Source organism: Myxococcales bacterium, assembly GCA_016703425.1.
Lineage (GTDB): Bacteria > Myxococcota_A > Polyangia > Polyangiales > Polyangiaceae > JADJCA01.
Genome location: JADJCA010000031.1, coordinates 57672 through 173014 on the forward strand (window position 1 = coordinate 57672; position 115343 = coordinate 173014).

101 protein-coding genes and 4 pseudogenes (2 of these 105 cut by a window edge) are annotated in these 115343 nt (G+C 68.4%); 46 read left to right on the forward strand and 59 right to left on the reverse strand.

The window, feature by feature from the left end; all coding sequences use genetic code 11:
* The 3 genes in view from lipB to IPG50_38665 are tightly spaced (at most 33 nt apart) and all read right to left on the reverse strand, a layout consistent with a single transcriptional unit that may run on beyond the window.
* Nucleotides 1-91: the start of a lipoyl(octanoyl) transferase LipB gene (lipB, locus tag IPG50_38655; protein MBK6698065.1), read on the reverse strand. Its footprint begins 650 nt before the window's first position; 91 of the gene's 741 nt are visible here — the first part of the coding sequence; its start codon is at nt 89-91; the stop codon falls past the left edge of the window.
* On the reverse strand, nt 88-1542 hold the full coding sequence (guaB, locus tag IPG50_38660; protein MBK6698066.1) for an IMP dehydrogenase: 1455 nt from the start codon (nt 1540-1542) through the stop codon (nt 88-90). The genes lipB and guaB overlap by 4 nt, the downstream gene beginning before the upstream one ends.
* A gap of 33 nt (nt 1543-1575) precedes the next feature.
* Nucleotides 1576-3132 (reverse strand): response regulator, encoded by a 1557-nt coding sequence (locus IPG50_38665; GenBank protein MBK6698067.1) that lies wholly within the window; start codon nt 3130-3132, stop codon nt 1576-1578.
* 190 nt (nt 3133-3322) lie between these two features.
* Here IPG50_38665 and IPG50_38670 point away from each other — a divergent pair, with 190 nt between their 5' ends.
* Nucleotides 3323-3898: a CPBP family intramembrane metalloprotease gene (locus IPG50_38670; GenBank protein MBK6698068.1), complete on the forward strand. Its 576-nt coding sequence runs from the start codon at nt 3323-3325 to the stop codon at nt 3896-3898.
* 222 nt (nt 3899-4120) lie between these two features.
* Here IPG50_38670 and IPG50_38675 read toward each other — a convergent pair whose 3' ends face one another.
* From IPG50_38675 to IPG50_38685, 3 genes are all read right to left on the reverse strand, one after another.
* Nucleotides 4121-5779 carry a protein kinase gene (locus IPG50_38675; protein ID MBK6698069.1) on the reverse strand — a complete coding sequence of 553 codons (1659 nt, stop codon included), beginning with the start codon at nt 5777-5779 and terminating at the stop codon, nt 4121-4123.
* Between the two features lie 59 nt (nt 5780-5838).
* The gene (gene glnE / locus IPG50_38680) at nt 5839-8802 is read right to left on the reverse strand and encodes a bifunctional [glutamate--ammonia ligase]-adenylyl-L-tyrosine phosphorylase/[glutamate--ammonia-ligase] adenylyltransferase (GenBank protein ID MBK6698070.1); all 2964 of its coding nucleotides are present in this window, start codon (nt 8800-8802) and stop codon (nt 5839-5841) included.
* 82 nt (nt 8803-8884) lie between these two features.
* A complete protein-coding gene (locus IPG50_38685; protein ID MBK6698071.1) occupies nt 8885-9571 on the reverse strand; it encodes a CPBP family intramembrane metalloprotease in 687 nt (228 codons plus the stop codon).
* A 467-nt stretch (nt 9572-10038) separates the two neighbouring features.
* Between IPG50_38685 and IPG50_38690 the strand changes: the two genes are divergently transcribed.
* Nucleotides 10039-11628, forward strand: coding sequence for a restriction endonuclease (locus IPG50_38690; protein MBK6698072.1), 1590 nt, complete (start codon nt 10039-10041; stop codon nt 11626-11628).
* 180 nt (nt 11629-11808) lie between these two features.
* Here IPG50_38690 and IPG50_38695 read toward each other — a convergent pair whose 3' ends face one another.
* Nucleotides 11809-12261, reverse strand: a complete 453-nt coding sequence (locus IPG50_38695; GenBank protein MBK6698073.1) for a hypothetical protein — start codon at nt 12259-12261, stop codon at nt 11809-11811.
* A 41-nt stretch (nt 12262-12302) separates the two neighbouring features.
* Between IPG50_38695 and IPG50_38700 the strand changes: the two genes are divergently transcribed.
* The 4 genes from IPG50_38700 (at nt 12303) to IPG50_38715 (ending at nt 15784) form a co-directional block, all read left to right on the forward strand.
* Nucleotides 12303-12509: a hypothetical protein gene (locus IPG50_38700; GenBank protein ID MBK6698074.1), complete on the forward strand. Its 207-nt coding sequence runs from the start codon at nt 12303-12305 to the stop codon at nt 12507-12509.
* A gap of 9 nt (nt 12510-12518) precedes the next feature.
* A complete protein-coding gene (locus tag IPG50_38705) occupies nt 12519-12836 on the forward strand; it encodes a hypothetical protein (GenBank protein MBK6698075.1) in 318 nt (105 codons plus the stop codon).
* 323 nt (nt 12837-13159) lie between these two features.
* The gene (locus tag IPG50_38710; protein MBK6698076.1) at nt 13160-14014 is read left to right on the forward strand and encodes a hypothetical protein; all 855 of its coding nucleotides are present in this window, start codon (nt 13160-13162) and stop codon (nt 14012-14014) included.
* Nucleotides 14015-14131: 117 nt separating this feature from the next.
* Entirely contained in the window at nt 14132-15784 is a 1653-nt protein-coding gene (locus IPG50_38715) for a hypothetical protein (protein MBK6698077.1), read from the forward strand.
* A gap of 802 nt (nt 15785-16586) precedes the next feature.
* On the opposite strand, the gene IPG50_38720 is transcribed toward IPG50_38715, so the two are convergent.
* Nucleotides 16587-17003: a hypothetical protein gene (locus IPG50_38720; GenBank protein ID MBK6698078.1), complete on the reverse strand. Its 417-nt coding sequence runs from the start codon at nt 17001-17003 to the stop codon at nt 16587-16589.
* Between the two features lie 339 nt (nt 17004-17342).
* On the reverse strand, nt 17343-19112 hold the full coding sequence (locus IPG50_38725) for a hypothetical protein (protein ID MBK6698079.1): 1770 nt from the start codon (nt 19110-19112) through the stop codon (nt 17343-17345).
* Nucleotides 19113-20611: 1499 nt separating this feature from the next.
* Between IPG50_38725 and IPG50_38730 the strand changes: the two genes are divergently transcribed.
* The 3 genes from IPG50_38730 to IPG50_38740 all read left to right on the forward strand — a co-directional run bounded on the left by IPG50_38730 (nt 20612) and on the right by IPG50_38740 (nt 24231).
* Nucleotides 20612-21247 (forward strand): hypothetical protein, encoded by a 636-nt coding sequence (locus IPG50_38730; GenBank protein ID MBK6698080.1) that lies wholly within the window; start codon nt 20612-20614, stop codon nt 21245-21247.
* A gap of 171 nt (nt 21248-21418) precedes the next feature.
* The gene (locus tag IPG50_38735) at nt 21419-21886 is read left to right on the forward strand and encodes a DUF1554 domain-containing protein (protein MBK6698081.1); all 468 of its coding nucleotides are present in this window, start codon (nt 21419-21421) and stop codon (nt 21884-21886) included.
* A 1748-nt stretch (nt 21887-23634) separates the two neighbouring features.
* A complete protein-coding gene (locus IPG50_38740; protein MBK6698082.1) occupies nt 23635-24231 on the forward strand; it encodes a hypothetical protein in 597 nt (198 codons plus the stop codon).
* On the opposite strand, the gene IPG50_38745 is transcribed toward IPG50_38740, so the two are convergent.
* Nucleotides 24195-24413, reverse strand: coding sequence for a hypothetical protein (locus IPG50_38745; GenBank protein ID MBK6698083.1), 219 nt, complete (start codon nt 24411-24413; stop codon nt 24195-24197). The genes IPG50_38740 and IPG50_38745 overlap by 37 nt on opposite strands.
* A gap of 165 nt (nt 24414-24578) precedes the next feature.
* Here IPG50_38745 and IPG50_38750 point away from each other — a divergent pair, with 165 nt between their 5' ends.
* Together IPG50_38750 and IPG50_38755 are read left to right on the forward strand one after the other, a co-directional pair.
* Entirely contained in the window at nt 24579-25334 is a 756-nt protein-coding gene (locus IPG50_38750; GenBank protein ID MBK6698084.1) for a hypothetical protein, read from the forward strand.
* Entirely contained in the window at nt 25331-26032 is a 702-nt protein-coding gene (locus tag IPG50_38755) for a hypothetical protein (protein MBK6698085.1), read from the forward strand. The genes IPG50_38750 and IPG50_38755 overlap by 4 nt, the downstream gene beginning before the upstream one ends.
* Before the next feature lie 99 nt (nt 26033-26131).
* On the opposite strand, the gene IPG50_38760 is transcribed toward IPG50_38755, so the two are convergent.
* From IPG50_38760 to IPG50_38785, 6 genes are all read right to left on the reverse strand, one after another.
* Nucleotides 26132-26368, reverse strand: a complete 237-nt coding sequence (locus IPG50_38760) for a hypothetical protein (GenBank protein ID MBK6698086.1) — start codon at nt 26366-26368, stop codon at nt 26132-26134.
* 126 nt (nt 26369-26494) lie between these two features.
* On the reverse strand, nt 26495-27838 hold the full coding sequence (locus IPG50_38765) for a hypothetical protein (protein MBK6698087.1): 1344 nt from the start codon (nt 27836-27838) through the stop codon (nt 26495-26497).
* Nucleotides 27839-28093: 255 nt separating this feature from the next.
* The gene (locus tag IPG50_38770; GenBank protein MBK6698088.1) at nt 28094-29656 is read right to left on the reverse strand and encodes an acyl-CoA carboxylase subunit beta; all 1563 of its coding nucleotides are present in this window, start codon (nt 29654-29656) and stop codon (nt 28094-28096) included.
* A 28-nt stretch (nt 29657-29684) separates the two neighbouring features.
* On the reverse strand, nt 29685-30470 hold the full coding sequence (locus tag IPG50_38775) for an enoyl-CoA hydratase/isomerase family protein (protein ID MBK6698089.1): 786 nt from the start codon (nt 30468-30470) through the stop codon (nt 29685-29687).
* A 5-nt stretch (nt 30471-30475) separates the two neighbouring features.
* Nucleotides 30476-31354, reverse strand: coding sequence for a 3-keto-5-aminohexanoate cleavage protein (locus IPG50_38780; protein ID MBK6698090.1), 879 nt, complete (start codon nt 31352-31354; stop codon nt 30476-30478).
* Nucleotides 31351-31878 (reverse strand): MarR family transcriptional regulator, encoded by a 528-nt coding sequence (locus tag IPG50_38785; GenBank protein MBK6698091.1) that lies wholly within the window; start codon nt 31876-31878, stop codon nt 31351-31353. The genes IPG50_38780 and IPG50_38785 overlap by 4 nt, the downstream gene beginning before the upstream one ends.
* Nucleotides 31879-32067: 189 nt before the next feature.
* Here IPG50_38785 and IPG50_38790 point away from each other — a divergent pair, with 189 nt between their 5' ends.
* The 10 genes and pseudogenes from IPG50_38790 (at nt 32068) to def (ending at nt 39277) form a co-directional block, all read left to right on the forward strand.
* Complete coding sequence (locus tag IPG50_38790) at nt 32068-32664, forward strand: DUF177 domain-containing protein (protein ID MBK6698092.1); 597 nt, start codon at nt 32068-32070, stop codon at nt 32662-32664.
* Nucleotides 32665-32668: 4 nt separating this feature from the next.
* Nucleotides 32669-32857, forward strand: a complete 189-nt coding sequence (gene rpmF, locus IPG50_38795; protein MBK6698093.1) for a 50S ribosomal protein L32 — start codon at nt 32669-32671, stop codon at nt 32855-32857.
* 94 nt (nt 32858-32951) lie between these two features.
* Nucleotides 32952-33902 (forward strand): ACP S-malonyltransferase, encoded by a 951-nt coding sequence (gene fabD / locus IPG50_38800; GenBank protein ID MBK6698094.1) that lies wholly within the window; start codon nt 32952-32954, stop codon nt 33900-33902.
* 119 nt (nt 33903-34021) lie between these two features.
* The gene (gene fabG, locus IPG50_38805; GenBank protein ID MBK6698095.1) at nt 34022-34768 is read left to right on the forward strand and encodes a 3-oxoacyl-ACP reductase FabG; all 747 of its coding nucleotides are present in this window, start codon (nt 34022-34024) and stop codon (nt 34766-34768) included.
* Nucleotides 34769-34860: 92 nt separating this feature from the next.
* Nucleotides 34861-35103, forward strand: coding sequence for an acyl carrier protein (gene acpP / locus IPG50_38810; protein ID MBK6698096.1), 243 nt, complete (start codon nt 34861-34863; stop codon nt 35101-35103).
* 234 nt (nt 35104-35337) lie between these two features.
* Complete coding sequence (fabF, locus tag IPG50_38815) at nt 35338-36582, forward strand: beta-ketoacyl-ACP synthase II (protein ID MBK6698097.1); 1245 nt, start codon at nt 35338-35340, stop codon at nt 36580-36582.
* 52 nt (nt 36583-36634) lie between these two features.
* Nucleotides 36635-37074 (forward strand): annotated as a pseudogene (rpiB, locus tag IPG50_38820) (ribose 5-phosphate isomerase B).
* Nucleotides 37071-37562 (forward strand): transcriptional repressor NrdR, encoded by a 492-nt coding sequence (gene nrdR, locus IPG50_38825; GenBank protein MBK6698098.1) that lies wholly within the window; start codon nt 37071-37073, stop codon nt 37560-37562. The pseudogene rpiB and the gene nrdR overlap by 4 nt, the downstream one beginning before the upstream one ends.
* Complete coding sequence (gene ribD, locus IPG50_38830) at nt 37559-38680, forward strand: bifunctional diaminohydroxyphosphoribosylaminopyrimidine deaminase/5-amino-6-(5-phosphoribosylamino)uracil reductase RibD (GenBank protein MBK6698099.1); 1122 nt, start codon at nt 37559-37561, stop codon at nt 38678-38680. The genes nrdR and ribD overlap by 4 nt, the downstream gene beginning before the upstream one ends.
* An 81-nt stretch (nt 38681-38761) precedes the next feature.
* Entirely contained in the window at nt 38762-39277 is a 516-nt protein-coding gene (gene def, locus IPG50_38835) for a peptide deformylase (protein ID MBK6698100.1), read from the forward strand.
* 41 nt (nt 39278-39318) lie between these two features.
* Here the strand turns inward: def and IPG50_38840 are convergent, their stop codons facing one another.
* From IPG50_38840 to IPG50_38860, 5 genes are all read right to left on the reverse strand, one after another.
* Nucleotides 39319-40494: a CapA family protein gene (locus IPG50_38840; GenBank protein MBK6698101.1), complete on the reverse strand. Its 1176-nt coding sequence runs from the start codon at nt 40492-40494 to the stop codon at nt 39319-39321.
* 5 nt (nt 40495-40499) lie between these two features.
* On the reverse strand, nt 40500-43937 hold the full coding sequence (locus IPG50_38845) for a UDP-N-acetylmuramoyl-L-alanyl-D-glutamate--2,6-diaminopimelate ligase (protein ID MBK6698102.1): 3438 nt from the start codon (nt 43935-43937) through the stop codon (nt 40500-40502).
* 67 nt (nt 43938-44004) lie between these two features.
* Complete coding sequence (locus IPG50_38850) at nt 44005-44211, reverse strand: hypothetical protein (protein MBK6698103.1); 207 nt, start codon at nt 44209-44211, stop codon at nt 44005-44007.
* Nucleotides 44212-44643: 432 nt separating this feature from the next.
* A complete protein-coding gene (gene tadA, locus IPG50_38855) occupies nt 44644-46797 on the reverse strand; it encodes a Flp pilus assembly complex ATPase component TadA (protein ID MBK6698104.1) in 2154 nt (717 codons plus the stop codon).
* 265 nt (nt 46798-47062) lie between these two features.
* Nucleotides 47063-47245, reverse strand: a complete 183-nt coding sequence (locus IPG50_38860; protein MBK6698105.1) for a hypothetical protein — start codon at nt 47243-47245, stop codon at nt 47063-47065.
* Nucleotides 47246-47476: 231 nt separating this feature from the next.
* On the opposite strand from IPG50_38860, the gene IPG50_38865 reads away from it, so the two are divergent.
* A complete protein-coding gene (locus IPG50_38865; protein MBK6698106.1) occupies nt 47477-49003 on the forward strand; it encodes a hypothetical protein in 1527 nt (508 codons plus the stop codon).
* A 181-nt stretch (nt 49004-49184) separates the two neighbouring features.
* Here the strand turns inward: IPG50_38865 and IPG50_38870 are convergent, their stop codons facing one another.
* From IPG50_38870 to IPG50_38885, 4 genes are all read right to left on the reverse strand, one after another.
* A complete protein-coding gene (locus IPG50_38870) occupies nt 49185-50462 on the reverse strand; it encodes a hypothetical protein (protein ID MBK6698107.1) in 1278 nt (425 codons plus the stop codon).
* A gap of 75 nt (nt 50463-50537) precedes the next feature.
* Nucleotides 50538-51065: a peptidylprolyl isomerase gene (locus IPG50_38875; GenBank protein MBK6698108.1), complete on the reverse strand. Its 528-nt coding sequence runs from the start codon at nt 51063-51065 to the stop codon at nt 50538-50540.
* Nucleotides 51026-51340, reverse strand: coding sequence for a hypothetical protein (locus tag IPG50_38880; GenBank protein MBK6698109.1), 315 nt, complete (start codon nt 51338-51340; stop codon nt 51026-51028). The genes IPG50_38875 and IPG50_38880 overlap by 40 nt, the downstream gene beginning before the upstream one ends.
* A gap of 66 nt (nt 51341-51406) precedes the next feature.
* A complete protein-coding gene (locus IPG50_38885) occupies nt 51407-51847 on the reverse strand; it encodes a DUF192 domain-containing protein (GenBank protein ID MBK6698110.1) in 441 nt (146 codons plus the stop codon).
* Between the two features lie 562 nt (nt 51848-52409).
* Here IPG50_38885 and IPG50_38890 point away from each other — a divergent pair.
* The gene (locus IPG50_38890; GenBank protein ID MBK6698111.1) at nt 52410-53210 is read left to right on the forward strand and encodes a hypothetical protein; all 801 of its coding nucleotides are present in this window, start codon (nt 52410-52412) and stop codon (nt 53208-53210) included.
* 26 nt (nt 53211-53236) lie between these two features.
* On the opposite strand, the gene IPG50_38895 is transcribed toward IPG50_38890, so the two are convergent.
* The 3 genes from IPG50_38895 to IPG50_38905 form a co-directional block, all read right to left on the reverse strand.
* The gene (locus IPG50_38895; protein MBK6698112.1) at nt 53237-54688 is read right to left on the reverse strand and encodes an amidophosphoribosyltransferase; all 1452 of its coding nucleotides are present in this window, start codon (nt 54686-54688) and stop codon (nt 53237-53239) included.
* Between the two features lie 54 nt (nt 54689-54742).
* Nucleotides 54743-54982, reverse strand: a complete 240-nt coding sequence (locus IPG50_38900; protein MBK6698113.1) for a hypothetical protein — start codon at nt 54980-54982, stop codon at nt 54743-54745.
* Nucleotides 54983-55103: 121 nt separating this feature from the next.
* Entirely contained in the window at nt 55104-56780 is a 1677-nt protein-coding gene (locus tag IPG50_38905; GenBank protein ID MBK6698114.1) for a protein kinase, read from the reverse strand.
* Between the two features lie 229 nt (nt 56781-57009).
* Between IPG50_38905 and IPG50_38910 the strand changes: the two genes are divergently transcribed.
* The gene (locus IPG50_38910) at nt 57010-57831 is read left to right on the forward strand and encodes an alkaline phytoceramidase (GenBank protein MBK6698115.1); all 822 of its coding nucleotides are present in this window, start codon (nt 57010-57012) and stop codon (nt 57829-57831) included.
* Between the two features lie 15 nt (nt 57832-57846).
* Here IPG50_38910 and IPG50_38915 read toward each other — a convergent pair whose 3' ends face one another.
* Both IPG50_38915 and IPG50_38920 read right to left on the reverse strand, forming a co-directional pair.
* Nucleotides 57847-58863: a hypothetical protein gene (locus IPG50_38915; GenBank protein MBK6698116.1), complete on the reverse strand. Its 1017-nt coding sequence runs from the start codon at nt 58861-58863 to the stop codon at nt 57847-57849.
* 194 nt (nt 58864-59057) lie between these two features.
* Nucleotides 59058-60266 (reverse strand): DUF418 domain-containing protein, encoded by a 1209-nt coding sequence (locus tag IPG50_38920; protein ID MBK6698117.1) that lies wholly within the window; start codon nt 60264-60266, stop codon nt 59058-59060.
* Between the two features lie 70 nt (nt 60267-60336).
* On the opposite strand from IPG50_38920, the gene IPG50_38925 reads away from it, so the two are divergent.
* The 3 genes from IPG50_38925 to IPG50_38935 all read left to right on the forward strand — a co-directional run bounded on the left by IPG50_38925 (nt 60337) and on the right by IPG50_38935 (nt 64136).
* Complete coding sequence (locus IPG50_38925; GenBank protein ID MBK6698118.1) at nt 60337-61296, forward strand: hypothetical protein; 960 nt, start codon at nt 60337-60339, stop codon at nt 61294-61296.
* A gap of 2 nt (nt 61297-61298) precedes the next feature.
* The gene (locus IPG50_38930) at nt 61299-62768 is read left to right on the forward strand and encodes a ferritin-like domain-containing protein (protein MBK6698119.1); all 1470 of its coding nucleotides are present in this window, start codon (nt 61299-61301) and stop codon (nt 62766-62768) included.
* Nucleotides 62769-62831: 63 nt separating this feature from the next.
* Nucleotides 62832-64136, forward strand: coding sequence for a hypothetical protein (locus IPG50_38935; protein ID MBK6698120.1), 1305 nt, complete (start codon nt 62832-62834; stop codon nt 64134-64136).
* A 95-nt stretch (nt 64137-64231) separates the two neighbouring features.
* On the opposite strand, the gene alaS is transcribed toward IPG50_38935, so the two are convergent.
* Nucleotides 64232-66892, reverse strand: a complete 2661-nt coding sequence (gene alaS / locus IPG50_38940) for an alanine--tRNA ligase (protein MBK6698121.1) — start codon at nt 66890-66892, stop codon at nt 64232-64234.
* Between the two features lie 307 nt (nt 66893-67199).
* On the opposite strand from alaS, the gene IPG50_38945 reads away from it, so the two are divergent.
* Nucleotides 67200-67601 (forward strand): hypothetical protein, encoded by a 402-nt coding sequence (locus IPG50_38945; GenBank protein ID MBK6698122.1) that lies wholly within the window; start codon nt 67200-67202, stop codon nt 67599-67601.
* Here the strand turns inward: IPG50_38945 and IPG50_38950 are convergent.
* Nucleotides 67570-68823, reverse strand: a complete 1254-nt coding sequence (locus tag IPG50_38950; GenBank protein MBK6698123.1) for a radical SAM protein — start codon at nt 68821-68823, stop codon at nt 67570-67572. The genes IPG50_38945 and IPG50_38950 overlap by 32 nt on opposite strands.
* Before the next feature lie 68 nt (nt 68824-68891).
* On the opposite strand from IPG50_38950, the gene IPG50_38955 reads away from it, so the two are divergent.
* Complete coding sequence (locus IPG50_38955; GenBank protein ID MBK6698124.1) at nt 68892-69035, forward strand: hypothetical protein; 144 nt, start codon at nt 68892-68894, stop codon at nt 69033-69035.
* Nucleotides 69036-69125: 90 nt separating this feature from the next.
* Here the strand turns inward: IPG50_38955 and IPG50_38960 are convergent, their stop codons facing one another.
* The 7 genes from IPG50_38960 to IPG50_38990 all read right to left on the reverse strand — a co-directional run bounded on the left by IPG50_38960 (nt 69126) and on the right by IPG50_38990 (nt 74457).
* Nucleotides 69126-69839: a hypothetical protein gene (locus IPG50_38960; protein MBK6698125.1), complete on the reverse strand. Its 714-nt coding sequence runs from the start codon at nt 69837-69839 to the stop codon at nt 69126-69128.
* A gap of 134 nt (nt 69840-69973) precedes the next feature.
* Nucleotides 69974-70738 (reverse strand): prolipoprotein diacylglyceryl transferase, encoded by a 765-nt coding sequence (locus IPG50_38965; GenBank protein MBK6698126.1) that lies wholly within the window; start codon nt 70736-70738, stop codon nt 69974-69976.
* Nucleotides 70711-71100, reverse strand: a complete 390-nt coding sequence (locus tag IPG50_38970; GenBank protein MBK6698127.1) for a hypothetical protein — start codon at nt 71098-71100, stop codon at nt 70711-70713. The genes IPG50_38965 and IPG50_38970 overlap by 28 nt, the downstream gene beginning before the upstream one ends.
* 14 nt (nt 71101-71114) lie before the next feature.
* Entirely contained in the window at nt 71115-72095 is a 981-nt protein-coding gene (locus IPG50_38975; GenBank protein MBK6698128.1) for a hypothetical protein, read from the reverse strand.
* Between the two features lie 48 nt (nt 72096-72143).
* Nucleotides 72144-72932 (reverse strand): sterol desaturase family protein, encoded by a 789-nt coding sequence (locus IPG50_38980; protein MBK6698129.1) that lies wholly within the window; start codon nt 72930-72932, stop codon nt 72144-72146.
* 41 nt (nt 72933-72973) lie between these two features.
* Nucleotides 72974-73582 (reverse strand): hypothetical protein, encoded by a 609-nt coding sequence (locus IPG50_38985; protein ID MBK6698130.1) that lies wholly within the window; start codon nt 73580-73582, stop codon nt 72974-72976.
* A 95-nt stretch (nt 73583-73677) separates the two neighbouring features.
* Nucleotides 73678-74457: an SUMF1/EgtB/PvdO family nonheme iron enzyme gene (locus IPG50_38990; GenBank protein MBK6698131.1), complete on the reverse strand. Its 780-nt coding sequence runs from the start codon at nt 74455-74457 to the stop codon at nt 73678-73680.
* A gap of 169 nt (nt 74458-74626) precedes the next feature.
* Here IPG50_38990 and IPG50_38995 point away from each other — a divergent pair, with 169 nt between their 5' ends.
* A complete protein-coding gene (locus IPG50_38995) occupies nt 74627-75826 on the forward strand; it encodes a pyridoxal phosphate-dependent aminotransferase (GenBank protein ID MBK6698132.1) in 1200 nt (399 codons plus the stop codon).
* Here the strand turns inward: IPG50_38995 and IPG50_39000 are convergent.
* Nucleotides 75813-77969: a hypothetical protein gene (locus IPG50_39000; GenBank protein MBK6698133.1), complete on the reverse strand. Its 2157-nt coding sequence runs from the start codon at nt 77967-77969 to the stop codon at nt 75813-75815. The genes IPG50_38995 and IPG50_39000 overlap by 14 nt on opposite strands.
* 282 nt (nt 77970-78251) lie before the next feature.
* Between IPG50_39000 and IPG50_39005 the strand changes: the two genes are divergently transcribed.
* The 5 genes from IPG50_39005 to IPG50_39025 all read left to right on the forward strand — a co-directional run bounded on the left by IPG50_39005 (nt 78252) and on the right by IPG50_39025 (nt 83255).
* Nucleotides 78252-79688 (forward strand): serine/threonine protein kinase, encoded by a 1437-nt coding sequence (locus IPG50_39005; protein MBK6698134.1) that lies wholly within the window; start codon nt 78252-78254, stop codon nt 79686-79688.
* Nucleotides 79685-80053 (forward strand): hypothetical protein, encoded by a 369-nt coding sequence (locus tag IPG50_39010; protein MBK6698135.1) that lies wholly within the window; start codon nt 79685-79687, stop codon nt 80051-80053. Before IPG50_39005 ends, IPG50_39010 begins: the two co-directional genes overlap by 4 nt.
* Before the next feature lie 106 nt (nt 80054-80159).
* Nucleotides 80160-80675 carry a hypothetical protein gene (locus tag IPG50_39015; protein ID MBK6698136.1) on the forward strand — a complete coding sequence of 172 codons (516 nt, stop codon included), beginning with the start codon at nt 80160-80162 and terminating at the stop codon, nt 80673-80675.
* 108 nt (nt 80676-80783) lie between these two features.
* Nucleotides 80784-81635 (forward strand): MaoC family dehydratase N-terminal domain-containing protein, encoded by an 852-nt coding sequence (locus IPG50_39020; GenBank protein ID MBK6698137.1) that lies wholly within the window; start codon nt 80784-80786, stop codon nt 81633-81635.
* 462 nt (nt 81636-82097) lie between these two features.
* Nucleotides 82098-83255 carry a hypothetical protein gene (locus IPG50_39025; protein ID MBK6698138.1) on the forward strand — a complete coding sequence of 386 codons (1158 nt, stop codon included), beginning with the start codon at nt 82098-82100 and terminating at the stop codon, nt 83253-83255.
* 245 nt (nt 83256-83500) lie between these two features.
* On the opposite strand, the gene IPG50_39030 is transcribed toward IPG50_39025, so the two are convergent.
* Complete coding sequence (locus tag IPG50_39030; protein ID MBK6698139.1) at nt 83501-83974, reverse strand: tetratricopeptide repeat protein; 474 nt, start codon at nt 83972-83974, stop codon at nt 83501-83503.
* A 1779-nt stretch (nt 83975-85753) separates the two neighbouring features.
* Here IPG50_39030 and IPG50_39035 point away from each other — a divergent pair.
* A complete protein-coding gene (locus tag IPG50_39035; protein ID MBK6698140.1) occupies nt 85754-86719 on the forward strand; it encodes a trypsin-like serine protease in 966 nt (321 codons plus the stop codon).
* Between the two features lie 325 nt (nt 86720-87044).
* Here IPG50_39035 and IPG50_39040 read toward each other — a convergent pair whose 3' ends face one another.
* From IPG50_39040 to ndk, 8 genes and pseudogenes are all read right to left on the reverse strand, one after another.
* Entirely contained in the window at nt 87045-87950 is a 906-nt protein-coding gene (locus IPG50_39040; GenBank protein ID MBK6698141.1) for a transposase, read from the reverse strand.
* A 130-nt stretch (nt 87951-88080) separates the two neighbouring features.
* A complete protein-coding gene (locus tag IPG50_39045; protein ID MBK6698142.1) occupies nt 88081-89190 on the reverse strand; it encodes a glycosyltransferase family 4 protein in 1110 nt (369 codons plus the stop codon).
* Nucleotides 89191-89215: 25 nt separating this feature from the next.
* A complete protein-coding gene (locus IPG50_39050; GenBank protein ID MBK6698143.1) occupies nt 89216-89497 on the reverse strand; it encodes a hypothetical protein in 282 nt (93 codons plus the stop codon).
* Nucleotides 89485-90120, reverse strand: a complete 636-nt coding sequence (locus IPG50_39055) for a HEAT repeat domain-containing protein (GenBank protein ID MBK6698144.1) — start codon at nt 90118-90120, stop codon at nt 89485-89487. Before IPG50_39055 ends, IPG50_39050 begins: the two co-directional genes overlap by 13 nt.
* Nucleotides 90121-90212: 92 nt before the next feature.
* Entirely contained in the window at nt 90213-90764 is a 552-nt protein-coding gene (locus IPG50_39060) for a TlpA family protein disulfide reductase (protein MBK6698145.1), read from the reverse strand.
* A gap of 147 nt (nt 90765-90911) precedes the next feature.
* Nucleotides 90912-92015, reverse strand: a pseudogene (locus IPG50_39065) (succinyl-diaminopimelate desuccinylase).
* Nucleotides 92016-92038: 23 nt separating this feature from the next.
* Nucleotides 92039-92890, reverse strand: coding sequence for a 2,3,4,5-tetrahydropyridine-2,6-dicarboxylate N-succinyltransferase (locus IPG50_39070; protein MBK6698146.1), 852 nt, complete (start codon nt 92888-92890; stop codon nt 92039-92041).
* Nucleotides 92891-92910: 20 nt separating this feature from the next.
* Nucleotides 92911-93327: a nucleoside-diphosphate kinase gene (gene ndk / locus IPG50_39075; protein MBK6698147.1), complete on the reverse strand. Its 417-nt coding sequence runs from the start codon at nt 93325-93327 to the stop codon at nt 92911-92913.
* Between the two features lie 195 nt (nt 93328-93522).
* Here ndk and IPG50_39080 point away from each other — a divergent pair, with 195 nt between their 5' ends.
* Both IPG50_39080 and IPG50_39085 read left to right on the forward strand, forming a co-directional pair.
* On the forward strand, nt 93523-94440 hold the full coding sequence (locus tag IPG50_39080; protein MBK6698148.1) for a diguanylate cyclase: 918 nt from the start codon (nt 93523-93525) through the stop codon (nt 94438-94440).
* 158 nt (nt 94441-94598) lie between these two features.
* Nucleotides 94599-95114 carry a peptidylprolyl isomerase gene (locus IPG50_39085; protein MBK6698149.1) on the forward strand — a complete coding sequence of 172 codons (516 nt, stop codon included), beginning with the start codon at nt 94599-94601 and terminating at the stop codon, nt 95112-95114.
* A gap of 125 nt (nt 95115-95239) precedes the next feature.
* Here the strand turns inward: IPG50_39085 and IPG50_39090 are convergent, their stop codons facing one another.
* The 3 genes from IPG50_39090 to sucC form a co-directional block, all read right to left on the reverse strand.
* Entirely contained in the window at nt 95240-96064 is an 825-nt protein-coding gene (locus IPG50_39090) for a hypothetical protein (GenBank protein ID MBK6698150.1), read from the reverse strand.
* A 66-nt stretch (nt 96065-96130) separates the two neighbouring features.
* Nucleotides 96131-97006 (reverse strand): succinate--CoA ligase subunit alpha, encoded by an 876-nt coding sequence (sucD, locus tag IPG50_39095; GenBank protein MBK6698151.1) that lies wholly within the window; start codon nt 97004-97006, stop codon nt 96131-96133.
* A gap of 12 nt (nt 97007-97018) precedes the next feature.
* Nucleotides 97019-98224: an ADP-forming succinate--CoA ligase subunit beta gene (gene sucC / locus IPG50_39100; protein MBK6698152.1), complete on the reverse strand. Its 1206-nt coding sequence runs from the start codon at nt 98222-98224 to the stop codon at nt 97019-97021.
* Nucleotides 98225-98427: 203 nt separating this feature from the next.
* On the opposite strand from sucC, the gene IPG50_39105 reads away from it, so the two are divergent.
* On the forward strand, nt 98428-98973 hold the full coding sequence (locus tag IPG50_39105) for a hypothetical protein (protein ID MBK6698153.1): 546 nt from the start codon (nt 98428-98430) through the stop codon (nt 98971-98973).
* Nucleotides 98974-99015: 42 nt separating this feature from the next.
* Here the strand turns inward: IPG50_39105 and IPG50_39110 are convergent, their stop codons facing one another.
* Nucleotides 99016-99825, reverse strand: coding sequence for an SAM-dependent methyltransferase (locus IPG50_39110; GenBank protein ID MBK6698154.1), 810 nt, complete (start codon nt 99823-99825; stop codon nt 99016-99018).
* 57 nt (nt 99826-99882) lie between these two features.
* Entirely contained in the window at nt 99883-100983 is a 1101-nt protein-coding gene (locus tag IPG50_39115) for a glycosyltransferase family 2 protein (protein ID MBK6698155.1), read from the reverse strand.
* Nucleotides 100984-101201: 218 nt separating this feature from the next.
* Between IPG50_39115 and IPG50_39120 the strand changes: the two genes are divergently transcribed.
* The 4 genes and pseudogenes from IPG50_39120 to IPG50_39135 all read left to right on the forward strand — a co-directional run bounded on the left by IPG50_39120 (nt 101202) and on the right by IPG50_39135 (nt 105124).
* On the forward strand, nt 101202-101564 hold the full coding sequence (locus IPG50_39120) for a hypothetical protein (GenBank protein ID MBK6698156.1): 363 nt from the start codon (nt 101202-101204) through the stop codon (nt 101562-101564).
* Nucleotides 101565-101651: 87 nt separating this feature from the next.
* Nucleotides 101652-102772, forward strand: a pseudogene (locus tag IPG50_39125) (isopenicillin N synthase family oxygenase).
* A gap of 9 nt (nt 102773-102781) precedes the next feature.
* Nucleotides 102782-103798, forward strand: a complete 1017-nt coding sequence (locus IPG50_39130) for a hypothetical protein (protein ID MBK6698157.1) — start codon at nt 102782-102784, stop codon at nt 103796-103798.
* A 60-nt stretch (nt 103799-103858) separates the two neighbouring features.
* Nucleotides 103859-105124: a protein kinase gene (locus IPG50_39135; GenBank protein MBK6698158.1), complete on the forward strand. Its 1266-nt coding sequence runs from the start codon at nt 103859-103861 to the stop codon at nt 105122-105124.
* An 8-nt stretch (nt 105125-105132) separates the two neighbouring features.
* Here IPG50_39135 and IPG50_39140 read toward each other — a convergent pair whose 3' ends face one another.
* Entirely contained in the window at nt 105133-106224 is a 1092-nt protein-coding gene (locus IPG50_39140) for a hypothetical protein (GenBank protein MBK6698159.1), read from the reverse strand.
* Between the two features lie 164 nt (nt 106225-106388).
* On the opposite strand from IPG50_39140, the gene IPG50_39145 reads away from it, so the two are divergent.
* Both IPG50_39145 and IPG50_39150 read left to right on the forward strand, forming a co-directional pair.
* Nucleotides 106389-108023: a serine/threonine protein kinase gene (locus tag IPG50_39145; GenBank protein ID MBK6698160.1), complete on the forward strand. Its 1635-nt coding sequence runs from the start codon at nt 106389-106391 to the stop codon at nt 108021-108023.
* A gap of 28 nt (nt 108024-108051) precedes the next feature.
* Complete coding sequence (locus tag IPG50_39150; GenBank protein MBK6698161.1) at nt 108052-109008, forward strand: hypothetical protein; 957 nt, start codon at nt 108052-108054, stop codon at nt 109006-109008.
* 14 nt (nt 109009-109022) lie between these two features.
* Here IPG50_39150 and IPG50_39155 read toward each other — a convergent pair.
* From IPG50_39155 to icd, 4 genes and pseudogenes are all read right to left on the reverse strand, one after another.
* Nucleotides 109023-110547: pseudogene (locus IPG50_39155) on the reverse strand (GMC family oxidoreductase N-terminal domain-containing protein).
* Nucleotides 110548-110584: 37 nt separating this feature from the next.
* Nucleotides 110585-111526, reverse strand: a complete 942-nt coding sequence (locus IPG50_39160) for a hypothetical protein (GenBank protein MBK6698162.1) — start codon at nt 111524-111526, stop codon at nt 110585-110587.
* Between the two features lie 201 nt (nt 111527-111727).
* Nucleotides 111728-112666, reverse strand: coding sequence for a malate dehydrogenase (mdh, locus tag IPG50_39165; protein ID MBK6698163.1), 939 nt, complete (start codon nt 112664-112666; stop codon nt 111728-111730).
* Nucleotides 112667-112821: 155 nt separating this feature from the next.
* Nucleotides 112822-114114 (reverse strand): NADP-dependent isocitrate dehydrogenase, encoded by a 1293-nt coding sequence (gene icd, locus IPG50_39170; protein MBK6698164.1) that lies wholly within the window; start codon nt 114112-114114, stop codon nt 112822-112824.
* Nucleotides 114115-114402: 288 nt separating this feature from the next.
* Here icd and IPG50_39175 point away from each other — a divergent pair, with 288 nt between their 5' ends.
* Nucleotides 114403-115343 carry the beginning of a hypothetical protein gene (locus IPG50_39175; protein MBK6698165.1) on the forward strand. The gene runs 1018 nt beyond the window's last position, so the window shows 941 of its 1959 coding nt (coding positions 1-941); it begins with the start codon at nt 114403-114405; the stop codon falls past the right edge of the window.

The window sequence follows — 115343 nt, forward strand, 5'->3', positions numbered from 1 at the left end:
CCTGGAGCGCCAGCGCCTCGGCGTAGGGGACACGCCCGAGCCAGCGGGCCTTGACGTGACGGCGCGACGCCGGCGGCTCGATGGCGGTCACGGGCCCGTGCGGTAGTTCGGGGCCTCCTCCGTGATGATCACGTCGTGCACGTGACTCTCGCGGAGGCCCTGCGAGCTGATGCGAACGAAGCGCGCCTTCTCACGGAGCTCGGCGACGCTCGCGGAGCCGGTGTAGCCCATGCCGGAGCGGAGGCCGCCCACGAGCTGGTACAGGATCGACGCGAGCGAGCCGCGGTAGGGAACGCGCCCCTCGATGCCTTCCGGCACGAGCTTCTCGTCGGCGGCGCCCGCCTGCCCGTAGCGATCCTTGGAGCCCTTCTTCATGGCGCCCAAGGAGCCCATGCCCCGGTAGACCTTGTAGCTTCGGCCTTGGAAGAGCACGCGATCGCCGGGCGCTTCGTCGGTGCCAGCGAAGAGCGACCCGATCATGACCGCGCTCGCTCCCGCCGCGAGGGCCTTGGTGAGATCGCCTGAGTACTTGATGCCGCCGTCGGAGATGATCGGCACGCCGAAGCGTTCCGCGACGCGCACGCAGTCGGCGATGGCCGTGACTTGCGGGACGCCCACGCCGGCGACGACCCGCGTCGTGCAGATGCTCCCGGGCCCGATGCCGACCTTCACGGCGTCGACGCCGGCGGCGATGAGCGCCTCGGTGGCCTCCGCCGTCGCGACGTTGCCCGCGATCAATTCGACCTTCGGATGCTCCTCGCGGGTGGCGCGCACAGCGTCGATGACGCCCTTCGAGTGACCGTGAGCCGTGTCGATGACGAGGACGTCGACGCCGGCGGCGACGAGCGCTTGAACACGCTCCTGGCGATCGGCGCCCGGCCCGACGGCCGCGCCGACGCGGAGGCGCCCCTTCTCGTCCTTCACGGCGAGCGGGTTGCGCTCCGCTTGAAGGATGTCCTTGATGGTGATGAGCCCCACGAGCTTGTGATCCTCGATCACGAGGAGCTTCTCGATGCGGTGCGTGTGGAGCAGTTGCTTCGCCTGCGAAGCCGGCACGCCCGGTGACACCGTGACGAGCTCCTTGGTCATGAGCGCGCTGACGGGCTGATCGAGGTTCTCTTCGAAGCGAATGTCGCGCGCCGTGAGGATGCCCACGGGCCGCTGCCCTTCGACGACGGGGACGCCGGAGATGTCGTGCTCGCGCATGATGGCGAGGACCTCGCGGAGCGACTGGTTGGGCTTCACGGTCACGGGATCGATGACCATGCCGCTCTCGGCGCGCTTCACGCGTTCGACCTCCTTCGCCTGATCGAGGATCGGGAGGTTCTTGTGGATGATGCCGATGCCGCCCTCGCGAGCCATCGTGATGGCCGTTCGCGATTCGGTCACCGAGTCCATGGCCGCGCTGAGGAGCGGGATGTGGAGTTCGATGCGCTTGGTCAGGCGCGTCCGCACGTCGACGTCTTTGGGCAAGACCTCGCTGTAAGCAGGCACCAGGAGGACGTCGTCGAAGGTGAGGGCTTCGCGGAGCTCGCCGGGCAACATGATGGGCGCGATGTTAGCGCCTTTTCGAGGCTACTCGGGGACCTTCGTGCCCTTGTCGCGGCACTCGTCTCGGTATTCTTCGAGCCGCACGTTGAAGGGATTGGCCACGTCGGGATCGAACTGCGAGCCGGAGCAACGCTCGATTTCGTTGACCGCGACCTCGTGCGGCAAAGCGCGGCGATAGGCGCGGTCGCTCGTCATCGCGTCGTAGGTGTCGGCGACGGCGATGATGCGCGCGATGAGGGGAACGTCTTGGCCCTTCAAGCCGAGCGGGTAGCCGCGCCCGTCCCAGCGCTCGTGGTGCAGGTGAACGCCCGGGATGAGCGGGTTCAGGAAGCGAATGGGATCGAGGATGTCGCGCCCGAAGCCAGGGTGCTTCTTGAAGATTTCGTATTCGTCCTGGGTGAGCTTGCCGGGCTTGTTGAGGTTGAGCACGCAGCCAATCTTGCCGATGTCGTGCAAGAGCGCGCTCTGGCGCACGATCTCCACCTCGGGCGCGTCGAGTCCGAGCTTGCGCGCGAGCATCATGGCGTAGTCGGCGACGCGCTCCGAATGGCCCGCCGTGTAGCGGTCCATCTTGTCGATGGCCTTCGCGAGACCTTGGATGGTTTGCTGGAACGTCGCCTGGAGATCTTCGTAGAGCCGGGCGTTCTCGATGGCCGCAGCGGCGCGCGACGCCACGATGGACATGAGCTTGCGCTGCCCCTCATCGAAGCGCTTCGACTTCGTGTAGGAGAGCGCGGCGATCCACCCCAAGAGGCCCTTCTTGGTGCGGAGCGGCACGGCCACGATCGACACGAGCCCTACGTCCGGCGGCTTCACGAAGAAGCGCTGCCCCTTCGAACCGTGCTCAAGGAGCGCCGTGCCCATGCCAAAGTGCTCGATGAAGACCGCCGGGTCGAGGTCCCCGAAGCGCGAGGTGTCTTCGATCGGCGTCCCCTGCTCGAGGCCCACGAGCTCCTCCAGCGAGCCGGTGCTCGGTCGCTCCGAGAGCGCGCTCGGCGGCGCCACGAGGCGCTGCTTCTCGAAGAAGCCACCCTGCCCGTCGTCGAGCCACGTCGAGACGACGTCGGCCTTCACCTCGTGGAGCGCCGTGTCGCCGAGCGTCGTCAGGACTTCGCCGAAGGAGAGGCTTGCTTGGATCGCCTCGGTGACCTTGTAGAGCGAGAGCGCCTCTTTGAGCCGGAGGTTCTCCGCGGCGAGGCGCTGCTTCTCGAGGCCGCGCTGAACGACGTGAATGACCTCTTCGACCTTGAAGGGCTTGAGGATGTAGTCGTAAGCGCCCCGCTTCATGGCGTCGATGGCCGTCTCGACGGTGCCGAAGCCGGTCATGATGACGGTGAGCGACTGAGGCGCAAGCGTCTGGGCCGCGGCGAGCAGCTCGAGGCCTCCCATGCGCGGCATCTTCAGATCGCTGATGATCATGTCGTAGCTCGCCTTCTGGAGCTCGACGACGGCCGCCGTCCCGTCTTCGGCCGTCCGCACCACGTAGCCCTCCATGCCGAGGAAGTCCGCGAGGATGTCGCGAATGAACTTCTCGTCGTCGACGATGAGGACGCGGGGACGTTCGTCGTGTTGGTTTGGCATGCGCGAGCGAGGAGTGAGGCGAAACCTGGGGCGAATCTATCACCATTCGCGAATCGTTCGGGGAGCGGAGAGCGGGCCCTCCCCCTGGCGGTCCTGAGACCCGACCTTGGACCGCCGCCGGAACGACGCCGCGTGCCGCCGTTGAGGCCTTTACGCAGGCCGGGCCGCGTGGAACGGTTCCCGGTGCCGCATGCTCGACCGGAAGCTCATCGCCTTCGCGTACACCTTCCTCGGCGGCGTCGGGGTCGTCGGAGCGCTCGCCACCGCGCGCGATCCCATCGCCACCCGGCCGCTGCTCGACTTGCCGCTGGCGGCCAACCTCACGTTGAGCCTCGCGCTCGGCCTCGCCCTCGCGGCGCTCGCCATCGTGTCGGCCCGGTGGCTGGTGGCGCGGTACTCTTGGGCCCAGTCGCTCCACCGCGAGCTCGCCGGCGTCGTGCGCGGCAACAGCGACCGCGATCTGTGGCTCATCGCCATCGCCAGCGGCGTCGGTGAGGAGCTGCTCTTTCGCGGTTTGGGGACGCAGCTCCTTGGCGTCGTCTTGTCGTCGATTCTCTTCGGCGCGCTCCACCAAACGAGAGGACCCGCGCGCTGGGCTTGGGCCCTATGGGCGACGCTCATGGGATTCTTGCTCGCGGGGATCTTCGTCCTCACCGGCAGCCTCTTGGGCGCCGTCGTGGCTCACGTCCTGACGAACGCGAAGAACCTCCGCTTTGTGCGCGATCACGGCGCGCCACCGGCGCCACGCCCGCTTGTCAGCGTCTAAATCACCGAGCGTGATCATCACGCTCGGTTGATTCAGTTCCGCTCTTGTGGGGCTACGCGCCCCCTCGAATCGCGGCGATTCGACGCGCTTCGCGATCCCCGAAGGGGGAAGCCTCCCCGCCTTCGTCCCCCGCCGGGGATCACGAAGCGCGTCCTTCGGCGAACCGTGCTTCGCACGGCCCACGCATGAAGTGTTCGAGAATCATGCACCGTCATTTAGCGCTCAGCGTCGCCGACCGGGCGAGAGGATCGAGATCGCGTCGTCGAGGACGCGGACGAGCTCCGTCGTGATCGAACGAATGGCCGACAGACCGCCCTCGAGGCGCGCCGCTGGCTCCGTCAGCTCCCGCGCGATGATCTCCGTCTCCGTTTCGAGGCGCGTCGTCAGCGTGTCGATCTGAAAGCTGAGATCGCGCTCGCCCTTGAGCATGGCCTCCTCTTCGACGCTGAGCGCCGCGTCTTGCCACACCTGCACCTCGGCGGCCCTCGGGTCGAAGCGCAAAGGCGGTCGCGCGCTCTCTCGCCGAACGAGGTTGACCTCGTCGGCATGGGCACGAACGCGCGCCCGGTCGCGCCCCAGCTCGTCGATGGCGAACCCCAAGCGTGCGCGCGTCTCGCGGCCGCGCTCCTCGATGGAGTCGACGAGGGCTTGCTCCTTGGCGACGCGCTCGGCGTTCCGCTCCACGCGCTGGAGCAGCTCGCGCGCGTGCTCCACGAGCGGCTCCGCTTTGGCGGCGCGCTCGGCCGCCGAACCGCCCTTCTTCTTCGCCAACGCGAGCGTCCGGGCCACCTCTTCGAAGGCCTCGCGCCAACGCGCCGGAATGTTCGCCGTGGGAATGCGGCCAAACTCCGCCGTGTGATGCCGCGGCTCTTGCGGTGCATCGACGATGGTCGACCACCGCTCGCGATCGGTGCCGGGCCCTCGCATGGAAGGCGGCGGCATCGTCGTCTTCTCCTTGGTGCCGCGCCGGTAGACCTCTTCGAGGGCGTGCACGACCGTGTACCCGTCGGGGAACCGATCGACGGGGTGGCGCGCCAAGAGCCGGAGCACGAGCATCTCGAGATCGGGCGGCAAGTCGGGCACATATTTGGTCGGCGGCGTGGGCGACGACGTGAGCGGCTTCAAGAGCAGCTCCGCCTGGCCCTTCGCTTCGTAAGGCAGCCGCCCCGTGAGCATCTCGTAGAGCATCACGCCGAGCGCGTAGAGGTCGCTTCGGCCGTCGGGCGGGAGGCCCTCCAAGTATTCGGGCGCGATGTAGCCCGGCGTTCCGAAGATTTGCTCGGAGAAGGTCAACGCGGGCGCGTCGAGGATCTTCGCGATGCCGAAGTCCGTGAGCTTGACGATCTCGAAGCCGTCCTTCGTCTCGCCGATGAGCACGTTCTCCGGCTTGAGATCCCGATGAACGATGCCCATCTCGTGGGCGCGCGCCAGCGCCGAGGCGATCTGCGCGGCGATGCGCGCCGCGCGCTCCCAGGGCATGGCGCCGCGACGAAGGACCGAGAGGAGCTCTTCGCCAGCAACGTGCTCCATGACGAGAAACACGAGGCCGTCCATCTCGCCGAAGTCGGTGATGGCGACGATGTTCGGGTGGTTGATCCGGTTGACGGCGCGCGCCTCGCGCAAGAACCGTTCGCGATGATTCGGGTTGAGGCCCAAGTCCTCGCGCAGGATCTTGATGGCGCTCATCCGGTCGATCATCACGTGCCGCGCGAGATAGACCGACGACATGCCGCCGGAGCCGATGCGCTGGATCAGCCGGAAGCGGCCCGCGATGGTGCGGCCGAGGTACGGATCGGTCGACTTGGCGAGCGTCGTGCCGTCGAGCGGGCAATACGCGGCGTCATCGGGGAACGCCTCGGCGCAGCGTGAGCAGATCCGCATGGGTCGCGCGCTAGCGTAGAGCAAACGCCGGGGCCCTGTCGCCGAAGTGTCGCCGCAAGTCAGCGCATCGAGAGCGCCGGCTCGTCTTCGCCCTCGAGGCCCAAGACCGCCAGGTATTGGGCCCGCACCTCGCGCGTGACGGCGCGGTAGTGATCGAGCAGCGCCTCGGCGGCCGTGCCGCGGGGACCGTCGCGCATGCCGAGGCGCCGCGCCAAAAGGGCGAGGCCAGGAGCGCCTTCTTCGAGCCACTGGCTGCCTCCGCCGTGGTGCACGCGCAGACGCAGCTCGAGCTGGCGGAGCGCTCGGTAGCCGTCGCGGAGCGCGCTCGCGCGGGACGCGTCGAGGTGGCCCGTCGCCTCGAGGGCCGAGAGCGCCGTCTCCGTCTCCGTGCTGCGGACGCGCGGATCGGCACCGAAGCGCATTTGCAGCCACTGGACCGCGAACTCGATGTCCACGAGGCCGCCGCGACCGAGCTTCAGATCGTAGCGAACGCGGCCCGCCGACAGCCGCTCGCCGGCCAGCTCATTTTGCATGCGTAGGCGCAAGTGGTGGAGCTTGTCGGGCGGGGGCGGCGGCCGCTCGTAGGCCGTCGCGTGGGCGACGGCGATGGCCCGCGCCGCGACGGCTCCGTCGCCGGCGACGTGGCGCGCCTTGATGAGGGCTTGCCGCTCCCAGTCCTGTGCGTCGCGCTCTTGGTACCGCTCGAAGGCGGCGAGGGAGACGACCAGGAGCCCGTGGTTGCCGCTGGGCCGAAGCCGCGTGTCGAGCTCGTAGCCTTGGCCGGCGCCGTGGGGAACGCTCACAAGGAACAAGACCCGCTGGGCGACGCGAATGAAGCGCTCTTCGGCGTCGGCCACCACAACCGCGGCGCTGTCGTCGACGCCTCCGTTGTTGAGCGGGTCTTTGGCGAGCCCGCGCGCCAACGACTCGTCGTGGACGAACATGATGTCGAGGTCCGAGCCGTAGCCCAGCTCGCGGCCGCCGAGCTTCCCCATGGCGATGACCGCGAGGCCCGCGTTCGCGAGCTTCTTTTCACTGAGCGCGAACGCGAGCGACGCTTCCAAGGTGGCGTCGGCGAGCGCGGAGAGCGTCTGCGTGCAGGCGCGCGCGTCCAGCTCGCCGGCGAGATCGGCGAGCCCGACCTCCATGACGACGCGCCCTTTCGCGCGGCGAAGGCCGCCGACGAACTCGTCGGGGTCGTCTGGGTCGACGCCCGCGAGCTCCTCCGCGAGGATGCTCTTCACGGACGCCTCCGACGGCGCGCCGCGGCCGAAGATGAGCTGGTCGATGAGCTCGGGGTGCCCCACCGCCGACGCGCCGAGGTACGCGCTCGCGCCGAAGAGGCCGACGACGCGCCTCATGGCGCGGGCGTCGTCGGCCAGCGCCTTGACGTACACGCTCGGCGTGAGGAGACGCGCAAAGAAGGCGGCCAACAACCGCGCCGCCTGCTCCGGATCGGCGGCGCCGCCGATGGCGTGGAGCAACGCGTCGGCAAAGTCCGCTTCGCGATCCCGCGTCTGCGAGCCGAGGGGCCCGTCGGGCCGGCGCGCGAGCGCGATGAGGTGCCGACCGAGATCGGGCGACAGGCCCTCGGGGAAGTCCGGCGGCAGCGCCGTCAGGACTTCGTCCTCGTTTTCATGCTCGAGGGCGAGGAAGAGCCGCTCGAGGTTGCCATCGTCCGACCGCGGACGCGGCGAGAGCGTCGCGAAACGAGCCGCCACGCGGCGCCGCGTACGCTCCAGGTCCCGAAGCAACTCGGCCGTCGACGCGAAGCCCATCGAGCGCGCGATGCGGTGGAGCAACGCATCGTCGTCGGGCAGATCGTGGGTCTGAAGGCCCGTCGCGAATTGGATCCGGTGCTCGAGGCGCCGCAGGGTCAGGTACGCGGCCTCCAGCTCGCGGGCCTCCTTGTCGGTGACGAGGCCGCGCGCGCGCAGACGGCGGAGCGCCTCGAGCGTGTTGGTGCAGCGGAGCGACGGCTCGCGGCCACCCCAAATGAGCTGCAACGATTGCACGAAGAACTCGGCCTCACGAATGCCCCCGGGCCCGAGCTTCAGATCGCGCTCGACGTCGCCTTTCGCTTCGGTGCGCGCCCGCGTGAGCATGCCGCCCATCTCAGCGGCCAACGCCGGATCGACACCGCGCCGCCAAACGAACGGGCCCAGGGCCGACAGGATCTCCTCGCCAAGCGAGAGATCGCCCGCCATGGGCCGCGCACGGACGAGCGCCGCGCGCTCCCACGTGCGGCCCCACGACTCGTAGTAGCGCTCCGCTGCGAGGGCTGCGTTGACGAGCGGCCCGCGGGCGCCATCGGGCCGCAGGCGCAGGTCGACGCGAAAGACGAAGCCTTCGCCGGTCGCCTCGTCGAGCGTGGTGGTGAGGCGCTGCGTCACGCGGACGAAGTACTCGTGCAGCGTCGTGTCGCCGCTCCCGACGGTACCCTCGTCGGTCTCGTAGAAGAGCAAGAGGTCGATGTCGCTGCCGGCGTTGAGCTCGCGCCCCCCGAGCTTGCCCATTCCAATGACGACGAAGCGGCAACGCTCACCCGACGACGTGAGGGGAACCCCGAAGCGCGCGTCGGCCCACGTGAGGGCCTCGCGCACGGCGATGTCGGTGCACACGTCGGCCAGGTCGGAGAGTTCGCGCGCGGTGACGTCGACGTCGCTTTCGGCGCCGGGCAAGAGCTCGCGCGCGGCGATGCGCAGCTTCTCGCAACGGGCAAAGCGTCGCAGGGCGGCTGAGACCCCTTCCCCGTCGCCGAGGTCCGGCATCGCCGCCAACGCCGCGCGCCGCATGGCTCGCGCGTCCTTCGGGCGAAGGCCACCTCTCGCGACGGCGGCGACGTCGTCGGGCCGCATCCTCACGGCGGAGGCGAGCGCCGGGTACACGCACGCGATGAGCGTCGCGAGCGAGGTCGCGCGCGCGTCGGCGCCGAGGCGTTCGTCGTCGGCGAACTGGCGACGCAGGTCCTGTGCCTCCGCCCTTGAGACAGCGTCAGCCAGCTTGTCGAGGAGGGGCGGCACGAAAATCCGGGCGACGTGAACGGCGTGGGCAGCTTGGACGCGGGCGGCGCGGGCCTGGTCGGAGGGGCGAGCGCCAACGACCTTAGACGCTCGGCGTCATCAGGCGGTAGGTCATGAGCGAGAACCACGCAAAAAGGCTGTGCGCGATGACGCCGGGGATGAGGCGACCAAAGAAGCGCGTGCTGGCGCCGAGGATGATGCCCGTCACGAGCGCGCCCGACACGAGGAGCAAGTTCGGCCCGTTCACCTTGTCGCCGACGAGGTACGCCGCGGGCGCGTAGCTGAGGCCGTAGAGAAGCGCCGCCCACATCCATGCGCGCCGCGAGCCGACGCGTTCTGCGAGGAGCGAAGGCACGAGGCCTCGCCACGCCAAGGCGTCGACGATGGCGAAGAGCACGATGACGCTCGCCGCGAGCCACGCCTTCTGGCGAAGCACGTCGGTTGAGCCCAGTTGAAGGTAAAGGCGCATGAGCCACAGCTGCCGCCCCGAGCCCTCGGGCACCAAGACGCGTCCCAGCACGTAGGTCGCGCCGAAGAGCGCCGTCGCGGTGAGCGCGCCGCCGGTAAAATCGCCCCACTTCGGGCGGAGCCAGGCCGAGAGCTCGCCATCGCGCGAGGCGCGGAGCACGAACAGGGCGGCCAGGATGCCTTCGGTGCCGAGGATCGCCGCCACGAAGAGGGGCGAACCCGCGAGACTCTCCCGAAAGGCCCACGCCATCCCCGCCGCGCTGAGGGCAAAAGCGAGTACGACCCACACGAACGAGCGCATGGCCCCCCGATACCACTGTTCACGGAGGGTGTGAGCGGTCCTGGTCGAGGTCCTGGTCGCGGTCGCGGTCGGGATCGCGGTCGGGGTCGGGGTCGGGATCGGGGTCGGGTCGGGGTCGGGGTGACTAGGGTCCTTTGGACCCGTCGACATGGCTGGACTTCGTCCACTGCATGGACTCCGTCCAGTCATGTTCGAGGTCGAGCCGAGCCGGGTCGCCCCCCCGAAAAGAATGGCCAAAACCGGCCACCGGCAGCCCAGCGCCCCCCTCGCCGGCTCCGTTTGACGCCCCCACCCCTTCCGGCTATATCGCCCAAAGGGTTGAGGTCTTGGCGTGGATCGCGAGACCTGCCCGCCGACGAACAGCGGTGGCCGACGCGCATAGCGGTCTTGGCCACCCGGCGAAGGGGTCGGCGAGAAGTAAAGAGCAGGCCGCAAGGCGGCCATCAGCATAAGGAAGACAGACCAACATGACGTTTACCGAGGCCGCCGCGGAGGTGCTCCGCATCGCCGGCAAACCGCTCCACTACAAGGAGATCACCGAGCTTGCGATCGAGAAGAACCTTCTCTCGCACGTGGGCAAGAGCCCCGAGGTGACGATGGGCGCGCGCCTCGCAGCGCTCCTCAAGAAAGAAGACAAGACCAACCCCATCGTTCGCGTGAAGCCGGGCGTCTTCGCCCTCCGCGAGTGGGACGACAAGAAGAAGCGCGGCTCCGCGAAGGACCGCGACGCCGACGAAGGCGGCGAGGAAATCAACGCCCTCGAGGTTGAGGCGGCGACGGCCGCGCCGGCGCGCTCTTCGGCCTACAACGTCGAGGACGACGACGACGGACCGAGCGAAGTCTCCGGCGAAGACGCCCGCCGCGCCGACCTCGCGGCCGAAGGCGCCGACATCTTCGACGACGAAGACGACGACGACCAGCCGATCCTCCAAGCACCGGCTCCGGCGGGCGCTGCTGCGGGCGCCTCGGCCAATAACCCTGCTGGCGGCGAAGGCCCGATGAGCGAAGGCGGACGTCGTCGTCGTCGGCGCCGTCGCCGAGGGCGTGGCGGCAGCGGTGGCTTCGAAGGCGATCGTTCCTCGAGCCCGCGCGTGACGGAAAACGGCAGCGGCGCTTCGCCGGCCTCCAACGTTGCCCTCGACGGTGACGTGGCGGTCGAGCGTGATCCGCTAGCGCCGGCGCCGCGGCCGCAAATCCGTGAGCGTCATCAGATCATGGCGGGCGGCGCCCCGAGCGGCATCGACGTGCCCGTCGGCGAGGGCGAAGAGCTCGCAGGCAAAGAGCTCGCGGACGCGGCGCTCTCGGTCCTGGGCTCGTTCGACCGCAACGGCGGCCCCGTGCCGATGCGCTCTTTGCTCGACGGCCTGATGCGGCGCGGCCGCCTCGCGGGCGATCCGAGCTTGGCGGGCATTCAACTGAACGCGTCGCTTCGCGGCGACAACCTGCGGCGCCTCGCGGGCGGCATGCGTCCGCGCTTCCGCTTTGCGGCGGGCGCGCGCGTCGCGCCGACCGACTGGGCCATGGGGGGTGATCTCGCTCGGCTCGAGCAAGACGTGATCGCGGCTGTCGAGCGCTACCGCGAAGGTTCGCGGCGCTTCATGTTGCGACGCATCCAGGAGCTGCCGGGACCGTCGTTCGTGGAGCTCGTGCTCGTGATGCTCGAGCGCATCGGCATGACGCAGATTCGTCCCGTCCGGCGCGCCGGGGCGCCCGGTGGCGAGGCGCACTTCGCGGCCGTTCACAAGACGGGCAGCGACGAGATCCGCACGGGCATCGTCATCCGCAAAGACGGGCGAGAGATCGGCCGCGAGCGCGTGAGCGATCTGCGCGGCGCGCTGCACCACTACGGACCGGCGACGGCGGGCTGGCTCATCAGCACGGGGCAAGTCCTATCGGGTGCGAGGGAAGAAGCGGCAGCCGTGAACGCGGCGCCCGTGGCCCTCTACGACGGGATGGCGCTCTGCAAGCTGCTTGAGGAGTCGGAAGTGGCGGTCATCCGGGCGAAGTACCCGATCGCGACGCCGGATCTGGACTTCCTCGACATGCTGCGCGGCTGATCGAACGAGAGACAGAGAGAACGAGAAGGACGCGACTCCCGAGAGGGGGTCGCGTTTTTCGTTTGGGCGGAGGGCGACCTCGAACATGACTGGACGGAGTCCACGCAGTGGACGGAGTCCAGTCATAGAGGCGGGTCCGAAGGACCCTCGTCACCTCGTCACCTCGACCTCGACCTCGACTCAGGTCCCGCCGCAGTCGAAGCTGTTGGGGTAGCGACAGCAATACGGGTCCGGCGCCGAGGCGCACGGATCGGGCGTGCCGCCGCAATCGAAGCTGTTCGGATAGCGGCAGCACTCGGGGTCGGGAGCCGACGCGCACGGATCGGGCGAACCGCCACAATCGAAGCCGTTGGGGTAACGACAGCAATACGGATCCGACGCGCTCGCGCAAACGTCTGTCGCAGCGGGCGGCGGGCTTCCGCCGCAGTCGAAGCCGTTGGGATAGCGGCAGCAATACGGGTCGGAAGCGCTCGCGCACGGATCGCGTGGCGTGCTCGCGGTGCCGACGGTCGCGCCGTTGCAGACGTACGCGGCATCGCACGAGGCAGGGTTCTGAATGCATGCGCGTTCCAGGTATTCGCAGCTCTTGTCGGCCCGCGGCGTTTTGTCGGGCCCAAAGATGTCGGGGAGCACGTTGCCCCGCGTGGGAGCAGCCGCCGAAGACTTGATACGCGATGATGGCGTTGGCGCAGGTGCTGGCGCTCTGGCTCACCGCGATGCCCACGCAGGCAGCCCGCTCCACGGTGTCTGCGACCTTGGCGCAGCAGCGCGTGAGATCTTGGCAGGCGACGTTGGGAGGAGGAACGGTCGGCTTGTGCGGCGCGGCCGCAGCGCCGTCGCCGCCGGCGTCACCGCCGCCGTCAACGCCTGGTAGCGGCTGAGGAGCCGACGTGAGGACGGCGGCCACGCCAGCGTCGTCGGAGGCAGCCGCGGGCCTCGTGCAGCCCTTCGCTTTCGGCGTCGCGACGCAATCGGGTGCCTCCTTGGAAACGGAGGGAGAGCACGCAGCGGCGGCCCCCAACGCGCTAAGCGCCAACGCCAAGGAGAGAGTCGAGAAGGTCGTGTTCATTGCGCAAGGCCTCGTCGTTGCCGAGTCGTTCGCGGGTCACGCAGATGCGGGGGCCCCACTCGGCACGTATGGCGTTGCAGTGCATCGGACATGCCGTGCGGCGAACGAACCGCGAGAGCAGATGCGCCCTGCGTTTTGAGGCGTGTTCTCGCGCGGGAAGCGGGCGTCGGAGGTGGGTGATCCAGTCGCGCTTCTTGCGGGACGGATTGTCGCGCTTGAGCGCCGACCTCGACCGACGGGGTCGGGGTCGGGGCCGGGGCCGGGGTCGGGGTCGGGGCCGAAAGTGTCACCCATCTCCATGGACCATCGCCTTGACCGCTCACCAAGAGCGCACATGGGAACGTTCTGGGTCCCGATTCGCCGCTCGCGGCGCGGCGCCCGTGCCCGTACCTTGGCACGGCAGACGTGGTCGCGAGCAAAGGCTTCCGAATACCGACGGCAGTGGGCGAACACGGACGCCTCGTGTCGCCCGACGAGGCTGCCCGTGGTCGCGCGTACACGTGTCCCGCTTGCGAAGCCGTCGTGGATCTTCACGCGGGAGAGGTGAAGCGACGCCACTTTCACCACCGGAAGTCCACCTGCAGCGCTGAGGGGGTCATTCATCTCTCGGCGAAGCGGCTCCTCGTGCAAGCGGTGGAGGACTGGCGGCGCGGTGGCGCGCCAGTCACGTTCCGTCGGCGCTGTGGTGAGGACGGATGCGACGCGGTGACGGCGCAGGAGATGCCGCGAAAGGTCCTCCGGGCCGCGGAGGAATGGAGGCTTCGCACGGGACACGTCGTGGACGTTGCGCTCCTCGGTCCCGCAGACCTTCCGATCGCCGCCATCGAGGTCGTGGTCTCGCACGAGGTCGATGACGCCAAAGCCTTCGAGTTGGGCATGCCGTGGATTGAAGTCGAGGGCGCGGCCGTCTGCGAGTCGGGCGGCCGCGTGCTCACGCCGGTTCGTGATCGGTTCCTTCCGTGGCTTTGCGACGAACATGCGCACCGCCGCGGCGCCTCGCGACGGGAGGGGCTCGCCGCGGAGCGAAGCCGCAAGGCCCTCATGCGCGCGCTTCCCTACGATCTAAGCGACTTCCCTGGTTTTCGCGTCGACGGAACGACGACCTGTCCTCGGGGGCATCCCACCCTCGTCTTCGCATGGGAGGGCAAGGAGCCCCCCTGGCCACGGCCGCCTCATGTCGTGGCCACGGAGGCACGCGCAGACGTCCTCTATGAGAAGACGCAGCGACGCGTGCATCGCGTCCTCCCGTTTCGCCGTCGGTGGATCAGCGTATGCCTCACGTGCGGCGCGCCCCTGCTCGACGCTGATGCTCGGTAGTCCCTGCGGCAAGACTTCGTCGCGGTCGAGGTCGAGGTTCCCACGGCACAGCCCAAAGAGATAGGTGACACTCCTCGTCTGCGATCGCGGCCAGGACCTACGCTAGGCTCGGCACCGATGGTCCGCGGCAGGCACGCACGGCGATTCGTAACGACGCTCGCGCTCGCTTTCGCAGTCGTCGCCTGCGGGCGCACCCGCGCGGACCGCCGCGACGCCGGAGGCTCAGGTCGCGCCGACGCCGCCCTCGGCGACGGGTACGTCCCCGTTGATCTGAACGACGCGCTCGCTGAGCTGGATCGCACGGTGAGCGAGAAGGAGAAGGCCTTTCGAAAGGCAAACCGCGACGATGACGCTCTGATGCACATGGGGCTGGGCCAATACCTGCGCAACCATTGGGGGCTGTGGCACGACTCGCGACTCGCGAAGTGGTTCAACGCCAAGGGCGTCAATCACGCCGACGACATGTCCGGCATCCTTCTTGATGCCTGGCTCGCGCGCCTTCGCGGCGAGCCGTTTGATCCCGAAGCCGGCATTCGCAAGGCGCAGGCGTACTGGCGCGACGCGAAGAACGCCGAAGCGGCCGAGGAGACCCGCGTAGCGGCGGCGCGCAGTCGCATCGCCACACTGATGATGGATCTCCCAACGTGGCCGCCGCCGCGCCGATGGGCCCGATTGGCACCGCGCAGCGGCAAGGGCGGCGTTCGTGTCGGCGCGATGACCCCCTTCCGCGACGGCGTCCTGGTGACCGCGCACAAGGCCGATTGGGCCGAACCCCATAAGCCTCGCTACGACTACACGTCGCCGCTCTTCTTCAACGAGCGAGCGCGCACCCTCGCGCCGATACGCGTTCCTGAGCTGGACCGCATCGAAAACGTGGTCGTGTTGGGCGACCGCCTCGTCGTAGAGGGCGTGCGGGGCTCGACGCATCGGATTCTCTCCATCGCCGGTCGCGCGCGCAACGCCATTCCCATGCCACCAGGCAAAGGATGGGTCCGCCTCGCGAGCGACGGCGACCACCTCCTCGCGGTCCACGAACACTCCATCTGGCGGTGGGACGGCAAGGGCTGGCGGTCTCGCGGCACGCCAAGCACACGGCTACCGTGGTGCGCCGTGCCAGTGGTCCACCGCGATCACCTCTACCTTCGCGGTGACGCAAGTCTCTGGTTCGGCAACAACATGCAGTGGCTCAAGCTGCCCGCCGACGCGCCTCCGACGTCGTTTGCAGCTGACACCGGGCTCATCGGCGCCGAGGGACCGCGCTGGGAGTACGTCTGGAGCTTCGCGTTCACCCCCGCGGGCGACCAGTGGCTCTTGGCTGGCGCACTGGCCCCGGCAACCCTTTTGCGCCGCGGCGCCAACGGTCGCTACGACATCGCGCTCTTCCACGGCAAGAGAGACTTCTACGGCGACTTGCTGCCCCGTGATCTCGACGGGCTCAGCTTTCACGGGCTAACGGTCGGCAAGAACGGCGACGTTCTGCTCGCCGGCAACGGCGGCGTGTATCAGTTCGACGGCAAGGAACTCTCGCCGTTGGTCGGCTTGCGCAGAACGGGGCAATCCGTCTTTGGCGACGGCAAGCCCACCGACCCGGAGGCCGAAGAGCGCGGAAATTGGCACCTCGACCCCACGACCATTCTTTCGCTCGGGCCGTGGTCGTACTTGCTCGGAAGCGACGATGCTGGCGTGTACCTCGTCGACGGCTACGATCTGGACGGAGTCTGGGACATCCAAGCGCTCGACGACCCGCTCGCGCCGCCCGTTACCTTCTGACGCCGACGGGATTGGGTAGCCCGCGCCGAGGCCGAAGCGCTGCAATCGAGCGGAACGACTCCACGCTCGTCCTCGAACGCTTCGGCGCAGCGTGCGTTCGCCCGCGCCAGTCTCGGGAAGCGGCGCGCCACTGCCGCGGAGCGCCCCGCCACTCGCGCGATGCTTCGCGCCACTTCGGCGGAGCCGTGCGCGGTCCCGGCAAGCGCGCGCCGCACAAATTGAAGCGCTCGCGCACCGAAATGCAGGCTAGCTGGCACGGCGCATGACCAAGCGGACTCGGCGCAAGGGGGCGGCTCCCCCCCCCCCCCCCCAGCCCGGGCCCCCCCCCCCCCCCCCGCCCCCCCCCCCCCCCCCCCCCCCCCCCCCCCCCCCCCCCGGCCTCCCCCCCCCCCCCCCCCCGCCCCCCCCCCCCCCCCCCCCCCCCCCCCCCCCCCCCCGGCCGCCCCCCCCCCCCCCCCCCCCCCCCCGGCCCCCCCCCCCCCCCCGCGGCCCGCCCCGCGCCCCCCCCCCGCCCCCCCCCCCCCCCCCCCCCCCCCCCCCCCCCCCCCCCCCCCCGCCCCCCCGCCCCCCCGGCCCCGGCGACTGGCGCGCCACCTTCGGCATCACCGATCGCGCTTCGGACTGTGGCGCATGACGTCGCGCGCCTGGCGGAGCCCTTTCGGCAACTGGCGCAGCGCTCCCTCCCCCGTCTGCAACGAGATCCCGCGGTGTTGCAGAGCTTCGCGCGGCGCAAAGCGCGCTTCGCGTTGCGTCGCGAAACGCCGCGGCGCCTGGGACGACACAATGCACAAACTCTCGCGGCTCAGGGGCGCGGGGCCTGCCCAAACGCGTTTTCGCCCCAACAGATGACGTGGCCGTCGTCACGGATACCGCACGCGGAGAGGCCTCCGAGCCCCACCGCTCGGAAGCGGTCGAGCTTGGGCGCGGCCCCGACGGTGCCAGCGGCGTCGTACCCCCAGCAGCGCACAGCGCGGTCGACGGTGAGCCCGCACGTCACGGCTTCGGCGGCAGACACGGAATGAAACAGCTCCGACGACGGGCCCGAGGGCGCCTGACCACGCCCGTTTAGCCCCCAGCAGAGGAGCCGACTGTCCGAGCGGACGCCGCAGGAGTGATCATACGACGTCGACACTTGAAGGAATGTGTCTGTGGTCGCCACCGGTGGAGCGGCGCCGTAGGTGTTGTCTCCCCAACAAATCACCTTGCCGTCCACTCGCACCCCGCAACCAACATCGCCACCCGAAGAAATGGACTTGAAGAACTCGGCGGTCGGAGGCTGGGTAGCCTGCCACCCCCAACAGATGGCGCGGTCGTCGAACTGAATGCCGCACGCCGCTCGCCCAACGCTCAGCGACTTCAGCGGGACCGCGGGCGGCTGCCCGAGATTGGGGGTACCCCAGCAGTCAACCGTACTGTCCGCCCGCAGCCCGCACGAGAAAGCCGCGCCAGCCACTAGTTCGTGGCTGAATCCCAATGGCACCGTCGCGGGGCTTCCCGTACTCATTGTCCCCCCAACACTCCGCGCCCGACTGGCCAACAGCGCACGCGTGCGCACCACTCACGGAAATCGTGTCGAAGCGAGCCCTCGGCGGAAGGGTTGAGCCTGGCCCCAGTAGTTTGACCCCCAACAAGCGATGCTGCCGTCCTGCCTTAGAGCGCACCCGTGGGCCGGTCCCAGGGCGAGCGCCTTGAAGCCCCCGCTGGCAGGGGCTCGGGACCCGGTAGCCGCCATCGTCTGCCACCCCCAGCACTTGAGCGAGCCGTCCGAGCGAAGCGCGCACGTCGAGTGCCAAGCTCCGCTGTCCACAGCCACGTACGGGCCAGCGTCGAAAGCAGGCGCCTCGCCATACGCGTTGCGTCCCCAGCACCGCAGAGCGCCATCGGCCCGGACGGCGCACGCATGACTCATCCCCACTGTCACGGCCACAAACGTTTCGTTGGGCTCGGCCGGCGGCTGCGAATAGTTGGTGTCCCACCGCCAACACGCCAGCCGCCCGGTGAGGGTGATCCCGCACGCGGTGTACGTCGAAATCGAGATCGCGCGAAACGTGCCGGTCGGCGGTGTGCCGTAGCAGTCAACGCTGTCGTTGGAGCGCAGCCAGCAAGCGTCCGTCTCCGCGGCAGAGACGCCCTTGAACGAAGACGAGCCCGCGTTCGGTACCAACGATGCCCCCATCCAACACACGGGCGATCCATCGAGCCGAACACCACACACGCGAGCTCCGCCAGTCGCGAGCGCGGTGAGCGTGGTCCCACTCGGTGGAAATGCGGCACGTGCGGATTCGCCCCAACACACAACCTTGTCATCCGTACGCATGCGGCAGGTGTGGAAGTCTCCGGCTGCAATGCTCCGAAAGCCAACGCGCGTCGCAGGAGCGGCCGGTGAGGCCGCGTCGACCCAATCGGCGGATACGCGCACGCGAAAGAACCGCTGCTCTCCCATGGGGCTCGTGTCATCAAACCAGACCCGGCCCGTCACCGTCGGCAGGTCCTTGTACGCCCCATCACCGGTCCCGCGAGATCGCTGCCACTGGAGCGTGAGTTCGTCGACGCTACCGATAGCGCGACGGCCCACCGCGGGCCCCGATGCCTCGCCAGCGGCTGCCCCGCTCCGTGCACGGATTCGATACGTCGCTGGCGTCGGCCTTAGCGTCGGGTAATTGGGGAGCTCGAGCCTAATGGCGGAGCGCGAGTCATCGAGGACCGCGCTCGGCGTCGCAAAGGCTGCCGTGGCGAGCGGCGCCTTCTTGTCTTCGACGGAGAGGATGAGTCCGACGGACTCCCAGCTCCCGCCATCGTCGCGACTCAACTCATAGTCGGTGACACTCCCGGCACTGACACCAGTCGCGGACGCGGAGAGCGGGCCATCGCCGCCGGTGTACACCGCGCGAATCCGGTAGGAATGTGTGGCCGGCAAACCGTCGCCAGCGGCGGGTTGCCAGGCAACCACCACGCCCGATCGCAGCGTACCGTCGGACGCCGTGAGCGCGAGCGGCGCGCTGAGGGACGCGCTCCGCAGGGCAAGATCGTCAAAGGCATTCTCCAGCCCAACCTCGGCCAGTGGTGCGTCGTCGCGATAGACGCGATAGCCCGTTAGCCCGATCCTGGCGATGGGCGCTGCCCAGGTGAGGTGGACGCGGTCAGGCAAGTCGGTCGTCGCGCGGACTTCAGTCACGGCGCGCGACGCAGTCTCGACCGCTTCGCTCGGGGCGGCGCCCGTGTCGCCCGTGGCGGCTTCCGGTAACGTCGCTTCCGGCCTCGAAGGGTTCGCGATCTCGCCACAGGCGACCAGCGACACGACGATCAGGCTCGCTCGTCGCGAGTTCACCGAAGTTCCCCGCCCGTCACCATCGCTTACAAGCATAGCGCGATGCCTCCGCAAGACGCGAAACCCGCTCGTGCGCACGACCGCGCCTGTTCCCGCATCGCAGAGGCCCCAACGATGCGTGGGTTCAAGGAACTGCGGCAGCGCGCGGGGTGCCCCTGGCCCAAGCGCGTCAGTCTTCGGTGTGCTATTCCGCGCCCATGATCGCTCGTGCGCTTGCCATCGCGCTCGCGGCCGCCTGCGGGTCTTTGAGCGCCTGCTCCGACGAGCCGATCACTTGCAGGCAAGTCGCGGAGGCAACCTGCCGACGACTGTCTGACTGCTTGCCTTTCGCGAAGCGCCTTCGCTACCGCGACGACGCATCATGCGTCGCTGATCACGAGGTCACGTGCAAGGGGCTGGCGTGTGTGCCCGGCTCCGGGGCCACGTCCGGCGCGCTCAAGCAGTGCATGGCCGACCTTCCGGGCCTCTCGTGTGAGGCGTTCCTCGCGTCTGCTTTCGGTGGGACGAACGGAACGGGAGAGCCGCTCTGCGGCATTCAAGGCGGCCTGCCGCGGGGCTCGCGTTGCCTCAGCCATTGGCAGTGCGCGCAAAGCGGAAGCGCGTGCGCCGATGGTGTGTGCGCGCCGGCAGACCGCTCGCGCCAGCCCCGCGAGGGCGAATCGTGCTCGAGTCCCTACGGTGCGTCCTGCGCGCCCACGTTGTATTGCGATTGCGATCAAACCCGGATTGGTTGCGACGGCGTGTGCAAGCGCCACGAGAACGACGCTCAGGTGGGGGCCACCTGCACGTGGGGCCAATTCGCGTCAACGTGTGGCGACTTCGAGCGGACGGGGCTGTTCTGCAGAGACGGCGTCTGCGCCCAGGCCGCGATCGCGGAACCCGGCGCGGATTGCCGTAGTCCGACCGGTGGGGTGTGCGGCTTTGGCTCAACGTGCGGGACAAGCACCTGCGCACCGCCACCCAAAGGGGGGGAGCCTTGCTCGGGCGCTTGCGAGGCGCCGACTCGCTGCGTCGGTAGCGGCGTCTCCGCACGCTGCGTCCTCCCCGACGTTTCCGCCTGCCCCTACTAGGGGAACCGGGGCCTCGACTTGTGTGAGAACGCCCGCGAAGCTCCCGGCCCCGCTCTCGGGGCGCGGGCAATGCCGGAGCATCGAGTGCGCGGTGGATTGCCAGCTTGGCTGGCCGCTACGCATCGCCTGTGTGTGGCACGGGCGCCGTCCTCGTGAAAGCATTGGCTCATGGGGTCCGTTTGCTCCGTCCGAGCGGTGCTGCTGCTCCTCGTCGTGGCGTGTGGCGGCCGGGCGATTGATGACGTGAATGCAGCTCTCGAGCACGCTGGTGCGGCCGGCGCTTCGGGGCACGACGCGGGAGTTGTCGACGCGGGGTCGCCGGATGCTACCGCGGGGGCCGGACGCGTGACGCCACGCGCAACAGGCCTGGATGCGTCGGAACCAATCGATGCGACAAAGCCAATCGAGGCGGCACCCCCGGCGCCAGCGATGCTCACGGTCACGAAGCCGGGTGTCCCCACCGATGCTGGCCACGTGTACGAATGGCAGCGACCGCTCGACTGCGCCGGTGTCTGCCAACGCTCGGTCGTCACCAACGAGTCGACCGTGCTCTATGCCGAACCGCGTGGCGGGTACGTTTTCGACCGATGGGAGGGGGCCTGCTCGGGCACGGAACCGCAGTGCGTGCTCAACCTCAGCGCAACAAGCAACACGGACGTCGTCGCCAGGTTCGTTCCCGCCAATCGCGTGTTTGTGACGTCCACGACAGCTGCCGTGGCCGACGTTATCTCGGTCGGCACGAGCCACACTCCGGCCGGGGCGTCGGACTCGGACCGTCTCCTTGCCGGCGCCGACGCCTTGTGCGTCCAACTGGCTCAGAGCGCCCAACTTGGGGGCACGAGTTGGGTCAGTTGGCTCTCGAGCTCCAAGGTTGGCGCTCTGTCTCGTGTGGGCACCGCCCGTGGCTGGGTACGAGTCGATGGCTCGCCCGTCTTTGACGAGGTGCTCGGAGGCGTTCTCTACCCGCCCTCGCTGAACGAGAAGGGGGGCCAGGCCGGGTTCAGCGTGCTCACGGGAACCGCGAACGGCATGTTCGACCCGAGCGGCGGCAATTGCGTAGAGTAGTCGCCCAGTGCATTTTACACACATCACGCAAGCGCAGGGGCGGCGCCATACGGCACGTCGCTGTGGAGCACGTACGGTTACTTGGTCTCGTGCGACGTCGATCCGGTCCGCTTCTATTGCTTTCAGACTGATCACAACACCGCGATCAAGCTCCCACGCTCGCCCGGGCGCATGATCTTTGCCTCAGACTCGCTCCTCGACGCCTCCGGCGGCATCGCGGCATTCGACGCAGCATGCAAGGCCGACGCTGCGGCAGCGGCTCTCGCGGGAACCTTCAAGGCCTTGGTGGCCGACACGACCACGGCAGCGCGCGGACGCTTCACGATGCGCAACGAACGGGTGGTGCGGCCCGACGGAGCGGTCGTCGCGTTGACCGATACCGGCCTTCTGGAGCGAAACGAGGCGGTGGCCGCCGCCAAGATGGGCGCCAGCGGTACGTACTACCCGAACATGGGCGCGTGGATGGGTGCCCACGGAGCCAATGCGCCTGCCGCGGAGAACTGCGCTGGTTGGACCTCAAACGACGTCAATTCGTATGGCCTCGCTGCCTATGGCGGCTACGTGCCCGCCCCGTTCGACGCCCCATTCGGCCCGAGCCCGTGCGCGAGCCAGTTCCACGTCTATTGCCTCCAAGAGTGACTGAGACCCACGAGTGGCCGCGCCTAGACCCAACGAACCCGACGCGACGCCCCGGCCGCAACACGCCCTCGCGAAGAGGTTCCGTCGTGCTCAGTCGGTAGGCATCCTGCTCGTGGTGGTCGCAGCGTTGGCAGCAGCAACCGGTCAGTGGCTGATCGCCGTTGCGTTCGCCCTCGGCGCCGGCCTCACGCGACGGCTCGCCGGCAACGGCGCGGCGGAGGTTGAGGCGGTCGTCCGAAACAATCTCGCCTTCGAACAGATGTCCCGCGGCGATCTGGACGGCGCCGACGCCACGCTAGCGACGGTCGACCTAAAGCGGTGCAGTTCGTACATCCAGCGCGCCGTGGCGTACCAACGAGCGCTCCACGCCCACCTGCGCGGGAATCCTTCCACGGTGGTGCGGCTCGCCAGCGCATGCCTCTTGCTACCAAACGGGTTACTCGCGCGCGCCCACACCCATCAGGTTGTGCTCGAGGCCCACGCGCTTCGCGCGCTCGCACTGGCCACATTGAACGAGAGGCAGCGCTCGATGGCGGATGTTGACGCAGTGTTGGACGACGTCGCGGCACCGCCGTCCGCTTGCGCTAGAGCCAACCTCGCTCGATGGGTTCTCTTGACGAAGCGCGACGACGTCCAGCCGGCGGAACTCACCTCTGAGTTCGCCAGGTTCGCGGGCCTGATGGAGCCGCTGCTGCCCCAGGAACGCCGACTGGCGCGAGCGATCGTGAGGAGCCTTCGCCCCGAGCGGGCCCGTGCGTATCGGGAATCAGCGATTCCAGAGCAAGATGGCAGCTTGGACCCTTGGCTCGCGCGCCTCTTGCCAGGTGTCGCGAGTCACGCGCCGCAGCTACCACACAATTCTCGGACCACGCTCGCGCCAGGCGCCGGGCCGGTTAAGCCGACCGCCGAGCCGGCCCGCCCTTCCTGGGTGCGCACCGGAGCGGTCGCCCTATTCTGCGCGGCGTGCTTGGGTGCGGGCGTCGCCATGTCCCGGTTCGAAGTGGAAACCGCGGCGTCGGGGAAGCGCGGTACCGTTTCGGACGCTCTGAGGGTGCCAGATGCCGGCTTCCTTATCGTCGCGTTCACCGTCTTCATGGGAATCGGGGTAGTGGCGGCGCTAGCGCGCGCCAATCGCGAAGCAAGGCGCCTGTTCGAACTGTCAGCCGGCTTGACCAAGCCGGGTGCCGATCGGTGCGCGGCGACGCTCGCCACCATGCGAAACGGATCAAGCGGGGTCGGCGCCTCGCTCGCGCTCACGAAGTATCTCGCGCAGCGTGGAGAGTTCGAGAACGCCCTCGCCGAGTGCACCCAAGCTCTCGCAAGGCTAAGCGCCCAGCCAAACGCGGCGGCCGCGGCGTACGACCTGGATCACCCGGGCCTACTTGCGGAACGAGCCTTTTTGCTGGCTGCTCTTGGGCGGGTCGATGAGTCCACCGACGTCCTTGCGAAACTCGCAGGCCAGTTTCCTGCCTACGCCTACCTAACGGCCGCACGACTTCGCTGCGAAGCGCACGTTGCCGTGCAACGCAACGACCTCGACGCCGCGAGAGCGCTCGCCGCAAAGCGCTCACCAGGCCTGCCTCTGCCCCTGCTCGACGACGTGCTCATGGATGTCCTCGTCGCGCCAGGCAGCTCGGCGCGCGAAGCGGTGCGCGTGCTGAGCGAGTTCGAGTTCCTCCCGGACGTTCGGCGAAACCCGAGCGTCTTGCTCCCCGCGCACTCGACGAATTGCGCGCTGCTACGGAGACGTGAGAACGTTGGCCGCACGCATGACGGCCACGGCCTTGCCCCTCATCCTCGCGCTGACCCTCGTCGGTTGCCGCGACCGCGGTCGGCATAGCCCCGACGACGCAAGGCCCATCGCAGAACGACTCGCTGGCATCCAGCCCGGCGAGGAGCGCGAGATGAGCCCCGGCACGTTCATGAAGATGCACCGCATCCAAGCGACCGATCCTCTCGGCGACGGTTGGCAACGCGCGACGTCAAGCGAGGGTGCCTTCTCCGTCGAGCTACCGCTCCCGTTCAATGACTTCCGCATCCGCAGCGAGACGACCGACCACGTCGAGATGCGGAGCCATTCCATCGGAGCCAAGAGCCCCGGCCTCCTCGCGTGGTCGGCCACGTGCATCGTCCGCCGCGACGGAAAGCTCAACGCCGACGGAAGGGCCCCAGCGTCAGGTCGAACGGAAGCCAAGGGCGACAAAGCGTTCCTGCGGAACGTCTCCCTCGACGCCATGTCGTGCGTCCTCGTCGTCGAGGCGCAGGGAACGGATCCGCTCCCGTCCGCCAACGATCGTGAGCGCTTCTTTCAGTCGCTCAAGCAAACCGGCAAGCCAACCTGGTAGCTCGCGCCGACGCGGCGTCGCTCGTGGTCGAGGTCGTGGTCGTGCTCGATCTCTCCCTCTCCCTCTCCCTCCTCCCGAAGCCTGATGCTTGCGTGCTCGTCGTTACGCTCGCGCATGGCGCCACACAGATCGCTCGACCTTCCGAACTCGGCGGTGACGACCTTAGCCACGGCGGCGTCCATGTCCGAGCATGACTAGGGGCGGTCCCGTCGACCCCGAAATTCCGACGAAGGTGGGGCAACGCGCAGGACCCGCCGCGCTGACAGATCGACTGTCTCTTTGCGGAGAACGCACTGAGACGACGTTGCGAGGGCGTTCCGGTAACGCCGCATGGCACAACGGCGACCGTGCGTGGGGGGAGGAGCTGGGAACTTGCGCTCGTCGTTGCGATCGGAACGGCTTGCGGCGCGCGCACCGAGTTCGGGACCGACGACCTGCCAAGCGGCGTCGCAGCCAACGACGCCGACACGACGGCCGACGGCGGCGCCGATAGCGGCCACGAGCGCGGGGCCATCGACACCGAGCCCGGCATCGTTGCGCCGCCCCGTCCGTTCACCTGCCAAAAGGTTGCAGAACGCGTCGACCAAGCGGCGGCGAACGAGCGACAAAACGCTGGCGGACGGACCCTAAGACTCGGCCAGACCTTCCGTGCGGGGGCGCACGGCGCGCTCACCGCCGTCGAAGTTACGGCCTACCGGTGCCCCGACACGACGGGCCTGCTTCGCATGACGGTCTACGAAGGGCTGGGCGTGGATGGCGCGGTTGTCGGAACTTCGGAGATCACCGCGCCGCCTTCGGACATCTGCCATGCCATCTATCTGCCGCTCCTTCATCCGACGAAGCGGGGACCGGCGACGTTCGACTTCACGAGTTCGTGCATCGAGCTGCGGGCCGACGCCGACTACACGTTCGTCATCGAGTCGGTGGACGGCGAAGGCTTCTTGGGGGGCACCATCGTTCCCAGTGGCTCGGGCTCCCGCTACGACGCCTACGATCGCGGCGGCGCCGTCTGGGAAGGCGACGACGGATTGGTTTACGTCTTCACAAATCCGATCGGGATGGACCTCGCGTTCAAAACGTACATGGAGCCCGCCCCACGATGACGAAGTTGGGCATCGTCGCGAGCGCTGCGCTCGTCTTCGTGGCGGCGTGCGGAGAGGTTTCGCCCGACGCGCGCGCGAACAAGGCCGACCCATCCTCGAGGCCCGCGGATGCTGGCGCGCCGGTACGCGAGACGGAAGATGCCGGTCGCACGCGATTCGTTCCTGGCGAGCCGGACGCGCAAGCGGCGGATCCGCGACGCTTGCCCGTTTGCTCGCCCGGCGTTTCGATCATGGGACGCACGTTCGCACAGGGCGACACCGTCATCGTCGGCAGCGATCTAGCTCAAACGTTCGTTGCCGAAACCTCCGGTATCGTCACCGATGTGCGGCTGGCCGTGCGTCGCTGCGGCGGTGCTGCGGCCGAGCGACTCAACATCCTCGTCAGTGAGGAGGGCGGTCGCCAAGAGAGGATCGCCGAGACCTCGATCGCCTTCTTGCGAGAAGACTGTTCCGACAACCCGCCCCCCGTCGACATCGTCGCCGACTTGCGATCCGAGTGCGGGCGTGTCGAGATCGGCAAACGCTATCGCTTGCGCGTGCATGGGCCGCTCAGCCTGTCGACGACCCAGGCCCCGACCTACCGCTTTGCCGTGAGCGCCAGCGACGGCTACCCCGAAGGTGTGCTCTCGCATCTAACCAAGGCCGGCCAGGTGGACGACGTCGGCGATCTGGCCTTTCGCCTGAACGTTGCGCCCTGAGCGCGCGCGGCGGCCGAAGTGGACGCACGCAGGGCACAGTCGCAAAAGCAAACCGGCACGCGAACCTGACCCCTCGAGCAAGGCGCCACGTCGATCGAACTAACGCTCGTTCGGCGGGGCTTCGTTGGAGTCTTGGCCGGCCGCTTGGAGTCCCTCCAGCTCCCTTCGGATCTCCTCGATGAGCTCCAGTCGCGAGAGCTGGAGCAGGCGGATCGCCTCCCTCAGATCGGGAGGCACGCCGCCTCCGCCGCCGGACGAACCACCGGCCGCAATCGCCAAACGAGGTCGCGCCCGCGCCGAGGTCGTCACCCGATGCAGCCTAGCACCCGACTGCATCGCGTCCCGGTCGTGGTCGAGGTCGGGGTCGGGGTCGGGGTCGGGGTCGAGGTCGGGGTCGGGGTCGAGGTCGAGGTCGAGGTCGGGGTCGAGGTCGCGTTCAAGGGTCTCCCCTCGCCCGCCCCCCTACCCGCTCGGCGGCGGGGGCGCCACACTCACTCGCGACAAGAGCGGCCTCACCGCTCCATAGAGTCGCGGGTACGGCTCGAGCGACGACACGCACGCGGCCACGCGGGCCGCGCCCGATGTGCCCGGATCGTCGCCCGCGGGCACCACTTCTTCGCCCGGCGGGGGCAACATCGCTTCGAGCCACGCGCGCAAGACGCCCGGCAGCTCGGGTGCATCGCACTCACCGAGCGCACGCGCCGCGAGGAGCGGATCCGGCGTGACCGCGAAATACGTGACGAGCCTCATGACGTCGCGGGGGCGTCCGCTCTTCGCGAGCACCTCCGCGAAGGCCGCGCTCGCGAGCGGATGATCCGTCACCTTCAACATCTCAGCACCGATCGCATCGAGCGCTTGCTCGCCGCCGCGCTGCACGATCTGCCGCGCGCGCGCGGGCGCGAAGACGTTCGCCTCGAGGGCCGCCGCGAGCGCTCGAGCTCCCTCGCCTGTCGTCCAATCGAGCATCGTCGAGGACACGGGCGCCTCCGAGGGGCGCACGCTCGGGAGGGACGCGGCCAACTCCGGATCGCGCGGCGGCGCGCACAAGAGCAGGTCCCCTTGCGTATCGAGCAACTTGAGGACGTCCGCGACCAAGGAGTCGAGGCTCGTGAGCGAAGCCTCATCGCGCTCCACGGCGGCCACGTGTTGCGCCAGCTCGCGCGGATCGCGCAGGGCCAGCGCCTCGAGCGGCTCGCGAGCCACGAGCACCACGCGCGACTGACTCTCATCGACGTCGTGCGGAAGGAGGCGCGTCGAGGCGTCGGCCGTCAGGAACGGCCCGAGCGCGCTCGCCCCGAAGGCGCGCGCGGCTCCAAGAACACGACGCTGCGGCCAAGGTCCGGCGGAGCGTCGCGCCGCAAGACGGAGGCACGTTTCAAACGCGGCGGCGCGGCGCGCCGACGCGGAAGCACCGAGGCGCGGCTCGTATCCGGTTACGGCGCGGAGCACGTCGGTCGGCAACTCCATGACCGGTCCGTCGGCGAAGATCTCACCGAGCGAGCCTTCGGGACGCGCCGCCACCGCGAGCATGAGCACAGCCACGACGCCATCGGGCGCCGGAAGCGCGCCTTCGTCCTGCGCACTTCGGAGGTGCCGCACGAGAAGTCGGTCGACGCGATCGGCGTGCTCGCCGAGGAGTCGCGCCGCGAGCTCGGCCCATTCTTCGGCGTCGTCCGCCTCGCGCCCCACACGAACGCGCGCCAGCAAGCGCGCAGCGGGCACGCCCTCGAACCAAGCTCGTGCAAGCTCTCGATCAGAGACCACGAGCTCGACCTCGAGATCGGGGTGCGGTAGCGGCGTAAGCATCCTCCCCCCACGCTGCAATTTTTGAACCTCGAGCGCCAGGCGGAGGGAACCACCCGACACGGTTCCGCGTCGGCCGAGACGCGCGTTTCATCGAGCTTTATCGAGTGGGCGCGGGTGCGCGCAAGAACGCGCATCGCGCACTGGTTTACGGAATTTCCAGGGGCAGCGAGCCCCCGTCGCGGGGGCCTGCTCCCCAGGGGCCAGCTTGTCCCCACGGCTCACCTGCGGCTTGTCCTGGCCCCAACTGGCACGCGCCTACACAGGCATCACGCCGCGCTTCCTCGCGGGGCGCTCTACCTTCTTGTGCTGCGCCATCTCGAGCCCCAAGGCGAGGACGCGGCGCGTGTCGCGCGGATCGATCACGTCGTCGACGAGTCCCCAGCCGGCGACCTTGTAGATGTCGATGTTCTTCTGAATCGCGTCGACGATGCCCTTCCGCATTTCCGGCGGCGGCTCCGCGTCACCGAAGAGCTTCTTGGCTGCGATGCCGACCATCCCTTCGGCGCCCATCACGCTGATCTCGGCGCCGGGCCAAGCGACCAAGAGGTCGGGTTCGTAGGCACGGCCGCACATGACGTAATAGCCGGCGCCGTAGGCCTTGCGCACGACGACGGTCAGCTTCGGCACCGTCGCCGCGCTCATCGCGTGGAGCATCTTCGCGCCGTGGCGAATGATCCCCGCGTGCTCGACCTTCGAGCCGACCATGAAGCCGGGCGTGTCTTCCAAGAACACGAGCGGCACGTGAAACGCGTCGCAGATCTGGATGAAGCGCGCGGCCTTGTCGGCGGCGTCGATGTCGAGGATGCCCCCCAGCATCATCGGCTGGTTGGCGACGATGCCGACGCTACGGCCGCCGATGCGCGCGAGGCACGTGAGGATGTTCCTCGCCCAGCGGGGCTTGATCTCGAGGAAATCGCCGTCGTCGACGACGGCGCGCACGAGTTTCAACATGTCGAAGGGACGTCGCGTGCTGTCGGGCAAGAGATCCAAGAGCGACTCTTCGCGCCGCTCCACCGGATCCTTCGTGGCGACAAACGGCGGCCGCTCGTCGACGCTCGACGGGAAGTACGAGAGGTACTTCTTCGTCATCGCGATGACCTTGGCGTCGTCCTCGAACTCGCCATCACCGACGCCGCTGACTTCCGCGTGCACCTTGGAGCCGCCGAGCTCTTGCTCGCTGATCTCTTGGCCCGTGGCGGCCTTCACGAGCGGTGGGCCCGCGAGGGCCATGCTCGCAATGTCCTTCGTCATGGGCACGTAGTCGGCGAGGCCGGGAATGTACGCGGTGCCGGCGGCGCCCGGTCCGACCATGGCCGCCACCTGCGGCACGACGCCGCTCATCACAACTTGCTCGCGGAAGAGGTGCCCCGTGCCGGCCCAATACGAGAGCATGTCCGGGTGCATCGCGCCGGGATCGATGCGCGCGCCCGCCGAATCGATGAACCACACCATGGGCCAACGACCCGTGAGGGCCATGGTGCGCATCCGCGTGACCTTCTCCTCGCCGGTGTAGCCGATGCTGCCGCCCTTCACGGTGAAGTCGTACGCGGCGGCGCACACCATGCGGCCGTCGACCTTGCCGAAGCCGCAGATGACGCCGTCGGCGGCGGGTTTGTCTTTGCCGTCGGGCCCGGCCGCCGTGCCCATCTGCGTTCCGTGGAGGCCGACCTCGAAGAAGACGCCGTCGTCAAAGAACTGCGCGAAGCGCTCCCGCGCCGTCAACTTGCCGCGCGCGTGTTGTTTGTCGATGCGCTCCTTGCCTCCCATTTCGAGGGCCCGCGCACGTTTCGCTTCGAGCTCGGCAACGAGCTCTCTCATGTTCGCCATGGGTCTGCCTCCGGGGACACTATTTTCCGGTCCAAACCGGTTCACGTTTTTCGGCGAAGGCCATGAGGCCCTCGCGCGCATCGTCAGTGCCCAAACACTCACCGAGCCGCTCGCGGAGCAGCGGGAGCGACTCTTCGAGGTCCATGCCGTCCTGCGCGCCGAACGCGCGGAGGCCGAGGCGCATCGCCGCCGGGCTCTTCTTGGTGAGCTCGCCCACGAGCTCAGCCACCTTCGCGTCGAGCTCGTCTTTGGGCACGGCGTCGTTGAGGATGCCGATGGCCTTCGCCTCGGCGGCGTCGATGCGCTCGCCGAGGAGCATCATCTTGAGCACGCGACGGCGCGGGACGAAGCGGACCAAGACGGCCATGATCATCATGGGGAAGAGGCCCACGTCGATCTCGGGCGTGCCGAGCTTCGCGTCGCTCGACGCGATGGCGAAGGTGCTCGCAGCGACGAGCCCGAGGCCGCCGCCCATGGCGTGGCCGTTCACCTTGCAGACGATGGGCTTCACGGAGCGAACCATCTCGCGCAAGAGATCGGCGAAGTCGCCGCGTGGCGGCACGTCGCTGCGCGTCGGCGCGGCGCCGCTCATCATCTCTGCAAAGTCGCCGCCGGCGCAGAAGACCTTCCCCTCGCCTTCGAGCGTGATGACGCGGATGGCGTCGTCGCTGCGCGCCCGATCGATGGCGTCGAGCAGCTCGTTGGCCATGCGCGGCCCGATGGCGTTGCGCCGCTCGGGGACCGCCAGCGTGATGGCGAAGACGGGACCGTCGACGGTCACCTTGATTCGCTCGTAGCGCGGCACCTCGCTCACAACGCACCGGTCTTTCCGAGAGCGTCGAGCCCGAGGATGGCGCGCGCCTCCGAGACGGTGGCGACCTTGCGCCCCACGTCACGCACCATGCGCGCCGCGACGTCGACGAGATCGCCGTTGGAGCGAGCCATCTCTCCGCTGGGCAAGTAGAAGTTGTCTTCTAGGCCCACGCGGATGTTGCCGCCCAAGACGAGCGCCGAGGCCACCATGCGGAAGCCCGTTCGGCCGATGCCGATGACCTCCCACTCGCTGCCGGCGGGCATGATGCGCGTCTGCAACTGGAGGCTCTCGACGAGCGGCGGGATGCCGCCCAAGACGCCGACGATGAAGGAGAACTGGAGCGGTGGCTTGAGGATGCCCATGTCGAGCAACGGGCCGATGCCTTGCGTGTGGCCGGCGTCGAAACACTCGAGCTCGGGCTTCACGCCCGCCTCGTTCATGGCGGTGAGGAGCTTCTGAATCTTTTCGTAGGTGTTCGGGAACACCATGTCGAAGACGAAGCTCTTCCGCTTCTCAGAGTACTTCGCGTAGTTCATCGTGCCCATGTTGAGGGCGGCGATCTCGGGCTTGCTCCCGCGGATGTACCCGACCTGATCGCTCACGTCGTCGAGCATCGTGCCGGTCGAGAAGTTGAGGAGCACCGGCGAGCGCTTCCGCACCTCCTCCTTGATGCGGGCAAACACCGCCGGGCTGAAGGTCGGTGAGCCGTCGTCGTTGCGCGCGTGGATGTGCACCACGGCGGCGCCGGCGTCGTGGGCGCGTTTGGCTTCTTCGCCAATCTCCTCCGGCGTGTACGGAATGGCCGGGCACTGGGCTCGGTTCGCCAAGACGCCAGTGAGCGCGCAGGTGATGACGCACAAGTCCGGGTCTCTCATGATGCCTCCTTCGAGTGAACGGCCAAACGAGCGCCTCGCCGCGCAGGGGAGACGCGAAGCGTCGCCCCGAGTTCTTCATCGACGATGCGCCGCACGGCGATCGTCAGCTTGTCGACGATGCCGTGGAGCATCTTGGCTTCCTCCGCCGTGAGGAGCGCCAGGGCCCGCCGGTAGATGCCGATGGGCTCGACGGGGACCTCCGCCGACGCGCGCCGCCCCTTCGGCGACAGGGTCAAGCGCACGACGCGCCGATCGCGGGGATCGCGCTCGCGACGCACGAGGCCTTCGCGCTCCATGCGGAGGGCGATGCCCGTGAGGGTGCTGTTGCCGACGCGCATCGCTTCGCTGAGCTCCGAGAGGGACATGGCGCCAACCTCTTCGAGGAGCTTCACGACCACGAGCTGCGGCCCCGTGAGGCGCGCCCGCGCCGCCACACGCTTCGTGAGCCGGCGGTTGTCGGTGTAGAGCGCCACGAGGCCCTTCAGGATGGCATCGGTGTCAGCGCGCGCGGGTTTGGTCGCCATGATGTTTCGCACGCGAAAGATTCCCGAACCGAGCGGCCCGGTCAAAGCAAAATCATCACAGGCCCTTGCGCGGCGGGGGTTCTCGTGGAAAGTACGGTCCCCCTTCCGCCACCAACCAAGCCCCTTCTGCCACCAACCCCCCTTCTGCCACCAACCAAGGGGCTGGGGCCGGCCCGAAGCCCGCTCATCATGACCGAAGAAGCCCACCGCGACGCCGCCGGCCATGCCCGGAGAGCCGCCGAGTTCAGCATCCCCGTCGCCGACATCGACGCCGGCGGGAAGCCCTTTGAGTTCCCGATCCGCCCCGCGTGGGTTCGGGGCGCCCTCGAGGATGCGGAGTCGACCACGTCGGGCAAGCCCGGCTCGTTGGCCGTTCGCGTCTCCCGGAGCGGCCACGACATCGTCGTGCACGGCCGCCTCGAATGCGAGCTCGAGGCGCCTTGCGCCCGGTGCCTCAAGCCGACGCCGTTCGTCGTGGCCGAGACGCTCAGCCTGCTCTTTATGCCGGCCGCCGAGCTGAAGAAGCGCGAGATGGCCGCCGAAGCCGAGATGGCCCCCGGCGACGCCGATACCTTCCCTTATCAAGGCGAGACCGTCGTCCTCGACGACGTCGTGCGGGACGAGCTCTTGCTCGAAACCCCCATGATCCCCTTGTGCTCGGAAGACTGCCCTGGTATTCGCCCCGCGGAAGACGGCGCGGCAAAGCCGCAAGAGCCGTCCTCGGGCGATAAAGTCGATCCTCGGCTAGCCCCTCTTCTCCGTTTCAGAACGACCTCAAAGGAGTGACGCCGTGGCGGTTCCCAAGCGACGTACGAGCCGATCCAAGCGCAACATGCGCCGCGCGAACCATGACAAGGTGACGGCGCCCCAGCTCATCCCCTGCGCCAACTGTGGCGAGCCCTCGATCCCGCACCGCGCCTGCGCGTCCTGCGGTTTTTACAAGGGCAAGAAGGTCGCAGCCGCCGCCAAAGGCGACTGAGCTTTTTCGGGCCTAGCGCTGGCATGACGAGGCGGGGCGCCGTGAGCGCCCGACGCTTCGTTTTGTCATGTCTACGCCGAAACGGAGACGCACCATGAAGCTCGCCTGGTTCTTTCCTGGCCAAGGGTCTCAATCGGTCGGCATGGGCCGCGACCTGCGCGATGCCTCGCCGGCGGCGCGGGCGGTGTTTGACGCAGCCGACGCCGCCCTCGGCGAAGGCCTCACGGACCTGATCCTGAACGGCCCCGAGGAGCGCCTTACGCTCACGGAAAATGCTCAGCCCGCCATCGTGACGGTGAGCATGGCTGCGCTGGCGGCGCTTCGTGAGCGGCTGCCGGACCACGAAGCCGTCCGCCCCGCCTTCGCGGCCGGCCACTCGCTCGGCGAGTACTCGGCCCTCGTGGCCGCCGGGGCCCTTCCGCTCGAAGCGGCGGTGCGGCTCGTGCGGGCGCGGGGCAAGGCCATGCAGAGCGCCGTTCCGCCCGGCGTTGGGGCCATGGCGGCCATCATGGGCATCGACGACCGCGCGCGGCTCGAAGCCCTTTGCCGCGAGGCGAGCCAGGGCGACGAGTCGGTCCAGCCGGCCAACTTCAACGCGCCCGGGCAGGTGGTCATCGCGGGTCATGCCGCAGCCGTGGCCCGCGCCAGCGACCTTGCCAGCAAGGAGCGCGGCAAGGCCATCGCGCTCAAGGTCAGCGCCCCCTTCCACTGCGCGCTCATGGCGCCGGCGGCCCGGGCCCTTCAGGGCGAGCTCGAACGCGTCGTCATCGGCGCGCCGGCGTTCCCGGTGGTCGCCAACTTCGACGCGACCCCAAACGCCGACGCGGCCCGCGTGAAGGAGCTCCTGGTCCGCCAAGTCGACGGCGCCGTGCGCTGGGAAGACTCGGTCCGCCGCATGGTGGCCGACGGCGTAACCCACGCGCTCGAGATCGGCCCCGGGAAGGTGCTGGCGGGCCTCTGCCGTCGCATTTCCAAGGAGCTGAAGGTCTTGAGCGTCTCCGACATGACGGCCCTGGACGGCGTCGATGCGTTTCTGCGCTCATGAAGAACCGCTCATGAAGAAGCAAGAACAGCGGCGAAGGATGCGTCGGTCGACCTCACGGACGGGTGACAACGCCGCCCCGGCGTGGCAAGAGGCGCATGCCAAACGGCTAGGAGAACCGCATGTTCCGACTGGACGGTAAAATCGCCCTCGTCACCGGCGGCTCGCGAGGCATCGGCCGCGCGTGCGCCGAGGCCCTCGCGTCGCAAGGCGCCACGGTCATCGTGAACTATGTGCGCGGCGAAGACGCCGCTCGCGCCACCGCCGACGCCATCACCCAGAAGGGCGGCAAGGCCGACATCGCGGGCTTCGACGTGGCGGACACCCAGGCGACCGAGACGGCCATCGAGGGCCTCATCCAGAAGCACGGACGCATCGACATCCTGGTGGCCAACGCAGGCATCGCCATCGACGGCCTGCTCCTTCGCCTCAAAGACGACGATCTCGATCGCCTCTGGCAGACCAACCTGCGCGGCGCTCTCGCCTGCGCGCGCGCCTCCACGAAGAGCATGATGCGCACGAAGGCTGGCCGCGTGCTCTTTCTCTCCAGCGTGGTCGCCGAGATGGGAAACCCCGGCCAGACGGGCTACGCAGCCACCAAGGCGGCCCTCATCGGCGCCGCCAAGTGCATCGCCCGCGAATACGCGTCGCGGAACATCACCGTGAACGTCATCGCGCCGGGCTTCATCGACACGGACATGACGAACGCCATGAAGACCGAGGCGAAGGAGTTCATCCAGAAGCAGATCCCCCTCGGGCGCACCGGGCGGGCCGAAGAGATCGCCGCGGCATGCGTCTATCTCGCGAGCGACGAAGCGGCGTATGTCACGGGGCAAGTGCTCCGCGTCAACGGCGGCATGTACGTTTGAGGTGCGAAGCGCGCAACGCGCCTCGCCAAAAGAGCAAGACACCTACTCATTTGCGTTTCGCGGAACGCACGAATTCTGATACGAGGCACGACATGGCTCAGGACATCGCCAGCGAGGTCAAGCGCATCATCAAAGAGCAGCTCGACGTCGATGAGAAAGACATCAAGCCCGAGTCGACGTTCATCGAAGACCTCGGGGCTGACTCGCTCGGGCTCGTAGAGCTCGCGCTGGCGTTCGAGGAGGCGTTCGAGATCGACATTCCCGACGAAGACGTCGAGAAGATCCGCACGGTCCAAGACGCCATCGACTACGTCGAGAAGCACGCCAAGAAGTAGTCGGCGCCCTGTCCAGACGGGCCAGGCATGGACGGCCCGTCTCGGACGGTCTGTCGTGGCCGGTCTGTCGTGGACGGTCTTCGTGAATGGCCCGTCCGGCTGTTCGGGGTTGAGCCCACCGCTGGCGAGGCCCTTGGGCCGCTCGGGCGCGCCGCGCCGGTGGCTCAGTCGCCGGTCTTTTCCGCGAAAAGCGGAGGCCAAAGCTGGCGCTCGGCGCTATAAGGGTCGCCTCTCATGGAACGCGTCGTCATCACAGGCATCGGCCTTGTCACGCCGGTCGCGCTGGGCACCCAGGCCAGCTTCCAAGCGTTGTGCGCCGGCACGTCCGGCATCGAGCGCATCACGCTCTTCGACTGCAGCGCCTTTCGCGTGCAGATCGCCGGCGAGGTGAAGGGCTGGGATCCGCTCGCCTTCATCGAGAAGAAGAAGCTGAAGGAGTTCGATCGCTTCAGCGAGTTCGCGATGGGCGCCGCCAAGATGGCCATCGACGACGCCAAGCTCGAGCTGACCGACGAAGAGCGCGACGAGGCTGGCTGCTTCGTCGGCGTGGGCATCGGCGGCCTCTTCTCGCTCGAGAAGACGAAGCAGACCCTGATCGACAAGGGCCCCTCCAAGATCAGCCCCTACGCGATCCCCAACATCATCGCCAACCTCGCCGCCGGCCAAGTGTCGATGGCGCACGGCCTAAGGGGCCCTAGCTACTGCACAACGAGCGCCTGTTCGAGCGGCGCACACGCCATCGGCGAGGCCTTCGAGTGGATCCGCCGCGGCCGCGCCCAGGTGATGGTCGCCGGCGGCGCAGAAGCCGCGGTCACGCCCGTCGGCATCGGCGGCTTCGAGGCGATGTTCGCGCTCTCGAAGCGCAACGACGCGCCCCACCAAGCGAGCCGCCCCTTCGACAAGGGCCGCGACGGCTTCGTCTGCGGCGAGGGCGCCGGCATCCTCGTCATGGAGACGCTCACGCGAGCCCGCAAGCGCGGCGCCCGCGTCTACGCGGAGGTCACCGGCTACGGCGCCACGAGCGACGCGCACCACCTCACGCAACCGGCGCCCAACGGCGCCGGCGCCCAGCGCGCCATGAAGATGGCCCTGAAAGACGCGAAGCAATCGCCGGAAGCCGTCGACTACATCAACGCGCACGGCACCTCCACGCCGGTGGGCGATGTCGAAGAGACGCGGGCGATCCTCAGCGTCTTTGGCGAACACGCGCGCGAGAAGAAGCTGTGGGTGAGCTCCACCAAGTCGATGATGGGCCACCTCCTCGGCGCCGCCGGCGCCGTCGAGAGCGCGGTCTGCGCGCTGGCCATCGCCGAGGGAAAGATTCCGCCAACCGCCAACCTCGACGACCCGGACCCCGAGTGCGTCCTCGATTACGTCGCCAAGACGGGCCGGGAGCGCCCCACGCGCCACGCGATGAACAACTCCTTCGGCTTCGGCGGGACGAACTGTTCTTTGCTATTCTCGCGGGTCGAAAGCTGAACCGTTCGCCTCGCCTCGCGGCCGCGAACTTCGAGCACAAAGGAAGCCATCGATGAGCGAGCGCATCGTTCTTGGATCGGACCACGGCGGTTTCGAGCTCAAAAAGGAGCTCGCCGAAGGTCTTCGTGAAGGTGGCTACGCCATCACCGACATCGGCACGCACTCCACCGACGCGTCCGACTACTCGGACTTCGCCCATCAGGCCTGTCGTGGCCTGCTCGCCGGCAAGTTCGACCGGGGCATCCTCATCTGCGGCACCGGCGTCGGGATGGCGATCTCGGCCAACCGGCACCCGGGCGTTCGCGCCGTCAACTGCATGGACGTCTTCACGGCGCGCTACGCGCGGCAACACAACGACACCAACATCCTCACGCTCGGGGCCGCGTCATCGGCTTCGGGCTCGCTTGGGAGGTCGTCAAGACCTGGCTGACCACCGAGTTCAGCGGCGACCCGCGCCACGTCCGCCGGATTGGCAAGATCGAAGCCGTATGAAATGCCCATTTTGCTCCCACGTGGAGAGCAAAGTCATCGACTCCCGCGTCTCGACGGCGGCCGACGTGACGCGCCGCCGCCGCGAATGCGAGAAGTGCCAGAGGCGCTTCACGACCTACGAGCGCGTGGAGGAAGTCTTGCCGCTCGTCGCGAAACGAGACGGCCGCCGCGAGATGTTCGACCGCCAGAAGGTCCTCCTCGGCATGCGCAAGGCGTGCGAGAAGCGCCCCATCTCCCTTGAGACCATCGAAGGCGCCGTCGACCAGATCGAGCGCGACCTCATCGACTCGGGCGACAAGGAGGTCTCGGCGACGTCCGTCGGCGAGCGCGTGATGCGCCACCTTCGCCGCCTCGACGACATCGCGTACGTCCGCTTCGCCAGCGTCTACCGCTCGTTCCGCGATCTCGACGAGTTTCGTGCCGAGCTCGAGAAGCTCGCCCGCGACCGGAAGGACGGCCCCGAAGGCCCGGAGGCGATCGAGTCATGACCGCGTCTGATCCGGTCGACGAAGCGTGGATGGATCGCGCGCTGGCGGAAGCCGCCAAGGGCCACCCGTCCCCGAACCCGCACGTGGGGGCGGCCCTTGTCAAAGGCGGCGAGCTCCTGGGCGTGGCGCATCACGAGCGCGCCGGCGAAGACCACGCCGAGGTCGCGGTCATTCGCGCGGCCGGCGACAAGGCGCACGGCGCGACCCTGTACGTGACGCTAGAGCCCTGCAACCACCACGGACGGACGCCGCCGTGTACCGAAACGATCCTCGCGGCGAAGATCGCGCGCGTCGTCGTGGCGTGCCGCGATCCCAACCCGCACGTGAACGGCGGAGGGCTCGACCGCCTTCGCGCGGCCGGCGTCGAGGTCGTGCTCGGCGTGCGTCAAGGCGAGGCGGCCCGCATCATCGGCCCATGGGCGAAGTTCGTGACGCAAGAGATCCCTCACGTTTCGCTCAAGCTCGCCGTCTCCCTCGACGGGCGCATCGCCACGCGCACCGGCGCGTCGAAATGGGTGACGGGCCCCGAAGCGCGCATCCGCGTTCATGCCTTGCGGGCCGCCCACGACGCCGTGGCCGTCGGCATCGGCACCGCCATCGCCGACGATCCGCGACTGACGGTGCGCGACGCGCCCGGCGGTAGCCCCGTTCGCGTGGTGTTCGATACGAAGCTGCGCATTCCTCGCACCTCGCGCCTCGTTGAGACGGCGACGCAGATCCCAACGTGGGTGGTTTGCAGCGTCGACGCCGAGAGCGGCGCCGAGGCCGAGCTCGCCGGTCGCGGCGTCGACATCGTGCGGGCTCCCGCGTCCGCCGAGGGGCGCATCGACATGCCTTCGGCGCTTCGCATGCTCGCGGCGCGCGGCATCGTGTCGCTACTCGTGGAAGGGGGCGCCGAGCTCGCCGGGAGCATCCTCGCGTCCCGCCTCGCCGACGAGCTCCACGTCTTCATCGCGCCGTCGCTCTTGGGGCCGCGCGGCCGCCCGGGGGCCGTCGACTGGGCGGGCCCGTCGACGCCGGCCGAGGCGCCTTACATCCACGACCCCAAATGGGAGCTCGTGGGCAACGACGCCCACGTCTTTGGCCCCCTCCGGTACCCGGAGCGCGCCGAGGGTTAGCGGCCCGGCCCCTTCGGCGTTGGCGGGTACGTTCATCGCCCGCACCTCGACGGCTCGCAAAACGGCTATACACTCTCCCCCATGGCCATTCGGACCATCCTCCACTACCCGGACAAGCGCCTTCGCGAGAAGGGCGAGAGGATCGAGCGCGTGACGCCCGAGATCCGCACGCTCATCGACGACATGGCCGAGACCATGTACGCGGCGCCGGGCGTGGGCCTCGCGGCGACGCAGATTGGGGAGGCGCTTTCGCTCTTCGTCATCGACGTGGCGAGCGACAACGAGCCGAGCGATCTGCGCGTCTTCATCAACCCGGAGATCCTCGAGACGAGCGGTTGCCTCGATTGGCAGGAGGGGTGCCTCTCCTTCCCCGGCGTGACCGAAGAGGTCGAGCGGGCTGCCAAGGTGAAGGTGCGCGCGCAGGATCGCGACGGCGCGTCGTTCGAGCTCGAGGCTGAGGGGCTCTTGGCGGTGGCGATTCAGCACGAGTTCGACCACCTGCAAGGGGTCTTGATGATCGACCACTTGGGTGCGCTGAAGAAGCGCATCGTGCATCGGAAGATGCAGAAGAGGGCGGACTCGGAGACGACGCCGTAGCCGAGTCCTCACTTGCCTCGTTGGCAGAGGATGAAGGGCGGTTATCGAAGACGAAGGTGGCCGATGCCATCCTCGATAGTGACTTCAGTATCGAGTTCCCGGCTCCTGGCCTGTAAGCGTTCCAGAGCGGCCGTCGCGCGCTTCCCAGGAAGGAGGTGCGGCTGGGTCACTTCATTGCGGCGGCCAGCGATTGGCAAGAGCTCGACCGCATTCACTCCCCTGGCCCCGAGCTCGATTCGTGCGAGGGTGTTGTCGTCCCAGTAGTCGTGGCTGTGGCCGAACGCGAGATTGCCGAGCGAATAGAAAATCACCTTCCCTCCGCGGACCTCGACACCTTGCGCGAGATGGGAGTGATGACCGAGGATGACGTCGGCGCCAGCATCGAGGATCTGGTGCCCGAGACGCCGCGCAGCGGGGTGAACCTCGAACGTATTCTCTTCGCCCCAGTGGCACGAGACACACACGACATCGACGCGCTTACGCAGCTTCCGAATGTCTTCCTGAATGATCGACGGGTCGAGCGGGGCGACACCGGAGCGCCCCCTGGTGGCGAAGATGCCGGTGCCGCCCGCACCGATAATTTGGTTGTAGGCCAAAAGACCGACCGCTATGCCGTTTCGTGTCGTGACGAATGGGCGCCTGGCCTGGCCCAAGTCGTCGCCACCGCCAACCGTTCCGATGTTGGATGCTTGCAACGCCAGCTGGGTGTCGGTCAATCCGACCTCTCCGGCGTCGAGCATGTGATTGTTGGCGAGCGACACCACGTGAACGCCCGCCCATCGCAACGCCTCGGCGAAGAGAGGGCTCCCGCGAAACGCCCCGCGCCGGCCCGCCTCCCGCGAGAGCGGCATCTCCAGGTTGAGGAAGCCGAGGTCTGCAGCACGAAAAATCGGCGCGAGCTTCCGCAGCGGGTAGCGAACCATCGCACGCTCGTTGGGGAACGACAGCGAGTGGTTGACGGAGTCGGATGCGTGCGATTCTTCGGGCAGCGGTCGACGCAGGGGATCCAACGCGAGCGACGCCACCGCTCGCGTACCGTTCACGAGCGGCAGTGGGGGCCAGCCGCCATCGTACGTGTCTCCAAAATCGAGGAGGATCTCGGGCGCGTCCACCGCGCTCTGCCACTCGGTGTCGCCTCCCGCCACAAGGGTCAATCGCCGCGTCGATCGGCTCTTAGAGGCCCGCCCGCGCCCCCCCGTCCCCTTCGCCTTCTTCATCGCGTTCATCGGTGCGGCACCCGTTGCAGTACGTCGTTCAACTCCGTGACGTCATTCATCGCGACGACAAGAAGCTCGCGCGGGCCGAGCGTACTGAGCTTCGCGAGCACGTAGGGGACCGGAGCAACGGCCTCCACCCCAACGGCGGCCGACATCGCACCGACAACCGAGGCACACTCACTCTGATAGAGGGCGAAGGTCGCCGCCTCGCTGCCGGCTCTACGACTGGCGCCAACGACCGCATGCACCCGATCGATCCCCAACCGTCGGCACAGGTCAGGAATCTCTCCCCACAGGCGGCGATGTTCAGCGATTCCATTGGCTCGATGCACCAGCACACGCGCGCTGCGAATGCGATGAAGGTTGAAGCAACCGGGCGCATTCGCAACGTTGGCTTGAAAGCGCGACAACACTCGCACCACCGTTGCGAGCGGCTTGTCGCCGATCGCCAGCAAGGTCGCGAAGGCCGCCAGAAGAGGCGCAACGAACACGCCGGGGAGCCCGCCCACCGTACCGAAGGGCGCGATCGAAAATTGAGGCCGCAAGCTGCCGTGGACGCGCGCGAGCACTTGTCCGTCTGCACGCGCCACGAGGGGAACGAGGCCCAGAGCCTTCTTGCCGGACGGAGAGAACGGCACCAGTCGCAGGTGCTCGAGCTCGCTCGCGCCTGCCAGGCGACGGCACATTGCATCGTTGACGTTGAGGACCAAGAGGCCACCGGGACGTGTTCGTTTCGCGAGCTCGAGGTAGTGGCGATAGCGCGCCCGCCCCTTTGAGACGCCGCCGTCCTCGGGCGGTGCAGCTGTATTCAAGATGATGGTGGCGTGCGGATGATAAGGCACAGGGGCCGACGACGCCCCGAAGGCTGGTGCTTCGACGATCAACATCTTTGCGCGCGGATCGGGCCCCGGCGTCCCTCCCGCACCGTCGGGCCCGCAGACTTCTCCGACATACGCGGCGTCGGCCTTGAAGCGGGCGAGCGCCGCAAGAAGGACGCGGCAACACGCGGTCTTCCCATGGCCACCGGCAACGACGATGACGGGAACGACGCCGACCTGCTTGCGCGCGAACATGTCGGCGAGCCGAGTCAGCGCCTCGTCCTTCTCCGAATCCGCCGCCGAGAACGTCGTCGCGCGCGCCCCCTGCCCGACGGTCCACGACACGGGTGGCTCTTTTGGACGGACAGGGACGCTGTTCGCCCGCGCCCATTGCAACATCTCGACGACACGACGGTCGACATCCGTTGGCCAAGCGCGCGCGTGAGCCAGCGCGTCGGTCCATCGAGGTTCGCGACCGCTCAGCAATTCTGAGAGGAGCGCGGCCGCGTGCAGAAACGCGCACCGGCCGACGGTATGGAGCGGCACCTCAAAGACTGCCACATCGGGCTCGTCAGGCCGCACGATCGCGCGCGAGGGGGCATCGAGCGCCACTGCGACCAGCGCCGCCGCGACCAAGGCGACGAAGCCACATGCCGAAGCCACCCTCGCAGAAGGTTCGATCGGCTGAAGCCACGCGTGGATGCGCGTCGCATCTTCGGTCGACCACGAGGTGGCCGATCGCTCGAGCTCTACACGCATGACTGGATGTTCGCTGTATCGATTGGGGCCCCACTCGAGGCGCGACTTCCGATCGCGGAGCGGTGGGGTCAACATCGCGGGTTCGGTGGAGGCACGCGCGATCTGCGAATCTGAAGGCTCCGCAGGCACGGGCTCCGGCATCCAAAAACGGCCGGTCGCGGAGCGATGCGACCGGGGAGAGGAGCCCAAATCCCGGAGCGCGGCCGGGAGATCGTCGACGATGAGGAGCGGCAGCGGGATCGGTACGCGGAGGTAACCCAGGAACGACGCATACGCACTCGACGCCAAAATCCCCACCGCGCCCCGCTGCGCCACGCGCGCGACGAGGTCGAGCTGGCGCTCCAGACGACAGCTCGGGTGGAGGACGAAGAGCGACCCACGATTCACGTCGTCGGGATGGAAAGCGATGCCGGTGATGGGTGCGTCGACCAGCGAGCCGCCGAAGCTCCGTGCCCCCAACCGCGACTGGACCTCCCGGAGGGTCGCCCGAAACTTCGGGAGTGGTGGGAAGCGGACAGCGCGAGCGCGGTCGTTGTCGGCAGTCTTGTCGGCAGTGGGCCTTCGCGCGGCGAACGCGAGCGCGAGCTCTTGTCGGTCGTCGAAGAAGTGAAGCCCCGCCCGGGTGGCTTGGTAGGCCTCGTGGCCCTTGCCCGCGACTAGGATGATGTCGTTGGACTGCGCATCCTGCACGGCGCGACGAATCGCGGCACCTCGGTCCAGGACGACCACGACCCGCTCCTTCTTTGCCTCATCGGGAATGCCCTTCAGGATGTCGGTGCTGATTTCTTCAGGCGCTTCGTTGCGGGGATTGTCTGACGTGAGCAGCACGTGGTCGGCGAGCTTCGCCGCGGCAGCCCCCATCATCGGGCGTTTGCCACGATCGCGGTCACCTCCGCATCCGAAGATGACGATGACCCGGCCACTCTTCGGTGCGGCGAGGCGACGGCAAGTCTCGAGCACGCGCGTTAGGGCATCGGGCGAGTGGGCGTAGTCGACAAAGGCTTCTACAGCGAGATCGTTCGGCACTCGCTCGAGTCGACCGGGAGCCCCACGCGAACCTTGGAGCGCGAGCGCAATGGCGTCGTTGGCCACGTCCAGCGCCTGAGCGGCCGCCACCGCCCCCAACAGGTTCGAGAGATTGTGGAGGCCAATGAGCGGCGACGCGAGCTCAATCGTTCCGCTCGGCGTGCGGAGAATTCCGCGGAACCCGCTGCGTGTCTCCGTGACGCGCACCGGCGCGACGTCCGCCTTCGAAGAAGGCTTCACGGAGAACGAGACGGTTCCGATGCGGGGGGGCAACGAGCCAACCAATGCCGCACCGAAGTCGTCGTCGACGTTCACGATGGCTTTGGGCCGCTTCTTGGCGCTGTTGGCGAGTAGGTCCTCGAAGAGACGACGCTTGGCCGCACCGTACGCGGCCATTGTGCCGTGAAAGTCGATGTGGTCCCGCGTGAGGTTAGTGAAGATCGCAGCATCGTACTCGGTGCCGTCCACGCGACGCTCGGTGAGCGCGTGCGAAGAGACTTCACTCGAGACGTGCGAGACACCAGCCCGTTCCATCACGGCGAGGAGCGCTTGGTAGCGATCCGATGGCGGCGTTGTGTAGTTGGCCGCGAAGGTGTGCTCGGCGACGCGGTATTCGACCGTACCGATGAGTCCCGTTACGAACCCTGCCGCGCGAAACATCGCGTCGAGCAGAAATGTCGTTGTGGTCTTTCCGTTCGTCCCCGTCACGCCGACGACCTTGAGCCGCTTCGAAGGAAACCCGTTTTCCTTCGCCCACCGATGCGCCGTCGCCTCAGCGGCGATCGACGCCGGCGTGGGTGACTGGGGCGTTCTGCGCGGGCGCGATCTGCGTGCCGTCACGTCGTCGAGGCTATTCGAAAAGGGGACACGTCACATCACGTCGTCATGCGCCCCCCCCCTCATGCGGTTACTCGTTGTAAGCCCAGTTCGCATAGTCGCCGCCGTAGACCGCCCCGATCCACGTACCACCGAAGCTCACCCCCGATTGGGCCGCTTGCGAGACGGCGCCAACCTCGCCGCCCATCACGGCGGCGAGCTCATCGATCGTCAGCTCGGGCGTCGTGACGTTGTGGTTCTTCTTCGAGGCCTTTTTCACCGCAATCTTCTTCTTCATCTTGGGGCTCCGTCGTGCGTTGAGTCGCGAGAGGGCCTAAGCAGCAACCATGCCTTCGCCAAGCACTCCGCAATTCGCATAGAATTGGCCCTACTCCGAAGTGCTCGGCAGCAAGCAGTGGCCGGTAGCTGACTGAGGACGTGCGGAGCGTGCAACGTGTTGCCCTCAGAGGGTCCAGTTTGGACCAGCATCCAGCACCTAGGCGCAAAGGTTCCCCTCAGAGCGGTACGGCCACGGGCCGAAGCGGGAAGTTCGGTCCGTTTCGTCGCGGAGTCGTCCCGGCTCCGGTTCAGCGCGAGCGCGTCGCCGCCGCCCGCTTGAACGAACTCGCACGGGCGAGCTAAGGCAGATGGAATCGCTCCGGGGCAGCGCGACGCAAAACAGAGCTCATCGCTTCTGCAGTTTGGTCAGCGTCCGGGAGCGGCCCTCGACCTACCGCCCGACGGCGCGCTTGAAGAGGTTCGGATCCACCTTCACGCCGCGCGAAGCGAAGTCCGCGACCGCTCGCGGCACGACACCCGTGGCGGCGAACGAGCCATCCTCCGTCGATGTGAAGACGTCGCGCGCGACGACGCCCTTCGCGTCGCTGCCGGTGAGCTCAGCCACGCGGACGACACGCGAGCGACCATCGGGCAGCGTGACCAACTCGACGGCAACGTCGAAGCTTTCGCCCACGGCCTCGCGCGCCGCTTCCACGCCGCCAGGTCGTGCCGACGCCATCTGCGCGACGAGTCGTGCGAGCGCGTGCCTCAATGAGGGAGCGACGGCCGCCGCGATAACGCCCTCGGCGCCCTCGGCAATCACGTCGAGGGTCGCCACGGCGACAGGGCCGGCCATGGGCGAGACGAACAGGCGCTCGGGAAGGAGGCGCGCCGCGGAACGCACGGCGGCTTCGCCCCGCGCACCGCCGTCGGCGAGCGCGACGGAGAGCGTGTACGCGTGCGGGACGTTGCAGTCCTCCACGTCTTGCACGAACACGACGCGTTCGCCTCCGCCGCTGGCCATGGCCAACGCCGAGAGCGAGGCCGAGAGCGACGCGCGGTGCGGTCCGCACACGAGGATGTTGGCGCGCGCGGCGATGCAGTTCTCGAGGAACGTGGCCATGGCGCGCGACGCGGCGCCGAGACGCACGAACTCTTCGAGCGACGAGTCCTGACGTCGACGCTTGCGGATGAGCAGCGCATGCCCCGACGAAGCGGGCGGCAACATGGCCACCATATGCGCCCGACCCACGCGGCGCTCGGCGGTGGTCTCGCCGGCGCGAAGTGGCTCGCCCGACTGGTGGGCCAGCCGCGCGATGACACGGCCGAGGGCTTCTTCGCTGGTGAACGAGACCTCAGCCGGTTGCAAGACGCCGCCGCGCGAGAGGAAGACGTGGTCGTGACGGATGCAGTGGATCTCGGTGACGTCGTCGTCGTCGAGCAACGAACCGACGGGCCCGAGGCCGATGAGCTCACGCGACGCGTCGCGCACGAGCTGCTCGACGTCGATGCCCTCGGGCACCTCGCCTTCGCTTCGCATCGCGCCCGCTTGGTCGCGCACGGTGCGCTCGATGCGCTGCGCGACGGCGTCGTCGACGCGCGCGCTCTGACCGAGCGCGGAGAGATCGGTCGCGTCGGCGACGCGATCGACCAACGTGAGCAACGCGAGGCGGCGCGCCGCAGCTTGCGGACTCTCGCGCGGCGGGACTCGCGAGGGCGTGTTGCGCGGCCCCGGCACACCGGCGGCCGGCTGAGGCGCCGCGGCCGCTGGCGGCATCGCGGGCGATGGGGTCGGCATGGGCGCGGGCATCGCCGCCTGCATCGGCGGAGCCATTTGCATGGGGGTGGGGATACCGCCCGCCTGCATAGGCTGTTGCATCGGGGCCTGCTGCATCGCGGGCTGCGGCATCGGGGCCTGCTGCATCGGCGTCTGCGGCATCGCCGCCGTCACCTGGACCGGAGCGGGACGCTCGATGGGCGCGGGGACGGGCACAGGCACCGGCGCGGGCGCAACGATGGGCGGCGGCCCGGAGCGGCCGGGAACGGAGATCGGGGGATTCGCTCCCGTGCGCCCGCTCCCCGCGGGCGCGGGCATCGGCGCCATGGGAGGCGGCGCCGCAACGGCGGCGGGTTGAGGCGGAATCGGCGGCGGACGAACCGAGGGCACCGGCTGGGCCGGAGGGCGCGGCGCGCTGTTTCGGTTCTCTCGCGCCGCGGTCTCTAGCTCATCGCCATCGTAGGGGCCCGGCTGGAAAGCACCGCCGGGCGTCGGCGCTTCCGGCTGTTGAGGCGCGGGCGCCGGCGCGGGGGCCGCCGCAGCCGACTCGATGCGAAGCACGAAGTCGCCGATGTAGATCTTGTCGCCTTCGCGAACGATGGTCGCTTGCGCGATCTTCCGCCCGTTGACGTACGTGCCATTGGTGCTCTTGAGATCGGTGACGATGAAACGTCCGTCTCGAAAGAGCAGCCGAGCATGGTGCTTGGAGACATTCCCCTTGGGCAGCATGAGGTCGTTGCCCTGCACGCGCCCAATGTTGATCTCCGGCTTGTCGAAGCCTTCGCGGCGCTCGGCGCCGCCCTTCTCGCTGATGGTGATGGCGAACATTCGCTCCTCGACACCCCGCCGCACCCATGCTGGCGGCTCCAAGCCACCTACATGGCGCACGCCCCGCCAGACCTCAGCGCGGCTTGATAAGTCTCGACCACGTTGACCGAAGACACGAGACCCGCCGCGAGAGCGTTGGGTGGCTCGAGACCTTGATCCCCGAATCGGGATTGTCGAGGTTACCGCGCGACTCTGTCAAATTGCGTGTCAATTTCTGGCCCAAGCGAAAGAGCCAGCGGCCGAGCCCTCGGGCCCTGGCGACACGTCACTGGCGGGTGCGTTGACCTTTGACTTCGGTGGCGACCATGCCCAAGAGCTCGCTCGCGAGCGACATCACGTCGCGCTCGGCGTAGCCGGCGGCGCGGAGCTCGCGGTAGATCGTCTTGGCGAGGATCGCGACCGCACGCGGATTGCCGTTGGGCTGCCCGGTTTCGAAGGGAAGAGCCATGTTGGGGCCAATAAGCAAGTCATGGGCCACGCCGGCTCGGCCCAGCGGACCGCAAATTTGACGGCGATTTGGGCCCATCCGACTCACACCTGCGAATTTGGATACCCATACGGGCACGCATCGAGTGCGAAGCGTCGTACGCGCCTCGCCGGTCTGGAGGCATCGGGCTGGCGCTCGCGTTCGGGCTGAGGGCTTGCCCCGGCGCGGCGATATTCGTAGGGTCCCGCGCCTGTGGCGGACCATCGCGAGGCCGAGGCGGGAGAGAAAGCTGGACCACCCCTCGAGGCAAAGGCCGAGGCCAGCGAGGCGGCGTTGCCCGAGGCCACGCCCGAGGTGAGCGCCTCAGGAGGCGCAAACGCGTCCCCTACACAGGCGCCGCCAAACACCTCACCGGCCAAGATGCCTCCCGAGCAGCGCCGGCGCCTCATCATCGCCGCGCTGATCTACGCCGCGTGCGTGCTCGTGCTCGCGCTCGTGGCCGGCAAGGAGCGCCTCGGCGAGCACACGGCGTTCAACCACTACGCGCACCTCGCCGACGCGTGGATTCACGGGCGGCAAGACCTCGCCAACGGCGCGCCGGCCTACGCCCAAGGCAACGACTTCGCTGTGTACGGCGGCAAGACGTACATCAGCTTTCCGCCCTTCCCTGCGGTCTTGATGATGCCGCTCGTCGCCCTCGCGGGTTCGCCGGAGGCCTTCCGCGACGGCCAGTTCATGGTTTGGCTCGCGGGCCTGCCGCCAGCGCTTCTCTTCCTGGCCCTCGAGAAGCTAAGGCGCACGAAGCGCAGCGAGCGGAGCGAGCGCGACAACATCGTCCTCGCGTTCTTGTTTGCCTTCGGCACCGTCTACTTCTTCACGGCCGTAGAAGGGACCGTTTGGTTCGCGGCCCACGTGGTCGGCGCCGGCTTGCTCGCGGCCTACGTGCTCGTGGCCTTGGACGGCGAGCATCCGGCGCTCGCGGGACTCTTGCTCGGGTGTGCCTTCGCGACGCGACCCACGACGCTGCTCACGGCGCCGCTCTTCGCCTACGAAGCGCTCCGCGCGGCGGGTGGGGCCGCGGCCTTCGACGCCGACGGCGACCTCGGTTTTCTTACTCGCCTGAAGGATGCGTTGAGGCGCGCGGACAAGAAGCGCCTCTTGTCGCTCGTCGTCTCGTTCGCGGTGCCGATCCTGTGCGTCTTGGCGATCGCCAGCGCCATGAACTACACGCGGTTCAAGAACCCTAGCCCCACAGCCTTCGGACACGAGCACCTCACCGTCGTCTGGCACGGCCGCATCGAGAAGTGGGGGCTCTTTGGCCTCCACTACCTGCCGAAGAACCTCGGCGCGATGCTCAGCATTTTGCCCTGGCCCGCGCCCCGCAACGCGCCCGCGTCAGCGCCGCCCTTCGTCATCAACGAGCACGGCCTCGCGCTCTGGTTCACGACGCCGCTCTATTTGTTCCTGCTCTGGCCGAAGAAGCGTGGCCCGCTCCACGCGGCGTTGCTCCTCAGCGTCGCGGGCCCGCTGATCATGAACCTCCTCTACCAAAACAGCGGCTGGCGCCAGTTCGGGTACCGCTTCTCGAACGACTACTCGGTCTTCTTGTTCGTGCTCCTCGCCATCGGCGGGCGGCCCTTCGGAGTGCTCTGGAAGGCGCTCGCCGTGTGGAGCGTCGGGTGGAACCTCTTTGGTGCCATCACGTTCGATCGCGGCGGACCCTACGATCGCTTCTACTGGCGCGAAGGCTCGCAGCAGATCCTCTACCAGCCCGACTGATTGAATCAGCGCACGTCGCCCGCAAGCGGCGCACCGGGCCGGCTACTTCAGCGTGTACCGCTTAGGCGACAAGGTGTTGCAGTTCGAAGCGCAACACTTCGAGTCGTCGGTCCGGATCAACCCGGTGGGTTTGAAGTCTTTCCGAAGAACTCCGCGAGCTCGACCCAGCCGGTTCCGCCGTTCACCGCCGACGCGTAGCCGAGGACGCCTCTGATCGACGCGCCTGCCGGCGCAAGCGCCGAAGCCGATAAAGTAGGACCCGTCGGCGGTGTTGTTGCAACGATGGACGACGGTCGGCGCGCCAGGTTGGACGAAGAGCTTGAACTTCGTCATGTCCAAGTACCCAGCGGGAATCCCGGTCGTCTCGACCAAGGCATCCGTAGATGTCGGGCCATTGACCCGAGCCAAGCGTGCACGCGTACACCGAGTTCACGTAGACGCTGACGAGGTTCCAGCAGCCAGCCCCATTGCCCTTGATGCCATCGCAATTGAGGTCGGCGCCCGCCGGCTCGCAGTCGTCGTTCGTCGCGGGGCCCACGTCTCCCGTGCATGCTCCGAACGACGTCGAGGCCGACGTCCCCGAGCACTTGTGCGTTCCGGCCTTGCAAACGCCAACGCCGTCTCTCCCAGGGTGCGCGTTGCACGGCTGATCAAGCCCCGTGACTTGGCACTTGCAGACGCTAGGGTCGACGGTGTTGTCGGGCGTCCCGGAACAGTCGTTGTCTTCTGACGACAAGCAATCGCGCGCCGCCGGTCCGGTGCCGCCGGTGCACTTCGACCAGCCGCCCGTCTGACACGTCTGGGAGCCGGCCTTGCAGATGCCTTTGCCGTCGAGGCCTGGGTGCACGTCGCAAGGCTGAACGCCATTGAGCGGAGCGCAGGGGCAGCCGTTCGTCGGGCTGCCGTCGCAGTCCTCGTCGATGGTCGTCGTGGTGCAGTCCTCAGGCGCCGGGGCCACCACACCGACACAAGCCGACGGCTTGTCGCCAACACACGTGCGCTTGCCAGCTTTGCATTGGCCCTTGGGCGCTCCGCCGGGAAACACCACAACCCCGCCGTCGGGCCCGGTCGCGCAATCTCCGGGATGGCCCGCGAAGAGCGTCGGATCGCTGTCGTCGCAGTCCTTGCCCAAGTCGATCGCCGTGCCGTCTTGCGCCACGCAGTTCGCCGCCGGTTGACCGTCCTTGTCTCGGTCGAGTGCCGAGTAAACGCAGACGCCTCGTACAACGGCGCACTTCGCCGTGGCGCACGACGGCGGCTCGGTCACGAGCGGCGGACACTCGTTGTCGGTGACGCATTTCTTATCAGCCGCGCCATCGGCGCTCGCAACCGCGGCGTCGCCAGACGTGCTCGCATCGGCCTTGTCCGTCGCCACCTCGAAGTCGCCCAAGAGCTGCGCGCACGCAAGGGCCGGGAGGAACGCGAGCGCCAAAAGTGATCCGGTCGCCAAGACTTTCATCACGTCCCCACCTCGCCGCTCCCGTTGTATCGACTCGCCCGTTGCCCCGCAACGCGCGCGTCAGAGATTCGGATCCTACGATTTGTCGCGGCTGATCTTCACGGTCTCGATCTTGACCGTCTTGGAAGGCTTCTCGCCGCGAACCTCGACGCTGGCGATCTTGTGCACGGTCTCGACGGGGGTGCATTCGCCGAAGATCGTGTAGCCACCGTCCAAGTGAGGCGCCGCGTCGTCGGTGATGAAGAACTGCGCGCCGTTGGTGTTCTTTCCGCGGTTGGCCATGCAGAGGAGGCCCGCGCGATCGTGCTTCGCGCCGTCCCAGATCTCGTCCGCGATGACATACCCCGGCTCGCCGCTGCCGTTGCCGCGAGCGTCGCCGCCTTGGATCATGAAGCCCTTGATGATGCGGTGAAAGGTCGTCCCGTCGTAGGCGGGCTTCTGCACCCACTGGCCGCTGGGATCCTTCCAGTTGCGCTTGCCGGTCGCGAGGCCGATGAAGTTGGCCACCGTGTTCGGTGCCTTGCCGTCGAGCAGCTTGCACTTCAGGTCGCCTTCCGACGTCTTCAGCGTCGCGACGAGGGCCCCCTTGCCGGGCATATACATTGTGGCGTCCGCCAGCGCGAGTACTTTCCCTTGAGCGGATCGTCGGCGGCGGCCGCCGGCGCGTTCTCTTCCGGGGCCCGCGGGGCGATCTTCTTCTCGGTGGGGACCGGCGCCGCGCTCTGCGCCGGCTGCGCGGGCTGCTTCTGAGTGACCTGCGCCGTGTCCTTGTGCACCGGCACCGGCTCGGGCGGCGCTACGGGATTGCAACCTTGCAAGGAGAGCGCGGCAAGGACGCCAACGGGGAGGAGCGAAGGGGCAAAGCTGGAGCGCAACATGGTTGCGTGTTTTACCCTAAAAACGACGGCGCTTGGAGATCTTGCGTCGCGCGGGCCTGGGTCGACTCAGTTCGGCAGCTTGACCCGCTGGCCCGGCCTCACGCCGTTCTTCCGAGAGAATCCCGCCTGCACCTCGAGCACGTAGCGCGAGGGACAGCCCACGCTTCGCTCCTCTTCGTTCAGCACGGGGACCTGCTCGAGGATCCCGACGATGAGGCCGTCGTCGTCGATGAACATCATGTCGAGCGGGATGCATGTATTTCGCATCCAAAAGGCTTGGACCTTGCGCGACTTGAGGTCGAAGAGCATCCCCCGATCACCGGCGAGGTTCTTTCGATACATGAGGCCGTGGGCCGTCTGCTCGGGGCGCTCCGCGACCTCCACCGTGAGCGTCTTCTGCCCCGAGGCCTCCGGGAGCTCGAGCTTGGTCGAGCGAAACTCGAGGGGCACCTTCGCCGTGGCCGCCGGATCGGGCGGGCACAGACCACTCGCGGCGGGCTTTGCCACCGGCGGGCTCTCCGCGGGAAGCGGCCGAACGCATCGCTCGGCGGCTTGGCTAGGCGCGGGGACGGCCGCAGGAGTCGTGACCGTCGCACCATCGGAGAACTCGGCGTGAACCCTGGCACTGCTAGGCCCGGGCACTGTCGCCACGGCTCGCGCCTCAACGGCAACGGGCGGTCCGCTCGGCTCGGGTGGAGTGCGGCTGCATCCAGCCAGGAGGCACGGCACCATCACCCACGCGACAAGGCGGCTCACAGCGCGCCGTTATAGTCGCTTTTCAGCGGGTGCGGCTCGGCCGCAGGCGGGGCGCGGCGCACACGGACAAAAAAAAGCGGCACCACATAGGGGCCCGGGGGGGGAGAGCCTTCCTACGCGGTGCCGCAAACGTCCAAGCAATTTACAGGCCAACGCTGAACCCCCGAGCAGAACGCCGGAGCACCACTTGGAATCCTTTCAAATGTGAAATGCGGCTCGCCGAGTTGAAACATCCGACTTCCACCGCGCCCACCGCCTTCCGTATCCTTGGCCTGCGGCCGTGTGGAGCGGTCCGCGGAGGAGCCCCCAACGCGTGATGAAGGACGACGAGGGAGACCGGCAGCCATCGAGCCTGCGCGGACGCTTGGCCGAGGTCTACTTGCAGGCGCTGATCGCCGAAGCCGGAGAGTCGCTGGCCAAGCGCCTCGGCGAACGAGCGCTCATCTACCAACCGCTCTTTGGGGCTGCGAGCGGCATGACGGCCATCCGCAAGGCCCTCAAGCAATTCGGCGATTGGCTCGTCGAGCACGACGCGACAGCGAAGCGCGGGCCCACCATCGTCGGCGTCGACCGAGACGTCACGGAGGTCACGCTGTCGCTAAGGCACGCGGAGCGGAACATCGAGCTGCCCGTCGCGCTCGTGGCGGAGCGCGGCCGCGCGCGGGAAATCGCCGTGCGCCTGCACCACGCGTCCTTGCCTTTCGGGAGCCCGCAGGCGCCGCGGACGCCTCGCAAGGTCGTCGACCGCGAGCACGTGGTCGCCGCCGACGTGGCGGAGCACTTGGCGGCGCTCCGCCTCGGTGACGTCGATGCTGTCGTAGCCACCTTCGAGTCGTCCGGTATCGCCGTCGATGGCCTTGGTCAGGAGCACGACCGCGGCAGCGGCGCGCTCCACAAGCACTACGCGCAGCTCTTGCAGAATGAGCGCGGCGCCAACGACTGGGTGCCCATCGTGCTAGGCGTGGCCGACGACGGCCGCGGCTGTTCCGTCGAATACGAGACGGCGAAGCTGAGCCCCGGCGAGACCTCGCCGAAAGAGGGCGTCATGGTGTTCGAGCGAGGCGATAGCGGCCTGATTCGCAAGGTGCGAATCTACGACGAGATCGGCTACTGACGCGCCCGCGCGGTTCGCCCCGGCCACTAGCCCGAGACGAGCCGCAGCGAGCGCCGGCCCGCCTGCGGCGAAAACGGCACGGCGTAGTCGCCCGAGAAACACGCGTGGCAGAAGCCCGAGCCGCCGGCCCGCTCGACCATCCCTTCGAGCGAGAGGTAGGCGAGCGAGTCGGCGGTGATGTACTTGGCGATTTCGTCGACCGAGTGGCTTGATGCGATGAGCTCGCGTCGCGTCGGCGTGTCGATGCCGTAGTAACAAGGCCACTGCGTCGGCGGGCTCGAGATGCGCAGGTGCACCTCGCGGGCGCCGGCGTCGCGGATCATCTTCACGATCTTCCGCGACGTCGTCCCGCGCACGATGGAGTCATCGAGCACGACGACTCGCTTGCCGCGAAGGACGGCCTCCACGGGGCTCAGCTTGAGACGGACCCCGAAGTGCCGAATCGACTGCTGCGGCTCGATGAACGTGCGGCCCACGTAGTGCGAGCGAATGAGCCCCATCTCGAAGGGCAAGCCGAGCGCGGCCGCGAAGCCAACGGCCGACGGAACGCCAGAGTCGGGAACGGGGATGACGACGTCGGCTTCCACGGGGTGCTCTTTCGCGAGCTGCTCCCCCAGTGACTTGCGCACGCCGTAGACGCTGCGCCCCCCGAGCGACGAGTCGGGGCGTGCGAAATACACGTACTCGAAGATGCACATGCGACGGGGCGCATCGCCGGGGAGCCTGAGGGAGCGCACGCCGGCGGGGTCGACGACGAGAATTTCGCCCGGCTCGATGTCGCGGACGTATTCGGCGCCGATGAGCTCAAAGCTCGTGGGTTCGCTGGCGACGACGTGAGCGTCCTTCTTGCCCGGAAGGATGCCCAAGCAGAGCGGCCGAATGCCCATCGGGTCGCGCACGGCGATCATCGACTCTTCTGACATGAAGAGGAGCGAGTAGGCGCCTTGAACGCGCAAGAGAGCCTCCACGACGCGCTCCTCGATGAGCGGTCGCGTCGAGCGCGCCACGAGGTGCACGAGGACCTCCGTGTCCGTCGACGACTGGAAGATGCTCCCCTTCTCTTCCAGCTCGGAGCGGAGCTCGTGGGCGTTGGTCAGGTTGCCGTTGTGACAAACGGCGAGCGATCCGCGCGCGTAGTCGACGGCGAAGGGCTGAGCGTTTCTCAGGTGAGACGCGCCCGTCGTCGAGTAACGAACGTGGCCGATGGCCATGTGACCAGGGAGCTGCCCTAGGCTGGTCTCGTCGAAGACGTCTTGAACGAGGCCCATGGCGCGGTGCGCGTAGAGGTGCTGGCCGTCGCTGGTGACGATACCGGCCGACTCTTGCCCGCGATGCTGGAGCGCGTGAAGGCCGAGGTACGCGAGGTTGGCCGCTTCGCCGTGGCCGTAGATGCCGAAGACGCCGCAACCGTCGCGGAAGTGGTCGTCGTCGTCTTGCGTGGCCCGCGCTCCACGATGACCCGGGTCTAGGACGTTCAGCACGGGCGCGATGGTAGCCCACTTCAGGGCCGAACCAATCGCCTCGCTGCGGTTTCAGCCGCCCTCGGCCGCGTCCTTCGCGTCGGCAGACGCGTCGCCTGGCGCGCCGTCGGTCACGAGCGCGCCGTCGGCGGCGTCCGAGCTGTCCGCTGCGTCCGCCGCGTCGAAGCCGCCGTCGTTGCCGCCACCATCGCCTGCGGCGGCCTCGCTCGGAGCGTCCACGACGGCGTCGCTGGCGCTATCGGTCGTGACCGTCGCGTCGCGGCGGCCAGCGTCGGTTTCTTCGGGCCCCACCCCTCTCGTCTCGAGCGAACACGCACCGGCCCACGCGATGAGTCCGAGGAGTAAGGATACGGTCACGCGCCTCCCGAGGGTCGCCGACAATCGAATCGCCATGAGCGAGAACCCGACCCTTTCAGCCGGAGGGATCGATGAGGCCGCGCACGTTCATGCCCGGCTCGTAGCGCGCGATGGACGCGATGAGGTCGAGGCCCTCGGGCAACATGCCCTGCACTTGCCCAACGACCTGCTCGACGAGGCTTCGGGCCTCTTGCGGGTTCGGACCGACCATCGCGACCACGAAGCGCAGAGGGCCGGTCTTGCCGCCGGTAACGGCGACGAGCGAGAGCAGCAGCATGTCCGTCAGTTCGACGACGCGGGTCGCTGCGCGACGGAGCGCGAGCATCTCGAGGATCGTGGGACGGTCCGAGACCAAGCGGTTCGGACCGCGCAGCTCGTAGCGCGCGAGCGTCAGCGGCGCTTCGACCCAGTCGGCGAATTCGGCCTCCTCGTCGAGGGCCTTCAGGAGCTGTTCGCGGCTGAGGAGCCCCGTCAGGCCGTCACGGCGCGCGAGGTACGCGCGGGCGCGCTTGTGGCCCGGGCTCTCGCGCTGGTACGTCGAGAGCTTGAGACGAAGCTCACCGAGCTGAACCTCACCGCCGTGCATCAGGTTGACCTGCTTGCGCCGTTCGTAGGTGTGGTCGACGTAGGTGCCGTTGGTTGAACCGAGATCTTCGACGACCCAGGTGCCGCTCGACCAGCGGAGCTGCGCGTGCTGACCGCTCACCGTTGCCTCGGGGACAACGCTGTCGTTGTCGTTGCGTCGGCCGATGGTCATCACGGGCTTCTCGAGGACGATGAGCTCACCGACGAAGTCCGGCGCGTTGGTCGCGAACGTCACGAGCAACGCCTGGAGCGCGGGCGTGAACTGGGCCGCGGTGTTGCGGCCCGGCGGCGGCCCCGGGTCGAGGCGCTCTCGCGGAACCTGGATGGGATTCGTCGTGAGCGTGGACGGGTTGAAGAAGCGCAGGTGACGCGCGGGAATGCGCTGCTGCGAATCGTCGAGGAGGCACCGGAAGACCTGCTTCACCTCGTCGAGCGAGAGCCCCGCCGGCACGTCGAACATGATCTGCGCGCGCATGGGCTTGGCGCGGGGCTTGTACCCGGGCTCGGGCACGCGGCACGTCCACATTTCCCAGAGCGTGAGGCCGAGCGCATAGACGTCGTCTTCGGGCGAGGCGCCGCCCGAGCGAATGCGCTCTGGGGCCATGTAGTTGGGCGTCCCGCCGTCGGGCGGCGCGCCAGGACGGCGGGCGCTGGTGCGCGCGCGCTCCTTGGCGAAACCGAAGTCGAGGACGATCGCCTTGCCGAAGCTGCCGTCAGGCTCGGTCGTGACCATGACGTTGCCGGGCTTGAGATCGCCGTGCACGAGGCCCTGCGCGTGGATGGCCGCGACACCGGAGGCGATGTCGTGGGCGATGCGTCGGAACTCGTCTGAGGTGTACCCGCCCTGAGCCTTCTTCTTGCGGATGTGCGTGTGGAGCGTCTGCCCCGTGATGTGCTCCATCACGAGGATCGGACCCCAGGGCGACGGCGCCAGATCGTGCACGCGGCACACGTTCGGGTGGCTAACGCTGCGCGCCAGAAGGAGTTCTTGCCGCAGCGCTTCGTCGTCGCCGGGCATGCGCGACTCTTCGCGGACGATCTTCAGCGCGACTTGCTGCTGCGTCGATCGGTCGTAGGCAAGGAACACCTCACCCATTCCGCCTTTCCCGAGGGATTGGCGGATCTCATAGCGATCGATGACGATCATGCCTGGGGCTATCGGCCCAGGGCTTTGGCGGGAAGCCGCGTCCGTCAATGGACTTGGAAGCGTCTTCGATCCGGCCGCAACGTGCAACACAGGAAGCTACGCCGGCGCGGATTCCCTCGCTTTTTTTTCAAGCGCCTTCCTCACGCGGCCCTCCGGCCACGAGCTCGCCCGGTGACTTTGGGCCCGCCCATGCTGCGATCGGGCGGATTTCTGGCAAAGTGAGCGCCCCGTGAAGGCCGGCCCTCCCCTCTCCGAGGCTTCGCTCCGTCGCCGTGGCCTTGTCCTCCTGCTGACGGCCATCGCGTGCACCGTGGCCGTCTGGCTCGGGCCGCCCATCCACCAGGACCTCGGCTACCACCAGTTCGCCGACACGCGAACGCTCTTGGCCGTGCCCAATGCGTTGAACGTGCTTTCGAACCTGCCCTTCGCCGTCGTCGGACTCTTGGGCCTCCGCAAGGTGTGGGTCGCCCAAGCTCCCTCGCCGCTCGCGGAGCGCGGCCAACGCTCGTGGTTCCTGGTGCTCTTCGGCGGCATCTTCCTCACGGCCTTCGGCTCGGCCTACTACCACTACGCGCCTGACAGCCGCTCCCTCTTCTGGGACCGACTGCCCATGACGCTCGGGTTCATGTCGCTCTTCGCGCTTGTCCTCAAGGAGCGCGTGAGCGTGCGCCTCGGCGCTGTGCTCGCCGGTCCGCTCGTCTTGCTCGGCCTCGCGAGCGTGAGCTACTGGCGCTGGGGCGACGCGTCGGGCCACGGCGATCTCCGCCTTTACGTGCTCGTGCAGTTCTACCCGCTCCTGTCGCTGCCGCTCATCTTGTGGCTCTTCCCACCGCGATACGCGGGCACGCGTGAGCTTGTCGTCACGATCGGCTGGTATGCCTTGGCCAAGGCCCTCGAGGTCGCCGACGCGCGCATCTTCGCGCTCACGTCGACCCTTGTGAGCGGCCATTCGCTGAAGCACCTGGCAGCGGCGACGGCCACCTGGTTCCTCGTCCGGATGGCCGACGCAAGGCAGCGAGGCGACCATCACGGATCGCGACCCAAGGCGTGACGCGAACGCAGACGACTACGGACGAACCTTGGTCACGTAGAAGTGCTCGCGCGTCGCGACGTAGACGTAGTTGCCGGACACGGTGAGGTCGTCGACCCAACTGCCGACGTCTTCCTCGCGCAGGGTGCGACCCGACTCCTTGTCGACAACGACGAGGCGACCGTTGTGATCGGCGACGAAGGCCTTGCCGTCGGCGATGCGAACGCGAATCGGGTGCCCGAGGCCGCCGCCGACCTTGGTCTTGCGGCCCGTCGCCAGGTCGACGCGCTCGAGGTAACCGTCGTTCGAGCCCTTGGGGACGACGACGTAGGCGCTGCCTCCGTCGATGGCGCGGCATTTGACGATGGGCGAAAGCTCGGTGCCACCTTCGAAGAGCGAGCCATCTTGATTGAGCGTCGTCTCCCTCGCGGCCGGCACAGGGATCTTCACGAGCTTGCTCGCGCGCGGGTGGCAGAGCGCGAAGTGAACGACGTCGTCTTGGACCACAAAGGCCGCGTTCGGGCGATCGACGAATGCGCTGCGACCCTCGAGGATGGTGCGGTCGAGCTCGATGCGAATCTTCTTGGTGATCTTCTTGGCCGACGGATCGAACCAGCTAAGGACGAAGGCGAACTGGGCCCCCTGATTCGCGGGCGGACGTCCGAACAGGATGTCGACGGGGTTGCCGTCGAGGTTGTTGTCGTAGCCCAGCAAGACGAGCTGCTCGCCGTCGGCTTGGATGCCGTCGGCGCCGCGCAGGTGGAGGGCCGAGCGCGGTCCCCACTCATCGGCGACGCGCATGCGCACGGGGTCGACGCTCAGGAAGTGACCGAAGTCGTTGTTGAGCGCCACGAACATTCGACCGCCGAGCACGCCCAGCGAGGAGGCGAGGCGGCCGTCGGGGAGCGCGACAGCGGAGGTGCCCAACTTGGGGGTCGCCTCGCCCACCGCAGACGCCTCGTCGCCGCTCGGCTCCGCGTCACCGGGAGCGGCGCAAGCTGTCATCGAGAGGCTCGCCAGGGCGAAAACGGAGAGGACGCGGAGGTGATGCATGGCCTCCGTGTAGGCATAGGGCATACCCGCCGCGGCGCGCGGCGTTGACCGCTGTTTTTGTGCCTCGCGGCGCTAAGCTGCGTCGGCGCTGCGACGCGCGTCGACGACAAGTGGATCGCCCGTGGCCGGGTCATTCCTGCGTAACCAGAAGAATCACACGGGGATGGACCGCTTTCGGGCCGCGCTCAAGCCCGCTACGAACGCCTCATCGCCTTGCGCTCACGGTCGGTCACGGAGCGCCAGAGCCACTCGACAGGGCCGAGGCGAAAGCGCGTCAACCACGCCGCCGCGAAGGCCGCCTGCACCGCGAAGATCCCGAGGGCAATGCATGCACCTTGCACGTGACTGACACGACCGAAGAGTCCCCCGCCGTAGCCGTAGAAGATGAGGCCAAGCAGGACCGACTGAACGAGGTAGCTCGTGAGCGTCATGCGCCCGATGGGCGCGAGGGCACCGAGCGCCTTTCCAACGCGGCTCCGATCCGCCAACCAGAGCACCGCCGCGCCGAGGCCGGCCGCGAGGCCGAGCTCGCCGCACTCCGTCAGCGCTGCGAGCGTCACGCCTGACGCGTGCGACCGCGCCGCGGCCCACGCCGCGCCGGCCCCCAGCAAAAGAGCGACGAGGGCGAACGTGGGCAGGCGAGCGTCGACGCGAGGCGCCTTGAAGAGGCCGTAGCGCCAGGCGCTCGCGCCGAGGAGGAACAACCCGAGCGTGCGGGGCACGCTCCACGAGAGGGCCGCGAGCGCTGGGCGCGCCGTCTCAAGGCGAAAGCGGAGGATGCTCGCGTAGTCGCCAGCGCCGTAGATGCGATGCGCCGCGTCGACGTGGGCGGCCATCGCCTCCGGCGTGTCGAAGGGCCTCGGGTAGGGAATCGGCAAGGCCTGGACGCCGAAGAGCGCGAGCGCGACCAGCACCACGCTCCACGCTGGCAAGCCGCCCCATCGGGACAGGCGGAGAAGGATCGCTGCGAACCCTGCGACGACGGCGTAGAGCGCCAGGACGTCGCCGGACCAGAGGAGGACGAAGTGCACGACGCCGATGAGGAAGAGAAACGCGAGGCGACGCGCCAGAGCGAGCGAGCCGCGGTCCTCCTGCGCCGCGAGACCGAAGCCAAAGAGGAAGGAGAAGACGAGCAGCGGCTTGGTGTGGCAGACGAGGACAAGCGCCTCCGCGGCCCAGGCCTCGGGGCCCGTCGCGGGGGCCATCGACGGGAGAAACCGCTCGAAGGGCGACGCGCGAAACTCTGTGTCGACGTTCGCGAGGAGCACTCCCAGCAGCGCGACGCCGCGCAGCGCGTCGAGCGCCGCATGGCGCTCGCGTTCCGTCTCGGGGCGGCTCACGGTGAAGCAGACTCGCACGTTCGAGGCTGCTGCGGGCGTCTCGGTCGTGCCAGTGTGAGCCACGAGCAAGCGTGGAAATTCAACGCGCTATCAACCCTACGTGGGGGGCCTTGAACTTGCTACAAGGGCGATCATGAAGGGTTCTTTCCTGACCGCCCTCGCCGCGCTCGCGCTTTTCACCACGGGAGGCGCGCGCTCCGCGTGGGCGGCCATCGCGGCGCCTTGCGCGCCCGCGACCATGGCCCCGGCCGCGCCGACGCTCCCGGCGAACCTCCCGGGTTTCGGGTACACGGCGCTCAAGGCGACCAGCGCACAAGTTCACCTCTACACAGCCGCCAAGACCGAGGTCCCGCTGACGGTGGGCCCCGTCGAGGGTGGCTACCTGAAGGTTGTGCCGACGAGCCCGCTCACCGTGGGCGCGAGCTACGAGCTTCAATTCGAATCGTTCTGCGGATACGGGCCCTACCCGGCCCAGGGTCCCATCACGTTCACGGTGGCGCCGGCTGCGCCGCTCCCCACGGAGCTCGGCGCCGTCTCGAGCGCGCCGACGTCGACGGCGAAAGACCTGGGCACGACCCAATTCACGATCGCTGCAAGTTACACGCTTCATGCGAGCATGAAGCCCTGGGTCGCGGCTTACCGCTTCGGCGTCGCCTTCGACGACCGCCCCATCGAGACGAAGGTCACGCTCTCCGCGAACGGAGACGTCGCCCAGGTGACCGCGAAGGGCTGGTGCGACGAGGCCTCCGCCGCCAAACCCAAGCACAGCGTGGTCCTCCGCGCGCGACTGCCCTTCACGACGACCCTCGAGACGGCACCCTCGGTTGTGGAGTTCGCCTGCCCTGCGCCGAAGTTCACGACGCCCCCCCAAACGACCCCCGTAATCCCCGCGCCATCGACGACGGCGAGCGGTGCGCCATCGGCGCCGACGACGACCACCACCACGACGGACGGCGGATGCTCGCTCGCAGCGACTAGGGCGGTGGCGCCGCCGTTCGCTGCGCTCGCGCCCCTCGCCCTCGCGCTGGGGCTCGCGCTTCGGCGCCGCAGAACCGCCGTCGCCGCCGTCATCGCCAACAAGGGAGACTCGTGATCATGAGCCGCACCGAACTTCGTCTCAACAAGGCCTTCGCTGACGTCCTCGCCACGCTCCTTGCCACGGCCGCTGTCACGGCCTGCGGTGGCTCGACCGAGAGCACGACCACCACGACCGGCGGCGGCGGCGGGGGTGGCGGAGTTCAGCCGACCTACGCGACGGCGTGCGCCAAGACGAACAGGTCGTTCCTTCAGGGCCTCAACGTGACGCCCCCCATCGACGGCGCTGTGATGCGGAGCGAGCAAGCGTTTCCTCTCTCAGGCAGCCCCGAGTTCTCCGGCGGCGTGGTGGGCGGCGGAGAGCCGGAGGACGGCGACGCTTGGCAAGGTTCCGATGGCGAGCGCGTCGGTGCACTGTGCAGCACGGCGACCAACGCGGCGGCCTGCCTCTCCAAGGTGCAGGGCTTCCGTGTGCTGCCCCCGACGAGGGAGGCCTGCAAGGCGCAACACCCCGCGACCTCGTACGCCAACGTCGATTGCTCGGTGAACTACATTCTCTACACGCGCGGCGACGAGATCGGCGTCGCGCGCAACGTGGCCGAGATGAAAGCTTTGGCGGGCACCTTCGACACGCTCGAAGAAGCGCTCTGGGTCACCGCAAACAAGGGCCTCGAACGGTCCTGCGGGTCGACGCAGATCAAAGACTCGCAATACCGAACGACCGCCGACGGTGGCTGGGACTTCGTCCTCATCGATCGCCAGAACTGCGGCCCCACAACCTTTGAGGTCACGGTGCACGTCGATGCGGCGGGAAACCTGACCGAGGTGTCGCGCAAAGACCTCAAGGTCCCGGCCAACTGCGCCGTCGCGGGACGTCGTCCCGAAGGGCTCGCCGCCTACGAGGCGGCCACAGCCGGGAGCGACAGCGTCGGCGTTCACTTCGAGTCGATGGCAAACCTCGAGGCGGCGAGCGTCGTCGCGTTCCGCAGGCTCGCGCGTCAACTGGCGCACCACGGTGCGCCGCGCGAGCTCTTGGCCCGCGTTCGCAAGGCGATTCGCGACGAGATCCGCCACGCGCGCACGACGCGCCACCTCGCGAAGCGTCACGGCGTCACGCCGCGACCGCCCGAGGTCGCGCCGATGACGACGAAGCTGCCTTCGCTCTTCGAGATCGCCCGAGACAACGCCGAGGAGGGCTGCGTTCGAGAGACCTACGGCGCGCTGGTCGCGCATCTTCAGGCGAGCCGGGCGGAAGACGGCGAAGTGCGGGCCGCCATGTCGGTCATCGCCGAGGAAGAAACAGAGCACGCCGCACTGTCTTGGGATCTCGCCGCGTGGCTCGAAGCGCAGCTCACGGACGCCGAACGCCGCGCGCTTCAAGCGGTCCGTGAGCACGCCATCGTCAACCTCGCGCGTGACCTGTCGGCGCCGGTGGAAGCGCGGCTCGCGAGCGCCGCCGGTGTCCCCGATTCCGCGGATGCGCTTCGACTCCTCCGTGGAATCGCCCCCATGATGCGCGAAGCGGCCTAGACCCCGCTGCGCGGCGAAGAGCGAATCCTTCCCTTCGCGAACGCCATAACGATATGAGGGGCCATGCGTTCGACGCTGCCCCAGCCGCTGGCCTTGCTGCTCGCTCTCACCGGATTGCCTGGATGCCCAAAGGGCAACCCCGCTGAAAGCGACGCGGCAGCGGCCAAGCCGAGCAGCTCAACCCAAGCCCAGACGGCGCCGAGCACATCGGCGGCGCCTCTTCCGTCGAGTGCGAAGTCACGCGCGTGCCGAGTCGGCGCGCCGCAGCTCGTGACCGAAGGGCGCGGCGGCATCACGCACGCGATCGCGGCCAACGGCGACGCTGTGCTCGTCACGTGGGGCGAGAAGCGAAAGCCCGGGCCAAACGGCGGCTCGTTCCCCGAAGACGCCACGCAGCGCTTCGAGATGGCGCGCCTCTTCGACGCCAAGACGCTGGCGCCGCGGGGCGCCGCGACGGTGCTCGGTTCGCAGGACGCCGTCGACGCGTTCAGCAACGGTGCGGCGCCGTTCGCCGCGGCCGACAGCTCGCTCCGCACAGCCACCTGCGCGTGGGTCGCCTTCGCCGGCAAGTTGTCGTGCACGTTCGCGGACGTCGCCAAGGCGACGGCGCGTGCGAAGCGCGTCAACGAGTCGGTCCCTGGACCGGGACCCGATGGGGAACGGATCGCCGCCGTCGACATGGGCGACCACGCCCTCGCGCTTTTGCCTCAGTGCGGCGATCTGCGCCTCGTGTCTTCGACGGCCACCGAGATGCCGCCGCTCTTCGCGGACCCGGCGGGCGGCCTCGACGGCTGCGAACCCAAGGGAAAAGCAGACGTGCCAGCGCTGGCGCGCGGCGGCGATGCGGCCTTCGCCGTCGCACGGCGCGGCGGCGGACTCGTCGGCCGAAAGATCGTTCGCGCCGCCCCGCAAGGTCCCGTCGTGCAGCTCAGCGCGCGTGGCCTCGATGTCGGCGCGCCGGCCGTGGTGTCGAGCGCCGGTCGCGCATCCGTGTATTATGCATCTAGTTCGGGAAAGGCGCCTTTCGCGCTCACCGTGACCCACTGGGCCGACAGCGGGGCCCTGACGCGGGCGACCCTCGCGACCGGTTCGACACCCGCGGTCGCGCCGGCCGTCGCCGCCACCATCGACGCCACCTGCGTCCTTCTCTCGTGGACCGAAGGGTCCGGCAAGGAGACGCGGGTGCGGGCCGGCCTCGTTTGCAACGACGCGTTGGTACCGAGCACCGCGATCGACGTGTCGCCGAAGGACGTCGAAGCGGGCGACAGCGAGCTGGCGACCTTTGGCGGAAGAGCCTTCGTCGTTTGGCAAGAGCTCCCGAAGGGACGACCGACCGAGCTCAAGCTCGCCGCGCTGAGCTGCGACTGACATCGCCTCCGGTAGGCCGGTAGGCGCGCTCAGCTCACGAGGCCGTAAAGCGCTGAGAGCGCCGCGTCGAGCTTGTCGACCTCGGTGCCGCCGACTTACACCATGTCGGGCCTGCCGCCACCCGAGCCGCCGATGATGCCGACGACATGTTTGATGAGATCGCCAGCCTTGAACTTCGCCGTGAGTCCCTTCGAGACGGTGAGCACGAGGGCGGCCTTCGGTCCTTGCACGGCACCCACGAGCACCACGGCCTCTCCGAGTTTGTCGCGGAGCTTCTCGGCCACTTCGCGCAGCGTCGCCGCGTCGGCCGCGTCGACGCGCACCGAGAGCGCCTTACCGCCGGGGATCTCGCGCGCGCCCTCGAGCATGGCGTCGAAGCCGCCGCCGCCGGAGCCGCCGCCGCCGCCGCCCATCGCGATCTTGCGCTTCAGGTCGGCGATCTCTTTCTCGAGCTCCTTGCCGTGCTCCAAGAGCTTCTGCGCGCGCTCCGGCACTGCGTCCGGTGAAGAGCGAAGCTCGTGCGCCGCCGCCTTGAGCGTCGACTCGAGCTTGCGCACATAGGCCAGCGCGTTCTTTCCCGTAGCGGCCTCGATGCGCCGAACGCCGGCGGCGACGCCGCCGTCGCTCAAGATCTTGAAGAGGCCGATCTCGCCGAGGGCTCGCGCGTGCGTGCCGCCGCAGAGCTCCACCGAGTCCTTCGTCATCGTAAGGACGCGCACGACGTCGCCGTATTTCTCTTCGAAGATCGCTGTCGCGCCGCGGGCGCGCGCCTGGTCGATGGGCAGCACTTCCGTTTCGACGGGCGCGTCGAGCATGATCTTGTCGTTGACCAGATCTTCGATGCGCACGAGCTCTTCGGGCGTGAGCGCGCGCTGGTAGGCGAAGTCGAAGCGCAACCGGTCGGGGCCAACGAGCGAGCCCTTCTGCGTCGCCTGCTCACCGAGCACGGTGCGAAGCGCGTAGTGAAGCAGGTGCGTGGCCGAGTGGTTGCGTCGCGTCGCGGTCCGAAGGTCGTGGTCGACGGTGAGCTGGACCTTGTCGCCCTTGTTGAGCGTTCCCTCCGCCACCGTCGCGCGATGCACGAAGAGCCCCGTCATGGGCTTCTGCGTGTCAGTGATCACGAGGCGCGCCCCGCCCTCGGTGGTGGCAACGTCGCGATCGCCGACCTGGCCGCCGGACTCGCCGTAGAAGGGCGTCGCGTCGCAGACGAAGGTCACTTCGTCGCCGGCCGACACGCCGTCGACGAGGGCACCTTCTTTGGCCACCGCGACCACCGTGGCTTCCGCCTTCTCGCGCTCGTAGCCGACAAACTTCACAGCGCGACCAGGCACGAGCTCGAGGGCCTCGCGCCACACGTCTTGCACAGCCTCGTCGCCGACCTTGCTGCCTTCGCTGCGCGCGCGTTGCTCGGCGAGCTTGACCTCGTAGCCGGCGGTGTCGACCTCGATGCCTCGCTCCTTGGCGATGACCTCGGTGAGGTCGAGGGGAAAGCCGTAGGTGTCGTAGAGCTTGAAGGCCGTCTCGCCGCTGATGTTGTTGCTCCCTCGGTCCTTCAGCGAGCCGATCTCGTCGTCGAGCATCTTGAGGCCGCGATCGATGGTCGCGCGGAAGCGGACCTCCTCTTGCTCGGCGACGCTGGCGATGAGATCGCGCCGCGCCTCCAGCTCCGGGTACACGCCGCCCATGAGGCGCACCGTCTCGAGGCACACCTCGTGGAGGAACGGCGCGCGAATGCCGAGCCGGTGACCGTGCCGAATGGCGCGACGCATGACACGGCGAAGGACATATTCGCGGCCTGCACGGTCCGGAAACACGCCCTCGGCGATAAGGAACGCAGCCGTGCGAGCGTGGTCGGCGATGACGCGCATCGAGACGTCGTCGTCGGCGAGCGACGCGTGGTAGCGCTTGCCGCTGATGTCGGACGCCTTATCGACGAGGGCTCGGAGCAAATCGCCGTCGTAGTTCGAGAGCTTGCCCTGAAGGACGCTGGCGACGCGCTCGAGGCCTGAGCCGGTGTCGACGCAGGGCGCCGGCAACGGATCGAGCCGGTAGGCGCCGTCGGCCAGCGTGCGCTCGTATTGCATGAAGACGAGGTTCCAGATCTCCATCCAGCCGCGGCCCTTGTCGTCGGGCTCTTGGCCAAGCAGCGACACGTCGGGCGAGTCGCCGAGGAAGACGTGGATCTCGGAGCATGGGCCGCAGGGGCCCGTTTCGCCCATCTGCCAGAAGTTGTCCTTCATGCCCATGCCGACGATGCGCGAGTCGTCCATGCCGGTGACTTTGCGCCACAAGGCGCGCGCTTCGTCGTCGGCGGCGAGGCCGTCTTCACCGCCGAAGACCGTCACCACGAGCCGGTCTTCCGGCAGGCGCCACTCCTTGGTGAGAAGCTCCCAGGCGCTCACGATGGCTTCTTCCTTGAAGTAGTCGCCGAAGCTGAAGTTGCCGAGCATCTCGAAGAACGTGTGGTGGCGCGCCGTCACGCCGACGTTTTCGAGATCGTTGTGCTTGCCGCTGATGCGAATGCACTTCTGGCTCGAGGCGGCTCGCTTGTAGGGCCGCGACTCCTTGCCGGTGAAGACGTCCTTGAACTGCACCATGCCGGCGTTGACGAACATCAACGTCGGATCGCTCTGGGGCACGAGCGAGGCGCTGGGCACCACCTCGTGTCCGCGCTTGGCGAAATACGAGAGGAAGCTTGCGCGAACGTCGTTCGCCGTCTTGGTGAGCTCGGGAGAAATTCCGTTGTCGGTCGACATGAAAGACACCTCGGGCGCGACCTCGTGGCCGACGCCAACCAGGGGCTCTTTATAGCCCGCTTTTTGCTGCACCTCACGGGGCACTTCCGCGTTTTTTGCCGGCGCCGCACCCTTCGGGCTGCGACCCGCCTTGGCGCGTAGGCGCCTCGCGATACGCGACACGAGGCGGCGCGCGAGGTCCAAGAGCGCGCGCCTTCGCCTTCCCATGACGGACAACGACTACAAGGCGCGGCGCCCGGCGGCAACGCGAGAGGCGCCTTGAGGCCCGGCCGGCGGCGGCGTAAGCCAGGCCCGTGAGCGACCCCTCGTGAGCGCGACCCCCGCAAGCGACCGCCTGCCCGTCGGCGTGCTCCTCGTGCACGTGCTCGCGGCGCTCTTTTGGGCCTTCATCGGCCTCGTCGGCGGAGAGATGTCGCTCGTCATCACGGGCGTTTTCGGCTTCGGCGCCCTCCTCGTCTTTGCGGGCCTCGTGCTCTTCGCGCGGGGCCATGGTCGCGCACGGCAGGTCCTCGTGCTCGGCGACGCGGTGCCCCTCGTCGCGGGCGCGCTCGTGGCCGCGTACCTCGTGGTCGACGCGCTCCGGCATGGGACCTTCGGGGGCCTCTTCGCCGACAGCGGGGCGGCCCTCGCCCTCTACGGCCCGGCGGCCGTTGTGCCGCTCTTGCTCGCGCTCTCGCTCAAGCGAGCGCCTCGCGGAGGGGCACGGTAAAGGGGTCCGTCTGGCGGAGGAGCGCGTTGTATTCGCAGAACGAGCGGAGGTTGCCCTTCGTATCGAGCATGTGGTGGCAGCAGCTCTCGACGCGGTCTTGATCGTAGTTGTGGCGATCCATGAACGGCTTGATGGCGATGGTGAACACATCGGTCGAGCGGACGAGCTTCTCACCGATAGCCACAGCGGCACGCTGCACGATGTTGGGCGCTGAGTCGCGAAGCGCGCCCCGCAGCTCGTCGGTGGAGAGGAGCGTGCGGTATGCCACCGTATCCATGGCGCGCGCCAGGTCGACGTGGCGCGCGATGTTGGCGACGAGGCCGAAGCGGCGCGCGAACAGCGTGATGAAGCCGCACGCAGGGTGACTGCAGGGAATGGGAACGAAGTCGGTCTCCTTCGTGCGCGCGGCGCCGCTCTTCGCGATGGCCTTGACGATGTCTGAGAGGGTGAGCCGGTCCATCGGGCTCGCGTCGAGTTCGTAGCGCCCCGAGTACGCCGCCGGCTGCATCGCCACGACCTTCACGTGCTCGTGCTTGAGGGCCAAGGCGACGACGTCACCGACCTCGTCAAGGTTGACGCCGCGGGCCAACGTCATGGTGAGCTGCGTGTGGATCCCCAACTCGCCGAGGCGCGCCAGCACAAGGAGGCGCGCGCGACCGGGCGTCGCCCCACGCAGCGACGCGTCGGCGGCGTCCGATAGCGCGTCGAACTGCAGGAGGACCATGAGCTTGTCCTTGTGCCGCGCGAGCCTCTCGAGCAGGTCGCCGCGTCGGAGCAAGAGCCCGTTGGTCGGCAGGTAGACCTTCTTGATGCGCGGGTGCGTGACGGCGAACGTGAAGAGCTCCCAGAACTCAGGGTGGAGGAGCGCCTCGCCGCCCGTGAGCTGCACGGAGTCGAGGCCGCCCTTTTGCTCGACGAGCGCCGAGAGGTACGTCTTGAACGCCTCGAGCGGCAGCTTCTTGTCGCCCTTGGCGTCGCTGTAACAGACGGGACAGGCGAGGTTGCACGCGTCGGTCACCTCGATGAGAACAGTGCACGTCTTGTTGGCGGACTGGTCCGCGCCGGGCCCCAACGCCTGCCCCGCGGGCTCGCACGCGCCGCCCTCGCAGCAGCTGCTGGAAGTGGCAGCGCCGGCGCTCGACGACGATCGCGTCGACCACTCGGGGATCTCGAAGATGCGCTCCTTGGCGTACACGCGACCGTTGCGATCCTTGTTCGACAAGAAAATAGAAGCGGGCGTCGTTTTCAACGACCGCCGTCGCCCGGCCATGACGCGGGCAGGCCTTCGCCATGAGGACGCGGCCGCCTTGCTCGTATACGAAGGCCGGCACGTACGTGAGGCAGTCGCCGCACAGGCTCACGGTGGTCTTGAGCGGCATGTGCAGCTCGGTCACCGCAAAGTGCGACGCAGCGGCCACGGCCCCCAAGGCCTGAGCCTCCGCCCGCGCAAGACCGAGCGACGACACCTCGGGCGGCGCTCCGCCGAGGAGTGAGACGCGGCGTTTCGCCGGCGGCGCACTTGAATCAATCGAGGAGGTCATGCGCCGACTCCATCATGGCTGCCGCGGCGCGAAAGAGCGTGCGGTCGCGAAGGGTGCCCCTCCGCTTGAACGTGCTGAGAAACGAGCGTACTTGCCGAGACGAGAACGCCAAATGCGCCCGCCGCTCGGCAGCCCGATGCATGGCCAGCGTGGCGAGGGCGCGAGGGCGTGGAAGAAGATCAAAGACCGCCTCGCGTGTGTAGCGCGCGTGCCGCTCCTCGTCGCCGTGCACCGCCTGGACCGCCGCGGCGACGGCGGAGGCGCCTATGCGATGGCACGCGTCCAAGTGAAACTCGAGGGACCGCGCGATACGCTTTTCGAGGTGGTGCGCGTGGGCGAGAAAATGCGCGACCTTCGTGACGCGCACGTCGGGCGCGTCCTCTTGAGTGACGGCGAAGGCCGCCGAGGTCTCGTGGCGAATGACGACGTTGAAGACGTCGCGCCCCGAAAACTCGACGCGAGGAACACCTAGGCGAGCGATGGCCCGGTCGTAGATGCGCACGTGGCGCCCCTCGTCGGCGGCGTGGCGCTCCATCGCGACGCGAAGCTCGTCGGTCGGGGCCGCCCACGACGGAAAATAGTCGTCCACGGTCTGCGGATGAAATTCGCCGGCGCGGTAGAGGCTCAAGACCCAGGCGTGCGTCTCGGGATGCGCCACGAGCGTGTCGTGCCAGAGGAGCTTCGGTCCGCGCAGCATGGGCTCCGTGCGGGCTCAGTGCCGACTGCAGGTGAAGAGAATGAGTCCGAAACCAGCCACGACGATGAAGCCCACAACCGCCAAGAGGCCGAGCAAGATGACGAACCACGGTGGCAGTGACTTCTTAGGGGCGTTCATTCGGTATGGATCGCTGGGGCTCGCCGTGCGGCGCGAGAGTACCACGCAAAGGAGTAGGCACCGGCCATCACCAAGGCGAGCGAAAGCCACTGGTAGCCAGAGGCGCCGGCGATGGACTTGGGGGTTACGCGCCACGCCTCGACGACGACGCGAAAGGCTCCGTACGCCATCATGTACGTGGCGAAGACCCGGCCTCGCAGCGCGCCGCGGCGGACGACGCCCGCGAGAACGCCGAAGGCCGCCACCTGAAACGCGAGCTCGATGAGCTGCGCCGGGAAGCGCGCGACGCCATCGGAGTAGACGACCGCGAGCGGGCCCGGGGCCACGGGCACGCCGGCGCAGCAGCCCGCGAGAACGCAACCGACGCGACCGATGGCAATCGAGAGCGGCAACTTGGCGGCGAAGTGGTCGTTTGGGAGTTCGCGATAGGCGAGCACACGCTTGCCAAGCTCCGCCGAAAGAAAGCCGCCGAGGAGTCCGCCCGTGATCGAACGCCCCGAGAACAGCACTTCGGACCAGCCCACGTGATGGAGGGGCCAGCCGAGATCGCCAGCCAGGAAGGCGAGCTTCGCGCCGATGATGGCGCCGAGGAGCGTCAGCGCTTGGAGCACGACGTAGTGCCGCCGCGCTGCCGTCGCCACGTGCCGGTGCGTCGGCACGAGGACCGCGAGCACCAACGCGACGGTCGCCGTGACGGGGTACCCCCACTGGTAGTGGCGCTCGTCGATGGAAATCAGGACGCGCTCCAAGACGGAGGCCACGACGTCAAGAGGGGCGGAAGGTGGTTCAGCGCCAGCGCGACGGCGACGAACGCGAAGAGGAACATGTGCGCCTTCGCATGAAGATCCGTCTCGGCAGGCGGAAGGTCTCGATGAAAGAAGAACTCATCGATGACGCCGAAGACGGCGATGGAGACGAGCCCCAAGAGCTCTTGCGCGAGGTTCGCGCGAAAGGCGCCGACGATGAAGAGCACCTGCGACGCGCCCAGCGTGAGGTGCACGAGGTTCTCGGCGGCGCCGGGCTTGCGGGGGCCGAAGTGATAAATGGCGTCGCGCGCCGCGTAGACGATGAAGGGCGCGAGGACGCCGGCAAGGGCCAACCACACGAGGATGCGCGACAGCACGAGGGGGGGCTAAGTCAGCGAACGTAGACTTGCATGTCGACGCTGGGAGCCGGGATCGAAATAAATTCCCACTTCGCGCCGCCGATGCCCACGTGGAGGCCGGTGAAGTTGTTGCACGCCCAGTAGATCTGCGGGTACGTGGTCGTGTTGACGTTGGGGCAGACTCCCCCGATCAAGAAACTCAGGTGTGCCGCGTTTGCAAACGGCCCGGTCCAATCGGACGCGAAGCCGCCGTCGCCGTTGGCGTTCATCAGCGCGAGCGTGCGGAGGTTGCCAATGGCCCGCGACGGTCCACCGTCGCCAGGCGCGATGCTTGTGATGAAGCCGGCGTCGGCGCCGCCATCAATCTCAGCGCCAGCGGCAAAGGGCGTTCGGACGTGCGCGAGCGTCGCTCCGAGGGCCAAGGCCTGCGCATGGGGGCCCTTTAGGGCGCCGAGTCGGCCGGGCGCAGGCTCTCGCAGATAGAACGCCGCGTCGGCCGCGGCGTCGCTCCCCGCGTCACCCGGATCGAGGATGAAGTGGTCGGCGATGTTCGAAAAGATGAGCGTCCAGCCGCCACCGCTATAGGCCATGTCGCAATAGAGGTTGAGCGGCTCGAGGGGGCCGACGCCATCGGGGTCGATCAAGTAGCTGCCGCTCGTCGCCTGCGGCACTGCGAGCAAGGCCGCCTTGCAGCTCGCGTACGTGATGGGCGTCGCCGCGTCCGGCGTTGCGTCGGGCGTCGCCGCGTCATTGGCCGCATCGCCAAACGCCGCGTCACCGCCGCCCTCGCTCGCCGCGTCAGGGACGGTCGCATCGGGGACCGTTGCATCGGTCCCGGTCGCAGCGTCGGACTTCGCGGCATCCGCGGAGGTCGTCGCGTCGCCGCTGGAAGCCGCGTCGAAGAGCGTCCCTGCGTCGGCGCCGCCGCCCTCGTTGTCCGTGTCGTCGCCGCACGCCGCGAACACCGCACAAGCCGTAACCACCGAGAGCGCTGCGATTCGCGTCGACTTCATCGGCGGAGGCTTGCACGAATCCCGATGAGCCGAAAGTCGAAGGCCCCGTCACGACGAGGTCTTGAACGGGCGGACCAGCCAGTGCCCCACGCGGTCCACCTCGCGATCGGCCCCTGGTCCGCTGAGGCCCGTCGCGAGCGCTGGGGCGTCGTCGAACGTCCCGAAGAGCACGTCGAAGAGCGAGAGCACGCCCGCGAAGTTCGCGAGGCGCTGCTCTCTCGCGTGGTGACGCCGATGGTTCAGAGGCGAAACGAAGACGAAGCGAAGCGGCCCGAAGGTCCAGGGAAGGCGCGCGTGAAGGAGGAGCGTATGCAGAAAGAAGGCGGGCCCGAGCGCGGCGAAGACTCCGATGGGGAAGCCCACGAAGAGCACGGCCACGCCGACGAGCACCGCGTCGAGCATCTCATCGAGCGGGTGCAGACGAGCCGCCGAGAGCGCGACCAAGTCGCGCGGCGCGTGATGCACCGCGTGGGCGCGCCAGAAGGGACCGCGGTGGCGGAGCCGATGGCTCAGGTACCCGACGAAGTCGGCGAAGACGACGGCAAGGACGAACGACAGAGCCCAAGGCATCCGGCCGAAGGGCATCGCGCGTTCGATGCGCGCGAGGAAGCCCGGCCCGTCGGTGCCGAAGCCGAAGGCCACGCCGATGAGCCCCACGACGCCGAAGGTGAAGAGCCTGGCGAGCGTCCCCGTGAAGAGCGGCGTGATGAGCCAAAACGCGAGGTCGACGCGGAGCGCGCTCTTCGGCCGCGCCGGCGCCCCCGCGCGACGCTCGAGCCACACGGCCAACGGGGCGAGCACCGCGAAGCCCACGAATGTGACGAGGAACCAAATCAAAGGGCGACGCGAACGGTCGCACGGTCACGCGGGAACGTCACTCAGATGCCGTAACACTGGACGACCGGCCCTCCGGCTGGCGCGTCGCAGGTCGTCGGCGTGCACGCGAGGTTCAGCAACTTGGCGGCGGACAGGGCGCAAGCGCAGCCGCCGCCGCAGGTCGTTTGAAGGTCGACGCATTCGTACGAGACACCGGAGCCGCCTTCGAGAGGCATCGGACCCGAGTGGCGCGCCACGCAAAACTCACCGCGCTTGCACGTGAACGAACCGCACGCGAACGAGGGTGCGCACTCGGTTTGCGGGAGCGGGAACGCTTCCATCCTCTGCCAAGTGCCCGATTGGCAAGACAGTATGTTGCAGAATTGGCACGGGTCGTTGCACGGCGATGGCGTGCACATCTGGCCCTCGCTGCCGCACGCTTGGCCCTCCTTTGCCGTTGCACATGACGCCGCCGCGTCCGCCTTGGCCGAAGCGTCCGCGCCCTTCGCGACATCGGTGGACTTCGCGAGGCTGGCGCCGGCGGCGCCGTCAGCAGCCCCGCCGTCCGCGGTCGACGTGTTTGGCAAGGTGCCGTCGCTCACGGCGCCGCAGGCCACCGGTACGACCAACGAAAGCAAAGCCACAAGGGCGGGGCCGAGTCGTGCGTTCATGCGCCGCCGCGAGGCACCTCGCGTGCCAGAGGCTCCGCACACTAGTTTGCCAGCGATGGACGGCGCGCTCGGTGCCACCGTGTGCCAAGGGGCTGCTAACGACTGGCCAACGTCGCGTTGCTGTCGCGGCAGCAACGCACGCCCGTCTCTGTGCCTCCATAGCTGTCGCCGTGGCCGGCCTGCTGCGCTCGGCAGGTGTGCTTGCCGGGTATCCACCAAGAGCCCTTCATGACCTCGCGCGTGCCGCGCGGCAGCCCCTCGAGCGTCACCCACTCGTCCACGTTGCCCGCCATGTCGAAGACCCCGAAGGCGCTCGTGCATCGCGGCTTGGAGCCCACAGCCACGCGATGGTCGACGAGCCGCCCCACGCGTCCGAGGCCCGCGGCGATGTCGACGTTGCACGCGGACGAGTCACGTTCGAAGCCGTAGGCGTAAGGCCGCATCTCTTCGCCTTCGCACGCGAACTGCCATTCGGACGCAGTGCACAGGCGCGCGCCTTGGGCGCGGCAGATGCGCGTCGCCTCGGTCCACGACGCGCGATTGACCGGCACGAGCGTCCCCGGATCGTGCTCTTCCGTGCGCGCGATGCAAAAGTCGAGTGAGCGCCGCGGCGCCTTGCAGGTCGCCGGCCGAGCGTAACGCGCGCAGCGGAAGTGCTCGTAGCGGTCGCCCGGCGGGTCGAGCCACGCGAGGCACTTGTGCTCGACGGTCGGGCAGTAGTCGCCGTGAACGTGGACCATCTCGCCACACGGCGAAGTTGCGACCGAAGTGCCAAGCCGCGCGGCTGCGCCCGACCCCGCGTCGATGGACGACGCGGAAGCTGGCTCGAGCGTCGTCGACGTCGCCAGCACGAGCGCCGCGCGCGGCACCGGCACGGGGCGCGTCTCCTCGGCGCGCCCGCGGCAACCGCAAGTCACGACGCACGCTAGAAGGACCAACCGCTTCCTCATCAATGCCCTCGCCCCGCGGCAGGCCCCGCTCGGCGGCCTCGTATAGCGCGACCATCCGTGCTGGCAAACCCTCAGGGCCGAGCCTCAAGCACGCCTGGAAAGATCGCCCTATAGTGCGGCCGTGAACAGTCACCCCTTCGACGCCATCACCCTCGCCGAGCTTCGGCAACGCCAGAGCGCCAAATGGCGCGTCTACGGCGACGACGTCTTGCCCGCGTGGGTCGCCGAGATGGACTACCCGCTCGCCGAACCGATCACGCGCGCGCTGCACGACGCCATCTCCAAGCACGACTGCGGCTACGCGTACCCCGGCGATCTCGGCGCGGGCTACGCGGCATGGGCCAAGGGCGCCTACGGTTGGGTCGTCGACGGCGCGGACGTGAAGGTCGTGCCCGATGTGATGACTGGCGTCTCGGAGCTCTTGCGCGTGGCCACCGCGCCCGGCGACGCCATCGTGATCGATCCGCCCGTCTACTCGCCCTTCGCCTCGACGGTCCGCGAGCTCGGTCGCACGCTCGTTCAAGTGCCGCTCGCCACCGACAACGGCCGCCCGTGCCTCGACCTCGAAGGCCTTGGTCGAGCGTTCGCCGCCGGCGCTCGCATGCACCTCCTCTGCTCACCCCAAAACCCGACGGGCATCGTTCATCACCGCGCGTCGCTCGAGGCCCTCGCGAAGCTCGCCGATCAGCATGGCGTCCTCGTCGTCTCCGACGAGATCCACGCGCCGCTCACGCTCAGCGGCGCGGCACACGTGCCCTTCGCCACGGTGTCGGAGGCCGCCGCGCGGCGCGGCATCACGCTGGCGAGCGCGTCGAAGGCGTGGAACTTGGCGGGCCTGAAGGCGGCGCTCGTGATCGCGACGTCGCCGGAGGCGCGAGACGTCGTGGCGCGACTGCCGCCCGAGCTCCCCTACCACGCAGGGCACTTGGGGGTGCTCGCCGCCAAGGCCGCCTTCCGCGACGGCGCCGATTGGCTCGCGAGCGCGCGCGCGATCTTGGAGCGCAACCGGGCGCTCCTCGGCGAGCTCCTCGCGAAAGAGCTCCCGGAGGTCGCTTACCGCCCGCCGGAGGCCGGCTACCTCACGTGGCTCGATTGCCGCGCGCTCAAGCTGACGCGCGACCCGTCGCGCGTCTTTCTTGAACGAGGCAAGGTCGCGCTCTCGCCCGGCCCAACGTTTGGCCCCGGCGGCCAAGGCTTCGCGCGCCTCAACATCGCGACGTCGCGCGCGCTCCTTGAAGAGGCCGTCTCTCGCATGGCGCGCGCCGTCTCCGAAGAGAGGCTCACGCCTTCTTGAGCCGTACGAGCTCCGCGGCGACGAGCTCTCGCAACGTCGCCTCTGCGCGCTCGGCCGCCGCCACCTTCGTGCGTATGACCTTCAGGCGATCCTCGACCTCGAGGATGCGCGCCGCGAAGGGCTCCTTGTCGTCACCGCGGCCCGCGGCCATGTGTTCGCGCAGGCGCTTCATGTCGTCCAGGGCGGTCTTCTGCTCGGCTGCGATGCGGTCCTTCTCCACGCGCCACGCCTCTGCTCGGCCGAGCAACATGGCGACCTGCCCCAGGCTCCGCTTCTGCGGCTCGGCGAGCTTGGGCGACGCCGCGACGCGCGCCACGAGCTCGCGCGTCAACGTCGCGAGCGGATGAGCCCGGCGCAGCCCTTCTTCAACGCGAAGGGTCTTGCTGAGCGTCGTCTTCGGTGCCACGTCGAAGCGAGCGAGCGGCGTCTTCGCCTGCGTGTCAAAGTCGAGGGCATCGGCGCCGACGACGCGCGCGTTGTCGACCACGGGAAGCGTGAAGTAGACCTCGCGCGCCGTGCCGGAGCGGTTGTCGAGGTCACACGTGAGGATTCGCCGCTTCACGAAGTGCTCGGTCAGCGCGGCGCCGTCGGAGCTCACCGCACGAACCTCTTCGCTTTCGACGGTATCGGCCACGTCCAGCGACACGTCGAGGTCGACACCGAAGCCGAGGACGCGCACGTCGCCGGGTTTGAGGCGCTCGAGGAGCGTCTCGCCCGCGAAGCCCCCGTCGGCGAAGAACGCCAACGTCCCTGGCGGCATGGTCTGGTTCGTGTCGTTCTGAAGGCGGGCCGCGCTCCGCCCCGTCTCGCCGGCGTGGGCGAACCAGGTCACGCGTTTGGCCGCGAACGACGCCTGCGAGAGGAACGGCACGAGGGCCGAGCCGTGAGGTCGTAGATCGATGGCGTCCGGCAGCGAGTAGCGGAAGAGAGCCTCCGAGGCGGCGCCCGTCGCGCCGGCGACCCCCGCGAGGCTGCCGACGCTCAGCTCCGTGCTCGGCGCATCGCTGGCGCCGTTGGTGCCCTTCGTGACACCGCTGCCCGAACCGCGACCGATGGTCCCAATCGTGCCGAGGCCGATGCCCTCCCCTCGCCCGCCGCCGCCTTCACCGACGCCCCTGAGTCCGAGACCGCCGCTTTCGCCGCGCCACTGGCGATCGGGGCTACCATCGGCCAAGAGCTGCGGAACGGTAGACAGCGCGTTCTCCGGCGTGACGAGATCGCGACGAGCGTAACGCGGCGCCGCGAGCGGATAGAGAAACGCATCGGGCCGGCCGTTGACCAACTCGACGCGCACGCCGCGCCAGGCTTCGTCGCTGTCGTTGTGGATGAGGGCCCAGCCTTGGAGCGCGGCCTTCGCCCCCTGAAAGACGACGCGGTACGTGGAGCGCCACACGGGAGTCTCCGTGACGTAGCCGAGCGTCACCTGGCTCCCCGGTGTCCCCAAGACGCGAACGCCCCGCGAGAGCTGATCGCTCCCCGGAACCACGGCGGACAGCGCGGTGCGCAGCCGATCCGAGAGCCCCGCGTCGCGGGGCTTCACGCCCTGGACCTCGGTGCTTCGAATCCGCTTGAGCGAGCCCTCCGACGTGAGCATGACCAGCGAGGCGCTCTTTGCGAGGGCGCGGCAGTGACCGCTCACGCCCTCACCGGCCTTGACGCTCACCTGTTGTGGAATGGGCTCCACGCACTCGCCGCGCTCGTCAGCCGACGCGTCGAGCACGTCAACGAGGCGCCCGCGAATCGTGTCGCCGCGCGTCTGCACCGCGACGTCGGCGCCCTTCATGCTCCGAAGCACGCGCACCCAGTCGAGCGGCGCCTCCGAGACGCCTTCGAGGCCCGCGAGCGCTCGTCCGAGCTCGGGGCCCACGGTGCTGTCGAACTCGACGGCCGCGAGGCGCGCTTTGCCGTCGCTCGACAGCACGACGAGGCTCTTGAGCGCGTCGTCGAGCTGCGACGTGGGGAGCGGCAAGGTCAGCGTGGAAGCGCCGTCGAGCTGTCCTTTGCGCTCAAAGTATCCGACGCCCACCTCGTAGAAGCGCACCGTCCGCAAGGGCAGGCGCGCCGGGCCCTCGGCGTGCGCAAGGGCAGGCGCGAAAGTCAAAGCGAAGGCGAACGTCACCGTGGCGGCGCGAGTGCGCGTCATCGTTTCCTCCAAGAGGAGCGAATCGGGCCGGTTGCGGCGCACGAGCTCCGGCCTTGCTGACATCGCGTCGCGTGCGGAGTTTCCCAATTCGCGGGCCATGCCCGAAATGCCCTCGCGAAGGCGCATGTGGGATGCCTGGCCAGCTTGCCCCCGAGCCAGCCTCGGACCGGATTTTTCCAGGCGATCCAAGGCGCGGGCCGTAACCCCGCAGGATTCCCCTCCCTCGCGAGGGCACACCCGTTGCTTCGAGGGAGGCATGCGCGTCGCCCCCCTCGCAGCCCCGTGGAACAGGGACCGATCTCCGGAGCGACCTCCGCTCGCGGGACAGCGTTCGCCTTCGAATCCGGCGAGCACACGCGGGCCAAGCCCCACAGCGACGTGCCCGACCCCAGCTTCGACGAGCTGCCCGAAAGCGATCGCTACGACTTCTCCGCCGTCCTCGGCGAAGGCGGAATGGGCGAGGTTCGCCTCTGCGTGGACCGGCGCGTCCGCCGGCCCGTTGCCATGAAGCTGATCCGTCCCGAGCGCGCCGCGCTCAAGCAGGACCGCGCTCAGTTCGTGCGTGAGGTGCTCGCGCAGGCCCAGCTCGAGCACCCGGCCATCGTCCCCGTCTACGACATGGGGACCGACGAGACGGGCTCGCTCTACTTCACGATGCGCCGCGTGCAGGGCCTCACCCTCGAGCAAATCATCAAGGGCCTCCGGAACGACGGCGACGCCGCGCCGCCAGACCACAGCCAACATCGCCTGCTCGTCGCCTTCGAGAGCGTGTGCCTCGCGGTCCACTACGCACACATGCGCGCGGTTTTTCACTGCGACATCAAGCCAGCCAACATCATGCTCGGCTCGTTCGGTGAGGTCTACGTCCTCGACTGGGGTATCGCTGCGCACGCCGACCCGGATCGCGACGTCAGCTCGAACTCGGGCGGCGGGACGCCTGGGTACATGGCACCGGAGCAAATTCGCCAACAGCCCATCGACGCTAGGACCGACGTCTACGGTCTCGGCGCGACGCTCTTCGAATTGCTCACGCACCGCCCCCTCCACCGCGGCACGCGGGCCCAACTGCTCGAGCGAACCCTCGTGGGCAAGCCCGTGCGACCGTCGGCCGCGGCGCCCGACCTCGACATCGCGCCGGAGCTCGACGCCATCTGCATGAAGGCGACGGCGTGCGATCCGAGCGAGCGATACGCCACCGTGAAGGAGCTTCACGACGCGCTCGACGCGTACATGGCAGGGGACCGCGATCTGGCGCTCCGGCGGGCGATGTCCGAGAAGCACGCGACCATCGCCCAGGCGTTCCGCGAACGCGCCCAGAAGGGCGGCGAGGGTGCCATTGAGGCCCGCAGCCAGGCGCTCTCGTCGGTCGGTCGCGCCTTGGCCTTCGATCCGGAGAACGCGGCGGCGCTTCGCACCCTCGTCTCGCTCATGACGGAGGGCCCCAAGGAGATGCCAAGGACGCGCGCGCCGAGATGCACGGCGCCGAGCGCAGCTTTCAACGGACGCGCGCCGTCGCGGGCGCGCTGGGGTTCTTCGCGTGGGTTTTGCTCCTGCCGGTCTTCTACCTCGCGGGCATCGGCACGCTCGAGGCGCTCTTGGCCAACGCGTTCACGTGGAGCGCCGCCGGCAGCGTCCTCGTGGCCGTCGCCATCAAGCCGCGGCCCGACGGCTATTCGCACGTCGTCGAGCCGATCTTGGGCGCGTTGGCCGTCAGCATGACGACGCTGGTCTTCCACTCACTCGCGCTCACGGCCACCTTCGCGACGGTGCTCGCGATGGGCTTCACGCTCGCCATGCGCAGGAACCGCCGCTTCGTTCCCTTCGTCGCGACGTCGCTGTCGGTCCTCGCGCCGTGGCTCCTCGCCACGTTCCACATCATTCGCCCCGAGATCGTCTTCGGCGCCTCCAAGATCGGCGCCGGCCTCCACCTTCAGCTCTTGAGCGCGCTCGTTTGCATCTTCGTCGCCGCCTTCTTCGGCATGCGGCTCCGCGAGAAGCTGAACGAGGTCCAGGAGAAGACCTACACGAGCGCGTGGCAGCTCCGTCAGCTTCTGCCGAAGCGCGCCACCGACACGGTTCGCTGACGATTTTGCGCAGCCCGTCTGTGTCGCGGCGTTCACGCGCGCGGCGCAATGCCCGCAATTCTCCGTGCGGCCCGCGCGGTACGGGACGTGCTATCGAGCCGGCAGCATGCGCTCCCCGCCCCCGCTCTTCGGCGCTCCGTTGGCCTTCGCGTGGCTTGTGGCTTCGGCCTTCGCAGCGATGGGCTGCTCCAGCTATGCGCTCAGGCCCGTCGCTCAGCCGCCCGTGCCAGCGCTCGGTCCGCCGCGGCCTGACGTCGCGACCGTGTGCCTCTTCCGGCCCACGAGCCTCGGCGCATTGCTCACGGTTCCGGTGCGCGACAACGGTCAACTCGTAGGCGCCACCTCGGCCCACTCGTACTTCTGTTGGCACGCGGAGCCGGGGCGCCACCGCATCAGCGTGGCTGGCGGCACCGACGCGTCGGATCGAACGCTCACGCTGGCGGCCGGCGAGCGCGTTCACTTGCAGCACGAGATCAACATCGGCAACGACGCGCTCCGCATCGCCTCGGAGGCGGAGGCCGCCGAATACGCGGGCGAGTGCGAATACAACGTGGTGAGCGAGGCGCCCGCCGAGGACGGTCCGCTCAATCCCCTGCGCGTCGCGCGGGCGCAGTCTCAATAGCGGCGTCCGGCGAGCGGCGTCCAGGAGCGGCGCGCCGAGCAGTGCGTGCGGGCCGACGGGCCCTTGCCGCGGCTTGACGCGCCGCCACGAGCGCGCGAAAGACGCCCCATGGCGCTCGACCTACAGGCTCGCGGGAAAGTCACGGAAGCCCACCGATTCACGTACACGTGGAAGGACGCAGTCCTCTACGCGCTCGGCATCGGCGCGCGCAAAGATGAGCTCGACTACCTCTTCGAGGGTCGCGGCCCGAAGGTCTTCCCGAGCTTCGCCGTCGTGCCCGAGTTCGCGCCGATGTTCGAGGCGCTGCGGATGACCAACGCGAACTTCGAGATGGTCGTCTTTGGCGGCGAGCGCGTGCGCGTGCACAAGCCCTTCGCGCCGAGCGCCACGGTCGTGTCGCGCTCGACGGTCCGCGGCATCTACGACATGAAGAAGATGGCGCAGGTCGTCATCGACACGGCCATCGAGTCGGAGAGCGGCGAAGCGTTGGCGACGACCACGTCGTCGATCATCTGCCGCGGCGAAGGCGGCTTTGGTGGCGAGCCCCCGCCGCGCGAAGACACCGGCATCAGCCTTCCGCCGAGCGACACGACGCCCGACTTCCACATCGAGCAGCAGACGAGCCCCGAGCAGGCGCTCCTCTATCGCCTCTCGGGCGACGTGAACCCGCTCCACGCCGATCCGGAGTTTGCGAAGACCGTCGGCTTCGAGCGCGGCCCCATCCTGCACGGCCTCGCGACGTACGGGCACATGGTTCGCCACGCGATCCTCGGCGCCTGCGGCGGCGACGCGCGGAAGCTCACGGCCTTCGAGTGTCAGTTCCGCAAGCCCGTGTGGCCCGGCGACACGCTCGTCACCGACGGGTACATCGTCGCGCCAGGAAAGATCGCGATGCGCGTCAGCGTGAAGGAGCGCCAGGAGAACGTCGTCAGCGGCGCCTGGGCGACGTTCTCGGCGTAGGGGGCGCGGGGGTTCGCGTCTCCGCTCAAGAAGCGCGGCGTCCTGCGGGCTGGAGCGCAACGCCGCCTCATGCCAAGCTACGTGCGGATGCGGGTGCCGTCGTTCGCACGGCCCCCAACTCAACGCCGACCAGGTCACGCGGCTGCAAGCCTCAGCCATTGCAAACGTGCGGCGCGCGACCTGGCCAAAGGGCACCCCTGTGATCCGACGCTGTGTCCACGTTGGAACGTCACCAGTGTGGACCCGACATCGACCGACTGCGCCAACTTACCGATGGGAATGACCGCGACAAGCATCAGGCTCACCACTACGCTAGCGATGCTTGGCCTCGTCGGCGTCGCACTCGTGAACTGTGGAGCTACGTCACTCGATGGGCTCGAAGCGCACGATGCCCTGGACGCTTCGGCGGTGGAGGCCGGCTTCGATGTAACCGGACCCGAAGCCGCGATACACCTGGCTGACGTGATGACTTGCGAATCTACCAAGCGCGCTTGCGGTGATGCGTGCGTGAACACGCAGGTCGAGAACAAGCACTGCGGTCAGTGCGACGTGGCGTGCTCCAGCGACGAGAAGTGCACGGCGGGCGCTTGCATGCTGCATTGCCCGGCCGGCACCACAGGGTGCACTTCGCAATTCGACGCCGGCAGTCCACGGTGCGTTGACACGAGTGTAGACCCGGCCAACTGCGGCGCATGCGGGAGGAGCTGCGCGGCGGGCGAACTTTGTCGATCCGGCACATGCGCCCTTGAATGTGCATCACCGCTCTCGACCTGCAGCGCCGATGGCGGAGCGTATTGCGCCGACGTGCGGAATGACCCAGCAAACTGCGGAACCTGCGGGACCGCTTGCGGCGCTACGCAGAGTTGCGTGGCCAGCGTTTGCACGCCGGAATGCACTCCAGGCAGCACGCATTGCCGCGCGCCTTCCGGTGGTCTGGTCTGCGCCGACCTCGCGGTTGACGCGGCGAATTGCGGCGCATGCGAAAAGTCCTGCCAACCGTACGAAGCATGCATCGGTGGTCACTGCACACCGCTCTGCCTCGGACTTGCATATTGTTCGGCGCCGGAGCGCGGGCGGTTTTGCGCGGACACGTCGAGCGACCCACAGAACTGTGGCGCCTGCGCGAGGGCGTGCGGTCTTCCCGAGGCAGGCTTCGCCTGCGTAGCTGGCGTCTGTAAGTTTCTCGGCTGCTCCAGCGTCGACTACATCGACTGCAACGGCGATCCCTCCGATGGGTGCGAGTGCCTCGCGGCTCATTGTTCGGGCAACGTTTGCAAGAAGCGCGTGTTCGTCACGAGTGCAACCTACACCGGGCTGCTTGGGGGAACCGCGGGCGCGGATGCCAAGTGCCAGGGCCTCGCCGACGCGGCACACATCGGCGGGCGCTTCAAGGCGTGGGTCACGTCCCCCGCCACGCGGTTCCTCCACTCGCGTGGGCCATACGTTCGAGTGGACGATGTCGTGGTTGCCAACAGCTGGGCTGACCTTGCGGACGGAGTTCTTGCTGCTCCGATTTCACGGACGGAGACCGGCGCGGCGCCGAGTCCATCTCCTCGTCCGAGCGCTGCTCGCTCGATAACGGCGTTTGGACGGGCCTCAAACCCGATGGGACACGCCTGAGTTGGCCTGGAGAACCGTTCCCCTACGTCGACTGCACCGAATGGACCGCTGACACCCAGGACCAGGTGGGTTTCGGCGACTGGACGGCCACCAACTCCGATTGGTCCTACGCGTGCGTCTTGGGAGGGGCCGGCGTCTGCTCCAGCGCATCGTTCCGGCTCTATTGCTTTGAGCAATAGCCAACAGCACGTCGGCGTGATCGGCCGCGCCGCCCTCTTCGTTCACGTTCAATGCCCCGTTGCATCTCACCGACCCCGGTCGCTGCTTGCGACGGCCGGGCGACTCCCGAGGTAGCCATGCGCGAGCAGGTCTCGCTTCATGCCCTCGGGGTCGCTGACGATGTCACGGTACGTCGCGAGGTGGTCCGAGTCCAAGGGCACGCCGGCTTCATGAAGTGCCAGGAACCGCTGCGCCTCGGCCAGAGCCCCATCAAAGCGATTGACGGCGATGAGGCCATGAAAGAGGGCCACTGACGCGACTTGGTGCTGAGGGTCAAGGATTGTCGCGTTCGTGAACGACTCAACTGCGCCCTCCGCGTTCTTGAGGGGGTCCGTCCAGATAGCCCCAAGGGCGAGCCAAGCGCGACCGCTCTTGGGAAAGCGCTGCAGAAGGCTCTGGAGCATCCGAACGGCTCCCTCCGCGTCGCCGCGTTCAACCACGGCCAACGCCTCGGCGAGCGGCTCCTCAATCGGATCACGAGCAGTGGTCTGATCAGTCATCACGGCCTCGAGTGGCGCCGCCGAGCTTAGTCCTTCTGAGACCGTTCAGCGCGCTTCTGGCGCCGTGTCGCTCTCTTCAGCATCTCGTGCATTCGACGAAGACCGCTTCCTCGCGATCACGAACGTGGACGATTTCCCCAAGTCGGTCGAGGGCGCTCATCGTCCGGTCCGGGGGCCCTCTTGCCGGTCAGTGCGCCGGTCTCTCGGGCTGTAGCCTGTGTCTCCGGTCTGCTCTGTCACCCATGTCGCCGGTCTGCACCCCCGCGCGGCAGCGCATGCATCCGCGACGGCCCGCCGGCCTTGCGTGATCGAGCCAACGTCTTGCGCGACAGGGGACGCGCTTCCCGCTCGAGTGACCAACGCTCCGTGACGGCGCGAGCGCCTCCATAAACGGCGGCGTCCACTTCCGTGTGCGCAGGAGAGCCTTCCTTGCGCGGGCGCGGTGCTTCGTTGTCCGGACGAGCGCCTTGCGTCGTGGGGCGTGAACGCCCGCGCTCCGGAGCGGAAGCTTCGTTGTCGGCAGACGCGCCTTCATAGACCGCGGAAATGCCTTGAGGGTCCGTTCGTGAAGGCCCAACCGCCAGCAACGAAGGCCCCTCGCCCGCCCGCGAGCGGCGGTCTCACGAGACGGAAGCCGCGTCGCTCGACGAGGTGCCTGCCGAGACGAAAAACGGAGCATCGAAACCCGTGGCGGATCCTCGACTTTCCGAGCGGGAAGGTCGCCGGGCCGAAAACGAGGCCGAGGCGCTCGCGACGGAAGTGTGTCCGGCCGTTGCGGAAGGCGTCGGTCTCGAGCGCGGCGGTTCACCTTCCGACAAAGAGACGCCACTCGCCGACAAGGAGACGGATTTTGTCGAAACGGGGTCGTGTACCGCGATGCAAAGCCCTGCGCGCTTGCGCCGGCGGTACGTCTTCTGGAGACGCGTCCTCTTCGATCAGTGCGCGCGCTTCCCTCCCCCGCGCGCACACTTTTGTTTTCTGAGCGGGCACTCCGCGCTCGCGGGCGGCACCTTCATGCTCGGAGAGTCATGCTTCGCTCTCGGCGGGGACACCTTCACAAACCAGCGGAATCGCTCGGGCGCCGATGGCGCTGGTTTCGTTGCTCACAGGGCAGCCCTCGTGCGGGGCGGCGCAGGGCCGCGCGCGAACGTGCACGCGTGCGCGCGCATGCACGACGCCCGCGCGCCCGAGCACGACGACATCCGTCTCAAGAGCGGCCCCCCCGAGACGAAAAACGGAGGCTGAATTTGCGAGCAATTCGTCCAGTTGCGGGCGGGCTTGCCTACGCGATCGGAAGCGATGCATTGCGCATCGTCGCAGCGCCGAGCGCGTCGCAACACGCGCGTGCTCCTTGGTGCACGACGGTCACGATTGCGCGCGCGAGAGCCATCTCCACGCACGCGACGGCCGTGTTTCCGAACGCAAGGGTCGGCCTTCGAACAACGAAGCGTCGCCTCTCGACAAGGAGACGCTCCCCGCCGTCACTGAGACGCAGGCATCCGTGACGCAAGCGCGCTCGGCCGTGTACGAAGTGCTTCGTTGGGGAGCGGGGGCGCAGCTGCCGGCACTAAGTTTGGCCGGCGGCGCAACTGTTACGAACAGCGCGTGAGGGCACCTTCCTCGCACGGCCACCCGCACAACTCGCCGGCTCGGAGCGATTCGAGATCCCCATCTGAGTCGTCGCCCTCCGTGAGGCCGGCCAGGCCCGATTTCGGCACCCCGCAAAGACCGTCGGGTCGGCACGAGCCGACGTGGCACAGCCGGTGCTCTGGGGAGCCCGTGAGAAATGCTTCCTCTCGCTGGGCGGCTCTTTTCGTTGCGTCCCTGGCGTCCACCCTCGGATGCGCCGGTGAGCAGAGCTCAAGCTCCGACGCTCAGGGCAGCGAACTCATCCGCGGCGAGCCAGTGGCCACCGGAGACCTCCGCTCCGTCGTCGAGCTGGGCAACCGAGAGACCTCGTTCTGTACCGCCGCCAAGGTAGGGCCCCGGCACATTCTCACGGCGGCGCACTGCGTGCTCGCCGCCCCCGACGACCGAGCCACCGACTGCGCACCGCAGCCGGCAACCGACCCCGACGACGACACGCCAACCCCGTGTGAGCACGGCGAACAGTGGAAGGGGCCTCTTCGCTTGCGCGTGCGCTCGGCGACTCGCGATCGCTGGGTGCCGATCAAGGTGGCCAAGATCTCCGTGCCACGGTTCGTCATCGACGCGTGCCGCACGAGCCAATGCTTCTGGGATCTGCCGGGACATCGACGGGTTCCGGACATCGCGATCCTCGAGACCGAAGACGACATCCCCGACGCCACCGCCGCGCCGGTCGATGTGACTCGCATCACAGCCGGCACCGACATTCTCACGTTGGGCTACGGCTGCACGCGAAGCGGTCCACGATGGATCGGCGACGACGAACTGCGCTCGCACCCCGGTGCGGTCGTGTCGCTCCGCTCAATCGAGACAGATGAGGTCGCCGACTTTGAAGATGCGTTTCGCCCAGGTCTGGAGGCGAGCTACTTCTTCTCGCCGGGCTCATCGCTCCGCCAAGCGGCGCTGTGCCCCGGCGACTCCGGGGGTCCGCTCTTGCGCCCCACGGGTGAGGTCATCGGCGTCAACGCCTACTATTTGAACGCCAGTCGCGGCTCGACCATGCGCGCCAACATGTTCACGCGCCTCGACGAAGGCGCCGCCGGCAAGGTTACGGATTGGCTAAGGCGTCGCCTCCCGACCGCTGCATTCCGCGAATGAACCGGCCGGACCTGGGTTGATTTCCGTGGGCATGCCGGCCCAACCGGCCGGACCTGGGTTGATTTCCGCGGGGCTGCGGTGCCGCTGCGCGAGCGGCACCGAGGATGCGGTAGTGCGTCGTCGAAGTCCGCGATCTCGTCCCAAGTCGCCCCACAGAACAGCTCGACGCGAAGCGCGATGCTCGTGCGAGCGCTGTGGACCACGAGGCGCGTCCCCTTTGGCCGGAGTGCTCCCATCGCACGCGCGCGCGAGCGGCGAGCCGCGCGTGGCGCCTTCGTAGATCGGCGCGGCCGGTGCCGGCGGTGCGGGGTGCGGTGACCGAGGTCTACTTCTGCGCGGCGCCTTGGCAGCGCACGCCCAAGGCAGCGAAGCGATAGGTTCCCTCTGGGAACACGGTGCGCCTCTCTCCTCCGATCCATCGGAGTCGTGCGTCGCGGTAGGCCTTTCGGAAGCCGCGGAGCGCCGAGAGCTCGTGAACGCGCCGCTCTTTGTTGCGACAGGCCACATGGGGCCGGAGCTTGCGGCGAGGCTCGACGGTACGCGGCTTGCTCGTCGGCGCCGTGCCGAGCACGGCCTTGCGTCCGAGCACGCGTCGACCCGTCTTTGCGCGCTGCGCTTTCGCGGCATCCTCTTCCGCACGGACCGCAGCGGCGACCTTGTCGGTCCATTCCTTGGCCGCGAGGTGCTCGAAGCCGTCAATGGGCTCGATGCGAAGGGTCACCTCTCGCGGCATCGGGCCGTCTTCGCGAAAGAACCCGCATGGGCGCTTGATGGTCCTCGTCGTGCCGCGAAGATGTTGGCCGAACGACGACGCGCCAGGCCACTCGGCGACTCGCTCAACGAGGTGGTCAGCAACGGGATTGCAAAACAGGTAGATGAGCTTGTCGAAGCGGTCTTGGGCTTCGACAAGGTAGACGGCGTTGGGCTGCTCGGTGGCCCAGAGGTTTTCCCAGCGACCCCAGTAGGCGTTGAGCGCCTTGGCGGTCATCTTGTGAAAGTGGGCGAAGAACTCGGGGTAGTTCCCGAGGTTGTCGCGCACGAGCAGGTGTTGGTGGTTGCTCATCGCGATGAAGCCATGCAGCGTGATCTCGTAGCGCTCGCACGCTTCCGCGAGGCAGTAGAGGTAGATCTGCTCGACGCGCGCATCGGGACGAAGCAGGTGCTGCCGCTGCGTGCAGCGCCGACTGGTGAGGTACGTGCGACCCGCGACGACCTGACGGGGAAGCGTCATGAACGTCATATCGGCGGCGATGCGATCGAAGTTGCGTCGTCGGGGCGAAAAAGGAACCCAGGACCGGTGGCACGTGGCACGCGCGAATGACGACGCACGCGCGCAAGCACGCCCCACGCCCCGCGTCCCCCTACCCCTCGTAGATTTCCTCGTACCGCGCCGCGACCACCTCGGGTCGAAACACGCGCGCGTAGAGCGCCTTGCCCGCTGCCGCTTGCTCCGCGCGCGCGGCGTCGGACTCGAGCAAGTGCGCGAGCGCGTCGGCGAGGCCCTGCGTGTCGGCCGCGTCGACGAAGCTCGCCGTCGTCACCGTCTCGAGTGGCCCGCCGCGCGCGAGCACCAGCGGCACGCCGAGCGCGAGCGCTTCGAGCACCGCGAGGGGAACGTCAACCTTGCCGTAGAGATCGTCGGCCGGGAGCGCGACCACGCTCGCCTCCGCGAGGAGCACGGCCAGCTCGGGCAGTTCACCCACGAAGCGAACGCGGTCGAGCACGCCGCTTTGCGTGAGCGACGCCCTTAGCGCCTGCTCCGCGGCCACCGCGCCGGACGTTTTCGCGCGACACGCGAAGATCACCCGCGCCTCCGGAACGCGGCCTGCGAGGGCAGCGATCGCCGCCGCGACCGAGCGCGCGCCGCGGCTCACCTCGAGATCGCCCGGATAGACCACGAGCGGCGCGTCGCCTACGTCGAGGCGCTCACGAAGCGCCGCGCCTTCCTCCGGCGCCACATCGCGAAGCGGCCTCGCGCACGGCGGAACCACAACGAGCTTCCGGCCATCGACGCCGGCCGCGAGAAAACGCCCGCGCGTCCACTCGCTCAGGCACACGACCACGTCCCCGAACAAGAGAGCCCCCACGCTCCTGAAGTGTTTCGGTCGACTCGCGATGGTCTGCACCACGCGGCGCACGCCGCGAAGGCGCCCCGCCACCAGCGTCATGCGCGACGCCGACGACGACGGCCAGTTGGGCGCGAAGACGAAGTGCCAGATCGAGTGCCCCGTCGACGCGGCCACCACCGCCGCGACGCGCGCGTTGGCGCGCAGCGTGGGCGCGAACCGTCCCCGCGCCGCATCGCCGTACGCCACGAGACCGTCGACGCCGTCCGGTGGCGCGACGCCCTCGCTCGTCAGCACCGTCGCGCGATGCCGCGTCAGCGACGTGGCCACGTCGCGTACGAGGTTCTTCGAGCCGTCGTGCCACGGCGGCACGATGGGCTTCGATACGTAGAGGACCCTCGGCACCGGCGCAGCGTATCGCCAGCCCTCGCTAGCGAGAAGCGCGCAGGAGTCCTTCGTCGGCGCCCTTCATGGCGCTGTCGACGGCGCCTTCGACGGCTTGGTCTTGCAGCGCATGGATGCGACGCGGCCCCGCGGCGAGTGACTTCGCCGTGCCGACGCTCGTGGCCGCACCGCTGAGCGAGCCTCGCAGCGTGTTCTCGGGCGCCTTGCGCACCGTGAACTCGACCTGCGCCGTCACCCCGACGTTGCCGTTGGCATCGGCCTGCTGCGCGAGCTTCGCGAGGCGACCGTCGATGATCAAGAGCGGCATTCCGGCGCTCTTCTCTCGCCATCGGCCACGACGACCGCGCCGGGCAACGACGCGATGCGCCGCTGCGTCGATTCACGAAACACGTTGTGAAGCTCTTGCTCGCGCGAGCCCGACTTGACGACGACCTTGCCCAACTGAAGCCCGTAGCGCTTGGCCGTGACGGGCGCGGCCGGCGCCGGTTCGGACTTCTTGAGCGACGCGATCGTCGTGCGGAGCTGCGAGCGCACGCTCTCCGACGACTCGCCGCCCAGGCGTCGCTCGAGGACCGGCAACGCCGCTTCGTCGCCGATGGCGCCGAGGGCAGCGGCAGCCGCTGCCCGCACCGAAGGGTGCGAATCGGTGAGGGCGCGCTCCAAAAGTGCGCGTGAGTCAGCCGCCCGCGAGCGCCCGAGCGAGAGCGCCGCGCTCACCCGCAACCGGAAGTCCTCGGCGTTCGCCAGCTCGCGCCGCGGATCGGCGCTTTGCGCCGGCGACAGCGGACCGGAGCCGCACAACAGGGTGATCGCGATGCCCAGCTCGCAACACCGACGCAGCCAGAACCTCAAGGCCGTGATCCTCCCCCGAGCGCGATGCGCTCGGTTTCGTCTGCCGATCAAGCCACGAACGAACTCAGAGTAAGCCAGCCGACGAACTCAGCCACCAGCGCCAAGCCCCCGCCCGCGTCGACGTCGCCCCGCACACTGCACAGAAGCTCAAGCCTGAGACAGACGGACGATCAGAGCAAGCTCTTCACTTGCTGCTCCATCTTCGCCTCGTCCCCGTCATGGTAGCCGAGGTGAACGAAGCGAACGATGCCCTTCTTGTCGACGATGAACGAGGTCGGCATGGTCTTCGGGTCCCACTTGCTCGCGATGCTCTTCCCCTGATCCCACCCGAGCGGGAACTTGGCGCCGAAGTTCTTGCCGAAGTCGGCGACGCCGTGGTTCTCGTCGTCTTCCGAGATGCCAATGATCTCGAGGCCGCTCGCCTTGTACTTCACGTTAAGCTCCTGGAGCTTCGGGAAGGACTTCTTGCAGGGCTCGCACCACGTCGCCCAGAAGTCGACGATGACCACTTTGCCCTTCATGGAGGCGAGCGAGAACTTGCCTTGGCCGTTGACGGAAGCGAGGGAAAAATCAGGAGCTGGCTTGCCGATGAGCGCGTGCGAATCGCCCGCAGCGGCGGCGCCGCCCGTGGTGGCGCCGGTGCCGGGACCCGTGGCCCCCGCGCAACCGAGAGCCGAGACAGCGAGGACCAAAGAGAGAGCGATAACGGTCGGGGACGTCATGGCCTTCTTTCTTATCATGGTGCAACGGCCAATCGAACGCCGATGAGCGCCTCTTTCGATCGGTGAGTGAGAGATGACGCGCAAGGCCCCTTCTCCGTGGTCAGCGCGCGTACACCGCCGGGTCGGTCGCCGCGGGCCGGGAGACCCCTACGCGCCCGCGGCGTGGAGGAACCGGCGCAGAATTCGGTCGCCTTCGTGCACAAGCGAGAGCGACGTCGACTCGTTTCGCTGGTGCGCCTGCGCATTTTCGCCGGGACCCCAGTTCACCGCGGGGATGCCCAGCGCGGCGAACCGCCCGACGTCGGTCCATGCCTGTTTGGGCGCGACCCCCGCGACGCCGGCTTCCAAGAGCGCCCGCACGAGCGGATGCTTCGCGTTGGGCGGCGCCGGCGGCGAGACGTCGACGAACTCCACGTGGGCGCGCCCGGCAACCGCCGACACCACGTTGGCCTTGGCGTCCTCAACCGACACGTCCGGGGGGAAGCGATGGTTCACGTTGAGGACGAAGCGATCGGGGACGACGTTCTTGCCGCGACCGCCGTCTTTCGCCTGGGTCACGGTCATCACGCTCTTCCAAACGAAGCCGTCGATGGTGTGAGCCTCGGCTTTCGCGCGTGCATCTCGGCGAGAAACGACGCGGCCTTCGTGACGGCGTTTTCGCCTTGCCACGGACGCGCGCAGGGACGTGTTCCCCTCGAACGTCACCGTCGCGTGAAGCGAGCCGTTGCAGCCGAGCTGCACGTGGTTGTCCGACGGCTCGAGGCACACCGCCAGATCGACGCGTGAGAGTTCGGGGTCGGCAAGGAGCACGGGGCCCAGCTCGTTGTCGGCGAAGGGGCCCTCTTCGCGCGAGTAGAAGACGAGCGTCAGATCGCAGGGGAACGCCTCCATCGACTCGGCGAGCACCAGCATGAGCGCGAGGCCGCTCTTCATATCGCTCGACCCGGCGCCGAAACACCGACCGTCCTCGATGCGAGCCGGACCGTTCTCCGTCCGCACCGTGTCGAGGTGCCCGACGAGGGCGATGTGAGGTCGCGCCCTTCCGGAGCCGCGCCCCTTGTCACCAGACGCATCGCTGCGCGTGAGCGGCACGACGAGCGAATTGAGGGTGCGCCGGACAGGCGCCGCGAGCGGCAGTCGCGAGAGCCGCGCGAGCACGGCGTCGCAGAGCGCCTGCTCGTCGCCGATGGGCGACTCGATGGCGCAGAGCCACAGCAACGTGTCGTCGAGGGCTTTTGCGCGCGGGTCCACTTCGCAGGTCTCCTTAGACGGCCTCAGACGGGAACTGCGAAGTCGCGAAGCGCCGCGTTGAGGCTAACCTTCTTGTCCGTCGACTCGGTGCGGCGGCCGATGATGAGGGCGCACGGCACGCCGAACTCGCCGGCGGGGAACTTCTTCACGCGCGAACCAGGGATGACCACGCTGCGCGGCGGCACGACGCCGCGATGCTCGACGACCTCGCTGCCCGACACGTCGAGGATGGCCGTGGACGACGTGAGCACGACGCCGGCGCCGACGACCGCTTCACGTCCGACGCGAACACCTTCGACGACGACGGCCCGCGAGCCCACGAAGACGCCGTCTTCGATGATGACGGGCCTCGCGCTCGGCGGTTCGAGGACCCCGCCGATGCCGACGCCGCCCGCCAAGTGACAATCGCGGCCGACCTGCGCGCACGAGCCGACGGTGGCCCAGGTGTCGACCATGCTGCCGGCGCCGACACGCGCGCCGATGTTGACGTAGCCGGGCATCACGATGGCGCCCGCTTCGAGGAACGCGCCGTAACGCACGACGCCCGGCGGCACGACGCGGACGCCGGCCTTCGCGAAGCCCTTCTTGAGGGGGATCTTGTCGTGGAACTCGAAGGGACCGACGTCGAGCGTCTCGACCTTGCGGAGCGCGAAATACAGCAGGATGGCCTGCTTGATCCAGGCGTGCGTCGTCCAGTCGGCGCCCCTCACCTCCGGCGGCGACGCGACGCGGAGCACGCCTTCGTCGAGCGCACCGAGCACCTCGAGAACCGCGGCCTTCGCGGCCGGCTCTTCGAGCCGCGCACGCTGGTCGAAGGCCGCTTCGATGAGCGAGCGGAGGCGGCCTTCGAGGTCCGCCGCCGCCCCCCCACCGATGGCCCCGCCCCCGCCGTGGCTCAAAGCTCGTTGCCCGTGAAGAAGTACGCGATCTCGATCTTCGCGTTGTCGAGCGAGTCGGAGCCGTGCGTGGCGTTCTCGCCGACGTTGGCGCCGAAGGCCTTGCGGATGGTGCCGGCGTCCGCCTTGGCGGGATCGGTCGCGCCCATGAGCTTGCGCCAGGCGGCGACGGCGTCGGCCTTCTCAAGGCAGCCCACAACCACGGGAGACCGCGTCATGAAGGTCACGAGCTCACCGAAGAAGGGGCGATCCTTGTGAACGGCGTAGAAGCCTTCGGCGACCTTCTGCGAGAGCTGCATGCGACGGAGCGCCACGACCTTGAAGCCCTCCTCTTCGATGCGCGCGAGGATGGCGCCGGTCTTGTTCTTTTCGACGGCGTCGGGCTTGATGATGAAGAAGGTGCGTTCGAGGGCCATGGACCGGACTCCAGGTGGACGGTTGAGTCACGAAGGCCCCCTCGAAAAAGCTCGTGGGGGCGGGACTTTGCGGCCTTCTACGGGAGAATCGTCCGCAGCGCAACGGGTCTCGGGTGGCCAGACCCCGGCAAAATGGGCCACCAAGTCAGCCTTCGCTTTACAGCGGGGCCTCGGCCGCGGGATGTTTCATATCGGATGACCTTCGAGGACGACAAACCCCGGACCCGCACGCTCGTCGTGAAGGAGGAGCCGACGAGCCAGCGCCGGCTCCGCGCCGTGGTGACCCTCGCGAGCGGCCAGGACTTGGGGCGCGTGGTGACGATTCCTCGCGGCGAGGTCCTCTCCATCGGCCGCGGCGAGGATCAGACCTTGCGCATCGACGAGGCCGCCGTCTCGAGCTCCCACGCGCGCATCGTCGCCCTGGCTGGCGAGTACATGTTCGTCGACAACAAGTCGACGAACGGCAGCTTCCTCAACGACGAGCGCGTCGTGGCGCCGCAAGCGCTCAAGGACGGCGACCGCATTCGCCTGGGCCCCACGGTGCTCCTCCGCTTCAGCATGGTCGACGAAGAAGAAGAGTCGGCGATGCGGAAGATCTACGAGGCGGCGCTCTTCGACGGCCTCACGAAGGTCTTCAACCGTAAGCACCTCGACGACCGCCTCGACGCCGAGGTGGCCTTCGCGGTCCGTCACAACACCGAGCTTTCGCTTCTCTTGTTCGACGTCGACCACTTCAAGAAAGTGAACGACACGCACGGCCACCCGGCCGGCGACGCGGTGCTCGTGGGCGTTGCGCAGATCTTGATGGGCGGCCGCCGCGCCGAAGACATCGTCGCGCGCTACGGCGGCGAAGAGTTCGTGCTGGTGCTGCGGGGCACGCCCATCGAAGGCGCGGCCATCTTCGGCGAGCGGCTGCGCAAAGCCGTCGAGGCCAGCACCTTCGCCGTCCCCGATGGCCCCACCATTCGTGTCACCGCCAGCGGCGGCGCCGCCTCGCTCAAGTGCTGCGGCGCACGCAAAGACAAGTCGACGCTCGTGGTCCTCGCCGATCAGCGCCTGTACCGCGCCAAGCAGGCGGGCCGAAACCGCGTCATCTCCGCCTCGGAAGGCTGACGCAGCGATCAGCCGTGGCGGCCGCGACGGCGAGGTTCGCGCGCCAATCGGGGCTTTTGGGCTGCCGTGCCTTCGGTTACGCTCCGGCCCGCTCCGCGGCGCGACGTTTCTCGCAGACCTCGGCACGGCAAGCGCGCAGAAGCGCAAGGAAGGACACCATGGCAAACCCGACCGCCACGCTCGAAACGTCCCTCGGCAACATCGAAATCGAGCTCTTCGTCGACAAGATGCCCATCACGGCGCAGAACTTCGTCAAGCTCGCGAAGAGCGGCTTCTACGACGGCCTGCACTTCCATCGGGTCATCGAGGGCTTCATGCTCCAGTTCGGCTGCCCGCACAGCAAGGATCCGAAGAGCCCGCGCGCCGGCACCGGTGACGGTCCCGAGGGCACCATCAAAGACGAGCACCCGCCCGACGCGAAGCTCTCGAACGAAGTCGGAACGCTGTCAATGGCGAACACAGGCCGCCCCAACAGCGGGAGCTGCCAGTTCTTCATCAACGTCGCGCACAACCACTACCTCGACTGGTTCACGCCGGGCGCGTCGAAGCACCCGGTCTTCGGCAAGGTCACGGCCGGCATGGACATCGTGAAGAAGATCGAGCGCTCCCCGACCGACGCGGGGGATCGCCCGACGACGCCGGTGCGCATGAACAAGGTCACCGTTCACGAGTGAGCGCCTAGCGGTGCTGGGGAGGAGGCGCTCGCGTTTCTCGCGGGTGGTCCCCTCCCCTCCCTTCCTCCCTCTTGGCAAACGCCGGCGCCACCGGGCTCGGCCGCAGAGCGACGCAGCGGGAGCCGTCAGCTCGCCGCGGCGACCTCGATCCAGGTGTCGCGATTCGGGAGCTTGCCGCGCAGCGTGCGACGGAAGACGCGTTCGTCCCTGAGGGCAATGCCCTCGGCGTCCGTCGAGAGCTTCATGAACGACGCTTCGTCGGCGCTCTGCGTCGCCTCGTGCGCGCCGACCTTTAGCGGGCCCGTCTGGTAATCGAGCGTGTGATCGAAGCGCGCGACGTCGTGCACCTTGCCGTCGTGCACGTGCACCGTCGGAAAGAAGAGCTTCGAGGGCGCGCGCGTCTTCCAGCGAAACGCCATCGGATGGATCTTGGCCTTCTTGCCCGGCGCGAGGCGAAAGACCGCGAAGCCCCAGTCGTCGTAGCCGCCAAGCTTCTGCCAGACGCCGTCGGGCAACCGAAAGCGCGCATCGAGCCGATCCCAATCGCCCATCGTTGGCACGAACGACGCTTCGAACGAGCCCACCGCTTGCACCCGCAACACGGGCCGTGACTGCGGCGCAAAGTCGAAGCCTCCGCGACTCTTGGCGGCCGGTTCGGGCACCATGAAGAGCGTCGCGAGCCGCTCAAAGAAGTTGGCGTGGCGTTCGAGGTTGACGAACTCGAGCGCGTCCTCGCCGAGGCCGGTGGCGACCGGCACCGGCAGGATCATCGCGACGTCACCGGCGACGCTCAGCTCCAGCGAATAGGCGAGCGCTTGCGTCGCGTCATCGACAAGGCGCGCAAAGATGTTGGTGTCCGAGACGTGCACCGGCGGCGAGGCCGCGCCGCTGCCACCGAAGAGGCGAGCGAAGAACGACGCGGGGGCCGACACCGGCGAGAAGCAGCACATGGCGGCATCATCCCGCGCGAGCCTCGCGGGGTCTACCGCGGGCTCGCATGCCGGCATCGACGGTGCCTACTTCAGCATCGATTGAAGCGTCTTGCCCATGTCGCTCGGCGTCGGCGCGATCTTCGCGCCGGCCGCTTGGAGCGCAGCGATCTTGTCGGCGGCGGCGCCCTTGCCGCCGGCGATGATGGCGCCTGCGTGGCCCATGCGCTTGCCCGGCGGTGCCGTCGTGCCCGCGATGAAACACGTCACCGGCTTGTTCATCTTCTCTTTGATGAACTTCGCGGCGCGCTCCTCGGCGGCGCCGCCGATCTCGCCGATCATGATGACGCCGTGGGTGTCGGGGTCGGCTTGGAAGAGCTCGAGCACGTCCACGAAGTCCATGCCGCCGACGGGATCGCCGCCGATGCCGACGCAGCTCGATTGGCCGATGCCGAGCGCCGAGAGCTGGCCCACGGCCTCGTAGGTGAGCGTGCCGGAGCGCGAGACGACACCGATGTTTCCGGGTTTGTGAATGTGACCTGGCATGATGCCGATCTTGCAGGCGCCGGGCGTGATGACGCCGGGGCAGTTGGGGCCCACGAGGCGACGGCCCGGCAGGCCCTCGATGACGCGGCGCACCTTGATCATGTCCATCACCGGGATGCCCTCGGTGATGCAGATGACGAGGTTGCAGCCGGCGTCGAAGGCCTCGAGGATCGCGTCGGCGGCGCCCGGCGGCGGCACGAAGATGCAGCTCGTGTCAGCACCGGTCTCTTTGACGGCCTGCGCCACCGTGTTGAAGACGGGGACCTTGTTCTCGAACTTCTCGCCGCCGCGCGTCGGCGTGCAGCCGGCGACGACTTGCGTGCCGTATTCGAGCATTTGTTTCGCGTGGAACGAGCCTGCGCCGCCGGTGATTCCCTGAACGACGACCCGTGTTTCTTTTCCGACCAGGATGCTCATGGTGGTGTTCCTTCAGGCCTGTCCGGAGACGGCTTTGACGATCTTCGCTGCACCGTCGGCCATGTCGACGGCGGGGGTGATGGCGAGGCCACTGTCGGTGAGGATCTTGCGCCCGAGCTCCACGTTGGTGCCCTCGAGGCGCACGATGACGGGGACCTTGAGGCCCAGCTCCTTCGCCGCGGCGACGACGCCGGCGGCGATGACGTCGCACTTCATGATGCCGCCGAAGATGTTGACGAAGATCGCCTTCACCTTGGGGCTCTTCAGGATCATGCTGAAGGCCTTGGTGACTTGCTCTTGGTTGGCGCCGCCGCCCACGTCGAGGAAGTTCGCCGGCGCGACGCCGACCTTCTCACCGGCGTGCTTGATGATGTCCATCGTGGCCATGGCGAGGCCGGCGCCGTTCACGAGGCAGCCGACGTTGCCGTCGAGCGACACGTAGTTGAGGCCAGCCTTCTTCGCCTCGAGCTCGATGGGATCGTCCTCGTCGGCGTCGTGGAGCTCGCCCCATCCGGGGTGCCGGAAGTCGGCGTTGTCGTCGAAGTTGAGCTTCGCGTCGAGGGCCACGACGTCGCCGCCCTTGAGGATCACGAGCGGGTTGATCTCGCAGAGCGAGCAGTCCTCTTTGACGAAGAGCTCGTAGAGCGAGCCCATCAGCTTCACGAACTTGGCGACGGTCTCCTTGCCGTGTTTCTCGAGGCCGAGCGAGAAGGCGAGCTGCCGCGACTGATACGCCGAGAGGCCGACTACCGGGTCGACGTGCACCGTGATGATCTTCTCGGGCGTGTCGTGGGCGACCTTCTCGATCTCGACGCCGCCCTCCGTCGACGCCATGAAGGCGATGCGGCGGCGGTCGCGGTCGACGACAGCCCCGAGGTACAGCTCGCGCTCGATGTCGAGGCCTTGCTCGATGTAGAGCCGGCGCACCTTCTGGCCTTCGGGCCCCGTCTGGTGCGTGATGAGCTGCATGCCGAGGATCTTCTCGGCGAGGGCGCGCGCGTCGGCGGCGCCGCCCTTGGCGACCTTCACGCCGCCGCCCTTGCCGCGGCCGCCAGCGTGAATCTGCGCCTTGACCACGGTGACGTTGGAGCCGGTCTCGGCGATGAGGCGCTTGGCAGCGGCCTCCGCTTCGTCGACGGTCATGGCCGGGTAGCCCTTGGGGATCGGCATCCCGTACTTCGCGAAGATCTGTTTGCCCTGGTACTCGTGAATCTTCATGGGAGAAGGCTCCTCGCGCGCGGCGCGGCGTCGGTCTCTCGCGGCAACAAGCGCGCCGGGAGAGGCGAGGCGCGAAGCTAGCACCCCGGGCCGGCCCTCGTCACGGGGCGCGACGGCAAACGCGCCACCGCACTCGATCTGCAAATTGTGCTAAACGCGGGTCCGCTAAAAATACGCAGCGAGGCCGCTGCGCGGAGGACATCATGCGATCGATTGCTTTGGCTCTCTCTCTTGTCTCTCTCCTGGCCGTGGCCTGCGGTGGCGGCCAGCCCGAGCCCAAGGCACCCGACGCACCGACGCCGCCGTCTGCCCCTTCCGCCCCCACGGCGCCCACAGCCGCTGCACCGGCCGGCACGACGGCCGAACCGGCGGCCCCCGCCGGCGGCCCCGCCAAGGCCTTCAAGGACATGTCGCCGGCCGAGAAAAAGGCGCACATGAAGACCGTCGTCATGCCGAAGATGACGGCCGTGTTTCAAGCCTTCGACAAGAAGGAGTTCGCCGAGGTCAACTGCATGACGTGCCACGGCGCGTCGGCGAAGACCGGCAACTTCGCGATGCCCAACGCGTCGCTCCCCAAGCTGAGCCCCGCCGACATGTTCAAGAAGCACATGACGGCGAAGCCGGAGATGACGAAGTTCATGATGCAGAAGGTCGTCCCCGAAATGGCCGCCACGCTCGGCGCCAAGGCGTACGACCCGAAGACGCACGAGGGCTTCGGCTGCGGCGGTTGCCACGTCATCGAGAAGTGATGGGTCCGCGCCTCGGCTCGCGCGAGCTGATGGCGCCCGGGCCTAACGCCGGCGGGCCGTCACGAGCCACGTGACGGCGCCGTCGGTGGGCGCCTCGCACGGCGGCTCCGAGAGCCGGCCGAAGTGTGCCCGCGGGTGACCGATGTGAACGACGTCAACGTCGAACGTCTGGGCGTCGAAGAGCTCCGCGGGGTGTGCCGTCGCAAACCGCCACGCGGCACCGGCGCGCGCGAGCTCCTCGTTGTGCCGCGCCATCGAGCCCGCCCTGTCGAGCGCTGATGGCGAGGGCACATCAAAGGCAAAGACGCTGCCCGTCGCCATGAGCGCGCCGACGCGTTCGATGAAGCGAAGCGCGTCTTCTGGTGGCAGGTACATGACGAGTCCCTCGGCCAAGAGCAGCGCGGGCGCCGACGGCTCGAAGCCGGCGGCCACGAGCGGCGCCGCGAAGTCGCCCGTGATGTCGACGGCGACGGCAAGGCTCTTCGCCGCCGCGTCATCGCCGCCGAGCGTCGACCGCTTGTGCGCCAAGGTCTCGGCCGTATCGACGTCGAACCAACGGACTGCTGGCACCGCGAGGCGCGCGGGGCGCATGTCGAAGCCGCACGCGAGCGACGCAGCCGTGCGCACGCCGGCGGCGAACGCGCCGAGGGCCACGTCGTCGAAGTACCGCGTGCGCACAGCGAGCGCGAGCGCCGGACGAGGGCTACCGGTGCGCTCGAGCATGGCGCGCCCGGCGTCGCCGGCGAAGCGGTCCGCCCAAGGATCGCTGAACAGCGCGTCTGCGCGGCGGCTCTCAACGGCCCGCGCGGCGGCCGTGAGGAGCGCCGTTTGCGCAATCCGCGAGAGGCTCATCGAACCAAGGAGTAGGCGCAATCACCCGTGCACGCCAGACGTGAGCGAATCGCGTCGTTACCTGCCCTCCGCGGCGGCGCGCACCGCCTCGGGCAAGAGCTCGTAGTTCTTGCTCACGCGAGCGCGCTCCTCTGGCGGCAGGCGGCCCTCCGTCAGGAGGCGTCGCCCGAGCGCCGCGGCCACGTCGTGGCACCCTTCGTAGAACGCGGCGACCGCCAGCTCATCCAACGCGCGCCAGGCGTACACCGACTCGTCGAGAAAGAGACCGTCGTGTGGTCGCGGGATCTCCGACGCCGACTGCGCGAACACCCGCGCGAGCGCGTAGTCGCCGCCGAGGCGGCAGTAGCGCGCGAGCTCAGTGAGCGCCTCCGCTCGCGTCGGGCATGAGCGGAACGCCTTGAGGAAGGCCGCCCACACGAGATCACGCGCATGCCCCAGCTTCTCCCTGAGGAGCGCCGCCTGAAGGAGCGCGACGGTGATCTCCTCGTCCCATCCGCCCATGAGCGCCCGCCGTTCGTAGGCTGCGAGGGCCTCCACGGGCATGTCCGCGTCGCGCCAGCTCTGCGCGAGGTAGAACGCGTAGCGCGTGTTTGCCGGCTCGCGAGCCAGGGCTTCCGAGAGCACCTCGGCGTCTTTCGCGAAGCGCTCCGGATCACGCGACCGCGCGCCGCCGCCGCCGATGCGGTAGACGGGGCCTTTCAACACGACTTGTTGATGGGGCGCGTCGCAGGCGACGGCCTCGTGCACGACGCCTTCGTAGCGCCACGGCAGCGACGCCTTGAGAAGATGCGCGCGAAAGTAGGTCGTGGCTCCATACGCGACACGAAGCATGTACGCGTCGGCAGTGAGGGCGGGCATCACGAACGAAGGAGGCACGTCGAGCGTGTCGTCGGCGTCGATGACGAGGAGGTATTCGCTGTGCTCGCGCGAGAGCTCGAGGGCCTCGGTGCGGTTCGCTGCGAAATCGCGCCACGGGCGCGAGACCACCTCGCCTGGCACGCCGTCCATTGCGTGCCGGATGACGTTCATTGTCTGGTCGCTTGAACCAGTATCAACAATGAGCCAGTACGAGAGGAACGGCTTGACGGAGCGAAGGCATCGCTCGACGACGTGCGCCTCGTTCTTCACGATCATCGACAAGCCGATCGACGTCCCCATGGCGGTCAACGATACCGCGCCGCTCGCGAGGCGTCTCCGACCGCGCTACGTTGAGAGGCGTGCGGCGTCGCTCCCTCGTTCCGTCCCTAGTGTTCTTGCTCGTCGCCGTCGCCGCCTGCGGCGACGACCCGGCCGTCGACTTCGAGGCCGCTCCCGACGCGGCCGCTGCCGACGCCACCTCCTCGAGCCCCACGAGCGACGACGCGGGCGCCGCGGCCCTGCCGACCACCGACGCGGCGGCGACGACCAAGCCCACCGACGCGGCCGCGGATGCTGCGCCGGTGCCCACATTCTCGGGGGAAGCGACCTACTACGCCGCCGACGGCACCGGCGCATGCGGCTTTTCCGCGAGCGCGAACCTCATGGTCGCCGCCATGAACAAGGCGCAATACCAGAAGAGCGTTTGCGGCAAATGCGTCCGCGTGAAGGGCCCCAAGGGCGAGGTCACGGTCCGCATCGTCGACCTATGCCCCGGCTGCAAGCAGGGCGACTTGGATCTCAGCGAAGAGGCCTTCACGCAAATCGCCTCGCTGAGCGCTGGCCGCGTGAAGATCAGCTGGTCCTTCGTCACGTGCCCGTAGTCGGCAGGCGCGCCGCTTAATCGCGCAAACGTTGCACGACGGCCGCCGCTTCCGGCGCCGCGAAACGATGCTAGAAGCGTCGTCGACATGACCGACTTGGCCATTCCCTCTGTCGACCTCGACGACCTCGCCTCCACCGACTTGGCGCGACGCAAGCGCGCAGCCGAGGCGCTCCGCACGGCCTTCGCTCAATACGGTCTTGTGTACGTCTTCGGTCACGGCATCGACGGGGCCAAGCTGCGCGAGCTCTACGACGCCTTCCGCGCCTTCGTGGCTCGGCCGGAGGCGGACAAGCGCCCTTACGCGCGCGCCGATCTCTGGTTCCAGCGCGGCTGGACCCCGCCCAACACGGAGACCGCCGTCGCCGGCGGCGGGCAACCGGATTTCAAGGAGTGCTACTTCGCGACGCCCTTTGATCCCGACCCGATGCTCAAGGCCGACTATCCGGAAATCTACCCGGACAACGTGTGGCCTGAGCCGGAGCCAGCGGGCTTTCGCGAAGGCACGCTTTGGTTGGGCAAGCGCCTCCACGACATCGGGCTAACGCTCCTTCGCGGCGCTGCAGTGGCGCTCTCCTTGCCGGAGGGCACCTTCGTCGACGTCTGCGATCGCGCCGCTCACGTGACGCGCCTCTTGCACTACCTCCCGCTCAGCGACGCGCAGGTCGGCAAGGGCATCCTGTGGGGCGAAGAGCACACCGACTTCAACCTGCTCACGCTCTTGCCGGGCGGGCAGTTCTACGATCCTCAAGGCTTGGCAGCGCGCAAGCCCGACGACGCGAGCGGCCTGTTCTTGCGTACGCGCGCAACCAAGGAGCATCCCACCGGCATCAAGGTTCCGGGGCGGCCGCCGGAGGGCGCCATCGTGGCGCAGGTCGGCCAAGAGCTCGAGATCTTGACCGGCGGCGCGTTCCTCGCGACGCCCCACGTCATCACGGCACCCAACGCACCTCGGTGGACGCGCGCCTATCGGCGGCCCACTTCATTCACGTGCAAGGCAACGCGACGCTCTATCCGCTCGAACCGTTCCGCACGCCCGAGGCGGTCCGCGCTTATCGGCCGCCGGTGCTCGCCGGGACCTACAGCTTGAAGACGCTCGTCGACATCGGCCTCGCTCCAAAGTCCGCACTCGACAAGCTCGGCTACCGCCACTACGACCGCCTCGATGAAATGCGCGAAGTCGAGCGGGGCACGTCCAAGCCGCGCTGAGCGGCGGCCGTGAGCCTCGCGGTCCGACGGGGCGCGCGCTTCACGTGCCACGGCGACGGCGTCTGCTGCTCTGACGTTCACGCGCTCGGACCGCTGTCGTTCAAAGAGCGCGCCCGCGTCGCTGGCGTCGCCAAAGAGAGCGTCACCACGCACCCGCGATTGGGCCTGCCGGTGCTCGCGACCCGGGATGCGTACTGCACGTATTTCGAGGGCGACCGCGGGTGCGCCCTTCACCGCGAGCGCGGCGCCGCGTTCAAGCCGCTCGCGTGCCGGCGGTTCCCCTTCTCCGTCGTCGCCACGCCAAAGGGGCGCAGGCTCGCGACGGCACACCGGTGCCCCTGCCGCAGCGTCGGCGAACGAGCCCTGCTCGAGGGCGCGCCGCTCCTTCGCGACCTCCGGGGCGCCAAGGCCGATCTTCACGTCGCGGGCCGCGTCGCCCTCACGAAGCGGAGGCGCGTGGGCTTTGACCGTTACGCGATGCTTGAGGCGCCGCTGCTCGATCGCTTGCTCGGCGGCTCGCTCGCCGCGTCTTCGGCGATGGATGCGCCGCTGCCGGAGCCGGCCTTTGCAGTCCTCTCCGACGTCGCCTTGGCGCATCGCTCGATGGTCGACGGAACCTCAAGTGGTGCGGCGATGGCGTGGTTTGGTGACGCGCTACTCGCCGAAGCGACGGGCACGCGCGTGGCGGCTCGCCAGAGCCCGTTCGCCAGAGGCTTCGATCGCGCCGAGCGCCGGTCGCCCAGCGGCAACGCCGGCGACGCCTTCGGCGACTTTGCGGCCGACGTCGTCTTCGGCCTCTCGTGGACCGAAGAAAGCTCGCTCGGCGAACTGCTCGTCCGGCTGGAGATCGCCCTCAGGTGCGCGAGGCGCCTCGCGGCACGGTCTCCGCGCCGCGAAGACGTCGCGCTGGCGGAGGCCGTCGCCGTGGTGGAGGTGGCGATGAGCGGCCCCTTCGGGCACATCGCCTTCAAGGCCGAAGACGAAGCGGCGGCCCTCGTTCGCCACAACGTGGTGCCGCGCCGGTAGCGATCGGTCGCCTAACGCGCATCGACCGGCGCGCGTTCGTTTCTTAAGGACGGCCCCCACGTGCCGTTCTCATCCACAGTGGAAGTCTCGAGCGTGCCGCCCCAGTCGTCCGACGTGGTGATCACCGACCCGCAGCCGGTCCTCGTCGCGGACCGCTATGAGCTGATGCGTGAAGCGGGGCGCGGCGGCATGTGTGTCGTCCATGAGGCGCGCCATCGTTACACGGGGCGGCTCGTCGCGGTAAAACGACTCTTGCCCGCCTTCGCACGCAAAGCGGAGATGCGCGCGCGCCTCATCCAAGAGGCCGTCGCGCTGGGGCTCGTTCGGCACCCGGGCGTCGTCGACATTTTGGACGCCGGCGAGAGCGGCGGTGGACCCTACATCGTGATGGAGATGCTCGCGGGCCGCACCGTAGAAGGACTCTTGGCGGCCCGCGGCGCGCTGCCGCTCGCCGACGCGCTCGCCATCGGAAAGCGCGCAGCGTCGGCTGTCGCGGCGGTGCACGACGCAGGCATCATTCACCGCGACATCAAGCCCGGCAACTTGGTGGTCCTTCAGTGCCCCGAGACGCACAAGAAGCGCCTCAAGCTCATCGACTTTGGCATCGCACGCCTTCCCGAGTCAGCGGTCGTCGGCGAGCGCCTCTCGCGTGCCTCTACGGTGCTCGGCACGCCGGAGTACTTGCCGCTCGAGCTCCTGACCGCGTCGGGGCTCGTCACGCCGGCAGCCGATGTCTATGCGCTCGGTGTGACGCTCTACGAGTGCCTGACGGGCGTCGTGCCCTTCGCCGGCTCTTACGGCGAGGTCCTCCGCCAGGCGGCGATGACGGAAGCGCGGCCGGTGCGCGACCTGCGTCCCGAAGTGCCGCGCGGCGTCGAGGACGTGGTCATGAGGGCGCTCGCGCGAGACCCGGGCGCGCGCTTCGAGGACGCCGGCGAGTTCCGCGACGCGCTCCAAGAGGCCTCCGAACAGGTCACCTCGACGCCGCCGCCGCTTCCCAGTCGCGACGGCTCGCCGCGGCGCCACGCCCGCGTCCCCTACATGACGCCGGTGCGCGTGCGCTTCGAGCAGGGGTTGCTCGAGGGCCGCAGCGAGGATCTCTCCGAGTCAGGGCTGCTGGTGCTGATGCCCATTCCGCTGCCCGAGGGCACGGAGGTCCATGTTCGCTTCGCCCTGCCGATCACCGGGGAGATCGCCGTTTGCCGCGGCGTGGTCCGATGGGTGAAGCCGCGCGAGGCGCGCACGTCGGCCGTCGGCCTGGAGCTCCTCGACATCCCGGCGCGCATGAAGGCGATCATCGCCGACTACGTGCGCGCCGGCGAGTGACACGCCGCTCAGTTCTTGAGCGGCGCCATGTTGAAGATGGTCGAGTGGCCGCTGCGGATGAGGGCCGCGTAGACGCCGACGCGCTCGCGCGTCGACTGGCGCGTGGCGGTCACCGAGAGCGACGCGAGCCCCGTAGGTCCGGCATCGAGGTTGAGGTAGCCGGTGTCGCCTTCCGTGGACGTCTCGCCCTGATTGGTGTTCGGCAGCCCCTGGGCGTCCGTGTAGAAGACCTGGCTCGTAGGGCCGATACCGCCCGCCAAGGTGATGGCGACGCCGGCCGCCGCCCTGTCGGCGCAATCACGCGCCGACACGGCGAGGTGCCCTGCGTTGGGGTCAAAAGCGAGCCCGATGGCGGCCGTCAAACTTCGAAGCGTGTTCTCGCTGAAAGAGACCGTGGAGTTGCTCGGAGGGATACTGCTCGCCGGGTCATCGCTCGTCGACGGAGGCGGCACAAGCATCTCGATGCCCGGCATCAGGTCGGGTGGGAGGCCCACGATGGCCTCACCCGAGGTGCCGAGGCGCACCGCGCACCGCTCTTGCGACTTGCCCTCCGCCGCCTCCTTGGCGGCGAGCTCCTGAAAGCACTGCCGCACCTTCGGTGACCAGGCCGTCGCTCCGTCCTGGAGCTGGGGCCGCGGCGGTGTCAAGAGCAGGTAGCCCTCGAAGCCGACGTAGACCGCCGTGAGGTTGAAGTAGCCGTCGCAATCGGATCGCGCAGTCTCAACGGGGCTCAGACACGCGACGTCGCGTTGCGAGCAGAGCTTGACGCCCATGTCCGGGACCGGGCGCTTGTGCTCGCAGTCGTCCTGGCTGTAGACGACGTAGCGATTGCGCCTAATGAGCAGCTTCGAGCGGTCCTCCAGCGGCTTTCCGGGCGGGTTCGCGAGGCACGCCCACGGCTCACCGCCGTCGGTCGCCGCATCGCCGAGACCCGCGTCGGCCGGGACGCGGCAGACGCTCTCCACGCAGACGAGGTTCGCGCCGCCCTTCGCTACGCAGTCGGCGTTGGACGCGCACTGCTTCTTGTCGGTGACGAGGATCACCTGACACCCGACGAGGAAGAGCGCCGACAACACGGCTGCGCTTCGAGGCCGACTCATGACCGCAAAGTGTAGGGCGATCACGGGGCGAGGTGGAGCTTTTCGGGGGCCCGTCGACACCGAGGGGGCTCTCTCGGACCGATCGGGTATCATCGGCCCACGATGGCTGTGGGACTTGGGGCCGCCGGAAATATCCGCCGCCGCGAGGCATTGGGGACCCGCTGATGGAGTTTCCGGGCTTCCGTGTCCTCGGCGTCCTTGGTCATGGCGGCATGGGCAAGGTCTACCTGGCGTCCTCCGAGAAGCAGCCGGGCTTCACGAAGCTGCTCGTGATCAAGGCGCTCAAGGAGGACCTGCGCGACGAGACCGCGCTCACCGCGATGTTCGTGCAGGAGGCGCGCATCGCGGCGCGGCTGAACCACGCGAACGTCGTCCAAACTTACGAGGTCGGAACCGCCGACGGACTGCCTTACCTGACGATGGAGTTTCTTGAGGGCCAGTCCCTCTACAGCGCCGCGAAGCGCCTCGGCGCAAAGTTCCCCCTCGCGCTGCAAGCGCGCATCTTCGCGGACGTCCTGTGCGGGCTTCACTACGCCCACGAGCTGGCCGACTTCGACGGGCGCCCGCTCGGCATCGTTCATCGCGACGTGAGCCCCCACAACGTGTTTTTGACCTACGACGGCGCCGTGAAGGTCCTGGACTTCGGCATCGCCAAGGTCGCAAGCGCGCCGAGCCAGACCAGCTCCGGCATGATGAAGGGCAAGATCGGCTACATGGCCCCGGAGCAGGCGCTCGGCGGCAGCGTCGACCGCCGCGCCGACGTGTTCTCGGTCGGCGTCATGATGTGGGAGGCGCTCGCGGGGCGGCGCCTCGTCGAGCCGGGCACCCACGAGGTGGCGGCGCTGGCGGCGCGGCTCGCGGACGAGATCCCCAACCTCCGAGAGGCGGCGCCGGAGGCGCCGGCGGAGCTCGTCGCCATCGCCACGAAGGCGCTCGCGTACGACCCCCGAGAGCGATTCGCCACGGCGGAAGAGATGCAGCTCGCCCTCGAAGAATACTTGCGCTCCGCAAGCAATCCTCAGCCACGCGACGTGGGTCGCGTGCTTCGCGAGGTCTTTGAGGGTGAGCACCAGAAGCTCAAGAAGACCATCGCGGCGCAGCTGTCCCAGCCCAACGGCGCGATGCCGTTCTCGACGCCCGCGAGCCCCGGCACGCCGACGCCCGAGGGCGACGACCGCGAGGACTCACCGTCCGCCGTCGCCCGCGATCACTCGGCCAACCGCGCCAACCGGCGCGGCGCCTTCATCGTGACGGTCGCCGTGACGTTCACGGTCGCCGCGAGCGCGGCGGCCACGTTCTTCCTGGCCAAGGGCGTCAGCGACACGGCCCGTGAGGCGGCCCCGGCGATTCCACCGGCTTCGGCGAGCGCCCCGCCCGCAAGTGCGCCGGCGCCTTCCGCGGTTGCGCCACCGTCCGCCGCTGCACCACCTCCCGCGTCGGCCGAGACGCCGAAGGCTCCGGCGACGGTCCGCATTGCCCTCGTCGTCGAACCACCGAGCGCCGCGCTCCTGCTCGACGGGGCGCCCATCGCCGCCGGCGAGCTCGTGCGCCCCCTCGACGCCACGACGCGCCACTCACTTACGGCGAGCGCGCCCGGTCGCCGAAGCACGACCCGCGAGGTGCTCTTTGATCGCGACCAGACCGTCGCCATCGAGCTCGCGGACCGGCGCACGCCGGGACCACGTCCCCGCGGGTCCTCTACCCCCATCACGACGGCGACCGCCGCGAGCAGCGCCCCCGCGTTCGAAGAGGGCGTGAAGCGAACGCCGCGAGACATCGACACCAGGATCCCGTTCTGATGGTGATCCCTCTTCGTCGGAGAGCAACATGAATCGCGCAACGTGGACGGTGGCTGGCTTCGCTCTCGCGTGCTCCGTTTCATCGGTGGCCCACGCCGAAGGGGACGACGGCAAACGCACGGAGGAGGCGCGCGGTCGCTTTCAGCGCGGCGTCGACCTCTACAAGGACGGCGACTACCGCGCCGCGATCATCGAATTTCGGCGCGCCTACGAGCTCGTCCAGAACTGGCGCATTCACTACAACATCGCCCAGTCGTGTGCCGAAGTGCAGGACTACCCCTGCGCGAAGCGCGAACTTGAGGCCTACCTCGCGCAGGGCGGAGCGGAGATCCCCGAAGAGCGTCGGGCGACCGCCACCGCCGAACTGCGGCGGGCGTCGGCGCGCATCGCCCTTTTGACGGTGAAGGTGAACCGCTCGAACGCCGAAATATTTGTCGACGAGCAGAGCGTAGCGATGGGCACCACGCGCGAGGCCACAGCCGTTAGCGCCGGACGACGCCGCGTCGCCGCAACGCTTCCGGGCGGACAAACGGTCGCGAAGGTTGTCGACATCGCGGGCGGTGATGCGCTCACTGTGAACTTGGACTTCGTCGACGCGGCGCCGGCCCCGGCGCCGGCGGTGGGCACCGTCGACAAGCGTCCCGCCAACTGGACGCCGGTCTACATAGGCCTCGGCATCACCGGCGTCTTTGTGGGGGCCACGGCGGTCACCGGCGTTCTCGCGTTGGGCGCCAAGGACGAGCTCGACAAGGCCATCGACAAGGTCCCAGGCTCGGAGGCGGACATCGAAGACAGTCGCTCGCGAACCCGCACGCTGGCGCTCGTGACCGATGTGCTCGGTGGCGCCGCCGCGGTAGCGGCCGGCGTCACGCTGTACCTCGTGGCGACGCGCGGCTCAGGCTCGCCTCCGGCCGCGCAGAGCGGGGCCGCGTCCCTCGCCGTCACCGCCGGGCCGAGCAGCCTCGGTCTGAAGGGACGCTTTTAGCAACGCACCTCGACCTAGCACTCGCGCAGCCACTCGCCGATGCGCTCGCCGATCATGAGCGTCGCGAGGTGTGTGTTTGCGCTCGGGATGGTGGGCATCAGGCTGGCATCGGCGACGTAGAGGCCTTCTATGCCGCGCACGCGACCGCGGCCGTCGGTCACGGCGGTCGGATCGTCGTCGGCGCCCATCGGTGCTGTCCCCGACGGGTGATAGCCCGAGCCCGTCATCCGAGACAACGGGCGGAGCAGCGCGCCGCTCGAGTCCCACGGGGCGCGCCTTGGGTACCGGGCCGCGCGCGAGTGCCGTGATCGCCCTTGTGCGAGACAGCTGCCAGATGACGCGCATCGCCTCGGTCACGCGCGCCACGTCATCGGAGCTTTCGAGGAGCCTCGTCTCAATGCGCGGCGCATCGGCCACCCTCGGCGACAAGAACGCGAGGCGCCCGACGGAGCGCGGCTTGCCGAGGCACACGGCGAGCGTCACGCCGGGCAGCTCGGTCCACGGAAGCGGCACGAACGACCCGGGCTGAAGCTGCACATCGTTGGGACACGCGCTCCCAGCGGACGTGAGCCGGCAGACCGTCTGGATCAGAGGGTCGGTCACCCTTGAGAAGCCTCGATGCCTCGGCGAAAAGAAGATCGCCGACCCCGGGTGATCGAGCAGCCGGCGCGCCCCGCCCGGCACCTCCAGCACGAGCTCGACGCCCAGGCGCGCGACGTCCCGCGAAGGCCCGATGCCCGAACGAAGCAAGATGCCCGGCGTCGCGATGGCGCCCGCCGACAGCACAACGCGGTCGGCCGCCACATCGAGCACGCGCCCGAATCGCTCCACCTCGACCTTCTGCACACGACGGTTTCGAAACACGACGCGACGCACGAGGGCGCGGGACACGAGGGTCAGGTTCTGCCTCGCTCGCACCGCGGGGGTTAGGTACGCGCGCGCCGCGCCGACGCGAACGCCATCGACTTTGTTCATCGCGTGAGGCCCCGCGCCGGTCGTCGTCGGATCGTTCGTGTCGGGGCACGACGGCATGCCGAGCTCGGCGCATGCCTCGAGGAACGCCGCCTGCCACGGCACAAGCTCGCTCGCGGCATGGCGACGAATGGGCACGGGCCCGGTCTTGCCGTGCCAAGGTTCGCCGAAGTCGAGATCCTGCTCGAGCTTCTTGAAGTACGGCAGGCACCGCTCGAAGGACCACTCGGGAAGGCCTCGCGATGCCCACTCGCCATAGTCGTATGGCTGACCGCGGAGCGCGATGCACGTGTTGACGGCCGACGAGCCCCCGACGACGCGGCCCCGCGGAAAGGGCTGATCGATGAGGCGACCGAGGCCACCATCGGTCGCGCGGTACCGATAGCCCCAGTCGTGCCGCTCCATCGAGTTGCGCGTCCCGTCGACGAGATCGGCGGGAAGCGCATCCGCGCCGGCGTAGTCGGGCCCCGCTTCAAGCAAGACGACGTCGTCGTGCGCCGGATCTTCGCTGAGCCGAGCGGCGATGACCGCGCCGGCGGCCCCGGCGCCCACGACGATGGTTCTCATGCGCGTCGGGCAACGTCGCCCCGAGCGCGCGCCCCGGTCAAGGGGTGATGCGGTACGTCATGCCCGCCACGCGGCCCGCCAAGAGCGGGACCTTGCCCGTGTCGTTGAAGGGCCGGGTGATGGCGACGATCTGGCAACCGGTCTTCGTGCCCGACAGGACGATGGGCGCGCCCGGCGTGATGCCCTCGATGCTCACAAAGCTGAGCGCCGTTGACGTTCCGGTCACGGTGGCCGTGGCCCCTGCCTTGATGGAAATCGCCGTCCCGGTGAACTCGAGGTAGTTGACGACCGCCTCAGCGTGGCCGGGCACCGTCACTACGAAGCCGCTCGCGACGTCGCACGGCGTGGTCTGGCCGATCGAGGTGATCTTCGCCACGATGTGCGACTTCGTCACGTTGAAGCCAGGGAGCAGATCGCTCACGGTGATCGAGCCAAAGGTCCCGGCCTTCGGTGCCAAGTACGAGTCTTCGTCGTCACCGGTGCCGGCGAAGTTGAAGTTCAAGACCTGCGACGCGCCGGGGTAGTACTTCGTCGTCTCCGTCGGGTCGGTCGTGACCACGAAGTCCTTGCTCGACGGCGCGTCGACCATGGCCCGTGTGCCATCGGTGTAGCTCGCGGCGGCGGTGCCGGCGCAGCCGGTAAACTCCGCTTTCATCGTCCCGGCGCCCGTGGAGTTCGTCGTGAGGATGTTGAGAGCCTTCGGCCGCGCCTTGCTGTCGGTGGTGCAGCTCACGGCCGGCGCATCGGCGGCGGAGTCCGACGCGGTCGCGTCGGGCGTGCTCGTGTCGGTCGCCGTCGCGCTGTCCGTGCTGGTGCTGCCGTCGGCGGCGGTCGCCGTGTCGGTCCCCGAAGCCGCGTCCGTCGACGTCCCGCCGTCAGCGCTCGGCGTCGGCGCGGCCGGCTCACTGTCGCTGCTGCAAGCTCCAAACACCATGGCCGCGCTAACGCACAGGCTCACGCCCCACCCGATGGATTTCATGCTTCGACTCCGTTAGTCCCGCAGGAAAGTCCCGCGCCGGACGAACCCACCCTCTTCTCATCGCCCGCGTGGGTGGCCCATCGCATGCCTATGCGGGGCGCTTAAACACGCGGCGCCGCCGCCTTCCATTCTGAAGGCAGGCGGCGCGCATTGGCAGGCCGGCGGCCGCGGTGGCGGCCCTTGTCGGCTCAGCCGTTCGTGTCAGCCCTTCTTGCAGATGTCGACGACGGCTTGCACGGAGGCCGCGCTCTTCTTGAGCATGCCCTTCTCTTCTTCCGTGAGCGGGATCTCGATGATCTTCTCGACGCCCTTGCCGCCGATGACCGCCGGAACGCCCATGAAGAGGTCGGTGTAGCCGTATTCGCCTTCGAGGTAGCTCGCGCAGGCGAGGAGGCGCTTCTGGTCGAGGAGGTACGCCTCGGCCATCGCGACAGCGGCGCTCGCCGGCGCGTAGTAGGCGCTCGTGCCCATGAGGTTCACGATCTCGCCGCCGCCCTTGCGGGTGCGCTCGACGATGGAGTTGAGCTTCTCCTTGCCGATGAGCGTCGAGGCGGGAACGCCGTTGATGGTCGTCATCGAGAGGACCGGCACCATGTCGTCGCCGTGACCGCCGAGGACCATGGCGCGGACGTCTTTCACGCTGACGTTGGCCTCACGAGACAAGAAGAGCTGGAAGCGCGCCGAGTCGAGGACGCCGGCCATGCCCGCGACCATGCCCTTGGGGCAGCCGGTCACGCGCTTGTACTCGTAGACCATCGCGTCGAGCGGGTTCGAGATGACGATGACGAAGGCGTTCGGGCAGTGCTTCTTCGCGTTGTTGGCGACGTCGCGGATGATCGGCAAGTTCGACGCCACGAGGTCGTCGCGCGACTGGCCCGGCTTGCGCGGGATGCCGGCCGTGACGATGAGGACGTCGGCGCCTTCGAGGTCGGCCCAGTTCGACGTGCCGCGGATATGCGAGTCGTAGCCGAGGACGGAGCCGTTTTGTTCGAGGTCGAGGGCCTTGCCCTTGGCGAAGTTTTCCTTGGCCGCGATGTCGAAGAGCCAAACGTCGCCGAGCTCCTTGTTCGCGCAGAGGCGCGCGAGCTCGCCGCCGATGTTGCCAGCGCCAATGAGACCAATCTTCTTCTTCGTGGGCATGGGGGAAACCTCTCGAGTGGGGGCACCCTTCTACCGCAGAGCCGCCTCACAGGAAACGGTCGCCGGCTTACAAAAGACTTCGGCGGCGCCCCGCGTGGGAGCGCCGCCGAACCTGCGTTTGCGAGTCGCGGTCGCCTAGAGCGACGCGCGGCGGCTCACATCGCAGCGATGATCGCGTCGCCGAACTCGCTGCACTTGATCTCCGTCGCGCCTTCCATGAGGCGGGCGAAGTCGTAGGTGACCTTCTTGGCGGCAATGGCGCCGTCGACGCCCTTGAGCACGAGGTCAGCGGCTTCCACCCAGCCCATGTGCCGGAGCATCATTTCGCCGGAGAGGACCACGGAGCCGGGGTTGACCTTGTCGAGGTCCGCGTACTTCGGCGCCGTGCCGTGGGTCGCCTCGAAGATGGCGTGGCCGGAGACGTAGTTGATGTTGCCGCCGGGGGCGATGCCGATGCCGCCGACCTGCGCCGCGAGGGCGTCGGAGAGGTAGTCGCCGTTCAGGTTGAGCGTCGCGATGACGTCGAACTCCTTCGGGCGCGTGAGCACCTGCTGGAGCGTGATGTCGGCGATGGCGTCCTTGATGAGGATCTTGCCCTTGGCGAGCTCGGCCTTCTGCTCGGCGTTGGCGGCTTCTTCGCCCTTCGCTTCCTTGGTCTTCTCCCAGGTGGCCCAGGTGTAGACCTTGCCCTCGAACTCCTTGTCGGCGAGCGCGTAGCCCCACTTCATGAAGGCACCTTCGGTGAACTTCATGATGTTGCCCTTGTGGACGAAGGTGACGCTCTTGCGGTTCGTCCGCATCGCGTATTCGATGGCCGCGCGGACGAGGCGCTCGGAGCCGTCCTTGCTGACCGGCTTCAGGCCGACGCCGCTCGTCTCCGGGAAGCGCACCTTCGCAAAGTCCTTCGGGAACTCCTTCTGGATGAAGGCCATCAGCTTCTTTGCCTGCTCGCTGCCCGACTCGAACTCGATGCCGGCGTAGATGTCTTCGGTGTTCTCGCGGAAGATCACCATGTCGACGGCCTCCGGGTGTTTCACCGGGCTGGGCACGCCCTTGAACCAACGCACGGGGCGGAGGCAGACGTAGAGGTCGAGGAGCTGACGAAGCGCCACGTTGAGGGAGCGAATACCGCCACCGATGGGCGTGGTCAGCGGGCCCTTGATGCCGACCAAGTACTTGCGGAAGGCCTCAACGGTCTCGTCGGGGAGCCAGTTGTTGAACTCCTTCCAGGCCTTCTCGCCCGCGAAGACCTCGTACCAGGCGATCTTGCGCTCGCCCTTGTAGGCCTTCTGAACGGCCGCATCGAGGACGCGCACGCTGGCGCGCCAGATGTCGCGCCCTGTTCCGTCGCCTTCGATGAAGGGGACGATGGGGTTGTTCGGGACCACGAGCTTCTGACCCGCACCCATCGTGATCGGTTGACCGGCAGGCGGAACGAACGAAGCCATCTTGCATCCTCCATGAGCAAGCGCCGATCAGGACGGCTGCGGGCCCGGCGGCTCCATTCGGAGAGTCGTCAAGGCCCGGCAATCCAGGCGCTTCTGTTTGCTTTTGACGCTCGCCGTACCACGGGCGATCTGCGTCCTCAAGCGCGGCCCGCGGCATCGCGCCCTCCCAGAACGGCCCACGGGGGTTCGGCCGAGGTGTCGGTGGGCCCTCGCGCTGACTTGGGCCCCCGTCGATAACTGATCGAAAGCGCAGCGGGCACCAAGCCGTGGGCGGTATAACCCCGAGCCATGAGGCTCCCCGCTCGCCTTCCCTCCGGCTGGCTCGTCCTGACGACCGCCGCCGTCGTGCTCAGCGCTTCCGCGCCCGGCTCGTCCCGGGCCGAAGCGCCCCAGCGTTACACGGCGAAGACGCCCCTCGCGATGGTCTCCGCCGCGACGCTGCGCGCGGCCGCCGACGGCGCCGCCGAGGGCGACGTCCTCATGGGCGGTCTGCTCGCCGAGGCCTTCCAGTTCGACCTTCCACCGGGGGGAGCCAAAGCCGCCATGGAGGCCGTGGCGAAGGCGCCCGCCGGCGCCACCAACCAGGAGGCGCGCCGGGAGGCCGCGGTCTTGGCCGAGCAGCTCGCGCCTGACTTCGGCAGCGACGCCGCGGTGGCACGAAACAAGGCGCTGGGCATCGTGACGGACTTGGCCATGCTCGGGCCCTTTCGCGACGCCGGCGGCGGCTTCGCGTCTCCCCTCGGACCCGAGAGCCCGGGCCGCTCGTTCACCGATCTCAAAGCCGACTACTCGTGGGGTTCGTTCCAGGTGCGCTGGCGCAAGGCGCCGCCGCGCTATGCGTCGGCCGCGGGCCTCCCCCTCGCCGTGTTCATGACCCCACGCAACGAGAGCTGCTCCTTCGTGGCCGCGAGCCTCATGCTCGAGCGACCCGGCCCCTTCGTGGTGCGCCTCGCCGCCGCCGGACAGGCCGCGCTCTTCGTCGACGGGCAACTCGCCGCGCGCAGCGAGGAGACGCACAACGAGGCGACCTTCGAGCGCCTCGCGGCGCAGATCACGTCAGAGACCAGGGACCACCTCGTCGTCGCCAAGGTTTGCACCGGTGCCCTGGGCGACAGCGGCCGCGTACGCCTGCGCGTCACCGATGAGCGCGGCGCGCCCGTGCCCTTCGCCGCGTCGGCCGAGCTTCGTGCCCCCGCCAAGGACGCGCGCGTCAAGGCGGTGTCGACGCC

Coding starts and splice junctions, on each gene's coding strand:
- IPG50_38715 (MBK6698077.1), top strand. CDS start 14,132: ATGGTCCGCGGCAGGCACGCACGGCGATTCGTAACGACGCTCGCGCTC.
- IPG50_38765 (MBK6698087.1), bottom strand. CDS start 27,838: ATGCTTACGCCGCTACCGCACCCCGATCTCGAGGTCGAGCTCGTGGTC.
- IPG50_38985 (MBK6698130.1), bottom strand. CDS start 73,582: ATGAACGCACGACTCGGCCCCGCCCTTGTGGCTTTGCTTTCGTTGGTC.
- IPG50_39085 (MBK6698149.1), top strand. CDS start 94,599: ATGGCAAACCCGACCGCCACGCTCGAAACGTCCCTCGGCAACATCGAA.
- IPG50_38955 (MBK6698124.1), top strand. CDS start 68,892: ATGAGGACGCGGCCGCCTTGCTCGTATACGAAGGCCGGCACGTACGTG.
- IPG50_38975 (MBK6698128.1), bottom strand. CDS start 72,095: ATGAAGTCGACGCGAATCGCAGCGCTCTCGGTGGTTACGGCTTGTGCG.
- IPG50_39160 (MBK6698162.1), bottom strand. CDS start 111,526: ATGAAATCCATCGGGTGGGGCGTGAGCCTGTGCGTTAGCGCGGCCATG.
- mdh (MBK6698163.1), bottom strand. CDS start 112,666: ATGCCCACGAAGAAGAAGATTGGTCTCATTGGCGCTGGCAACATCGGC.
- IPG50_38840 (MBK6698101.1), bottom strand. CDS start 40,494: ATGAAGAAGGCGAAGGGGACGGGGGGGCGCGGGCGGGCCTCTAAGAGC.
- icd (MBK6698164.1), bottom strand. CDS start 114,114: ATGGCTTCGTTCGTTCCGCCTGCCGGTCAACCGATCACGATGGGTGCG.
- IPG50_38875 (MBK6698108.1), bottom strand. CDS start 51,065: ATGTATATGCCCGGCAAGGGGGCCCTCGTCGCGACGCTGAAGACGTCG.
- sucD (MBK6698151.1), bottom strand. CDS start 97,006: ATGAGCATCCTGGTCGGAAAAGAAACACGGGTCGTCGTTCAGGGAATC.
- alaS (MBK6698121.1), bottom strand. CDS start 66,892: ATGTCGACCGACAACGGAATTTCTCCCGAGCTCACCAAGACGGCGAAC.
- IPG50_38870 (MBK6698107.1), bottom strand. CDS start 50,462: ATGAAAGTCTTGGCGACCGGATCACTTTTGGCGCTCGCGTTCCTCCCG.
- IPG50_38670 (MBK6698068.1), top strand. CDS start 3,323: ATGCTCGACCGGAAGCTCATCGCCTTCGCGTACACCTTCCTCGGCGGC.
- IPG50_38860 (MBK6698105.1), bottom strand. CDS start 47,245: ATGGCTCTTCCCTTCGAAACCGGGCAGCCCAACGGCAATCCGCGTGCG.
- def (MBK6698100.1), top strand. CDS start 38,762: ATGGCCATTCGGACCATCCTCCACTACCCGGACAAGCGCCTTCGCGAG.
- IPG50_38745 (MBK6698083.1), bottom strand. CDS start 24,413: ATGGACGCCGCCGTGGCTAAGGTCGTCACCGCCGAGTTCGGAAGGTCG.
- tadA (MBK6698104.1), bottom strand. CDS start 46,797: ATGTTCGCCATCACCATCAGCGAGAAGGGCGGCGCCGAGCGCCGCGAA.
- IPG50_38700 (MBK6698074.1), top strand. CDS start 12,303: ATGATGGCGTTGGCGCAGGTGCTGGCGCTCTGGCTCACCGCGATGCCC.
- IPG50_38960 (MBK6698125.1), bottom strand. CDS start 69,839: ATGCTGCGCGGACCGAAGCTCCTCTGGCACGACACGCTCGTGGCGCAT.
- IPG50_38770 (MBK6698088.1), bottom strand. CDS start 29,656: ATGAGAGAGCTCGTTGCCGAGCTCGAAGCGAAACGTGCGCGGGCCCTC.
- IPG50_39150 (MBK6698161.1), top strand. CDS start 108,052: ATGAATCGCGCAACGTGGACGGTGGCTGGCTTCGCTCTCGCGTGCTCC.
- IPG50_38850 (MBK6698103.1), bottom strand. CDS start 44,211: ATGAAGAAGAAGATTGCGGTGAAAAAGGCCTCGAAGAAGAACCACAAC.
- IPG50_38735 (MBK6698081.1), top strand. CDS start 21,419: ATGATCTTTGCCTCAGACTCGCTCCTCGACGCCTCCGGCGGCATCGCG.
- IPG50_39030 (MBK6698139.1), bottom strand. CDS start 83,974: ATGACTGATCAGACCACTGCTCGTGATCCGATTGAGGAGCCGCTCGCC.
- IPG50_38880 (MBK6698109.1), bottom strand. CDS start 51,340: ATGTTGCGCTCCAGCTTTGCCCCTTCGCTCCTCCCCGTTGGCGTCCTT.
- IPG50_38760 (MBK6698086.1), bottom strand. CDS start 26,368: ATGCAGTCGGGTGCTAGGCTGCATCGGGTGACGACCTCGGCGCGGGCG.
- IPG50_39000 (MBK6698133.1), bottom strand. CDS start 77,969: ATGACGCGCACTCGCGCCGCCACGGTGACGTTCGCCTTCGCTTTGACT.
- sucC (MBK6698152.1), bottom strand. CDS start 98,224: ATGAAGATTCACGAGTACCAGGGCAAACAGATCTTCGCGAAGTACGGG.
- IPG50_39080 (MBK6698148.1), top strand. CDS start 93,523: ATGACCTTCGAGGACGACAAACCCCGGACCCGCACGCTCGTCGTGAAG.
- fabF (MBK6698097.1), top strand. CDS start 35,338: ATGGAACGCGTCGTCATCACAGGCATCGGCCTTGTCACGCCGGTCGCG.
- ribD (MBK6698099.1), top strand. CDS start 37,559: ATGACCGCGTCTGATCCGGTCGACGAAGCGTGGATGGATCGCGCGCTG.
- IPG50_39115 (MBK6698155.1), bottom strand. CDS start 100,983: ATGGGGACGTCGATCGGCTTGTCGATGATCGTGAAGAACGAGGCGCAC.
- ndk (MBK6698147.1), bottom strand. CDS start 93,327: ATGGCCCTCGAACGCACCTTCTTCATCATCAAGCCCGACGCCGTCGAA.
- IPG50_38730 (MBK6698080.1), top strand. CDS start 20,612: ATGCTCACGGTCACGAAGCCGGGTGTCCCCACCGATGCTGGCCACGTG.
- IPG50_39105 (MBK6698153.1), top strand. CDS start 98,428: ATGCGATCGATTGCTTTGGCTCTCTCTCTTGTCTCTCTCCTGGCCGTG.
- IPG50_38935 (MBK6698120.1), top strand. CDS start 62,832: ATGCGTTCGACGCTGCCCCAGCCGCTGGCCTTGCTGCTCGCTCTCACC.
- fabD (MBK6698094.1), top strand. CDS start 32,952: ATGAAGCTCGCCTGGTTCTTTCCTGGCCAAGGGTCTCAATCGGTCGGC.
- IPG50_39110 (MBK6698154.1), bottom strand. CDS start 99,825: ATGAGCCTCTCGCGGATTGCGCAAACGGCGCTCCTCACGGCCGCCGCG.
- IPG50_38690 (MBK6698072.1), top strand. CDS start 10,039: ATGACGTTTACCGAGGCCGCCGCGGAGGTGCTCCGCATCGCCGGCAAA.
- IPG50_38685 (MBK6698071.1), bottom strand. CDS start 9,571: ATGCGCTCGTTCGTGTGGGTCGTACTCGCTTTTGCCCTCAGCGCGGCG.
- IPG50_38675 (MBK6698069.1), bottom strand. CDS start 5,779: ATGCGGATCTGCTCACGCTGCGCCGAGGCGTTCCCCGATGACGCCGCG.
- IPG50_39020 (MBK6698137.1), top strand. CDS start 80,784: ATGGCGCTCGACCTACAGGCTCGCGGGAAAGTCACGGAAGCCCACCGA.
- IPG50_38785 (MBK6698091.1), bottom strand. CDS start 31,878: ATGGCGACCAAACCCGCGCGCGCTGACACCGATGCCATCCTGAAGGGC.
- IPG50_38930 (MBK6698119.1), top strand. CDS start 61,299: ATGAGCCGCACCGAACTTCGTCTCAACAAGGCCTTCGCTGACGTCCTC.
- IPG50_39015 (MBK6698136.1), top strand. CDS start 80,160: ATGCGCTCCCCGCCCCCGCTCTTCGGCGCTCCGTTGGCCTTCGCGTGG.
- IPG50_38665 (MBK6698067.1), bottom strand. CDS start 3,132: ATGCCAAACCAACACGACGAACGTCCCCGCGTCCTCATCGTCGACGAC.
- IPG50_38915 (MBK6698116.1), bottom strand. CDS start 58,863: ATGCATCACCTCCGCGTCCTCTCCGTTTTCGCCCTGGCGAGCCTCTCG.
- IPG50_39090 (MBK6698150.1), bottom strand. CDS start 96,064: ATGTGCTGCTTCTCGCCGGTGTCGGCCCCCGCGTCGTTCTTCGCTCGC.
- fabG (MBK6698095.1), top strand. CDS start 34,022: ATGTTCCGACTGGACGGTAAAATCGCCCTCGTCACCGGCGGCTCGCGA.
- IPG50_39010 (MBK6698135.1), top strand. CDS start 79,685: ATGACGACGCTGGTCTTCCACTCACTCGCGCTCACGGCCACCTTCGCG.
- IPG50_39050 (MBK6698143.1), bottom strand. CDS start 89,497: ATGCCGCTCTTGATCATCGACGGTCGCCTCGCGAAGCTCGCGCAGCAG.
- IPG50_38925 (MBK6698118.1), top strand. CDS start 60,337: ATGAAGGGTTCTTTCCTGACCGCCCTCGCCGCGCTCGCGCTTTTCACC.
- acpP (MBK6698096.1), top strand. CDS start 34,861: ATGGCTCAGGACATCGCCAGCGAGGTCAAGCGCATCATCAAAGAGCAG.
- IPG50_39140 (MBK6698159.1), bottom strand. CDS start 106,224: ATGAGTCGGCCTCGAAGCGCAGCCGTGTTGTCGGCGCTCTTCCTCGTC.
- IPG50_38780 (MBK6698090.1), bottom strand. CDS start 31,354: ATGAGAGACCCGGACTTGTGCGTCATCACCTGCGCGCTCACTGGCGTC.
- IPG50_38755 (MBK6698085.1), top strand. CDS start 25,331: ATGACGAAGTTGGGCATCGTCGCGAGCGCTGCGCTCGTCTTCGTGGCG.
- IPG50_39040 (MBK6698141.1), bottom strand. CDS start 87,950: ATGACGCTTCCCCGTCAGGTCGTCGCGGGTCGCACGTACCTCACCAGT.
- IPG50_38905 (MBK6698114.1), bottom strand. CDS start 56,780: ATGATCGTCATCGATCGCTATGAGATCCGCCAATCCCTCGGGAAAGGC.
- IPG50_38790 (MBK6698092.1), top strand. CDS start 32,068: ATGACCGAAGAAGCCCACCGCGACGCCGCCGGCCATGCCCGGAGAGCC.
- nrdR (MBK6698098.1), top strand. CDS start 37,071: ATGAAATGCCCATTTTGCTCCCACGTGGAGAGCAAAGTCATCGACTCC.
- IPG50_39060 (MBK6698145.1), bottom strand. CDS start 90,764: ATGACGTCCCCGACCGTTATCGCTCTCTCTTTGGTCCTCGCTGTCTCG.
- IPG50_39145 (MBK6698160.1), top strand. CDS start 106,389: ATGGAGTTTCCGGGCTTCCGTGTCCTCGGCGTCCTTGGTCATGGCGGC.